Annotated in this window: 103 protein-coding genes and 4 tRNA genes (2 of these 107 only partly in view); 48 read left to right on the top strand and 59 right to left on the bottom strand. The window is 63.1% G+C overall.

Annotated elements, in window-relative coordinates:
* The 6 genes from lon to KEC45_RS06090 form a co-directional block, all read left to right on the top strand.
* Positions 1 to 1,144, top strand: the final stretch of a protein-coding gene (lon, locus tag KEC45_RS06065; RefSeq protein WP_062181822.1) for an endopeptidase La. 1,253 nt of this gene lie to the left of the window's left edge; 1,144 of the gene's 2,397 nt are visible here — the last part of the coding sequence; the start codon falls outside the window, past its left edge; the stop codon is at positions 1,142 to 1,144.
* A gap of 172 nt (positions 1,145 to 1,316) precedes the next feature.
* Complete coding sequence (locus tag KEC45_RS06070; RefSeq protein WP_037510426.1) at positions 1,317 to 1,589, top strand: HU family DNA-binding protein; 273 nt, start codon at positions 1,317 to 1,319, stop codon at positions 1,587 to 1,589.
* Positions 1,590 to 1,762: 173 nt separating this feature from the next.
* A tRNA-Val gene (locus KEC45_RS06075) sits at positions 1,763 to 1,837 on the top strand.
* A gap of 87 nt (positions 1,838 to 1,924) precedes the next feature.
* Entirely contained in the window at positions 1,925 to 2,233 is a 309-nt protein-coding gene (locus KEC45_RS06080) for a hypothetical protein (protein WP_062181819.1), read from the top strand.
* A 100-nt stretch (positions 2,234 to 2,333) separates the two neighbouring features.
* A complete protein-coding gene (locus KEC45_RS06085; protein ID WP_039573238.1) occupies positions 2,334 to 2,999 on the top strand; it encodes a response regulator transcription factor in 666 nt (221 codons plus the stop codon).
* 99 nt (positions 3,000 to 3,098) lie between these two features.
* Positions 3,099 to 4,403 carry a HAMP domain-containing sensor histidine kinase gene (locus tag KEC45_RS06090; protein WP_062184039.1) on the top strand — a complete coding sequence of 435 codons (1,305 nt, stop codon included), beginning with the start codon at positions 3,099 to 3,101 and terminating at the stop codon, positions 4,401 to 4,403.
* Between the two features lie 575 nt (positions 4,404 to 4,978).
* On the opposite strand, the gene KEC45_RS06095 is transcribed toward KEC45_RS06090, so the two are convergent.
* Together KEC45_RS06095 and KEC45_RS06100 are read right to left on the bottom strand one after the other, a co-directional pair.
* Positions 4,979 to 5,674, bottom strand: a complete 696-nt coding sequence (locus KEC45_RS06095; protein ID WP_062181816.1) for a glutathione S-transferase N-terminal domain-containing protein — start codon at positions 5,672 to 5,674, stop codon at positions 4,979 to 4,981.
* Entirely contained in the window at positions 5,671 to 5,958 is a 288-nt protein-coding gene (locus KEC45_RS06100; RefSeq protein WP_062181813.1) for a chorismate mutase, read from the bottom strand. Before KEC45_RS06100 ends, KEC45_RS06095 begins: the two co-directional genes overlap by 4 nt.
* Positions 5,959 to 6,066: 108 nt before the next feature.
* On the opposite strand from KEC45_RS06100, the gene KEC45_RS06105 reads away from it, so the two are divergent.
* The 4 genes from KEC45_RS06105 to KEC45_RS06120 all read left to right on the top strand — a co-directional run bounded on the left by KEC45_RS06105 (position 6,067) and on the right by KEC45_RS06120 (position 10,284).
* Positions 6,067 to 7,080: a polyprenyl synthetase family protein gene (locus tag KEC45_RS06105; protein ID WP_062184036.1), complete on the top strand. Its 1,014-nt coding sequence runs from the start codon at positions 6,067 to 6,069 to the stop codon at positions 7,078 to 7,080.
* Between the two features lie 7 nt (positions 7,081 to 7,087).
* Positions 7,088 to 7,474 carry a DUF1801 domain-containing protein gene (locus KEC45_RS06110; protein ID WP_062181810.1) on the top strand — a complete coding sequence of 129 codons (387 nt, stop codon included), beginning with the start codon at positions 7,088 to 7,090 and terminating at the stop codon, positions 7,472 to 7,474.
* Entirely contained in the window at positions 7,474 to 9,936 is a 2,463-nt protein-coding gene (hrpB, locus tag KEC45_RS06115; protein ID WP_252171662.1) for an ATP-dependent helicase HrpB, read from the top strand. The genes KEC45_RS06110 and hrpB overlap by 1 nt, the downstream gene beginning before the upstream one ends.
* Before the next feature lie 69 nt (positions 9,937 to 10,005).
* Positions 10,006 to 10,284: an ETC complex I subunit gene (locus tag KEC45_RS06120; RefSeq protein ID WP_062181803.1), complete on the top strand. Its 279-nt coding sequence runs from the start codon at positions 10,006 to 10,008 to the stop codon at positions 10,282 to 10,284.
* A 94-nt stretch (positions 10,285 to 10,378) separates the two neighbouring features.
* On the opposite strand, the gene KEC45_RS06125 is transcribed toward KEC45_RS06120, so the two are convergent.
* The 5 genes from KEC45_RS06125 to KEC45_RS06145 form a co-directional block, all read right to left on the bottom strand.
* A complete protein-coding gene (locus KEC45_RS06125) occupies positions 10,379 to 10,594 on the bottom strand; it encodes a DUF4170 domain-containing protein (protein ID WP_062181800.1) in 216 nt (71 codons plus the stop codon).
* A gap of 82 nt (positions 10,595 to 10,676) precedes the next feature.
* Complete coding sequence (locus KEC45_RS06130) at positions 10,677 to 11,033, bottom strand: hypothetical protein (protein ID WP_062181797.1); 357 nt, start codon at positions 11,031 to 11,033, stop codon at positions 10,677 to 10,679.
* Complete coding sequence (locus KEC45_RS06135; protein WP_062181793.1) at positions 11,017 to 11,409, bottom strand: hypothetical protein; 393 nt, start codon at positions 11,407 to 11,409, stop codon at positions 11,017 to 11,019. The genes KEC45_RS06130 and KEC45_RS06135 overlap by 17 nt, the downstream gene beginning before the upstream one ends.
* Positions 11,393 to 11,857 (bottom strand): phage holin family protein, encoded by a 465-nt coding sequence (locus tag KEC45_RS06140; protein ID WP_062181790.1) that lies wholly within the window; start codon positions 11,855 to 11,857, stop codon positions 11,393 to 11,395. The genes KEC45_RS06135 and KEC45_RS06140 overlap by 17 nt, the downstream gene beginning before the upstream one ends.
* 7 nt (positions 11,858 to 11,864) lie before the next feature.
* The gene (locus KEC45_RS06145; protein ID WP_252171663.1) at positions 11,865 to 12,416 is read right to left on the bottom strand and encodes a hypothetical protein; all 552 of its coding nucleotides are present in this window, start codon (positions 12,414 to 12,416) and stop codon (positions 11,865 to 11,867) included.
* Positions 12,417 to 12,616: 200 nt separating this feature from the next.
* On the opposite strand from KEC45_RS06145, the gene eno reads away from it, so the two are divergent.
* The 8 genes from eno to KEC45_RS06185 all read left to right on the top strand — a co-directional run bounded on the left by eno (position 12,617) and on the right by KEC45_RS06185 (position 19,243).
* Complete coding sequence (gene eno / locus KEC45_RS06150) at positions 12,617 to 13,891, top strand: phosphopyruvate hydratase (RefSeq protein WP_062181786.1); 1,275 nt, start codon at positions 12,617 to 12,619, stop codon at positions 13,889 to 13,891.
* A complete protein-coding gene (locus KEC45_RS06155; RefSeq protein WP_062181783.1) occupies positions 13,888 to 14,349 on the top strand; it encodes a hypothetical protein in 462 nt (153 codons plus the stop codon). Before eno ends, KEC45_RS06155 begins: the two co-directional genes overlap by 4 nt.
* Positions 14,350 to 14,419: 70 nt before the next feature.
* Positions 14,420 to 14,746, top strand: coding sequence for a septum formation initiator family protein (locus KEC45_RS06160; RefSeq protein WP_062181780.1), 327 nt, complete (start codon positions 14,420 to 14,422; stop codon positions 14,744 to 14,746).
* 138 nt (positions 14,747 to 14,884) lie between these two features.
* Positions 14,885 to 15,955: a pyruvate dehydrogenase (acetyl-transferring) E1 component subunit alpha gene (pdhA, locus tag KEC45_RS06165; RefSeq protein WP_062181777.1), complete on the top strand. Its 1,071-nt coding sequence runs from the start codon at positions 14,885 to 14,887 to the stop codon at positions 15,953 to 15,955.
* Position 15,956: 1 nt separating this feature from the next.
* A complete protein-coding gene (locus tag KEC45_RS06170) occupies positions 15,957 to 17,336 on the top strand; it encodes a pyruvate dehydrogenase complex E1 component subunit beta (protein WP_062181774.1) in 1,380 nt (459 codons plus the stop codon).
* Positions 17,337 to 17,456: 120 nt separating this feature from the next.
* Positions 17,457 to 18,098, top strand: coding sequence for a hypothetical protein (locus KEC45_RS06175; RefSeq protein ID WP_062181771.1), 642 nt, complete (start codon positions 17,457 to 17,459; stop codon positions 18,096 to 18,098).
* An 84-nt stretch (positions 18,099 to 18,182) separates the two neighbouring features.
* Positions 18,183 to 18,896 (top strand): serine O-acetyltransferase, encoded by a 714-nt coding sequence (cysE, locus tag KEC45_RS06180; RefSeq protein ID WP_062181769.1) that lies wholly within the window; start codon positions 18,183 to 18,185, stop codon positions 18,894 to 18,896.
* Positions 18,896 to 19,243: a DUF2794 domain-containing protein gene (locus KEC45_RS06185; RefSeq protein WP_062181766.1), complete on the top strand. Its 348-nt coding sequence runs from the start codon at positions 18,896 to 18,898 to the stop codon at positions 19,241 to 19,243. Before cysE ends, KEC45_RS06185 begins: the two co-directional genes overlap by 1 nt.
* Here KEC45_RS06185 and KEC45_RS06190 read toward each other — a convergent pair.
* From KEC45_RS06190 to KEC45_RS06200, 3 genes are all read right to left on the bottom strand, one after another.
* Entirely contained in the window at positions 19,221 to 20,294 is a 1,074-nt protein-coding gene (locus tag KEC45_RS06190) for a hypothetical protein (RefSeq protein WP_062181763.1), read from the bottom strand. The genes KEC45_RS06185 and KEC45_RS06190 overlap by 23 nt on opposite strands.
* Before the next feature lie 77 nt (positions 20,295 to 20,371).
* Positions 20,372 to 21,028 carry a DUF4328 domain-containing protein gene (locus tag KEC45_RS06195; protein ID WP_062181761.1) on the bottom strand — a complete coding sequence of 219 codons (657 nt, stop codon included), beginning with the start codon at positions 21,026 to 21,028 and terminating at the stop codon, positions 20,372 to 20,374.
* A gap of 55 nt (positions 21,029 to 21,083) precedes the next feature.
* Positions 21,084 to 21,986, bottom strand: coding sequence for an SDR family oxidoreductase (locus KEC45_RS06200; RefSeq protein ID WP_062181758.1), 903 nt, complete (start codon positions 21,984 to 21,986; stop codon positions 21,084 to 21,086).
* 201 nt (positions 21,987 to 22,187) lie between these two features.
* Here KEC45_RS06200 and KEC45_RS06205 point away from each other — a divergent pair, with 201 nt between their 5' ends.
* Positions 22,188 to 23,549, top strand: a complete 1,362-nt coding sequence (locus KEC45_RS06205) for an OprO/OprP family phosphate-selective porin (protein ID WP_062181756.1) — start codon at positions 22,188 to 22,190, stop codon at positions 23,547 to 23,549.
* A gap of 164 nt (positions 23,550 to 23,713) precedes the next feature.
* Here KEC45_RS06205 and phoB read toward each other — a convergent pair whose 3' ends face one another.
* The 10 genes from phoB to KEC45_RS06255 form a co-directional block, all read right to left on the bottom strand.
* Positions 23,714 to 24,412, bottom strand: coding sequence for a phosphate regulon transcriptional regulator PhoB (gene phoB / locus KEC45_RS06210; protein ID WP_062181753.1), 699 nt, complete (start codon positions 24,410 to 24,412; stop codon positions 23,714 to 23,716).
* On the bottom strand, positions 24,412 to 25,134 hold the full coding sequence (gene phoU, locus KEC45_RS06215) for a phosphate signaling complex protein PhoU (RefSeq protein ID WP_062181750.1): 723 nt from the start codon (positions 25,132 to 25,134) through the stop codon (positions 24,412 to 24,414). The genes phoB and phoU overlap by 1 nt, the downstream gene beginning before the upstream one ends.
* A gap of 25 nt (positions 25,135 to 25,159) precedes the next feature.
* Entirely contained in the window at positions 25,160 to 25,942 is a 783-nt protein-coding gene (pstB, locus tag KEC45_RS06220) for a phosphate ABC transporter ATP-binding protein PstB (protein ID WP_062184030.1), read from the bottom strand.
* A gap of 5 nt (positions 25,943 to 25,947) precedes the next feature.
* A complete protein-coding gene (gene pstA / locus KEC45_RS06225; RefSeq protein WP_062181747.1) occupies positions 25,948 to 27,204 on the bottom strand; it encodes a phosphate ABC transporter permease PstA in 1,257 nt (418 codons plus the stop codon).
* Positions 27,197 to 28,573, bottom strand: coding sequence for a phosphate ABC transporter permease subunit PstC (gene pstC, locus KEC45_RS06230; protein WP_252171664.1), 1,377 nt, complete (start codon positions 28,571 to 28,573; stop codon positions 27,197 to 27,199). The genes pstA and pstC overlap by 8 nt, the downstream gene beginning before the upstream one ends.
* Positions 28,574 to 28,736: 163 nt before the next feature.
* Complete coding sequence (locus tag KEC45_RS06235) at positions 28,737 to 29,786, bottom strand: substrate-binding domain-containing protein (RefSeq protein WP_062181739.1); 1,050 nt, start codon at positions 29,784 to 29,786, stop codon at positions 28,737 to 28,739.
* Between the two features lie 194 nt (positions 29,787 to 29,980).
* Positions 29,981 to 30,535 (bottom strand): dCTP deaminase, encoded by a 555-nt coding sequence (gene dcd, locus KEC45_RS06240; RefSeq protein WP_062181736.1) that lies wholly within the window; start codon positions 30,533 to 30,535, stop codon positions 29,981 to 29,983.
* A 39-nt stretch (positions 30,536 to 30,574) separates the two neighbouring features.
* Complete coding sequence (locus KEC45_RS06245; protein ID WP_062181732.1) at positions 30,575 to 31,024, bottom strand: cytidine deaminase; 450 nt, start codon at positions 31,022 to 31,024, stop codon at positions 30,575 to 30,577.
* On the bottom strand, positions 31,021 to 31,776 hold the full coding sequence (locus tag KEC45_RS06250; RefSeq protein WP_152682381.1) for a GH25 family lysozyme: 756 nt from the start codon (positions 31,774 to 31,776) through the stop codon (positions 31,021 to 31,023). Before KEC45_RS06250 ends, KEC45_RS06245 begins: the two co-directional genes overlap by 4 nt.
* 2 nt (positions 31,777 to 31,778) lie before the next feature.
* Positions 31,779 to 32,276, bottom strand: coding sequence for a UPF0262 family protein (locus tag KEC45_RS06255; RefSeq protein WP_062181727.1), 498 nt, complete (start codon positions 32,274 to 32,276; stop codon positions 31,779 to 31,781).
* A 127-nt stretch (positions 32,277 to 32,403) separates the two neighbouring features.
* On the opposite strand from KEC45_RS06255, the gene KEC45_RS06260 reads away from it, so the two are divergent.
* Positions 32,404 to 33,915 carry a replicative DNA helicase gene (locus KEC45_RS06260; protein WP_062184027.1) on the top strand — a complete coding sequence of 504 codons (1,512 nt, stop codon included), beginning with the start codon at positions 32,404 to 32,406 and terminating at the stop codon, positions 33,913 to 33,915.
* Between the two features lie 6 nt (positions 33,916 to 33,921).
* Here the strand turns inward: KEC45_RS06260 and KEC45_RS06265 are convergent, their stop codons facing one another.
* The 6 genes from KEC45_RS06265 to astD form a co-directional block, all read right to left on the bottom strand.
* A complete protein-coding gene (locus KEC45_RS06265; RefSeq protein WP_062181726.1) occupies positions 33,922 to 34,722 on the bottom strand; it encodes a phosphoadenylyl-sulfate reductase in 801 nt (266 codons plus the stop codon).
* On the bottom strand, positions 34,715 to 35,128 hold the full coding sequence (locus tag KEC45_RS06270; protein WP_062181723.1) for a DUF934 domain-containing protein: 414 nt from the start codon (positions 35,126 to 35,128) through the stop codon (positions 34,715 to 34,717). The genes KEC45_RS06265 and KEC45_RS06270 overlap by 8 nt, the downstream gene beginning before the upstream one ends.
* Positions 35,121 to 36,752 carry a nitrite/sulfite reductase gene (locus tag KEC45_RS06275; protein ID WP_252171665.1) on the bottom strand — a complete coding sequence of 544 codons (1,632 nt, stop codon included), beginning with the start codon at positions 36,750 to 36,752 and terminating at the stop codon, positions 35,121 to 35,123. The genes KEC45_RS06270 and KEC45_RS06275 overlap by 8 nt, the downstream gene beginning before the upstream one ends.
* Position 36,753: 1 nt before the next feature.
* On the bottom strand, positions 36,754 to 37,050 hold the full coding sequence (locus tag KEC45_RS06280; protein ID WP_062181716.1) for a DUF2849 domain-containing protein: 297 nt from the start codon (positions 37,048 to 37,050) through the stop codon (positions 36,754 to 36,756).
* Entirely contained in the window at positions 37,047 to 37,844 is a 798-nt protein-coding gene (gene cobA, locus KEC45_RS06285) for a uroporphyrinogen-III C-methyltransferase (protein ID WP_062181713.1), read from the bottom strand. Before cobA ends, KEC45_RS06280 begins: the two co-directional genes overlap by 4 nt.
* A 177-nt stretch (positions 37,845 to 38,021) precedes the next feature.
* Complete coding sequence (astD, locus tag KEC45_RS06290; protein ID WP_062181710.1) at positions 38,022 to 39,467, bottom strand: succinylglutamate-semialdehyde dehydrogenase; 1,446 nt, start codon at positions 39,465 to 39,467, stop codon at positions 38,022 to 38,024.
* Positions 39,468 to 39,617: 150 nt separating this feature from the next.
* On the opposite strand from astD, the gene KEC45_RS06295 reads away from it, so the two are divergent.
* The 3 genes from KEC45_RS06295 (at position 39,618) to KEC45_RS06305 (ending at position 43,189) form a co-directional block, all read left to right on the top strand.
* Entirely contained in the window at positions 39,618 to 40,523 is a 906-nt protein-coding gene (locus KEC45_RS06295; protein ID WP_062181707.1) for an alpha/beta fold hydrolase, read from the top strand.
* Complete coding sequence (locus tag KEC45_RS06300; RefSeq protein ID WP_062181705.1) at positions 40,520 to 41,701, top strand: glycosyltransferase; 1,182 nt, start codon at positions 40,520 to 40,522, stop codon at positions 41,699 to 41,701. The genes KEC45_RS06295 and KEC45_RS06300 overlap by 4 nt, the downstream gene beginning before the upstream one ends.
* A gap of 84 nt (positions 41,702 to 41,785) precedes the next feature.
* Entirely contained in the window at positions 41,786 to 43,189 is a 1,404-nt protein-coding gene (locus tag KEC45_RS06305) for a nitronate monooxygenase family protein (RefSeq protein ID WP_062181702.1), read from the top strand.
* A gap of 21 nt (positions 43,190 to 43,210) precedes the next feature.
* Here the strand turns inward: KEC45_RS06305 and KEC45_RS06310 are convergent, their stop codons facing one another.
* Complete coding sequence (locus KEC45_RS06310; protein ID WP_062181700.1) at positions 43,211 to 44,209, bottom strand: D-glycerate dehydrogenase; 999 nt, start codon at positions 44,207 to 44,209, stop codon at positions 43,211 to 43,213.
* A gap of 126 nt (positions 44,210 to 44,335) precedes the next feature.
* Between KEC45_RS06310 and KEC45_RS06315 the strand changes: the two genes are divergently transcribed.
* The gene (locus KEC45_RS06315) at positions 44,336 to 44,794 is read left to right on the top strand and encodes an SH3 domain-containing protein (protein ID WP_062181696.1); all 459 of its coding nucleotides are present in this window, start codon (positions 44,336 to 44,338) and stop codon (positions 44,792 to 44,794) included.
* A 42-nt stretch (positions 44,795 to 44,836) separates the two neighbouring features.
* Here KEC45_RS06315 and KEC45_RS06320 read toward each other — a convergent pair whose 3' ends face one another.
* The 3 genes from KEC45_RS06320 to KEC45_RS06330 all read right to left on the bottom strand — a co-directional run bounded on the left by KEC45_RS06320 (position 44,837) and on the right by KEC45_RS06330 (position 47,303).
* Positions 44,837 to 45,235: a hypothetical protein gene (locus KEC45_RS06320; RefSeq protein WP_062181692.1), complete on the bottom strand. Its 399-nt coding sequence runs from the start codon at positions 45,233 to 45,235 to the stop codon at positions 44,837 to 44,839.
* Positions 45,236 to 45,364: 129 nt separating this feature from the next.
* On the bottom strand, positions 45,365 to 45,835 hold the full coding sequence (locus tag KEC45_RS06325) for a hypothetical protein (protein WP_083435811.1): 471 nt from the start codon (positions 45,833 to 45,835) through the stop codon (positions 45,365 to 45,367).
* 280 nt (positions 45,836 to 46,115) lie between these two features.
* On the bottom strand, positions 46,116 to 47,303 hold the full coding sequence (locus tag KEC45_RS06330) for an acetyl-CoA C-acyltransferase (protein WP_062181690.1): 1,188 nt from the start codon (positions 47,301 to 47,303) through the stop codon (positions 46,116 to 46,118).
* Positions 47,304 to 47,463: 160 nt separating this feature from the next.
* On the opposite strand from KEC45_RS06330, the gene KEC45_RS06335 reads away from it, so the two are divergent.
* Together KEC45_RS06335 and KEC45_RS06340 are read left to right on the top strand one after the other, a co-directional pair.
* Positions 47,464 to 48,918 (top strand): coniferyl aldehyde dehydrogenase, encoded by a 1,455-nt coding sequence (locus tag KEC45_RS06335; RefSeq protein WP_252171666.1) that lies wholly within the window; start codon positions 47,464 to 47,466, stop codon positions 48,916 to 48,918.
* A 65-nt stretch (positions 48,919 to 48,983) separates the two neighbouring features.
* Positions 48,984 to 49,068, top strand: a tRNA-Leu gene (locus KEC45_RS06340).
* A 19-nt stretch (positions 49,069 to 49,087) separates the two neighbouring features.
* On the opposite strand, the gene KEC45_RS06345 is transcribed toward KEC45_RS06340, so the two are convergent.
* The 3 genes from KEC45_RS06345 to KEC45_RS06355 form a co-directional block, all read right to left on the bottom strand.
* Positions 49,088 to 50,257, bottom strand: a complete 1,170-nt coding sequence (locus KEC45_RS06345; protein ID WP_062181686.1) for a benzoate/H(+) symporter BenE family transporter — start codon at positions 50,255 to 50,257, stop codon at positions 49,088 to 49,090.
* A 30-nt stretch (positions 50,258 to 50,287) separates the two neighbouring features.
* On the bottom strand, positions 50,288 to 53,293 hold the full coding sequence (locus KEC45_RS06350; RefSeq protein ID WP_252171667.1) for a DUF2339 domain-containing protein: 3,006 nt from the start codon (positions 53,291 to 53,293) through the stop codon (positions 50,288 to 50,290).
* A gap of 129 nt (positions 53,294 to 53,422) precedes the next feature.
* The gene (locus KEC45_RS06355) at positions 53,423 to 54,259 is read right to left on the bottom strand and encodes an alpha/beta fold hydrolase (protein WP_062181682.1); all 837 of its coding nucleotides are present in this window, start codon (positions 54,257 to 54,259) and stop codon (positions 53,423 to 53,425) included.
* Positions 54,260 to 54,621: 362 nt separating this feature from the next.
* Here KEC45_RS06355 and KEC45_RS06360 point away from each other — a divergent pair, with 362 nt between their 5' ends.
* From KEC45_RS06360 to KEC45_RS06370, 3 genes are all read left to right on the top strand, one after another.
* The gene (locus KEC45_RS06360) at positions 54,622 to 56,139 is read left to right on the top strand and encodes a sensor histidine kinase (protein ID WP_193749159.1); all 1,518 of its coding nucleotides are present in this window, start codon (positions 54,622 to 54,624) and stop codon (positions 56,137 to 56,139) included.
* A complete protein-coding gene (locus KEC45_RS06365) occupies positions 56,136 to 56,774 on the top strand; it encodes a response regulator transcription factor (RefSeq protein WP_252171668.1) in 639 nt (212 codons plus the stop codon). Before KEC45_RS06360 ends, KEC45_RS06365 begins: the two co-directional genes overlap by 4 nt.
* 87 nt (positions 56,775 to 56,861) lie before the next feature.
* A complete protein-coding gene (locus KEC45_RS06370; protein ID WP_062184021.1) occupies positions 56,862 to 57,239 on the top strand; it encodes a response regulator transcription factor in 378 nt (125 codons plus the stop codon).
* 46 nt (positions 57,240 to 57,285) lie between these two features.
* Here the strand turns inward: KEC45_RS06370 and KEC45_RS21945 are convergent, their stop codons facing one another.
* Entirely contained in the window at positions 57,286 to 58,668 is a 1,383-nt protein-coding gene (locus tag KEC45_RS21945) for a sugar transferase (protein ID WP_368389968.1), read from the bottom strand.
* A 1-nt stretch (position 58,669) separates the two neighbouring features.
* Positions 58,670 to 59,923 carry a cell wall hydrolase gene (locus tag KEC45_RS06380; protein ID WP_252171669.1) on the bottom strand — a complete coding sequence of 418 codons (1,254 nt, stop codon included), beginning with the start codon at positions 59,921 to 59,923 and terminating at the stop codon, positions 58,670 to 58,672.
* Between KEC45_RS06380 and KEC45_RS06385 the strand changes: the two genes are divergently transcribed.
* Entirely contained in the window at positions 59,922 to 60,146 is a 225-nt protein-coding gene (locus tag KEC45_RS06385) for a hypothetical protein (RefSeq protein WP_152682380.1), read from the top strand. The genes KEC45_RS06380 and KEC45_RS06385 overlap by 2 nt on opposite strands.
* A complete protein-coding gene (locus KEC45_RS06390; protein ID WP_252171670.1) occupies positions 60,137 to 61,492 on the top strand; it encodes a glycosyltransferase in 1,356 nt (451 codons plus the stop codon). Before KEC45_RS06385 ends, KEC45_RS06390 begins: the two co-directional genes overlap by 10 nt.
* Positions 61,493 to 61,500: 8 nt before the next feature.
* Here KEC45_RS06390 and KEC45_RS06395 read toward each other — a convergent pair whose 3' ends face one another.
* The 5 genes from KEC45_RS06395 to KEC45_RS06415 form a co-directional block, all read right to left on the bottom strand.
* Positions 61,501 to 62,466, bottom strand: coding sequence for a hypothetical protein (locus tag KEC45_RS06395; RefSeq protein ID WP_062181667.1), 966 nt, complete (start codon positions 62,464 to 62,466; stop codon positions 61,501 to 61,503).
* A 104-nt stretch (positions 62,467 to 62,570) separates the two neighbouring features.
* Positions 62,571 to 63,362 (bottom strand): CpsD/CapB family tyrosine-protein kinase, encoded by a 792-nt coding sequence (locus tag KEC45_RS06400; RefSeq protein ID WP_083435808.1) that lies wholly within the window; start codon positions 63,360 to 63,362, stop codon positions 62,571 to 62,573.
* A complete protein-coding gene (locus KEC45_RS06405; protein WP_062181661.1) occupies positions 63,346 to 64,851 on the bottom strand; it encodes a Wzz/FepE/Etk N-terminal domain-containing protein in 1,506 nt (501 codons plus the stop codon). Before KEC45_RS06405 ends, KEC45_RS06400 begins: the two co-directional genes overlap by 17 nt.
* A complete protein-coding gene (locus KEC45_RS06410) occupies positions 64,848 to 65,882 on the bottom strand; it encodes a porin family protein (RefSeq protein WP_252171671.1) in 1,035 nt (344 codons plus the stop codon). The genes KEC45_RS06405 and KEC45_RS06410 overlap by 4 nt, the downstream gene beginning before the upstream one ends.
* 118 nt (positions 65,883 to 66,000) lie before the next feature.
* On the bottom strand, positions 66,001 to 66,474 hold the full coding sequence (locus tag KEC45_RS06415) for a polysaccharide biosynthesis/export family protein (RefSeq protein WP_238586667.1): 474 nt from the start codon (positions 66,472 to 66,474) through the stop codon (positions 66,001 to 66,003).
* Between the two features lie 523 nt (positions 66,475 to 66,997).
* Between KEC45_RS06415 and KEC45_RS06420 the strand changes: the two genes are divergently transcribed.
* The 4 genes from KEC45_RS06420 to KEC45_RS06435 all read left to right on the top strand — a co-directional run bounded on the left by KEC45_RS06420 (position 66,998) and on the right by KEC45_RS06435 (position 72,118).
* Entirely contained in the window at positions 66,998 to 67,720 is a 723-nt protein-coding gene (locus KEC45_RS06420) for a WecB/TagA/CpsF family glycosyltransferase (protein ID WP_238586666.1), read from the top strand.
* Positions 67,721 to 67,908: 188 nt separating this feature from the next.
* Positions 67,909 to 68,877, top strand: a complete 969-nt coding sequence (locus KEC45_RS06425; RefSeq protein ID WP_062181652.1) for a hypothetical protein — start codon at positions 67,909 to 67,911, stop codon at positions 68,875 to 68,877.
* Between the two features lie 140 nt (positions 68,878 to 69,017).
* On the top strand, positions 69,018 to 70,547 hold the full coding sequence (locus KEC45_RS06430) for a hypothetical protein (protein ID WP_152682375.1): 1,530 nt from the start codon (positions 69,018 to 69,020) through the stop codon (positions 70,545 to 70,547).
* Positions 70,547 to 72,118, top strand: a complete 1,572-nt coding sequence (locus tag KEC45_RS06435) for an O-antigen ligase (protein WP_062181646.1) — start codon at positions 70,547 to 70,549, stop codon at positions 72,116 to 72,118. The genes KEC45_RS06430 and KEC45_RS06435 overlap by 1 nt, the downstream gene beginning before the upstream one ends.
* 106 nt (positions 72,119 to 72,224) lie before the next feature.
* Here the strand turns inward: KEC45_RS06435 and KEC45_RS06440 are convergent, their stop codons facing one another.
* Entirely contained in the window at positions 72,225 to 73,598 is a 1,374-nt protein-coding gene (locus KEC45_RS06440; RefSeq protein WP_238586665.1) for an oligosaccharide flippase family protein, read from the bottom strand.
* A 5-nt stretch (positions 73,599 to 73,603) separates the two neighbouring features.
* On the bottom strand, positions 73,604 to 74,824 hold the full coding sequence (locus KEC45_RS06445) for a glycosyltransferase family 4 protein (RefSeq protein WP_083435807.1): 1,221 nt from the start codon (positions 74,822 to 74,824) through the stop codon (positions 73,604 to 73,606).
* Between the two features lie 181 nt (positions 74,825 to 75,005).
* On the opposite strand from KEC45_RS06445, the gene KEC45_RS06450 reads away from it, so the two are divergent.
* From KEC45_RS06450 to KEC45_RS06480, 7 genes are all read left to right on the top strand, one after another.
* Entirely contained in the window at positions 75,006 to 75,830 is an 825-nt protein-coding gene (locus tag KEC45_RS06450; RefSeq protein WP_062181636.1) for a 2OG-Fe(II) oxygenase, read from the top strand.
* Positions 75,831 to 75,869: 39 nt separating this feature from the next.
* A complete protein-coding gene (locus KEC45_RS06455) occupies positions 75,870 to 77,024 on the top strand; it encodes a glycosyltransferase family 2 protein (protein ID WP_062181633.1) in 1,155 nt (384 codons plus the stop codon).
* On the top strand, positions 77,021 to 77,938 hold the full coding sequence (locus KEC45_RS06460; RefSeq protein WP_062181632.1) for a glycosyltransferase family 2 protein: 918 nt from the start codon (positions 77,021 to 77,023) through the stop codon (positions 77,936 to 77,938). The genes KEC45_RS06455 and KEC45_RS06460 overlap by 4 nt, the downstream gene beginning before the upstream one ends.
* Before the next feature lie 111 nt (positions 77,939 to 78,049).
* Positions 78,050 to 82,696, top strand: a complete 4,647-nt coding sequence (locus tag KEC45_RS06465; protein ID WP_062181628.1) for a MupA/Atu3671 family FMN-dependent luciferase-like monooxygenase — start codon at positions 78,050 to 78,052, stop codon at positions 82,694 to 82,696.
* 3 nt (positions 82,697 to 82,699) lie between these two features.
* Positions 82,700 to 89,161 carry a type I polyketide synthase gene (locus tag KEC45_RS06470; RefSeq protein ID WP_252171672.1) on the top strand — a complete coding sequence of 2,154 codons (6,462 nt, stop codon included), beginning with the start codon at positions 82,700 to 82,702 and terminating at the stop codon, positions 89,159 to 89,161.
* Positions 89,158 to 90,141: a glycosyltransferase family 2 protein gene (locus KEC45_RS06475; RefSeq protein ID WP_062181623.1), complete on the top strand. Its 984-nt coding sequence runs from the start codon at positions 89,158 to 89,160 to the stop codon at positions 90,139 to 90,141. Before KEC45_RS06470 ends, KEC45_RS06475 begins: the two co-directional genes overlap by 4 nt.
* Positions 90,142 to 90,169: 28 nt before the next feature.
* Positions 90,170 to 90,865, top strand: a complete 696-nt coding sequence (locus KEC45_RS06480; RefSeq protein ID WP_252171673.1) for a 4'-phosphopantetheinyl transferase superfamily protein — start codon at positions 90,170 to 90,172, stop codon at positions 90,863 to 90,865.
* A gap of 29 nt (positions 90,866 to 90,894) precedes the next feature.
* On the opposite strand, the gene KEC45_RS06485 is transcribed toward KEC45_RS06480, so the two are convergent.
* From KEC45_RS06485 to KEC45_RS06495, 3 genes are all read right to left on the bottom strand, one after another.
* Positions 90,895 to 91,152, bottom strand: coding sequence for a response regulator transcription factor (locus KEC45_RS06485; protein ID WP_083435804.1), 258 nt, complete (start codon positions 91,150 to 91,152; stop codon positions 90,895 to 90,897).
* A gap of 556 nt (positions 91,153 to 91,708) precedes the next feature.
* Entirely contained in the window at positions 91,709 to 92,365 is a 657-nt protein-coding gene (locus tag KEC45_RS06490) for a class I SAM-dependent methyltransferase (protein ID WP_062181618.1), read from the bottom strand.
* Complete coding sequence (locus KEC45_RS06495; RefSeq protein WP_083435803.1) at positions 92,355 to 93,377, bottom strand: DUF535 family protein; 1,023 nt, start codon at positions 93,375 to 93,377, stop codon at positions 92,355 to 92,357. The genes KEC45_RS06490 and KEC45_RS06495 overlap by 11 nt, the downstream gene beginning before the upstream one ends.
* A 383-nt stretch (positions 93,378 to 93,760) precedes the next feature.
* On the opposite strand from KEC45_RS06495, the gene KEC45_RS06500 reads away from it, so the two are divergent.
* Positions 93,761 to 94,408, top strand: coding sequence for a class I SAM-dependent methyltransferase (locus KEC45_RS06500; protein WP_252171674.1), 648 nt, complete (start codon positions 93,761 to 93,763; stop codon positions 94,406 to 94,408).
* 186 nt (positions 94,409 to 94,594) lie between these two features.
* Here the strand turns inward: KEC45_RS06500 and KEC45_RS06505 are convergent.
* From KEC45_RS06505 to KEC45_RS06530, 6 genes are all read right to left on the bottom strand, one after another.
* A tRNA-Lys gene (locus tag KEC45_RS06505) sits at positions 94,595 to 94,670 on the bottom strand.
* A 123-nt stretch (positions 94,671 to 94,793) separates the two neighbouring features.
* Entirely contained in the window at positions 94,794 to 95,900 is a 1,107-nt protein-coding gene (gene rodA / locus KEC45_RS06510; protein ID WP_062181593.1) for a rod shape-determining protein RodA, read from the bottom strand.
* Entirely contained in the window at positions 95,897 to 97,804 is a 1,908-nt protein-coding gene (gene mrdA / locus KEC45_RS06515) for a penicillin-binding protein 2 (protein ID WP_252171675.1), read from the bottom strand. The genes rodA and mrdA overlap by 4 nt, the downstream gene beginning before the upstream one ends.
* A gap of 18 nt (positions 97,805 to 97,822) precedes the next feature.
* The gene (gene mreD / locus KEC45_RS06520) at positions 97,823 to 98,344 is read right to left on the bottom strand and encodes a rod shape-determining protein MreD (RefSeq protein WP_062181587.1); all 522 of its coding nucleotides are present in this window, start codon (positions 98,342 to 98,344) and stop codon (positions 97,823 to 97,825) included.
* The gene (gene mreC, locus KEC45_RS06525) at positions 98,341 to 99,258 is read right to left on the bottom strand and encodes a rod shape-determining protein MreC (protein WP_062181584.1); all 918 of its coding nucleotides are present in this window, start codon (positions 99,256 to 99,258) and stop codon (positions 98,341 to 98,343) included. The genes mreD and mreC overlap by 4 nt, the downstream gene beginning before the upstream one ends.
* A 17-nt stretch (positions 99,259 to 99,275) precedes the next feature.
* The gene (locus KEC45_RS06530) at positions 99,276 to 100,322 is read right to left on the bottom strand and encodes a rod shape-determining protein (protein WP_062181581.1); all 1,047 of its coding nucleotides are present in this window, start codon (positions 100,320 to 100,322) and stop codon (positions 99,276 to 99,278) included.
* Between the two features lie 191 nt (positions 100,323 to 100,513).
* Here KEC45_RS06530 and mutL point away from each other — a divergent pair, with 191 nt between their 5' ends.
* Both mutL and KEC45_RS06540 read left to right on the top strand, forming a co-directional pair.
* On the top strand, positions 100,514 to 102,340 hold the full coding sequence (gene mutL / locus KEC45_RS06535; RefSeq protein WP_252171676.1) for a DNA mismatch repair endonuclease MutL: 1,827 nt from the start codon (positions 100,514 to 100,516) through the stop codon (positions 102,338 to 102,340).
* 1 nt (position 102,341) lies between these two features.
* Entirely contained in the window at positions 102,342 to 102,872 is a 531-nt protein-coding gene (locus KEC45_RS06540) for a homogentisate 1,2-dioxygenase (protein ID WP_252171677.1), read from the top strand.
* Here the strand turns inward: KEC45_RS06540 and KEC45_RS06545 are convergent, their stop codons facing one another.
* The 3 genes from KEC45_RS06545 to KEC45_RS06555 form a co-directional block, all read right to left on the bottom strand.
* Entirely contained in the window at positions 102,873 to 104,069 is a 1,197-nt protein-coding gene (locus tag KEC45_RS06545) for a nucleotide pyrophosphatase/phosphodiesterase family protein (RefSeq protein ID WP_252171678.1), read from the bottom strand.
* Positions 104,070 to 104,109: 40 nt separating this feature from the next.
* Positions 104,110 to 105,678, bottom strand: coding sequence for an alkaline phosphatase (locus KEC45_RS06550; protein ID WP_252171679.1), 1,569 nt, complete (start codon positions 105,676 to 105,678; stop codon positions 104,110 to 104,112).
* Between the two features lie 78 nt (positions 105,679 to 105,756).
* Complete coding sequence (locus tag KEC45_RS06555) at positions 105,757 to 106,494, bottom strand: glutaredoxin (protein ID WP_252171680.1); 738 nt, start codon at positions 106,492 to 106,494, stop codon at positions 105,757 to 105,759.
* Between the two features lie 41 nt (positions 106,495 to 106,535).
* On the opposite strand from KEC45_RS06555, the gene KEC45_RS06560 reads away from it, so the two are divergent.
* Positions 106,536 to 106,937, top strand: coding sequence for a MerR family DNA-binding protein (locus KEC45_RS06560; RefSeq protein ID WP_252171681.1), 402 nt, complete (start codon positions 106,536 to 106,538; stop codon positions 106,935 to 106,937).
* 110 nt (positions 106,938 to 107,047) lie between these two features.
* Here KEC45_RS06560 and KEC45_RS06565 read toward each other — a convergent pair.
* From KEC45_RS06565 to moaA, 3 genes are all read right to left on the bottom strand, one after another.
* Positions 107,048 to 107,122 (bottom strand) — tRNA-Asn (locus KEC45_RS06565).
* Between the two features lie 61 nt (positions 107,123 to 107,183).
* The gene (locus KEC45_RS06570) at positions 107,184 to 107,954 is read right to left on the bottom strand and encodes an NAD kinase (protein WP_062181560.1); all 771 of its coding nucleotides are present in this window, start codon (positions 107,952 to 107,954) and stop codon (positions 107,184 to 107,186) included.
* A 43-nt stretch (positions 107,955 to 107,997) separates the two neighbouring features.
* Positions 107,998 to 108,972 carry a GTP 3',8-cyclase MoaA gene (moaA, locus tag KEC45_RS06575; RefSeq protein ID WP_252171682.1) on the bottom strand — a complete coding sequence of 325 codons (975 nt, stop codon included), beginning with the start codon at positions 108,970 to 108,972 and terminating at the stop codon, positions 107,998 to 108,000.
* A gap of 102 nt (positions 108,973 to 109,074) precedes the next feature.
* Here moaA and KEC45_RS06580 point away from each other — a divergent pair, with 102 nt between their 5' ends.
* Positions 109,075 to 110,271 carry a GGDEF domain-containing phosphodiesterase gene (locus KEC45_RS06580; RefSeq protein WP_252171683.1) on the top strand — a complete coding sequence of 399 codons (1,197 nt, stop codon included), beginning with the start codon at positions 109,075 to 109,077 and terminating at the stop codon, positions 110,269 to 110,271.
* Positions 110,272 to 110,368: 97 nt separating this feature from the next.
* Here the strand turns inward: KEC45_RS06580 and mfd are convergent, their stop codons facing one another.
* Complete coding sequence (gene mfd, locus KEC45_RS06585) at positions 110,369 to 113,866, bottom strand: transcription-repair coupling factor (RefSeq protein WP_252171684.1); 3,498 nt, start codon at positions 113,864 to 113,866, stop codon at positions 110,369 to 110,371.
* Positions 113,863 to 114,123: a succinate dehydrogenase assembly factor 2 gene (locus KEC45_RS06590; RefSeq protein WP_252171685.1), complete on the bottom strand. Its 261-nt coding sequence runs from the start codon at positions 114,121 to 114,123 to the stop codon at positions 113,863 to 113,865. Before KEC45_RS06590 ends, mfd begins: the two co-directional genes overlap by 4 nt.
* Before the next feature lie 204 nt (positions 114,124 to 114,327).
* Between KEC45_RS06590 and recG the strand changes: the two genes are divergently transcribed.
* On the top strand, positions 114,328 to 114,612 hold the start of the coding sequence (gene recG, locus KEC45_RS06595) for an ATP-dependent DNA helicase RecG (RefSeq protein WP_252171686.1). Its footprint extends 1,782 nt past the window's final position; the window shows 285 of its 2,067 coding nt (coding positions 1–285); its start codon is at positions 114,328 to 114,330; the stop codon falls past the right edge of the window.

A 114,612-nucleotide genomic window follows, 5' to 3' on the forward strand; every position in this document is an offset into this window, starting at 1 on the left:
CGAGATCGACAAGCTGGGCCAGGATTTCCGCGGCGATCCGGCATCGGCGCTGCTCGAAGTGCTCGACCCCGAACAGAATGGCAAATTCCAGGACCATTATCTGGAGGTCGATGTCGACCTGTCGGACGTGATGTTCGTCACGACCGCCAACTCGCTGAACCTGCCGCAGCCGTTGCTCGACCGCATGGAGATCATCCGGCTCGAAGGCTATACCGAGGATGAGAAGGTCGAGATCGCGAAGTTGCATCTGATCGCCAAGCAGGTCGAGGCGCATGGCCTGAAAGCGGGCGAATTCGAGCTGACCGAAGAAGGGCTGCGCGACCTCATCCGCTATTACACCCGCGAAGCCGGCGTCCGCACGCTCGAACGCGAGATCGCGCGTCTCGCGCGCAAGGCGCTGCGCCGCATTCTCGAAGGCAAGGCCGAAACCGTCACCGTGACGCCGGAGAATCTCTCCGAATTCGCGGGCGTGCGCAAATTCCGCCACGGCATGGGCGACCTGGAAGATCAGGTCGGCGCCGTGACAGGGCTTGCATGGACCGAGGTCGGCGGCGAATTGCTGACGATCGAAGCCGTGACCGCGTCGGGCAAGGGGCAGGTGCGCACCACCGGCAAGCTTGGTGAAGTGATGACCGAGTCGGTACAGGCCGCGCTGTCGTTCGTGAAGGCGCGCGCGCCGGCATACGGCATCAAGCCCAGCCTGTTCGCGCGCAAGGACATCCATATCCACTTGCCCGAGGGTGCGGTGCCAAAGGATGGCCCGTCGGCCGGCGTTGGTATGGTCACCGCAATGATTTCAACGCTGACCGGCATTGCGGTGCGCCGCGACGTTGCGATGACCGGTGAAGTCACGCTGCGTGGCCGCGTGCTTGCGATCGGCGGGCTCAAGGAAAAGCTGCTCGCAGCGCTGCGCGGCGGCATCAAAACGGTGCTGATCCCGGAAGAGAATGAGAAGGACCTCGTTGAAATTCCGGCGAATATCACGAGCGGGCTCAAGATCATTCCGGTCAGCCATGTCGATCAGGTCCTTGCCGAGGCGTTGGTCTCACCCGTTGTGCCGATCGAATGGACCGAGGCCGACGAACTGGCGGCATCCCCGCCGATCGCGTCTGGAAACGACCCCGAAACGACGATTCGTCACTGAGTCGGCACCGCTTCACGGTAATTCGCCCCAAATTCGTCGCAAAATCGACGTTTTGGGGCGTTTTTCGTCCTTTTTTGCTTTGACAAGGCGGGGTCAAACATCGTTAGTGACGCGCCATGGCTTCGGGCCATGAGAATCATTTAACCAACCATAATGCAGGGGTTCCTTAGGCATGAACAAACAAGACCTGATCGCCGCCGTCGCTGACTCGAGCGGCCTGACCAAGGGTGACGCGAGCAAGGCCGTTGAGGCCGTGTTCGACGCAATCACCGGTTCGCTGAAGAAGGGCGGCGAAGTCCGTCTCGTTGGCTTCGGCACCTTCGCGGTCAGCAAGCGCAAGGCATCGACCGGTCGCAACCCGCGCACCGGCGAAACGATGACCATCGCGGCGTCGAACCAGCCGAAGTTCAAGGCCGGTAAGGCCCTTAAGGACGCCGTCAACTAAGTTGACAGGCACCTTCTGGTGAATACATTTCGGGCCGTGGCGTAAGCTGCGGCCCGATTTGTATCCGCCGGATGGATTGTGCGTGAAGATTGAACAAATGTCCGTTGCAATCACCGTCGCAGCGGCTATGGACGTCCGACTTTCGGACGCCGGGCTCCCGGCATGCACCGGACGGGCGCGTAGCTCAGCGGTAGAGCACACCCTTCACACGGGTGGGGTCACAGGTTCAATCCCTGTCGCGCCCACCATGGCTTCCCGGCCATGGCGGAAACCGAAACCGGGGCTGACCCGGCCATTCATCGCCTATTCAATGCCTTCGCGTTAGAGAAGCGGCCATGATCCGTACCTTGACCCTTTCCCTCGTTTCCGCGCTGCTGATATCGGCAGGCGCGCCCGCCTTCGCGCGCGGCGATCGTGACCAGGACAATCTGCGCGAAGCGGCGGCGCAGGGACAGGTCATTCCGCTCAACCGGCTGATCGCCGATGTCCGTTCGCGCGCGCCCTATAACGAGATGACCTATCTTGGCGGCCCGCAGTTCGATGCAGGACGGATGATCTATGCCCTGAAATTCATGGACGGCAGCCAGGTGGTCGTTGTCTATGTCGACGCCCGCACCGGCCGGATCGTGGGGCGGAAACCCTGACATTTTGCCCGCAACGACATTTTGCGATGATCGTTCGGACTTGATACACAGTCGATACATGCGGCCGACATCGTGCGGCGCGCAAAGGAAAGGCGCCTGAATGCGGATTTTGATTGTCGAAGACGAACCCACGCTGGGCCCGCAGCTAAAGGCGACGCTGGAAGGCGCTGGCTATGCCGTCGACCTTGCGACCGATGGTGAGGACGGCCATTTTCTAGGCTCCACTGAAAATTACGACGCGGCGATCCTCGATCTCGGCCTGCCCGAAATCGACGGGCTGACGGTGCTCGACCGCTGGCGCCGCGAAAAGCGCAATTTTCCCGTGCTCGTTCTCACCGCGCGCGATAGCTGGTCGGACAAGGTGGCGGGGCTCGATGCCGGCGCGGACGACTATCTGGCCAAACCCTTTCAGACCGAAGAGCTTATCGCCCGGTTGCGCGCGCTGATCCGCCGCGCCGCGGGCAATGCGTCGAGCGAACTCATCGCGGGCCCGGTTCGGCTCGATACGCGCTCGGGCCGTGTCACGCTCGACGGTGCGCCGGTGAAGCTGACCGCGCAGGAATATAAACTGCTGTCGTATCTGCTCCACCACAAGGGCAAGGTCGTGTCGCGAACCGAGTTGATCGAGCATATCTATGATCAGGATTTCGACCGCGATTCGAACACGATCGAGGTTTTCGTAACCCGCATCCGCAAAAAGCTCGGCGCCGATATCATCACGACGATCCGCGGGCTCGGCTACCAGCTCGACGATCCGCAGGGTTGATCCGTGGCGGAGGCCGACGCCCCGGCCGTCGTCGCGGATACCGACGCGGACAAGCCGCAGGCGCTGACCAGCCGTATCACCGGCTCGCTTGCGCGCCGCATGATCGCGATCGCGGCGCTGTGGATTTCAGTGCTGCTGATCGGCGGCGGCTTCGCGCTCGACCGGGTGCTGACCGGCGCTATCACGCGCAACTTCGATTCGAGCCTCGAATATGTGCTGATTGCGATGATCCGCTCGTCGGAGATCGGCCCCGACGGAGAGGTGCGGCTGGTCGAACCGCTAGGCGATCAGCGTTTCCTCGAACCCTATAGCGGCCTTTACTGGCAGATCAGCGGCGGCAATCAGGAACCCTATCGCTCGCGTTCTCTGTGGGAGCGCACGCTGAAGGCGCCGGTGCCGCATATCGACAACCAGATCCACACCTATGACAGCAATCAGTTTCCCGAGGAGGAACTGCGCGTACTCGAACGCAACGTCATCCTGCCGGGCAGCAAGACCAACTGGCGGTTCCAGATCGCCCAGTCGCGCGAAGCGCTCGACACCCAAAATCGTGCGGTGCGCGCCACGTTGATCCCCAGCCTTGCGCTGCTTGGGCTCGGGCTGATCATCCTCGCGGCGCTCCAGACCTTTTACGGGCTTTGGCCGCTCCGACATATTCGTCGCGCGATCGCGGCGATGCGCGGCGGCCAGAATCGCAGGGTCGATGCGCCCCTGCCGCTCGAAGTGCAGCCGATGGTCGACGAGCTGAACGCGCTGCTCGCGCATAACGAGAAGCAGGCCGAAGAGGCGCGGCTTCACGCGGGCAATCTCGCGCATGCGCTGAAAACCCCGCTCACCGTGCTCGTCAACAGCGCGACGAGTTCGACGTCGGAGCTTGCCGAAACGGTGCGGCGCGAGGCGGCGACGATGCAACGGCAGGTCGACCACCACCTCGCGCGCGCGCGCGCCGTCGGGCGCCGCGGCGCGGCGCAGGCGAGGGCGGTCGTCTGGGACAGCGTCAACAGCGTGTCGCGGGCCGTCGCCGCGCTCTATCCCGATGCGCGCCTCGACGCCGAGGGCGACAAGACGCTGATCGTGCGCGTCGAGCGGCAAGACCTTGATGAGCTTGTTGGCAACCTTCTCGAAAATGCGGCCAAATATGGCGGCGGCAGTGTCTTCGTCACCGTCCAGCGCGATGGAAATATGGCCGAAATACTGGTCGAGGACGACGGTCCCGGCATCTCGCCCGACGACCGGGTCCGTGTGATCGATCGCGGAGTGCGGCTGGACAGCGGCAAGCCGGGAACCGGACTTGGCCTTGCTATCGTACGCGACGTCGCCGAAATCTACGGCGGTAGTGTCACGCTGGAGGAGAGCGAGGATCTCGGCGGCGTGATGGTGCGGTTGAGATTGCCGGCGGGTTAGGGGTGAATGCGGCTTTGGGGTCTGAGCTGTCGTTGCCCTCTTTGAACATCGCCCGGCTGGCTCTGGGATCGGAACGGCGCAAGGGCCGCGCAATATTTCAAAGTTCAGGAAAGTTCAGCCCTATGCGCGCCCCGATTTGCAAGTCGCGGAGCGCTGGATGTGCGCGGCACGTCCGATCGTGGTCGTACCCGTAAGCCAGGCAGCGACCACCTTTTTTGTTCACCGAATGAAAGAGCCGGATGAAGGCTGACACAGCCGGATAATGTAGGAAAGACCTATTTGAAGGCGATGTCTGTTTTAGGGTGGTGAGCTGTCGCTCGATCCCCACCCTCGTCACCCCGGACTTGATCCGGGGTCCATGACGATGGTGCGGTTATGGATCCCGGATCAAGTCCGGGATGACGAAGAAGGATGGGGGGCTTTCGGTCGATACCGACCTTCCGTCATCCTGGGCTTGACCCGGGATCCCGCTTTTTCGACGTGCTCACGGACTTCGACTTCAAGCGGGACCCCGGATAAAGTCCGGGGTGACGATGCAAGAAAGGGCAGCTTCCGGCCGAAAGCCGTCGCTTGCCTTAAGCCGCCGTTACTTCCAGGCCACGCTGTACGCCGGGACGTGCCAAGCCGGCATCGAGCCAGCGCTGGACATGACTGAACCGGTCGAAGCCGACGATCTCGCGCGCGTCGTAAAAGCCGATCAGATTGCGTACCCAGCCGAGCAGCGAGATATCGGCGATGCTGTAGTCGGCGCCCATGACCCACTCGCGCGTCGCCAGCCTTTCGTCGAGCACGCCGAGCAGACGCGCCGATTCCGCCGCGTAACGATCCCGCGGGCGCTTGTCCTCATATTCGCGGCCGGCGAATTTGTGGAAGAAACCGAGCTGGCCGAACATCGGGCCGACGCCGCCCATCTGCCACATGACCCACTGGATCGTCTCGTACCGCTCCGCCGGATCGGCCGAAAGAAACTGCCCGCTCTTGTCGGCCAGATAAATCAGGATGGCGCCCGATTCGAACAGCGCGAGCGGCTTTCCGCCGGGGCCCTGCGGGTCGTAGATCGCGGGGATCTTGCCATTGGGGTTGAGCGCGAGGAACGCCGGGTCATGACTTTCGTTCGCCATGATGTCGATCCGGTGCGGTTCGTACGCGAGACCCGTTTCCTCCAGCATGATCCCCGCCTTGACCCCGTTCGGCGTCGGCGCAGAGAAAAGCTGTATCCGGTCGGGGTGCTTTGCCGGCCAGCGCGCGAAGATCGGATGGGCCGTGCTCATGCGTCCTGCTCCCGCTTGGCTTGCTGGTGGTGGCGGATTACTTCGTCGATGATGAAGCGGAGGAATTTCTCGGTGAAATCGGGATCGAGATCGGCGTCGCGCGCGAGTTCGCGCAGCCGTCCGATCTGGCGTTCCTCGCGGCCGGGGTCGGCGGGGGGCAGGCCTTCGCGGGCCTTGAGTTCGCCGACCGCCTTGGTCACCTTGAACCGTTCGGCGAGCATATAGACGAGCGCCGCGTCGATATTGTCGATGCTCTGGCGGTAGCGGCTCAGTTGGTCGTCCATGGGTGCGCGATTCCTCTCTTCTCCGGCACGCTTGGCACCGGGCGGGGCTTCAAAGCAAGCCGAAAGTCGTTGCAAAATCGCGACCGCGGCGCCAAGGCTCGCCGCGTTATGACTGCGGAAATCCATCAGCTCCACGGCGACCGGCCGCCCTCGCTCGACCCGATGATGGCGCTCGTCGCCGCCGATATGAACGAGGTGAATTCGGTCATTCTCGACCGTATGCAGTCCGAAGTTCCGCTGATCCCCGAACTCGCGGGGCATCTGATCGCGGGCGGCGGCAAACGGATGCGCCCGATGCTGACGCTCGCGTGCGGCAAGCTGCTCGACTATCCGGGCCGCCGCCACTGCAAGCTCGCCGCCGCGGTCGAGTTCATTCACACCGCGACGCTGCTCCACGACGATGTCGTCGACAAGTCGGACCTGCGCCGCGGCCGCAAGACCGCGAACATCATCTGGGGCAACAGCGCCTCGGTGCTCGTCGGCGATTTCCTGTTCAGCCGCGCGTTCGAAGTCATGGTCGAGGACGGATCGCTGAAGGTGCTCAAGATCCTGTCGCGCGCCTCGGCGGTGATTGCGGAGGGTGAGGTCAATCAGCTCTCGGCGCAGCGCCGGATCGAGACGAGCGAGGACCAGTATCTCGCGATCATCAATGCCAAGACCGCCGAACTCTTCGCCGCCGCGTGCAAGATCGCAGCGGTCGTTGCCGAGCGTGACGAGGCGACCGAAGCTGCGCTCGACGCCTATGGCCGCAACCTCGGCATTGCGTTCCAGCTCGTCGACGATGCGATCGACTATGTTTCGGACGCCGAAACGATGGGCAAGGGTGTCGGCGACGATTTCCGCGACGGCAAGGTTACGCTGCCCGTCATCCTCGCTTATGCGCGCGGCAGCGCGGAGGAACGCGATTTCTGGAAGCAGGCCATCGTCGGACATCGTACGTCGGATGAGGATCTCGCCTACGCCACGTCGCTGCTCCACAAACATGACACGATCACCGACACGCTTGCCCGCGCGCGCCACTATGGTCAGCGCGCCGTCGATGCGATCGGGGGTTTCAGTGCCAGTCAGGCGAAGTCGGCGCTGACCGAAGCGGTCGCGTTCGCGGTCGCGCGCGCCTATTGAGGCGGACATGGCGATGATGGGCCCAGCGGCGGAAAGCCCCGGCGCCTATATCGCCGCGCTGTCAGGCTGGCAGCGCGAACGCTGCGAAATGATGCGCGCGACAATCATGGCCGCGGCACCCTTTGAAGAGACGATCAAATGGACCAACCTTGTCTTCATGACGAATGGTCCGTGCATCCTGATCCGCGCCGAGGAGCATCGGGTGCTGCTCGGTTTCTGGCGCGGCAAAAGGCTGCGCGAGCTGGAGCCGCGGATCAAGGCGAGTGGCAAATATGAACTCGGCAATCTGGTGATGACCGAAAGCACCGAGGTCTCGGCCGAAACGGTCGCGGCGCTCGCCGCCGAGGCTTTTCGCCTGAACGCCCAACTGGGCAACCCTGCGGCGCGCACCTGATGCAATCGCTTCCGATCGATGTCGTGCTGCCCGATATCATGGCGGCCCTGGTGCTAAAGCCCAACGCCGTCGTCGTGGCACCGCCGGGGGCTGGCAAGACGACGCGCGTGGCGCCCGCGATACTCGACCAACCGTGGTGCAAGGGCGCGGTGTGGTTGCTCTCGCCCCGCCGCCTTGCCGCACGTGGCGCGGCCGAGCGCATCGCCGAGGAAATGGGCGAAGCGGTTGGCGGCAAGGTTGGCTATGCCACGCGGCTCGACAGCAAGCAGTCGGCGGCGACGCGGCTGCTGGTGATGACTCCCGGCCTGTTCCGCAACCGCATCCTCGCGGATCCCGAGCTTCGGGGCGTGTCGGCAGTCCTCTTCGACGAAGTCCATGAACGCAGCCTCGACGGCGACTTTGCGCTCGCATTGGCGATCGATGCGCAGCAGGGTCTTCGCGACGATCTTCGCCTCGTTGCGATGTCGGCGACGCTTGACGGCGTGCGCTTTGCCGCCCTCCTTGGCAATGCGCCGGCGGTGAAGAGCGAGGGCAAGATCTGGCCGCTCGAACTGCGCCATATCGGTCGCCGCGCCGAGGACCGGCTGGAGGCTTCGATGCTCGCGGCGGTGCGGCAGGCGCTGGTCGACGAGGTTGCGGGCGACATGCTTGCTTTCCTGCCCGGCGCCGCCGACATCGAGCGCACTGCAGCCGCAGTCGAAGAGGCGCGCTTGCCGCTCGTCGTCCATCGCCTCCACGGCCAGATCGATCCGGCGCTACAGCGCAAGGCGCTCGTCCGCGATGCTGATGGACGGCGCAAGTTGATCCTCGCGACGAGCATCGCGGAAACCAGCCTGACGATCGACGGCGTGCGTATCGTGATCGACGCCGGCCTGTCGCGGCGTCCGCGCTTTGACAAGGCGGCGGGCATCGCGCGCCTCGTCACCGAGCGCGCGAGCCAGGCGTCGGCGACGCAGCGCGCGGGCCGCGCCGCGCGGCAAGGGCCGGGCGTTGCCTATCGATTGTGGGAAGCCGCGGCGACCGCAGGCATGCCGCCGTTCGATCCCCCTGAAATCCACGAAAATGATCTGATGCCCGTCGTCCTCGATTGTGCGAGTTGGGGCATCATCGACCCGCGCCAACTGGGCTGGCTCGACCCCCCATCGCCCGCCGCCATTTCGGAAGCGAAAAGCCGGCTTCAGGCGATTGGGGCGCTGGCCGACGATGGCCGCATCACCGCACACGGCAAGGCTCTCGCCGCGATCCCGCTTCCCGTTCCGCTCGCGCACATGCTGCTCGACGCGGCGCGCGCGGGGGAGGCGGAGATGGCGGGGCGGCTTGCCGTGCTGTTGACCGAGCCGGGACTTGGCGGGCGCGGCGTCGATGTCGAAGCGCGGCTGTCGCGTTGGCGTGGGCAACGCAACGAACGCTCCGACGGCGCCTGGCGTCTCGCGCGGCGGCTCGCGACCATCGGCGAGAAGCTGGCGGCAGAGACCGATAGCGTTCCAACGCGCTCGATCGGCGGTTGGATTGCGACCGCGTGGCCCGACCGCGTTGCGCGGCAGCGAGCAGGGCAGCGCGGCGAGTATCTCAGCGTCGGCGGACGCGCCTATCGCATCGACCCGGTCGATCCGCTCGCGGGCAGCGAATGGCTCGCGATCGCTGACGCGCAGGGCCATGCCGCGGGGGTGCGCATCCTGGCCGCGGCGCCAATCGAACAGGCCGAGGTCGAGGCACTCTTCGCCGACCGCATCGTCCAGCGTTCGGCAAGCAGTTATGACGGCGCTAACGACCGCGTCGATCATCGCCGCGAACGGCGGCTTGGTGCGATCGCACTGACGAGCGGGCAGGCCGGGCGCAGCGAAAATTCGGAGGACGATATCGCGGTACGCATGGCTGCGGTGCGCAGCAAGGGACTGGGACTGATCGGTTGGGGACCGGCGTCGCAGGCGCTGCGCCAGCGCGCTTCCTATGCGGGGATCGACGCGCTCTCGACCGGCGCGCTCGCCGATAGTCTCGAACTCTGGCTGGAGCCGTTGCTTTCGGGATGCCGGGGCCTTCGCGATATCGGCGATCGCAAGCTGACCGATGCGTTGATGGCGACCCTCGACTGGCCGGCGCGGCAGTTGCTCGAAAAGCACGCGCCCGCCGACTATGCGACACCGGTCGGCGGCCGGCATCCGATCGACTATGGCGCCGACGGTGGGCCGACGGTCAGCCTTCGCGTGCAGGAATTGTTCGGGCTGGCCCGCCATCCGACGATCGGCGATCCGCCGGTGCCGCTGGTGCTCGCCCTGACCTCTCCCGCGCATCGACCGATTCAGACGACGCGCGACCTCGTATCCTTCTGGAGCGGTAGCTGGCATGATGTGGCGCGCGAGATGCGCGGGCGCTATCCCAAGCATAATTGGCCCGACGATCCGGCAAATGCGCGGCCGAGCCTGATGACCAAAGCGGCACAGGCGCGCCGCGATGCGCAATAGGCCCCTTTTCGCAGGCGCCGCTTGGCGCTAAGGCGGCGGCTCAGGCCCCGGTTAAACAGGACGACCCCGATGAAAGCGCGTATTTTCCAGAAGCCCAAAAATGCCATGCAGTCGGGGCGTGCCGGGACGCAGCGTTGGGTGCTTGAATATGCGCCGGTCGAAGCGCGCAAGGCCGATCCGCTAATGGGTTGGGCCGGCAGCGGCGACACGCAGCGCCAGCTCCGCCTTGGCTTCGCGAGCCAGGAAGAGGCCATTGCTTATGCCGAGCGTAACGGCATCGAAGTCGAAGTGACCGCGACGCCGGTGCGGACGCTCAAGATCCAGGCTTACGCCGACAATTTCCGGTAAAGCGTCGCCCCCGCGAAGGCGGGGGACGCTGGCAATCTCGCGCTACGTCGATAGCGGCCCCACATCTTCGCGGAGGGCCGACGATCCTTCTCGATTATTCGCTGTCGGGCTGCAGCAATTTGTGCAGGTGGACGACGACATATTTCATTTCGGCGTCGTCGACCGTGCGCTGCGCGGCGCTGCGCCATGCCTTTTCCGCCGACTTATAGTCGGGATAGAGGCCCACGACGTCGAGGTTGTGGAGGTCGACGAAATCGAGACCCTGCGGGTCGGCGACGCGTCCGCCGAACACGAGATGCAATTTGCTCATGGTTGCTTTCCTTGCGGGTTAGCGCGGGGGAGGGGAGAAGCCGCGGCCCCTACCAGCGCTTAGCCCCTACGGCAAGTGCGGCTCAGTCTTCTTCCTTGCGGCCCTTCGGCAGCAGCGATCCGAGCAGCGCGCCGATTGCGACCGCGCCCGCGACGAGCGCCAGCGGCTGCTTTTCGGCAACGTCTTTGAGTTTGCTGTTCGCGCGTTTGGCCTGCGCCTTGCCCTTTTCATAAACCTCGCCAGCCGCTTCGCGGGCGACGCCGGCTTGCTCGCTGGCCTTCGCCGCGAGATCTTCGGTCGCGGCGCGGGCGCGACCATAGCCGTCCTGAATGCGCGCCTTTGCCGCTTCGGCGGTCAACCGGGCATTTTCGGCGGTTTTCTCCGCAAGTTCACTCGCTTTTGCACGCGTATCGCGGGCGGTTTCACCGAACGGCTTCATTATCTTCTTCCTCCAGAGTTTCGATCTCATCTTCGTCCGCCGGATCGTCGGTGGACCGAAAATGATCGGCGACGTCTGCCGCCAGGTCCTGAATCTTTTGCACCAGACGCGGGGCATGTTCCTTGATCGGTTCGCGCAGCAACCAGGCGACGCCCGCCGCAGCGGCGATCGCGATCGGAAGGCGGTTGCTGCGAAACTGTTCCTGTACGGCATGCGCAGTATCGTCGACGACCTCGCCAATCCGGTATTTGCCGCGATCAACGAGCGCGCCGGGTTTGAATGCAGCGCGCGCGACGTCGAGCCGGCGGTACAGTTCGGCGCGCTGGAGCATCGAGCGGCGCGCAGCGACGATCAGGCGATTACGCGTCCGCGGCATCGTCGATCCCTTCGTTCGTAAGGTCGCGCCGCAGCGCGGTGCGAATGTCGCCATAGCTGCGCTGCGCGCGCCACCCGGCAAAGGCGGCGATGATGAGCAGAACGGCGACGACAATCAGGGTTGCGACAAACGGGCCGACATGCGGCGCGAGCGCCAGGATCGCCCCGAACGCCAGCGCAAGCATTGCGATGCCCAAAGCCGAGGCGGCAACGGCGCCCCAGCCCGCCGTCCAGGACACGCCGTGCAGGGCGAGTTCGGTACGGGCTTCAAGCAGCGCAAGCTCCGCCTTGGCCGTCGCCGAAAGATTGTCGACGACATCGCCGACGATCTTTTCGAGCGGAACGGGAGGCGGGGCAAGCGGACGTCCGTCGGGAGCGTAACCGTGACTTATGCCGTCAAAGCTGCGCGCGTCGGACGCTGGCGGGATCTTCGGATCGGAAGGTGGCAAGGCCCTGTCAATCGTTCGAGTTGCCCTTGAGCATCCGGGCAAGGACGAAGCCGATCACCGTGGCGGCACCAACGGCGATCGCGGGGTTCTTTTTGACCATGTCGCGCGTCGAGGCAGCAAGCTCGTCGAGATCTTTCTTGTCGAGCGTCGTGGCCAGGCCGGCAACGGTGGTCGCGGCCGAGCGGGCATAGTCGCCATATTGTTTGCCGAACTTGCTGTCGACGGTGCCGGCGCTGTCCTCAAGCAGCTTGGCGAGGCTGCCGACGGCTTCGGCGGCCTTGTCCTTGCCCTTGTTCGCGGCGTCGCGCGCCTTGGTCGAGGCTTGATTCTTGAGCGTCGTCGCTTCCTGTTTCAGCGACGCAGCCTTTTTGGACGCTTCGGATTTGATGGTGTCGCGCGTCGCGGCGATCTGGTCGCGGATCGGATGATCCTTGGCGGCGGCCTTCACGGTGGCGGGCTTGCGGGCGGGCGCGGCCTTGGTGGCTGCGGCCTTCGCGGGGGCCTTGGGACGGGGAGCTGCGGCTTTCTTCGTCGCGGGAGTAGCGGCTTTGGCCATCATTTAGTCCTCTTCTGTCGTGTCGGGCGCCGCGCGAGCGGGCGGCCTCTCTTGGTCCTGTCAGAATATATAGCAAGGCGAGCCGAATGGTTCCATCCCTCCGCAAAATTCCTATGCAGCGGTTGCACTAACGTCACCCTCCCGATAACAGGCGGGCGCCTTTCTCCATCGGCCAATTTGCGGCCGCCAGCAGGACATTATCCATGACCGCCATCATCGACATTCACGGCCGCGAAATCCTCGACAGCCGCGGCAACCCGACCGTCGAAGTCGATGTGCTTCTGGAAGATGGCAGCTTCGGCCGTGCGGCCGTGCCCTCGGGTGCCTCGACCGGCGCACATGAAGCGGTCGAACTGCGCGACGGCGACAAGAGCCGTTATCTCGGCAAGGGTGTGATCAAGGCGGTTGCTGCGGTCAACGGCGACATCGCCGAAGCGCTGATCGGCCTCGATGCAGAGGATCAGCGCGAACTCGATTCTGCGATGATCGACCTCGACGGCACGCCGAACAAGAGCCGCCTCGGCGCCAACGCGATCCTCGGCGTCAGCCTGGCCGCCGCCAAGGCCGCGGCGGACGCGCGTGGCCTGCCGCTTTATCGCTATGTCGGCGGCGTCTCGGCGCGCACGCTGCCGGTGCCGATGATGAACATCATCAACGGCGGCGAGCATGCCGACAATCCGATCGACGTGCAGGAATTCATGATCATGCCCGTCGGCGCCGGCAGCATTGCCGAAGCAGTCCGTTGGGGCAGCGAAATCTTCCACACGCTGAAGAAGGGCCTGTCGGCCAAGGGGCTCGCGACCGCGGTCGGTGACGAGGGCGGCTTTGCGCCGAACCTGGCCTCGACGCGCGCTGCGCTCGACTTCATCGCCGCGTCGGTCGATCAGGCGGGCTTCAAGCTCGGCACCGACGTCGTCCTCGCGCTCGATTGCGCGGCGACAGAATTCTTCAAAAATGGCAAATATGAAATCAGCGGCGAGGGGCTTTCGCTGAGCCCTGAACAAATGGCCGAATATCTTGCCGCGCTGGTGAACGACTATCCCATCAAGTCGATCGAGGATGGGATGAGTGAGGATGATTTCGTGGGCTGGAAGGCGCTCACCGACCTGGTCGGCGACAAGTGCCAGCTCGTCGGCGACGATTTGTTCGTCACCAACCCGCTGCGTCTGGAGCAGGGGATCAAGGACGGCCTCGCCAACTCGCTGCTCGTCAAGGTCAACCAGATCGGCACGCTGTCGGAAACGCTCGACGCCGTCGATATGGCGCACCGCGCACGCTACACCGCCGTCATGTCGCACCGTTCGGGCGAGACCGAGGATTCGACGATCGCCGACCTGGCGGTCGCGACCAACTGCGGCCAGATCAAGACCGGCAGCCTCGCGCGTTCGGACCGGCTCGCCAAGTACAACCAGCTGATCCGCATCGAGGAAGAGCTGGGCGATATGGCGCGCTATCCGGGATCGTCGATCTTCGGGTGACCGATTGGTCCCGAATATCTTCTGCCTTTGAGAAGGACGGTTCGCTCCGGGATATCTATATCTTGGACACCTCGCTTGCCGAGTGGGAAAAGACATGGGCGTTTCTGCTGGGGCGGCGGGCGAGCTTGACGCTGCGAGTTGGCGGCGAACCGGTTCCGTTGCCAAGCCATGCGGAGCAGATATTCGTCGCCCGTGACCGCGGGGACACTGCGACATTGTCGTGCCTGCTCGGCGGCGTCACATTGAACTGCCACTTTTTTGTAAAGGAAGAGGTGGAGTTTGATGTCGATCCAGCAGAGGTCGAGGATGCAAGAGCCGCAAATGAGGTGGCACGGTTCATGGTTGGGTTATCCAAAGCGACCGGCAGGGAGGTCCTGCTGACGGCCGAAAACAATCGCGACGGGGTTGTCGCAAAGGTTGAACCCGGCGATGGAGACGTGAGTTGGCATCCATTGTGATGCGGTGAACTGTTGAAAACCGGAGCCTGACGCCTTGACGCCGCGAATCAACTCTGATTCAAGGGCCGGAATGACGCAGCGCCACAAATTCCGCAAATCGATGCACCGGGCCGCCGGCCCCGCCATCGCGGTGATGGTGGTGCTGGCGATGATCGGCTATATCATTTTCGGCCCGACCGGCCTGTATGCCTGGGGCGACTATGGCCAGTCGGTCGAGAAGCAGCGCGTTATCCTGAGCGAACTCACCAAGAAGCAGACCGAATTGCAGAACCGCGTCAACCTGCTCGACCGGCGCCGCGTCGATCCCGATCTTGCCGAAGAATATGTGCGCGAGAAGCTTGGCGCCTATCACCCCGACGAGGTGATCATTCCGATGGAACCCGACGCGAAGCCCTGAGCTTTCGCCGCAGCGTCGCTGCGCCCATGCTGCATACGTAAGTTGGCATAACGCCCGCCCATGGTGGGCGTTGCCAAGTACGTCGCGGCTCTCCTATATGGCGGCTTGCCGTAACGGCTAAATGCAAAGGAACCCGTCTTGGCCAAAGCACCTGCGCGAACCTCCCCCGCGCCCAAAAAGACTGCATCCACCCCGGCCGCCGCGACCAATCGCGAGCAACCGCGCGACCCCGTCCCCTATGACGCGACGCCCGAAGAGCTGGAAAAATTCTATCGCGAGATGCTGCTCATCCGCCGCTTCGAAGAGAAGGCGGGGCAGCTTTACGGCCTCGGCCTGATCGGCGGTTTCTGCCACCTCTACATCGGCCAGGAAGCCGTTGCGGTCGGGCTGCAGTCGGCGCTCGACGGCGACAAGGACAGCGTGATCACCGGCTATCGCGACCATGGCCACATGCTCGCTTACGGCATCGATCCGAAGGTCATCATGGCCGAACTGACGGGACGCCAGGCCGGCATCTCGAAGGGTAAGGGCGGCTCGATGCACATGTTCAGCGTCGAGCATAAATTCTATGGCGGCCACGGTATCGTCGGCGCACAGGTGTCGCTTGGCACCGGGCTGGCCTTCGCGCACAAATATCGCGGCGACGGCGGCGTGGCGATGGCCTATTTCGGCGACGGCGCCGCGAACCAGGGTCAGGTCTATGAAAGCTTCAACATGGCCGAGCTGTGGAAGCTGCCGATCATCTTCGTGATCGAGAACAACCAATATGCGATGGGCACGTCGGTCAACCGTGCGTCGGCCGAGGATCAGCTCTATCGCCGCGGCGAAAGCTTCCGCATCCCCGGCATGCAGGTCGACGGCATGGACGTTCTCGCGGTGCGCGGTGCGGCCGAAGCTGCGCTCGAATGGGTGCGCGCGGGCAAGGGCCCCGTGCTGATGGAGCTCAAAACCTATCGCTATCGCGGCCACTCGATGTCCGACCCCGCCAAATATCGCAGCCGCGAGGAAGTGCAGGCGGTGCGCGACAAGAGCGACGCGATCGAACATCTGAAAAAGCTGATGACCGACGCCGGCATCGGCGAGGACAAGTTCAAGGATATCGACAAGGAAATCCGCCAGATCGTGGCCGAGTCAGCCGACTTTGCAGAAAGCGCGCCCGAACCCGAACTTCATGAACTTTATACCGACGTGCTGGTGGAGCAATATTGAGATGGCCATCGAATTGAAAATGCCGGCACTGTCGCCGACGATGGAAGAGGGCACGCTCGCCAAGTGGCTCGTCAAGGAAGGCGACACGGTGAAGTCGGGCGACATTCTTGCCGAGATCGAAACCGACAAGGCGACGATGGAATTCGAAGCGATCGACGAAGGTACGATCGGCCAGATCCTGGTTGCCGAGGGCACCGACAATGTGAAGGTCGGCACCGTGATTGCGACGATCACGGGCGATGGCGAGGAAGCTGCCGCTCCGGCGCCTGCAGCCGCACCGGTTGCTGCTCCCGAACCGAAGGCCGAAGCACCGGCTCCGGCGCCCGCTGCTGCTCCGGCTGCAGCCCCCGCGGCGGCCGAGCGCGCTTCGGATCCCGCAATCCCCGAAGGCACCGCGATGGTCCGCCTGACGGTCCGCGAAGCGCTGCGCGACGCGATGGCCGAGGAAATGCGCAAGGACGACCGCGTCTTTGTGATGGGCGAGGAAGTCGCCGAATATCAGGGCGCGTACAAGGTCACGCAGGGCCTGCTCCAGGAATTCGGCGCGCAGCGCGTCGTCGACACGCCGATCACCGAATATGGCTTTGCCGGCCTGGGTGCGGGCGCGGCGATGGGCGGGTTGAAGCCGATCATCGAATTCATGACCTTCAACTTCGCGATGCAGGCGATCGACCACATCATCAACTCGGCTGCCAAGACCAACTATATGTCGGGCGGCCAGATGCGTTGTCCGATCGTTTTCCGCGGACCGAACGGCGCCGCGGCGCGCGTCGGTGCGCAGCACAGCCAGAATTATGCGCCCTGGTATGCCAGCGTCCCCGGCCTGATAGTGATCGCGCCCTATGACGCCGCCGATGCCAAGGGGCTGATGAAGGCCGCGATCCGTACCGAAGACCCTGTCGTCTTCCTCGAAAACGAGCTGCTCTATGGCCGCAGCTTCGACGTGCCAGAGGTTGAGGATTTCGTCCTGCCGATCGGCAAGGCGCGGATCATGCGGCAGGGCAGCGACGTCACGATCGTCAGCTATTCGATCGGCGTCGGGCTCGCGCTCGAAGCCGCCGACCAACTGGCGGGGGAGGGGATCGACGCCGAGGTGATCGATCTGCGCACGCTGCGTCCGCTCGATACCGCGACGGTTCTCGCGAGCCTCAAGAAGACCAATCATCTGGTCATCGTCGAGGAAGGCTGGCCGACCTGTTCGATCGCCAGCGAACTTGCGATGGTCGCGATGGAGCATGGCTTCGACGATCTCGACGCCCCCGTCATGCGCGTGTGCAACGAAGATGTGCCGCTGCCCTATGCGCATAATCTGGAAAAGGCCGCGCTGGTCGACACGCCGCGCGTTGTCGCAGCCGTGAAGGCGGTTCGCAATCGGGCTTGATCTCTTTCACCTCGTCATTGCGAGGAGCGATGCGACGAAGCAATCCAGGGCTGTGTAAAGCCGCTCTGGATTGCTTCGCTCCGCTCGCAATGACGGCATGGTGATGCTAGCCGCCTGCATATGACCACTGAGGCCGATCTCGAAACCAGCTTCTATCCCGACCTGCGCGATCCGCGCGTGATGGTCTCGGTGCCGCACGCGCGGCGTGCCGCGATGTCGGCGCTGTGGGGATTGGCGGCGCGGCTGACCAAATTGCTGATCGATGCGCGCGAGCCGTTGATCGGCCAGATCAAGCTTGCCTGGTGGCGCGACATGGCGGCGATGATCGAAAAGGATCCCGGGGCGTTGCCGAAGGGCGAGCCGCTGCTCGCCGAACTTCAGGCAACGTGGGCCGGAAGGACCGGTCTCGACGCGCTCGTCGATGCGGCCGAGGCGATGCTGCTTGCGGAAAGCGATGCCGAACGGCGCGCCGCATCCGAGAGCTTTGGCGGGCATCTTTTCGGGCTGTCCGGCGGCGACGAAGCGGGTGGAAAACGCTGGGGCCTTCTATGGGGCGCGGGCGTCGAGGATAATGAGCGCGAGGCGCGGGACCTTCTGGGTCATGCAAAGAGTCTTGCGCCGTCACCGCGCCGGCTTTTCGCCGGAAACCGATCGCTTCTGATGCTCGATCGCTGGGCCGCCGCGATTGCAGGTCATGACGGCGAGAGGCACCTGCGCGGTGAGGGTCTGCTGCTGTTGCGCCTCGGCCTTTTCGGCCGCTGACGACTAAAAGCGCGTCGGGGGTGGAAATACCCCTTCCAAACAACTATCTTCACCAGAACAAACGGGGTCGCAGGGGATAATGCGATGTTCAATGGGCTGGTCGCCTATCTCGATTCGATCAAGGCGCGCGACCCTGCGCCGCGGTCGCGTTGGGAAATTCTGCTTTATCCGGGTCTGCTGGCGGTCGGCATGCACCGCATCGCACATTGGCTGTTCGAGGCGCGGCTGTTCTTTCTTGCGCGCTTCGTCAATCATCTCTCGCGCTTCCTGACCGCGATCGACATTCATCCGGGCGCGCAGATCGGCGAGCATCTGTTCATCGACCATGGTTTTGGTGTCGTGATTGGCGAAACCGCCGAGATCGGCGACAATGTCTCAATCTATCAGGGTGTGACGCTCGGCGGGACCGATCCGGCAAACGGTATCGGCGGCAAGCGCCACCCGACGCTTGCCAATGACGTGATCGTGGGATCGGGCGCGCAGATCCTCGGCCCGGTCACCGTCAATGCGCGCGCGCGCGTGGGCGCGAACGCCGTCGTGACGAAGGACGTGCCCGAGGGTGCCGTGATGGTCGGTATCCCGGCGCGCTCGACCCTGCTCGACGCGAACGAATATGCGCGCGAGTTTGTGCCTTATGGCACGCCGTGCAGCGAAACCTTCGACCCCGCGACGCAGAAGATCGAACTGCTGCAATGCCAGCTCGACCAGATGCAGAAGCAGTTGAAGGCATTGCTCGACGAACGTGATGTCGCCGAGGAACAGGCGCCGCGGCGCAAAGGGAGCCGGACCAGCGCCTGATGGGAACCGTGACGCCCTTGCCGTTCGCAGGCCGTACGGTATCGCAGCAGACCGGTTTCGAGCGCCCCGAACTTATGCGTATCCTCGACCTCTATGGCCGGATGGTCGCGGCGGGACACTGGCGCGACTATGCGATGGATTTCCACCGCGACGCGGCCATTTTTTCGGCCTTCCGCCGCGCCGCCGAGCGGCCCGAATATCGCATAGAAAAACGCCCCGCCTTGCGGAGCAGGCAGGGCATGTGGGCCCTTGTCTCCGAAGCCGGGGCGATTTTGAAGCGCGGAGACGAGCTTTCCAACGTGCTCGCCCCCGTCGAACGCAAGCTTATGAAGTTGGTTGGAGACTGACCGTACGGGTCGTCGCGGGCAGTTGGTTCGCGAGATTGTCAGGCAGGAAGCCGACCACCACCGCCCGTGCATTCTGCCAGAAGGCAGACAGCAGCAGCAGCGCCGAGCCGATCACGAACGCCGTCAGCGCGACATTGAGCTCGACCGCGCCAAAGGTGTTGAATAGCTGCGTCATCGCGAACAGCACATAGGCGAGGGCGGAGACGAGCAGGGCGCGGCGGTCGATCGCGAGCGCAATCAGGCCGAACAGGACATAGACGCCGATCACCATGACCGCCGCGGCGCTGCCGATGTCGTCACCGCGCGTAACGCCGAGCAGATGGAAGATCGGGTGCGCGATCATCGGCGCGGCGAGCAGGTGGAGCCAGAAGGCGACGTCGCTGCGGCGCGTCTGACGCACGCGGTCGCTGCGGTCCCACCACATCGCGAGGGTGAAGACGCCGAGCCCGGCAATCAGCACCAGCGCCATCGGCAGCGTGCCGTCGGGGCTGGGCATTCCGGTGATGGCGAGCACGAGCGCGACCGCGGTCGCAGCGAGTGCGGCGGTGCCGGCGGCAACGGTGATGGGCACCATGAAACGCTTCCAATGCGCCCATGTCGCTGCAGCCGTGACGAGCGCCATCGATCCGATCAGGATTGCGCCGGTCGTTTCGCCCGGGTCGTTGCCGAAGATGGACTCGCCATGCTTGACGAGAACGCCGACCATCGTCGCAAAGACACCGCCCGAAAAGGCGAGAACAAGGACGATGCTGGGCAGCGCCATGCGGCGTTTCCGCGTGAAATATTCGGCGAGGAACCACGCCGACGCGGCGACGAAAGCGCCGCCGAGCGCGGGATGGATCGAGGCGCCGATCCAGCCGACCGCGACGAGCAGGATGACCGCCGCGATGCTCACGAAAATATCGTTGAAACCCGTGATGAGGCGAAATGATTCCTCATCCGCTCCGGGGGTGGCGCGCACCGATGCGATATGCGACCGGAAAGCCAATGCGGCCTCCGGCGTGAGTATCTTTGCATCGACCGCGGCTTGCAGGTCGCTTTCACTGTACATCGGGGTCGTCCTTCTGTCCGATCCCCTTGCCCCGAAGCGGTTGTAGCAGCGCTGTATTAGTGATGCAACACAATAAGTCAGGAGAAGATGTGGGCGGAGGTCAGCCGCTCGCGCTGCGCGGCAGTGATCCGGTCGACTAGGCGGTACGCCGCTGGATAAAGCGCAAGGCTGACGAGCGAAGCAAAGATACCGATCTGTTGCCCGGTCTCGAGTTCGGCGGGCGAGGCGGGGTTGATCGTCAACCGCAGCGCGATGTTCGATGCGATGTTTGCGAGAACCCACGTCCCCCACCAGATGGCGAGAAGGCCTTCCGGACGCTCAAGCTCGTCTCCCTGTCCGCCGTGACTGGCGTTCCAAATCTGCCGCATCGCGGCATAGGGTTTGAAAAGGTTGGCGATGGGGACGAAAAACCACCCGACTGCCCAGCCCGGCGTATAGTCGAAGCCGATCGTCCCCGCGGCGACAATGTTCGCCGCGGCACGGTAAATCCACATGCTGAAAAAAACGACCGTGACGAGTGTCAGCAACAGGTCTGCCAGTCCGGCCGCGATGTAAGCCGCCGCTGCCCCGGTAAGCGGGGCGCTCTCTTCGAGTGAAATTGTACCGCGAAGCTCGGCGATCTGGCCGACGAGACTTGCCGCAATCACGGCGAGCCCCACGATCAGCAGGAATTTCAAGAGCTTTGCGCGCTGCGCCAGCCGTTCGATCCCCTCGGCAAGCCCCATGATCGCCATATCATTCCCCCACGGGGACGCCGCCCCGGCGCACCCGTGGGGAAGTGTATCAGGCTCAGCCCAGTGCCATCAATGCTTTCATGACGTTCATCGACTGCTCGCTGCCCGACTGGGGCACGGTTTCGCCGTTGCGGTCGATGATCTTCTCCCATGCCGCGGCGACCCCCTCGGGAGTGCGCTCACCTTCGGGAAGGGCAACGCCAGGCGTCATCGTGACATAGGCGGCGTGGAATGCACCCGCGCCCGCGCCGACGATCATGTTGGTCGGAGCGTCCTCGCTGACCAGATAGAGTGCGGCCGGAACGACATTTTCGGGGGTGAACTTCTCGAACAGTTCGGCGGGGAAGATGTCTTCGGTCATGCGCGTGCCCGCGACCGGTGCGATCGTGTTGCAGCGGATGTTATATTTCGCGCCTTCAAGGTGAAGCGTCTTGGTAAGGCCCGCGAGGCCCAACTTTGCCGCGCCATAATTGGCCTGGCCGAAATTGCCGTAAAGGCCGGTCGACGACGCCGTCATCAGGATGCGGCCATAGGCCTGTTCGCGCATCAGGTCCCAGCATGCCTTTGTCACATTGGCGCTGCCGCTGACGTGCACCTTCAGCACCAGATCGAAATCGGCGGGCTCCATCTTGGCGAAGCTCTTGTCGCGCAGGATTCCGGCATTGTTGATCAGGACGTGGACGCCGCCCCATTCTTCCTTCGCTTTCGCCACCATTTCGACCATCTGCTCATATTCGGTGACGCTGCCTCCGTTCGAGATGGCGGTGCCGCCCGCAGCGCGGATTTCCTCGACGACCTGAAGTGCGGCGTCGGAATGGCCGGTGCCATCGCGCGATCCGCCGAGGTCGTTGACCACGACCTTTGCCCCGCGCCGCGCGAGTTCGAGCGCATAGGCGCGGCCAAGCCCGCCGCCGGCGCCGGTAACGATAGCAACGCGGCCGTCAAATTTGATCGTCATGATGGTCTCCCGAAAGGGGCTGCCCCGAAAGATAGGTTGCCCGAAAAAACTGGACCGTCCTTAGCCGTTCGCGCCTTGCTGGCAAGAGGGTGAAAAAATGACGATTGAAACATAAATGTCACGCAAATGACGTGCATATGTCACGTAAGCGTCATAGCAGCGCCTCGAGCTTGTCACCTTTCGCAACGGAGCAAATCCATCATGCGCCATGCCTTCACCATCGCTCTGCTGGCGACGTCGATGTTCAGCCTGCCGACGGCGGCCCGCGCCCAGGCGATGACTGCCGAAGAGGCAGCGCAGCTTCGCGCCGAACTTGCTGCGCTGAAGGCGCAGGTGCAGGTGCTCGAAACGCGGCTCGATGCCGCGACCGCCCAGCAGCCGGCACCCGCGCCGGTCCCGACACCCGCGCCGCCATCGGTGACCGCGAAGCCGGCGACCGAAATTAGCTGGAAGGGCGCCCCCGAGATCAAGACAGCCGATGGCTGGAGCTTCAAGCCGCGCGGGCGGATGCAGTTCGACGTGGCCAGCATCGATGCGCCCGCGGGCGTGATGGGAACGCACGGCGGTTTGACGACGGAAATCCGACGCGTATTCTTGGGGGTAGATGGCAAGATTCCGGGCGGTTTTTCGTACCGGGTCGAAGCCGACTTCGCCGGTGGCTCGGCTGAACTGACCGACGTCTATCTGACTTATGGCCAAGGGCCGCTGTCGGTCACGGTGGGGCACATAAGACATTTCACCTCGCTGGAAGATGTAACCAGCGACTTGTTCACCAGCTTTACCGAGCGTGCGGCCTTTGTACCGGCCTTTGGCTTTGAACGCCGCGTCGGATTGGGAGTACAATATAAAGGGAAGCAGATCCTCGCGCAGGCGGGCGTGTTCGGCGACAATGCAAACGATCTTCTGAACGATGCGAACAACAGCATCAGCGCCGACGGGCGGTTAGTGTGGATGCCCAAATTCGGCAAAACCCAACTGCATCTGGGCGGGTCGGCCCATATTCGCGATTTCAACGACCAGTCGCCCACTGCACGCTATCGCGCTCGGCCCTATGTTCACACGACCGACGTACGTCTGATCGACACCGGCAACATCGATGCCACGGGTGAGCGTGGTTATGGGCTGGAGGCTGCGGTGGTATCGGGGCCGTTCCATGCATCGGGTGAAGGTTTTTGGCAGACGATGAAGCGCCCCGGCGTCACCGACCCGACCTTCTTTGGCGGTTATGCAGAGGTCGGCATGGTGCTGACCCCTGGGGATAGCCGCAGTTACAGGGATGGCGCCTTCGACAGGCTAAAGCCGTCGAAATCCATCACCGACGGCGGCATCGGTGCGATCGAGATCAACGCGCGCTACGACCATCTAGATCTCAACGACGCCGGAATCGTTGGCGGTCAGCAAAGGGCGGCGTTGATCGGCATCGTCTGGGCGCCGATCGACTATATCCGGATCACCGCCAATTACGGTAAATTGTGGATCGACGACGCGCGTATTCCGACCGCGGCGGGTGATCGCAGTTATACCGCCGATACGTTCGGGCTGCGCACGCAGATGGATTTCTGATCGCGGCGTTCGTTTTGGGGTAGGGGACTGGCTCCCTTTTTCGTCATCCCGGGCTTGACCCGGGATCCCGCTTTTTGACGCATTTACTGACGTCGACATCGAGCGGGACCCCAGATCAAGTCCGGGTGACGATGAAAGATAGGCCGCTTGCCCCGTCGTCCGGATCAGATGCTCTTGCCTGCATCCAGTGCATAGCCCGCCGACCGCACCGTCCGGATGATATCGCTCGTACCCGGCAGGTTGATCGCCTTGCGCAGGCGGCGGATATGGACGTCGACGGTGCGCAGTTCGATATCGCTGTCCTGGCCCCAGACGCTGTCGAGCAACTGCCCGCGTGAGAAGACGCGGCCCGGATGCTCCATGAAATGGCGGAGCAGGCGGAATTCGGTCGGCCCCATCGCAACGATCTGGCTGTTGCGCACGACCTTGTGCGCCACCGAGTCCAGTTCGATGTCGGCATAGGTCAGCATCTCGCCGGCGAGCGCGGGGCGCAGGCGGCGGAGCACCGCCGATACGCGCGCGACCAGTTCGCGCGGGCTGAACGGCTTGGTGACATAATCGTCGGCGCCCGTTTCGAGGCCGCGGATACGGTCCTCTTCCTCGCCGCGCGCGGTGAGCATGATGATCGGGACGTTCGCCGATTTCGGGTTGCGGCGCAGGCGCCGGCAAACCTCGATGCCCGGCAGGCTCTCGATCATCCAGTCGAGCAGGACGATGTCGGGCACGCGTTCCTCGACCAGGACGAGCGCCTGCTCGCCATCGGGAGTCTGGCGGACCGAAAAGCCTTCGCGGGCGAAATGCCAGACGATGAGCTCGGCAATCGCCTCGTCATCTTCGATCAGCAGCAAATCGGGCTGTGGCATCAGCCTTGCTCCTGCTCCGCTGACGCGGCGCCTTCCGGAGTCTCGCCGCGTTCGCGTTCCTCCATATGGTCGCCGGTGACGACATAATAGACCATCTCGGCGATGTTCGTCGCATGGTCGCCCATGCGCTCGAGGTTCTTGGCGACGAACAGCAGATGCGCGCTTTCCGAGATATATTTCGGATTTTCCATCATGAAGGTGACGAGCGTGCGGAAGATGCTGTTGTAGAAATCGTCGACATTCTTGTCGCGGACGGTGACGCGCACCGCGAGTTCGGCGTCGCGCGCCGCGAAGCTGTCGAGCGCGTCGTGGATCAACTCGACGACGATGTTCGACATCGACATCAGCAGCGGGATCGCCTCGATCGAGCGCGTCTGGTCCATCAGTGCGACGCGCTTGGCGATGTTCTTCGCATAATCGCCGATGCGTTCGACCACCGACACGATCTTCAGCGCCGCAATCATTTCGCGGAGGTCGTCGGCCATTGGGGCGCGGAGCGCGATCGTCTGGACCGCGAGTTGTTCGACTTCGCTTTCGAGCGCGTCGATCTTCTTGTCGTCGCGCACGACCTGCGCCGCGAGTTCGAGGTCACCCATATTGAGCGCGGTCATCGCCTGGAGCAGCGCCTGTTCGGCGCGCCCGCCCATTTCGCTGATCAGTCCGCGCAGGCGGTTCAGATCCTCGTCGAAAGCCTTGACGGTATGATCGTTGACTACTGCCATCGTTCTTGTCCTTTTGCGCTGCGGCTTAACCGTAGCGGCCGGTGATATAATCCTTGGTGCGTTCCTGCTTCGGGTTGGTGAAGATGTCGGTCGTCTTGCCGTACTCTACCAACGTTCCGAGGTGGAAAAAGGCGGTGCGCTGCGACACGCGGGCCGCCTGCTGCATGTTATGCGTGACGATCACGATAGCATATTTACCGCGCAGTTCGTGGATCAGTTCCTCGATCTTCGCGGTCGCGATCGGGTCGAGCGCCGAGCAGGGCTCGTCCATCAGGATGACTTCGGGGTCGACCGCGATCGCGCGGGCGATGCACAGACGCTGCTGCTGGCCGCCCGACAAGGCGGTGCCGCTTTCCTGAAGGCGGTCCTTGACCTCGTCCCACAGGCCCGCACGCACCAGCGCACGCTCGACGATTACATCGAGGTCGGCCTTGTTCGGCGCGAGGCCGTGGATGCGCGGGCCATAGCCGACATTGTCATAGATCGACTTGGGGAAGGGGTTGGGTTTCTGGAACACCATGCCGACGCGGGCGCGGAGCTGCACGACGTCCATCGAGGGCGCATAAATGTCCTCGCCGTCGAGCTCGATCTGCCCCGTAACGCGCGCGCTGGCGACGGTGTCGTTCATGCGATTCAGCGAGCGCAGGAAGGTCGACTTGCCGCAGCCCGAGGGGCCGATGAAGGCGGTGACCAGGTCGGTGCCAACGTCGATAGACACGTCGTTGATCGCCTGTTTTTCGCCATAGAAGACGTTGACGCCGTGCGCCTTCATCTTGGGGTCGGCGATGGTAAGATCGTCTTGGGTCATGAAGGTCACCAGCGTTTTTCGAATTTGTTGCGAAGATAGATCGCAAAGGCGTTCATCGACAGCAGCACGATAAGCAGCACGATGATCGCGGCGGAGGTTTTCTCGACAAAGCCCCGGTCGACTTCGTCCGACCAGAGGAAAATCTGCATCGGCAACACGGTCGAGGGCGAGCAGATACCGCCCGGAACGTCGCCGATAAAGGCACGCATCCCGACGAGGAGCAGAGGTGCGGTCTCGCCCAGCGCGCGCGCCATGCCGATGATCGTGCCGGTGAGGATGCCGGGGAGGGCGAGCGGCAGGACATGGTGGAACACGACCTGTACCGGGCTGGCGCCGACGCCGAGCGCCGCGTCGCGGATCGACGGTGGCACCGATTTAATCGCGTTGCGGCTGGCGATCACGATCACCGGCATCGTCATCAGCGCGAGCGTCAGGCCGCCGACGAGCGGGCTTGCCTGACACAGCCCGAACCAGTTGATGAACACCGCGAGCGCGAGCAGGCCAAAGATGATCGAGGGCACCGCGGCAAGGTTGTTGATCGACACTTCGATAAGGTCGGTCCAGCGGTTCTTCGGCGCATATTCTTCAAGATAGAGCGCCGCGAGCACGCCGGTCGGGAAGGCGATGAGGAAGGCGATGAAGATCGTCAGCACCGAACCCTTGAGCGCGCCCCAGATGCCCGCAACCGCGGGGTCGGTGGCGTCGGCGTTCTTGAAGAAGGGCCAGTGGATGCCGGTCGACAGCTTGCCGTCCTTCTCCAACGCATCGACCTTCGCGCCGAGTGCGCCCTTCGCGCCTTCCTTGGCGGCGATGTCGACTTCGGACGAAGCGGGCAGCTCGAACACCGTCTTGGCGTTAAGCAGTTCGGGATCGTCCTTGATCGCGCTGCGCACTTCCTTCCACGCATTTTCGGAAATCAGCTTCGATCCGTCGGTCCCCAGCGCCTCGTCGGCGGCAAAGGCGACGATGTCGGCGAGCCCTGCATTCGCGATCACCTGATCGGCGTCGGCATCGCCGAGGCGCGAGGTATCGATCGTCAACGGCATCGCCTTGAAATCGACGGGCACCGCGACATGCGTATACATGAATCCACGCGCGCCGTTGCCGACCATCACGAAGAGCAGGAAGGCGAGGAAAGCGCCCGAGAGCAGCACCGCGCCCAGCCCCATCAGCTTGAAGCGGCGTTCGGCGGCGTAGCGCTTCGCGATGCGGGTCTGCATCACGGAGCCTTTCCAGTCGGTGGGGGCGGTCTGCCTATTCATAAGCTTCACGATACTTTTTGACGATGCGCAGCGCGACGATGTTGAGGAGCAGCGTAACGATGAAGAGGACGAGGCCGAGCGCGAAGGCGGCAAGCGTTTTCGCGCTGTCGAACTCCTGGTCGCCGGTGAGCAGCTTGACGATCTGTGCGGTCACCGTGGTGACGCTGGCAAAGGGGTTGGCGGTCATGTTGGCCGACAGCCCTGCGGCCATCACGACGATCATCGTCTCGCCGATCGCGCGGCTGACCGCGAGCAGGATGCCGCCCATCACGCCCGGAAGCGCGGCGGGGATCAGCACCTGGCGGATCGTCTCGTTCGGCGTTGCACCGAGAGCCAGCGATCCGTCGCGCATCGCCTGCGGTACCGCGTTGATGCTGTCGTCGGCCATCGAGGAGACGAAGGGGATGATCATCACACCCATCACGATACCCGCCGCAAGTGCGCTTTCGGTGCTTGCGTTGGGAATGCCGAGCATCACCGCAAATTCGCGCAGGGCCGGGGCGACGGTCAGCGCGGCGAAATAGCCGTAAACCACCGTCGGCACGCCGGCGAGAATCTCGAGCAGCGGCTTCACCCATTTGCGCACCGTCGGCGCGGCATATTGGGTAAGGTAGACTGCGGTCATCATGCCGATCGGAATGGCGACGATCATCGCGATGATTGCGCCGATCAGGATCGTACCCCAGAACAGCGGAATGCCGCCGAATGTGTCGGGCTGCGGCGCGCCGCTCGTCGGCGCCCATTCGGTGCCGAACAGCAATTCGGCGGGCGAGACGAGGCGGAAAAAGCGGATCGATTCGAACAGCAGCGACAGCACGATGCCAAAGGTCGTGAGGATCGCGACCAGCGACGCGAGCAGCAGGAACAGCATCACGATCTTTTCGACGCGGGTGCGTGCCCGGAAATCGGGTTTGATCCGCGTGAAGGCGTAAAGTCCGCCCGCCAGCGCCAGCGCCAGCATCGCGGCGATGCCGATCCACGCATATTTGTGGCTCGCGTCGGCGTAGGGCTTCACCAGCGGCGCGGCGGCGGGCAACCGCACCGCGGCCTGCTTGCCCTCGGCAACGCTGCGCGCGTCGGACAGGATTGCACCGCGCTCGAACCCGAACGACGGCAGCGATTGCGCCGCCTCGGTCGCGAGCACCTGGTTGGTGATCAGTGCGGGTGAGACCGACGACCAGACGGCAAGGAAAAGCGCGGCAGGGGCAAACAGCCACAGCGCGACATACCAGCCATGATATTGCGGGCGCGAATGGAGCTTTTCGCCGGCGCGGCCGGCCAGCAGGTTCGACCGCGCGCGGCCGGCCAGCCAGCCGATCAGCGCGAGACCCGCGATCAAAAGCAAAAGGGCGGCGGCGTTGAAGGTCACGCAGTCCTCATTAAATCATTCCCGTCATTGCGAGGAGCGAAGCGACGCGGCAATCCAGAGTTTGCGTATACCGCTCTGGATTGCTTCGCTTCGCTCGCAATGACGATCAAGAAAAGACGGTGGCCGGTAGGGAAAACCCGCCCGGCCACCAGCGGGAGGAAACTTACTTGAGCTCGGCGCCGTTCAGCGCGGTCATGCCCTTGCCATTCGCTGCCGCCGTCGCCGCGATGTCCTTCGGCGACACGATCAGGCCCTTGACGTTCAGATAACCGCCTTCGCCCGCGCCCTTCAGAAACTCGGCGACATATTCGGCGAGGCCGGGGACGACGCCGACATGCGCCTTCTTCACATAGATGAACAGCGGACGCGAACCGGGATAGCTGCCGTCGGCGATCGCGGCATAGGTCGGGGCGACGCCCTGAACCGGGACTGCCTTGATCTTGTCCTTGTTCGCATCGAGATAGCTGAAGCCGAAGATGCCGAGGCTGGTCGGATTCTTGTCGAGCTTCGAGATGATCAGGTTATCATTCTCGCCCTGCTCGACATAATAGGGCGCGCCGCGCAGCGTGGTGCAGGTCGCCTCATGCTTTTCTTTGTCGCTGTCCTTCAGCGCCTTCATCTCTGCATTGGCGTCGCAGCCCTTGCCGAGGATCAGTTCCTTGAACGCGTCATAGGTGCCGCTGGTCGACGGCGGGCCGAATACCGAAATCGCGACCGCTGGGAGGGCGGGGTTCACGTCTTTCCACGTCTTTGCGGTGTTGGGCTTGCCATAGGGGTTCGCCGCAAGTGCCTTATAGACATCTTCTTCCGACAGCTTGAAGCCGGGGCCGCGCTGCGCTTCGCCAAGTGCGATGCCGTCGATGCCGACCTGGATTTCGACGATGTCTTTCACGCCATTCTTGGCGCAAGTGTCGAATTCCTTCTTCTTGATACGGCGCGACGCGTTCGCGATGTCGGGGGTGTCGCCGCCGACGCCTGCGCAGAAGCGCTCGAAACCGCCGCCGGTGCCCGTGCTGTCGATCTTGGGGGTCTTGTTGCCGGTCGCTTCGGCGAACTTCTCGCCGACCGCGGTCGCAAAGGGATACACTGTGGACGAACCGACCGCGCTGATATAATCGCGCGCCCCGCCGCCCGAAGACGCCTGATCCTGACACGCGGAAAGCGCCAGCGCGCAAGTGGCGGCGCCAGCGATAAGGGCGAATTTCTGCAGCATGGGGTAATCCTGTCGGGGGTCGTTACCGAACCAAGCCGCCACCCCCGCGGCGACTCGCTGAGCCGCCAATGAGGGAGTTGTGTGACGCGTTTGTGACATTTGATGTCATATAAGTGTAACGGTCGGTCGCGGCCAAAGCTGCTGGCACGGTCCCCGCGCATAGCCTCGACTTTTCGACGTCGAGGACGAGCGGCTTAGAGCTTGGGCAGCGTGACGCCCTTTTGCCCCATATATTTGCCCGCGCGGTCGGCGTAGCTGGTCTCGCACGGCTCATTGCCCTGCAAGAAGAGGAACTGGCACGCGCCTTCATTTGCATAGATTTTGGCGGGCAGGGGGGTCGTGTTCGAAAATTCGAGCGTCACATGGCCTTCCCAGCCGGGTTCGAGTGGGGTGACGTTTACAATGATGCCGCAGCGCGCATAGGTGGACTTGCCGAGGCAGATCACCAGCACGTCGCGAGGGATGCGAAAATATTCGACTGTCCGCGCCAATGCGAAGCTGTTCGGCGGAATGATGCAGACGTCGGTTTCGCGATCGACGAAATTCTTCGGGTCGAAATCCTTGGGATCGACGATCGTCGAATCGACGTTGGTGAAGATTTTGAACTCCGGGGCGACGCGCGCGTCATAGCCGTAGGACGAGAGGCCATAGCTGATGCAGCCATCGCGGCGCTGCGCCTCGACGAACGGTTCGATCATACCCTGCGTCTGGGCGGCTTCGCGAATCCAGCGATCGGAAAGAATGCTCATGCGTGTCTCTTGTCGGTCCTGCGGGGGTTGCGCAAGCGGTCAGTCGATGAGGCCGAGGTCCTTGGGCCCGAAAGCCGCGGGGAGCAGTTCGCTGAGCTTGTAGGTCCGCACCGCGCTGCCGTCGCCGGAGGCGCAATGGACGAGGATGTCGGTCCGCGACCGCTCGGCCGCTTCATTGAGGATCTGGCGGCAGCGTCCGCAGGGATTGACGGGCTCGGTGCCGAGCAAGGCATCGCCGTCGGGGCGTCCGCCGACGATCGCGACCTCGACAAGCTCTCCGATCCAGCCCTCGTTCGCAATCTTGGCCAGCGCTGCGGTCTCGGCGCAGAGGGTAAGGCCATAGCTTGCATTCTCGACATTGGCGCCGGTGACGACATCGCCGTTCTTAAGCAGCAACGCCGCGCCGACGTGAAAGCCCGAATAGGGTGCATAGGCGCGGCTCGCGGCATCGCGCGCGGCGTCGATCAGGGCATCTCGAGTGTCGGTCATCGCATATCTCCTTTCGGGCGCAGCGCGTTCCAGCCGACGGTGCCCTCGGCACCCGACAGGCGGACATAATCATTCGCCTGCCACATCGCCCAGGGATGTGCGCCATAATCGGGTTCGAAAAAGTCGCGGCGCAGCCAGGTGGTGCGCGCGATCCCCTGTGTCACCCTGTAATCGCTCTCGAACGCCGGCCCCGGTGCGATCACGCTCTGCTTACCCATATGCGCCTCGATCTGCGCGAGAAATGTCGCGAGTTCGGAAAGCAGAAGCGCGCGCGTCGGGCGGTCGGGGCAGCGATCGTCATAGTCGAGCCAGACGACGGCGGGCAGCGCGTCGGCGCGGCGCGGCACATGGCGGATGAAATTGGCGGCCTGATCGGTCGCAAGCTGGCAGAGGCTGTAGCGGTGGATGGCGCCCGCCTGTACGCCAGCTTCACGTGCGGCGGTCATATTGCGTGCGAATTTCGGGTCGACCGCCGAAGAGCCGTCGGTGCCCATGATATAAGCGAAATCGGCGCCCGCCGCTTTGATCGAACCCCAATGGACATCGCCATTGCGCGCGTCGATCGTAACACCCTGCGTCGGATAGAGGGCGCGGTCGGGGATCCAGCGCGCGGCCCACCATAATGCGAGGCCCGCCGCGAGCAGTAGCAATACGAGGGCGGCGCCGATCTTGCGCAGCGTACGCGCAATCGCGGCGCGCCAATCGCCGCCGGCTTTCCCCGGTCGTTTGCTTCTGATTGCCCCCGTCGCCATCATCAGCCCTTGATGTGCAGCACGCAGATCAGCGTGAACAGCCTTCGTGCAGTCGCGAAATCGACGGCGATCTTGCCGTCGAGCCGATCCATCAGCATTTCGGCCGCTTCGTTGTGCAATCCGCGACGCGCCATGTCGACGGTTTCGATTTGCTGCGCGGTCGAGGTCTTGATCGCCTGATAATAGCTGTCGCAGATCGCGAAATAATCCCGGATCGGACGACGGAAACGGCCGAGGCCCAGAATGATGGCTTCGAGCGGCGAGCCATCTTCGCGGCTGATTTCAAATATCAACCGGCCATCCTCGACGCGCAACATGAGGCGGTATGGGCCGGCATAGCCATCCTCATGCCCGCGCTGCGGTACGAATTTATTCTCCTCGATCAGGTCGAAGATCGCGACGCGACGTTCCTGCTCGACATCGGGATTGCGCCAGACGATCGAACCCTCGTCGAGTTCGATCGAAATGATCCGTTGTTTCGAAGGGTCTGCGTCGGCCATGCTGTTCGTGCTTCTACTTGGCCGGGGGCGAAGGGCAAGCCGACTTATTCACAGCATTCCACAGTTATGATATGCCGGACGACATAGCCGGTTGCACCGATGGGGTCGCGGCCGCATGAAGACAGCGATGCCCGAACTAGCCCTTATCCCGACCGCCGTCGCCAGTGGCGACGAGCGCCAAATGCCGCGCAATATCGAGGCCGAGGCCGCGTTTCTCGGCGCGATCCTGATCGACAACCGAGTCGTCGAAGATTTGCCCGTGGCGCTCAGCCCCGACCATTTCTTCGAACCGCTGCACGGCCGGATCTTCCAGCAGACAATGGCGCTGATCGAACGGAACAGCATCGCGACGCCGGTGACGCTCAAGCCCTATTTCGAGGCCGACGAGGCGATGAAGGCGGTCGGCGGCGTCGGCTATCTTGCGCAGCTCACCGGCAGCGGTGCAGGGCTGATCGGCGCGCGCGACTTCGCGCGACAGATTTTCGATCTCGCGCTGCTCCGCGAACTGGCGGGTGTCGGGCGGACGCTCGTCGACAATGCGCTCGACACGAGCGAACGCGTCGACCCGCAGGCACAGATCGAGGAGGCCGAAACCGCGCTCTATCGCGTCGCCGGCGGTGAGGCCGAGATGGGGTCGGTCAAGAATTTCAGCCAGGCGAGCCTTGTCGCGCTGCAGGCGGCCGAGCGCGCGCTCAACTCGGGCGGTCATCTGTCGGGTATCACGACCGGCATTGCGAGCATGAATGCCAAGATCGGCGGCATGCACAATTCGGACTTGATGATCCTTGCCGGACGTCCGGGCATGGGCAAGACTTCGCTGGCGACGAATATCGCATATAACGCAGCCGAGCGTTTCCGCCGCGACGAAGATGACGGCATCCCGCCCGAAAAAAACATGGGTGCGAAGGTCGCGTTCTTCAGCCTTGAAATGTCGGCCGACCAGCTCGCGACGCGTGTGCTCGCCGAACAATCGGGGGTGTCCGGCGAAGCGCTGCGCATGGGCAAGATCAGCAAGGAACAGTTCCAGCAATTGAGCCGCGCTGCGCAGCAGCTCCAGACCTTGCCTTTGTTCATCGACGATACGCCGGGCCTGACGATCGCGGGTCTGCGCACCCGCGCGCGGCGGTTGCAGCGGCGCCACGGCATCGGCTTCATCATCGTCGACTATCTCCAGCTCTTGCAGGGCTCGTCGAAAAGCGGCGACAATCGCGTGCAGGAAATTTCGGAAATTTCGCGCGGTTTGAAGACGCTGGCCAAGGAGCTTCATGTGCCGGTGATGGCGCTGTCGCAGCTTAGCCGTCAGGTCGAAAGCCGCGAGGACAAGCGTCCGCAGCTCTCCGACCTTCGCGAATCGGGCTCGATCGAGCAGGACGCCGACATGGTGCTATTCGTGTTTCGCGAAGATTATTATGTCGCGGCGAAAGAGCCCAAGCGGCCGGTCGAGGGCGACGATGTCAAGATCCACGCGCAACATGAGGAATGGGCGGCCGAAATGGAGCGCGTCTTTGGTTTGGCCGAAGTGATCGTCGCAAAATCACGCCACGGCTCGACCGGCAAGATCCGCATGCACTTCGAGGCGAAGACGACGAAGTTCAGCGACCTCGCCGACGACAGCATGGCGTTCGAGGATTATGAATAAGGCGCTTTAGAAAGCGGGGTCGTTCGCCGGATCGTCGTCGATCGGCGTGACCGCGGTGTGGATGCCGCATTCGGTCTTGTCCCAGCCGCGCCAGCGACCCGAGCGCGGGTCTTCGCCCGGCTTGACCTTCGATGTGCAGGGCGAGCATCCGATCGAGGGATAGCCCTCGGCCTCCAGCGGGTGGCGCGGCAGGTCGTGAGCCTCGAAATAGGCGTCCAGTTCCTCGCGCGTCCAATTGGCGAGCGGGTTGAATTTGAGGCGGCCGGTATTGCCGTCGAGTTCGAAGCGCGCGAGGCCCTGGCGTGTCGAAGACTGGAAACCCTTGCGGCCCGTGACCGAGGTGTCGAAATCGGTCAGCGCCTTTTCGAGCGGCTTGACCTTGCGGATTTCACAGCAGCCGTCGGGATCGTACGACCAGCGCAGCTCAGTCGCGTCCTTCGCGGCCAGTTCATCTGCATCGGGCGTCAGGTTGACGATATTGAGACCGAGCTTCGCCGCCAGTTCGTCGCGATAGGCGAGCGTTTCGGGAAAATGCTTGCCGGTATCGAGAAACAGCACAGGCATGTCGGGTGCGGCACGGCTCACGAGGTGCAGCAGAACCGCGCTTTCGGCGCCGAAGCTCGAGACGATTGCAGTTTCGCCGAGCAGCCCCGCACCGATCACGCTCGCGACCACCTCGGCGGCATCCTGGCCGCGGAAAAGGTTGTTGAGGCGGATGACGTCGGCCTGCGTAAAGCGCGGCGCCACGTCGATCCGGTCGCGGGTGCGATCACCAGCTTGAGAGGGAGAGGCTTTCACGTCAGCCATGCCTTAATTTCCATATCGGCACCGCGCCGTCGGCGGCGCCTTGATAATGTTCAGGCCAACGCGTCAGCGCCGCCTCTACATCGGCAGGATTGAGCTCCTTTTCGGGCGCGAACGTGTCGAAGCCGCAGCGCTTCATATAAGCGATCTGGTCTACCAGAACGTCGCCCTGCGCGCGCAGTTCGCCCGTGTAACCCGCCTCGCGCAGGATGCGCGCCGACGAATAACCACGGCCGTCGCGAAACTTTGGGAAGGCGACTTCGATCAGCGCGAGCCGGTCGAGATGCGGGATCAGCGCGCGCGCATCCTCATCGGGTTCGAGCCGCACCGCAGTCGCGTTCGATTGCTGGAGGAAGGCGTCGAGCGTAACGCAGGGTTCCTCGCCGTCGCTGTGCAGATGCTCAACCATAGATCGCCTCCTTGAAGGGGGCCATGCCGACGCGGCGGAAAGTATCGACGAAACGCTCGCCCTCGGTGCGCTCGGCGAGATATTTGTCGGTCACGCGCTCGATCGCGTCGACGATGCCATCCTCGTCGAAACCGGGGCCGGTGATCGTGCCCAGGCTGACGTCCTCCGCGCCCGACCCGCCGAGCAAAAGCTGGTAGTTTTCGGTACCTTTTCGGTCGACGCCGAGGATGCCGATATGTCCGGCATGGTGGTGCCCGCAGGCGTTGATGCAGCCCGAAACCTTGAGTTTCAGCTCGCCCAGTTCCTTCTGGCGGCCGAGGTCCGAGAAGCGCGTCGCGATCTTTTGGGCGACCGGGATCGAGCGCGCATTCGCGAGGCTGCAATAATCGAGCCCGGGGCAGGCGATGATGTCGCTGATAAGATCGAGGTTCGGCGTCGCGAGTTCCGCGGCGTCGAGCGCCTGCCAGATCGCATAGAGATCGGCCTTGCGGACGTGCGGAAGCACAATGTTCTGGGCGTGGGTGACGCGCAGTTCGCCATGGCTGTATGTCTCGGCAAGATCGGCCATCAGGTCGATCTGCGCCGAGCTGGCGTCGCCGGGGATCCCACCGACAGGCTTCAGGCTGATGTTGACGATCGCATGGCCCGGCACCTTGTGCGCGGCGACATTCTGGTCGACCCAGACCGCGAAGTCGGGGTCGCTGCGGTCGATGTCATCGGGCGCCGAGGCGTCGAGCGCGGGCGGAGCAAATTGCGCCGCGATGCGGTCGAACTCGGCCTTCGGCGGGTCGATGCCGAGCGATTTTACATGCGCATATTCTTCCTCGACCTGGCGGCGATATTCGTCGGCGCCGAGTTCGTGGATCAGGATCTTGATGCGCGCCTTGTAGATATTGTCGCGGCGGCCATGGCGATTATAGACCCGAAGGCATGCCTCGGCATAGCTCAGCATATCTTCGAGCGGTACGAAATCCTTGATCAGCGGCGCGATCATCGGGGTCCGGCCCATGCCGCCACCGACGTAGAAAGCGGCGCCGTGGACGCCATCGCGCTCGACGATCTGGATGCCGATATCGTGGAGGCGCATTGCGGCGCGATCCTCGTCGGCGGCGATCACCGCGATCTTGAACTTGCGCGGCAGATAGCTGAATTCCGGGTGGAAGCTCGACCATTGGCGGAGCAGTTCGGCCCATGGACGCGGATCGGTAATCTCGTCGGCGGCCGCCCCGGCCCACTGATCGGAGCTGATGTTGCGGATGCAATTGCCGCTCGTCTGGATCGCGTGCATCTCGACCGATGCCAGATCGGCGAGAATCGCGGGCGCGTCCTCCAGCTTGATCCAGTTATACTGAAGGTTCTGGCGGGTGGTGAAATGGCCGTAGTCGCGGTCATATTTGCGTGCGATATGCGCGAGCATCCTCATTTGACGGCTGTCGAGCGTGCCGTAAGGCACCGCCACACGCAGCATATATGCGTGAAGCTGGAGATAGAGGCCGTTCATCAGTCGCAGCGGCTTGAACTGGTCCTCTGTGATTTCCCCGGCGAGGCGGCGGCGCACCTGGTCGCTGAATTCGGCAACGCGGGCGTCGACCATCTGCTGGTCATATTCGTCATATTTATACATGTCAGATCACCCAGTCGCCGGCCGCGGGATCGGCGGGTTTCAGTGTCAGGTCGGGGCGCACGGTCGGACCCAAGGCGCGGATGCGGTCCTTGATGTGCGCGGGTCGCGGGCCTTCGGCGGTTGCTTCGCCTGCGATGATATAGGGGGCGTTGACGCGGCGCGCGCCTTCCTCGGCGGCGAGGATCGCTTCGCCATGCTCGCCGACGTCGGCTGCGTCTTCGATGTGCAGCGACCAGTCGGCGCCGGTCCACCAGGTGACAAATCCTGTTTTCAGGTCGTTGCCCGTGAGCAGTTTCATGTGAAGTCCCTTATGTTTTCGATGTTTTCAGCGACGCCTGGCGTGCCGAGGCAGTCGAGCGCATCGGCGCGCGCTGCAACCTTGCCGACGATGATCAGCGCCGGACTGGCGACCTTCTCGCGCGCAACGAGGTCGCCGAGATCGGTCAGAAGCGTACGCAGCACCCGCGCGTCGGCGGTGGTCCCGCGTTCGACGATGGCAACCGGCAGATCGGGCGACACGCCGTCGGCGATGAGCTTGTCGGCGATGGCGTTGGCCGTCGCGAGGCCCATATAGATAACCAGCGTCCGGCCATGGCCTGCGAGCCCCGACCAATCCTGATCGGTCAGATCCTTGCACTGCCCCGCGACGAAGCTGACCGCGCTTGCATCTTCGCGGTGGGTCAGGGGGAGGCCCGCCTGCGCGGCGCAGCCCGCCGCAGCGGTGATGCCGGGGACGACCTCGACCGCAGCGCCGGCTTCGCGTGCTGCGTCGAGTTCTTCGCCGCCGCGGCCGAAGATGAAGGGATCGCCACCCTTCAGGCGCACGACCTGCTTGCCGGCCAGCGTTTCGCGGACGATCAATTCGTTGATGAGTTTCTGCTTCATCGTGTGGCGACTGCGCTGCTTGGCGACGCTGATCCGTTCGACATTGGGCGGGATCAGCGCCAGCACGCCTTCGCCGACCAGCCCATCGTGCACGACGAGGTCGGCGCTTTCCAGCAATCGCGCGGCGCGCAGCGTCAACAGGTCGGGGTCGCCGGGGCCGGCGCCGACGAGCCAGAGCTTGCCCGCAGGAGGAAGAGTCTTTGCCATGCAGGATAGATGATCGCGGCGGTCGCGATTGGCAAAGCAGGCTTTATTGACGCTGGTGAAGGTAAAATTGGGTGGCCAACATCACTTCGTCATTGCGAGCGGAGCGAAACAATCCCGAGCAATCCGCGCACGCTCTGATTACCGCGTCGCCTTCGGCTCCTCGCAATGACGAGTGGGCTATAGATATTTCTTCGTCACCAGCTGCGACCCTTCGGGATCGCGCAGGCCGACACCAATCGACGCGCGGATCGAATCGCTTTCGGCCGATGCCACCGGATAGGCGCAATAGTCGGCTGCATAGAAGGCGCTGGGCCGATGATTGCCCGACAGTCCGATGCCGCCGAACGGAGCCGCCGACGAGGCGCCGTTGGTCGGTCGGTTCCAGTTGATGACGCCCGCACGCGCATTGGCCCAGAACTGGTCGTAAAGTTGCGGTGTGCCGCCGATCAGCGATGCCGACAGGCCAAAGGCAGTGTTGTTCGCCTCGGCGATTGCCGCCTCGAAGCTGTCGACGCGAACAACCTGCAAAAGCGGACCGAACAGCTCGATATCGGGACGTTCGCGCATGGCGGTGACGTCAATGATACCGGGCGTCAGGAAGGGGCGCCCGGCGATCGGCCGCGTCATATGGCGGATCACCTTGCCGCCGTTCGACATCAGGATCAGGAAGCTTTCGGTCAGACCGTCGGCCGCCTCATTGTCGATCACCGGCCCCATATAGGGTGATGGATCGGCGTGCGGATGGTCGACGATCAACCGGTTCGCGATCTGGCAAACCTCGTCGACCAGCGCATCGGCGAGACTGTCCCTGACGATCAGCCGGCGCGCATTGCTGCAGCGCTGCCCGGCGCTGAGAAACGCCGACTGGACGACGATGATCGCGGCGGTGCGGATGTCGGCGGTGTCCCACACGACGATCGGGTTATTACCCCCCATTTCGAGCGCGAGCATCTTGCCCGGCTTGCCCGCAAACTGACGATTGAGCGCAAGTCCGGTGCGCGCCGATCCGGTGAAGAGCAGCCCGTCGATGCCTTCATGGCCCGCGAGCGCCTTGCCCGTTTCGGGGCCGCCGATGACGAGGCGAAGCACCTCCGGCGGGACGCCGGCGCTGTGAAACAGTTCGACCAGCTTCGCGCCGACAGCGGGCGTCTTCTCCGACGGTTTGAACAGCACCGAATTTCCGGCGATCAGCGCGGGGACGATATGGCCGTTGGGCAGGTGTGCAGGGAAATTATAGGGGCCGAGCACTGCAAGCGCGCCGTGCGGCTTGTGCCGCACCGCGTTGCGGAGCCCCATCGCGCCCTCGATCCGCCGGTTGGAAGTGCGTTCGGCATAGGCTTTGACCGAAATATCGACCTTGTTCGCGACCGATTCGACTTCGGTTCGCGCTTCCCAAAGCGGCTTGCCGGTTTCGCGGGCGATCAGATCTGCAAATGCTTCACCCTCGGCCTTTACGCGGTCGACGAAGCGGCGGAGTGTTTCGGTACGGAAGGTGACGGGTTTCGCCGCCCATTCAGGCCAGGCGCGACGGGCAATTTCGACCTCGGTATCGATGTCGCTGACCGGCCCGCGCCAGAGCTCTTCGCCGGTTGCGGGTTCGAAGGAAATCAAGGGCTCGCTCATGGTCGTCCGCGTCTTATCGGTGAAAGCGGGCAGGGGCAACCTGCGCCGCGTCGGCGCCACGGATTGCTTGCGCCGCGCGGCGCGGTTGGCGATAGACGGGGGCGAGTCCCGCGTCGGGGCATTTGAGACGAAGCAAGGGGACGTGCCATATTGGCCCAGCAGGATGCAAAGCAGGATGGGCGCCGCGACTGGTCGGACCAATATTGGTGGTCGCACGACGGCGTCCGGCTGCACGCGCGCGTCTATGCAGGCCCCGACGGCAGCGAAACTGCTCCGCCGGTGCTGTGCATGCCCGGGCTGGCACGCAACGCGCGCGATTTCGAGGCGCTGGCCCCGCATGTCGCACAATATCGCAAGGTAATCGTCATCGAGTTTCGCGGGCGGGGCGAGAGCGCCTATGCCAAGGATCCGATGACCTATGTCCCGCTGACCTATGTGCAGGACGTGGTCGCGCTGCTCGACGAACTCAAGATCGTGCGTTTCGCGGCGATCGGCACGTCGCTCGGCGGACTGGTCGCGATGCTGATGGCCGCGACGCTGCCGGGGCGTCTTGTCGGCGTGGTACTGAACGACGTCGGTCCCGAACTCCAAGCGGCCGGGCTCGAGCGCATCCGCGATTATATCGGCGCCGGCGGCAGCCAGCCGACGTGGATGCATGCTGCCCGGGCGTTCGCCGAACTTAACGGTTCGGTCTACCCGGGCTATGGCATCCACGACTGGCTGCGGCTGACCAAGCGCACGCACAGACTTACGCCCGAGGGCAGGATCGTCACCGATTATGACAAGCAGATCGCGGCGCCGCTGCGCGTGCCGAACGGTGGCGATGCCGGGGTCGATCTGTGGCCCGCATATCGCGCGCTCGGCGACGTTCCGCTGCTGATCCTGCGCGGCGCGCTTTCGGACATATTGGCGCGCCCGGCGGGAGAGAAAATGGCAGCCGAATTGCCGCGCGCACGGCTGATCGAAGTGCCGGGCGTCGGTCATGCGCCGACCATGGACGAACCCGAGGCGCGTGCGGCGATCGACGCGTGGGCCGCGGAGCTTCCGCAGGCGTGAGCGCGGACGAGCCTGCGCCACCCTGGCCGATCCGCATTTTGCACCTCCATTCGAGTTTTTCGCTTGGCGGAAAGGAGGCGCGTGCCGTCCGGTTGATGAACCTGATGGGGGACCGCGCGCATCACACGATCCTCTCGGCAATGCCCGAAGCGCTCGGCGCGCGAGAGGCGATCGATCCTCGAATTGTGGTCGATTTTCCGAAGGATGCGCCGCCCCTTCACGGCAAGCCCTCGCTCGGCCGATACCGCGACCTCGCGCATTACATGCTGAATTTCGAGCTGGTGCTGAGCTATAATTGGGGGGCGATGGATGGGGTGATGGCGCATCGCCTCCATTGGAACCGACTGTGGGACCATATGCCGCCCAGCCTTATCCATCATGAGGACGGGTTCAACGAGGACGAAAGCGTCCGGCGCAACTGGAAACGCAACCTGTTCCGCCGCGCGGCGCTGAAACACACGCTCGGCGTCGCGGTGCCCTCGACAATTTTGCAGCGGATCGCCGCCGATGAATGGGGCGTCGGACCCCGCACCCACCTGATCCGCAACGGCATAGACGTCGCGGCTTACGCGACGGGGCCTTCGACGCGGATCCCCGGTTTCCAACGTCGCGACGGGGAGGTCGTGATCGGCACGGTGGCGGGGTTGCGCAAGGTCAAGGATTTGCCGAGGCTGGTGCGCGCCGTAGCGACCTTGCCGCCGCATGTCCGGCTGGTAATCGTCGGAGAAGGTCCGGAGCGCGCGGCAATCGAAGCCCAGGCAAGGGCGTCGGGCATGGCGGATCGGCTGGTCATGCCCGGCTTCATGGCGGAGCCTGCGCGCTGGATCGGGCATTTCGACTTGCTCGTGCTATCATCGCTGAGTGAACAGGCGCCGATCGCGGTGATCGAGGCGATGGCCGCGGGGCTGCCTGTCGTGAGTCCTGTGGTTGGTGATGTTGCGACGATGGTGTCGGATGCGAACCGGCCATATATCGCTGGCGACGAGGGCGCTTTTCGTGTGGCGCTCGCGGAAGTTGTAGAAAGTGCCGCGCATCGTGCCGATGTCGGCGCCGCGAACCGGCGGGTGGCGGCGGAACGGTTCGACGAATCTATTATGGTCGACGCTTATGAAAAGCTCTATGCTCGCGCGCTTGAAGGTTATGGGCCGTTCAGCGGCGGATGGGTCGGCTTCGATTGACAAAAGAGCCGAATTTCCGCTTACGCAAGCGGCAACGGGGGCCGGTTCGCAGGCGCGGATCGGCGGAGAGAGAGAAGGTCTAGAGTGTTCAAAGGTTTGAAGCCCATCCTTTATGGCGGGCGTGAAGTCTGGCCGCTGGTCGAAGGCGGCAAGGGCGTGTCGGCGACCAACCATATGTCCAGCGGCGCCTGGGCCGCGGCGGGCGGGATTGGCACCGTGTCGGCGGTGAACGCCGACAGCTATGACGCCGAAGGCAAGATCATTCCGCAAATCTATCGCGCGCTGACGCGCAAGGAGCGTCACGAGGAGCTGATCCAGTACGGGATCGAAGGTGCCGTCGCACAGGTCAAGCGCGCGTATGACGTGTCGGGTGGCAAGGGTGCGATCAACATCAACGTGCTCTGGGAAATGGGCGGCGCGCAGCAGATTCTCGAAGGGGTGCTGGAACGGACCAAAGGTCTTGTCGCAGGCGTCACCTGCGGCGCAGGCATGCCGTACAAGCTGAGCGAAATCGCCGCGCGGCACAATGTGCTGTATCTGCCGATCATCAGCTCGGCGCGCGCCTTTCGCGCGCTGTGGAAGCGCGCGTACAGCAAGGTTCCGCATTTGCTTGGCGCGGTGGTGTACGAAGATCCCTGGCTTGCTGGCGGGCATAACGGCCTGTCGAACGCCGAAGATCCGCTGGTGCCACAGGACCCCTATCCGCGCGTCGCCGCGGTGCGCGAAACGATGCGTGCCGAGGGGATTGCGGACGATGTGCCGATCGTGATGGCGGGCGGCGTCTGGTATTTGCGCGACTGGGAAAACTGGATCGACAATCCTGAACTCGGTCAAATCGCGTTCCAATACGGCACGCGGCCGCTGCTGACCGAGGAAAGCCCGATTCCGCAACAGTGGAAGGATCGCTTGCGCACGCTCGACGACGGTGACGTGCTGCTGCACCGCTTCTCGCCGACGGGTTTCTACTCGAGCGCGGTGCGCAACCCGTTCCTCCGCGATCTCGAAGCGCGGTCGGAGCGGCAGATTCCCTATTCGAAGCAGGAAGCGGGCGATCACATCGTCCAACTTGACGTCGGAGTGAAGGGCAAGAATTTCTGGGTCACCCCGCACGACCGCGCCCGCGCGCGCGACTGGTTCGCCGAGGGCTACACCGAAGCGCTTAAGACCCCCGACAACACGGTAGTCTTCGTGACCGAGGTGGACAAGGCGATGATCCGCAAGGATCAGACCGATTGCATGGGCTGCCTCTCGCATTGCGGTTTTTCGTCATGGAAGGACCATGACGATTACACCACCGGCTATCTCGCCGACCCCCGCAGCTTCTGCATTCAGAAGACGCTGCAGGACATCGCGCACGATGGCGATACCGAGCAGAATTTGATGTTTGCGGGCCATGCCGCATTCAATTTCAAGACCGATCCCTTTTATTCGAACAACTTCACGCCGACGGTGAAGCAACTCGTCGATCGGATTTTGACGGGCGATTGATGGATTTGGGAGGGGTGGGGCTCAGGCCCAACCCTCCAGCACCTGATCGGGCGGACGATGGCCGTCGCACCAGGCGCGGATGTTGGCGATAACCTTTTCGCCCGACGCCTCCCGACCCTCGATCGTCGCCGAACCGAGGTGCGGGAGCAGCACGACATTGTCGAGCGCGAGCAAGGCCGGGTCGACCGCGGGCTCATGCGTATAGACATCGAGCCCCGCGCCGGCGATGCGGCCGGTCTGGAGCGCCGCGACCAGCGCCTTTTCATCGACGATTTCGCCGCGCGCCGTGTTGATCAGATAAGCGGTCGGCTTCATTGCGCCGATCCGCGCCGCATTGACCATCTCGTGCGTCTCGCTGGTGTGCGGGCAGTGGATCGTGACCACGTCGCTGATCCTGAGCAGCGTGTCGACGCTCGCATGATAGCTTGCGCCGAGTTCTTCTTCGATCGCTTCGGGCAGGCGGCGACGGTTGTGATAATGGATCGACAGGCCGAACGCGCGGGCACGGCGTGCGACCGCCAGGCCGATACGGCCCATGCCAATGATGCCGAGCAATTTGCCGCCGACGCGGTGCCCGAGCATCGCGCTCGGCGCCCAGCCGGCCCATTGGCCCGAACGCATCAGTTTCTCACCTTCGGCGAGCCGGCGCGGGACGCTGAGGATCAGCGCCATCGTCATATCGGCGGTATCTTCGGTGAAGACGCCGGGCGTATTCGACACCATGATGCCCTTTGCCCGCGCGGCGGCGAGGTCGATATGATCGACTCCCGCGCCGAAATTGGCGATCAGCTTCAGCCGGTCGCCCGCGGAATTGATGATATCCGCGTCGATCTCGTCGGTCACCGTAGGTACGAAGACGTCGCAGTCGGCGACGGCCGCCTTCAACTGGTCGCGCGTGAAAGCCTCATCGCGCGCCGACAGCGACACGTCGAACAATTCGGCCATGCGGCCTTCGACGTGCGGCATCAGTTGGCGGGTGACGATGACGCGCGGGCGTTTGGGACGTGATGAATCGGGCATGGCGCCGATAGAGCGCGCCGCGCCATGGCGGTCAAGAGCGTCCGAGATGAAAAAGGCTGGGGACGAACGCAGCCTTTTGCACGGCGAACGGTTGAAATGCGGGTATGAGTTTGACAAGGCAGAGCGATGACCTGCCGCCATATCTTGATCGCCGCCGTGCTGATGGCCACCGTGGGACCGGCCACAGCCCAATCCGACGTCGAATTGCCCTATTGGGCGTCGATCAACGTCGACGAAGCGCGGATGCGCAAGGGACCATCACCCGATGTGCCGGTAATCTGGGAGTATCGCCGGAAAGATTTGCCCGTAAAGGTCGTCGCGCGATTCGAAACATGGCGCAAGATCGAGGATCCCGACGGGACGCAAGGCTGGATGGCAGCGCGGCTCCTAAGCCGGACACGCACCGCGATAGTGATCGGTGAAGTCCGTCCGATGCGCGAAGACGCGAGTGCGTCGGCGGCGGTCGCCTATCGCGCCGAGCCCGGCGTGGTCGGTCGGATTACCGACTGCAAGAACGGCTGGTGCCTGTTCGACGTGAAGGGCCGCAAGGGCTGGATCCAGACCGACCATATCTGGGGCGACTGATCGCTCCCGGATATTCGGCGAATACCGCTTCCTGACGATTGTTTAGCTCTTCTTTGGTGTAACCGTTACAGCGGTTCCGTCGGGTGCCGTAGCGGTGAAGCTGCCGTCGGCAGCAACGGGCGAGAGCGCCCAGCATGCCTCAGCCTCATCGCCGTCGGGATCAAAACAATCCTTGCCGTCCTTGTGCGCGAACTTGCCCTTTTTGACGGTTTTTCCGGCCGCGTCGGTGTCGACATAGGTTCCGTCGGCGTTGATGACCGTCGAAGCCGTCGTGCCGTCGGCCATTTTGACGTCATAGCTGCCCGGAGCGGTTCCCGGATTGGCTGCGGGTGCAGGCGCTGCGGTTTCAGTCGGGGTCGCTGCGGGTTCTTTCGACTTCTCGGTTTTTTGCGAACAGGCCGACAGCGTCGCGAGCGTGGCTAGCAGAACCAGTTTTTTCATGTCGATTTCTCCCCACAAGAACGGCCGCAGGCTATGCCCTTCGCGGCCAAGTCGCAACGACAATCGCCGACCGCAAAAAGGGCCGATGGTTGCCCATCGACCCTCTTTGAAACGAAAGGATATTATCGTTTAGCGGCGCCAGTTGAAGTGGTTCCGGTAAACCTTGACCACCCGGCCATTCCGCTCGTTGACGAGCAGCAGGTCGTTGTAGTGGCGCACGTAAGTCAGGTTGCGACCGGCGCGCGGCACACCCCAGCGGCTGTCCCAGGTCGGGCGATAGCTGGGCGCGTAATAGTTCGAACGCAGGGTCGAACCGACACGGAACGACTGATATTTGAACGGCGCGCGATAATTCTGGTAGCGCGTGTCGCGGCGCCAGTCGCGCTGGCTTTCGCGCAGGTCCTTCCGCGCGTCGCGGACGTCATGGCGGGCATCGCGGACGTCGCGGTGGTCGCCGTAACGCTGAGCGTTACGCAGGTCGCGCTGTTCTTCGCGCAATTCCTTGCGATCATTACGGATTTCGCGATTCTGCGCCTGCGCGACAGCCGGAACCATCATCGCGGCGATCAGGCCGGCGGTGAGAAATTTCATCTTCTTCATTGTGCCATTCCTTTGCATCGTCAGGGGGGAGGGGATTTCGCCCGATGACAGGAATGGTTTAGGCGAGTCGGTTTGAACCGAACCGGAATGCCGCGTTTATTTTCAGGTCATTAGTGTCGCAAATTGTCGCCGGAATGCGATCGGGCGTCGTACTTGCGGGTTTGATGCCGGGAACGCTTCAATTTCGTCATTGCGAGCGGAGCGAAGCAATCCAGGGCGGTGGTCACCGCACTGGATTGCCGCGTCGCTGCGCTCCTCGCAATGACGAGGAGTGATAGGTTCAGACGAGTTCGATCGCCACCGCGGTCGCTTCGCCGCCGCCGATGCAGAGGCTCGCGATGCCGCGCGTCTTCCCGTGACGCTGGAGCGCCGCGATCAGCGTCGTGATGATGCGCGTGCCGCTGGCACCGATCGGATGACCGAGCGCGGTTGCGCCGCCATGGACGTTGATCTTTTCGTGCGGGATGCCGAGGTCGTGCATCGCGAACATCGCGACGCAAGCGAAGGCTTCATTGACTTCGAACAGGTCGACATCGCCGATCGTCCAGCCGGCCTTTGCCAGCACCTTGTTGATCGCGCCGACGGGCGCGACGGTGAAATCCTTGGGCTCCTGTGCATGCGCGGCGTGCGCAACGAGCTTTGCGACCGGCTTCGCTCCCTTGGCTTCGGCAACCGACTGACGCGTCAGCACGACGGCTGCGGCGCCGTCCGAAATCGATGAGCTGGTCGCTGCGGTGATCGTGCCATCCTTGGCAAAGGCGGGCTTCAGCGTCGGAATCTTGTCTGGCATGCCCTTGCCGGGCGCTTCGTCGGTGTCGACGATCACGTCGCCCTTGCGACCCGAGATGGTGACGGGTGCGATTTCATTGGCGAAAGCACCGTCGGCGATCGCGGCCTTGGCGCGGCTCAGCGATTCGATCGAATAGTCGTCCTGCGCCTGCCGCGAGAGCTGGTATGCGTCGGCGGTGTCCTGCGCAAAGGTGCCCATCGCGCGGCCCGCTTCATAAGCGTCTTCCAGTCCGTCGAGGAACATATGGTCATAGGCGGTGTCGTGGCCGATGCGCGCGCCGCCGCGATGCTTCTTGAGCAGATAGGGGGCGTTGGTCATCGATTCCATGCCGCCCGCGACGACGAGGTCGATGCTGCCAGCGGCGAGCGCCTCGGCGCCCATGATCACGGTCTGCATGCCCGAACCGCACACCTTGTTCACGGTCGTTGCCTGAACCGACTTGGGCAGGCCGGCCTTGATCGCGGCCTGACGTGCCGGTGCCTGGCCAAGCCCCGCGGGAAGCACGCAGCCCATATAGATGCGCTCGATATCGTCGCCCGACACGCCCGCGCGCTCAACCGCCGCCTTGACCGCGGTCGCGCCGAGATCGGTCGCGCTAGCGTCCGAAAGGCTGCCCTGCATGCTGCCCATCGGGGTGCGCGCGTAGGAAAGGAAAACGACGGGATCAGTTGCGGTCATATCGAGAGACTCCGTAGGGGAAAGATACGTCGGCGGGTCGCTTAGCGCCTTTGCTGCACTTGCGAAAGAGGTACGGCCTAGATGGGCGGCCGGTTTCATCTTGCAACCCGCCGCGCGGCATGATCAAACGACGGCCGAACAGATATAGGGGAGACGGGTCATGGCCACCGCAATCAAGCAGGACATCGCCGGCGAAACGGCACGGATGCAAGAGGTGCTCGCAGCGCAAAAGGCGAGCTTTACCGCCGCCATGCCCGAAAGCCTGAGCGTTCGCACCGACCGCATCGATCGGGCGATCGCGCTGCTCGTCGACAATGCGGAAGAATTTGCGAAGGCGGTTAGCGAAGATTTCGGCCACCGCAGCCGCGAACAGACGCTGATGACCGACATCATGCCCTCGGTCAGCGCGCTCAAACACGCGAAAAAGCATATGGCGAGCTGGTCCAGGGGCGAGAAGCGCAAACCGACCTTTCCGCTCGGGCTTCTGGGCGCCAAGGCCGAAGTCGTCTATCAGCCGAAGGGTGTCGTCGGCATCGTCGCGCCGTGGAATTTCCCGGTCGGCATGGTATTCGTGCCGATGGCGGGCGTGCTGGCGGCGGGCAACCGCGCGATGATCAAGCCGTCGGAATTCACCGAAAATGTCTCGGCGCTGATGGCGCGGTTGGTGCCCGACTATTTCGACGAAAGCGAGATGGCGGTGTTCACCGGCGATTCCGACGTGGGGGTTGCCTTCTCGAAGCTTGCCTTCGACCATATGATCTTCACGGGCGCGACGAGCGTCGGGCGTCACATCATGCGCGCCGCGGCAGACAATCTGGTCCCGGTGACGCTGGAACTCGGCGGCAAATCGCCGACCTTTATCGGGCGCAGCGCGAACAAGGATCTCGTCGGCCAGCGCGTCGCGCTCGGCAAGATGATGAACGCCGGGCAGATTTGCCTTGCTCCCGACTATCTGCTCGTCGCCGAGGATCAGGAAGGCGAGGTGATCGACAGCGTCACGAAGGGCGCGACCGCGCTCTATCCGACCTTGCTCGCCAACGACGACTACACGTCCGTTGTTAACACGCGCAATTATGATCGTTTGCAGAGCTACCTCGCCGATGCGCGCGAGAAGGGCGCCGAGGTGATCGAGGTCAATCCCGGCGGCGAGGATTTTGCCAGCTCGAACGGGCACAAGATGCCGCTCCATATCGTGCGCAACCCGACCGACGACATGAAAGTGATGCAGGAGGAAATTTTCGGCCCGATCCTGCCGGTCAAGACCTACAAGACGATCGACGACGCGATCGACTATGTGAACGCGAACGATCGCCCGCTCGGCCTTTATTATTTCGGACAGGACAAGAGCGAGGAGGATCGTGTGCTGACGCGCACCATTTCGGGGGGTGTCACGGTCAACGACGTTCTCTTCCACAATGCGATGGAGGATTTGCCCTTTGGCGGCGTTGGGCCGTCGGGGATGGGCAATTATCATGGGGTCGACGGTTTCCGCACCTTCAGCCATGCGCGCGCCGTCTATCGCCAGCCCAAGCTCGACGTTGCGGGTCTTGCGGGGTTCAAGCCGCCCTATGGTAAGGCGACGGCAAAGACACTTGCTAAAGAGCTCAAGAAATAGCTTGGCAAGATGCGGCGCTTCGCCCTAGGGGATGCGCCGCGCTTTTGCGCGCCCGTGTTTTCTGGGCCCCTGTGGTGAAATTGGTAGACGCGCTCGACTCAAAATCGAGTTCCGCAAGGAGTGCTGGTTCGAGTCCGGCCAGGGGCACCAACTGATAACCGGCAAATCTTCAGGCGCGCGCGGCCAGCCATCTGCCCGCGGCTAGCGCCAGAAATCCGACAACGAGACCCCAGAAAGCCGAACCCAGCCCAAACAGGGTCAGCCCAGATCCGGTCGCCAGAAATGTCAGGATGGCCGGATCGCGGTCCGCCTTTGCAACGAACATCGCCTCCATCGCGCCGAGTAGCGCCGGGATTAGCGCCACGCCGGCCAGCGCCGCGATGACCGTGGGCGGCAGGGCCAGAAAGACACGGACGAGCAGCGGCGAGAAGATCGCCAGCAGCAGATAGAAGCCAGCATAGAGCATGCCGACGATCCACCTTTTCGCACGATCGGGATGCGCTTCCTCGGCCGTGCAGATCGCCGCCGTGATCGCCGCGAGATTCAGGCCGTGGGCCCCAAAAGGCGCCGCGGCGAGCCATGCGACACCGCTGCCGATGATCAATGGGCGCGGCGGCGGTGCGTAGCCGGCGCTGCGCAGCACGACGAGGCCGGGCAGGTTCTGCGACACCAGCGTAACGAGGAACAGCGGCACGCCGACGCTGAGAATCGCGCGGACGTCGAAAGCTGGTGCGACGGGCACGAGCGTACCGAACGTCGCGCCAGGCGCCAGCGGGCCGATGTCGCCGCGCAGCAGTGTAAGCGCCATGCCCGCCGCAAGCGCAAGGAGCAGGGCGTAGAGCGGAAAGCGCGCCCGCGCCGCGACAAAGATCGCGACGAGCAGCGCAACGAGCAGCGGGTCGGCGGCGCCAAGGGCGAAAAGCTTGAGGCAAAAGGGCAGGAGGACGCCGGCGAGCATCGCCGAGGCGATCGAGGGCGGGATGCGCTCGGCAAGCCTCCCGAGCGCCGGTACTATGCCGAGCAGGATCATCATCAACGCGGCTGACAGGAAGATGCCGATCGCGACCGGCCACGACAGGCCCGATGCCGTGGCGGCGAGCAGCGCCGCGCCCGGAGTCGACCAGGCGAGCACGACGGGCATACGCAGCCGCCAGGAAAGCGCCGCGCCGGCGAGCGCGATGCCAAGGCATAGCGCCGTCACCGCCGATCCCGTCTGGCCGGCCGAAGCCCCGAGGTTGCGCATGGCCTGGACGACGAGCGCGATTGTCCCGCCGAAGCCCACGAGTGCGGCGATGAGCGCCGACGACCAGGCCGGGACGGGGGGAATGCTACGCAGCATTATTTCTCATTCTATGATTATTCGCGCGCTTCAGGTCGAAGCGGGGGCGGAATTGTCGCGGTCGGGGGCAAGCTGGCGACTATAGAGCCAGCCGATCCCGATCAGGCTGAAACCGAGCGCGACGAACGAACCGATCCGCGCAAGCCCCTCGAGCCCCGATGCGTCGAAGAGGAAGACCTTGCCCGCGGCACCGATCATCAGCACCAGCGAAGCGATGCGCCAGTCGTGGCGCCTGGTCCGGATACCCCACAGAAGGAAACCGAGTGCAAGCGCAAGGATGAGGATCGAGCGCAGGATATTCTCGGCCTCGGTGACGCCCGGCTGGGCGAGGAGCGACCCGTGGAAAAGCTGGCGAAGCGTTGCCCAGGCGAAGCCCGCGATGAGGAGCATCGACCCGATCTGGACCGCGCGCTCGATCGGAGCGGACGTCTTGCCGAACAGCATGGGAAGGCGTGTCAGCCCCAGCCATGGCAACAGGTACAGCGGGACGAGCAGATTGATAAGCGGCCAACTGCCCACTGCCTGCGCCGACCACAAGGGATTGTGGAGTATCAGGCCATAGAACAGGGCATGCGCCGTACCGGCAACGATCAGCGGACGCGCCGCGGCGATCATTCCACGGGTCATGGCGGACCATCCCGCGCCGATCAATAGCGTCTCCCAGATCAGCCGCTGAAGAATGCCCGTCGCGGCGAAGTCCGTGCCCGCCGTTGCGGCGAAACCGAGACGATAGAGCGAATGGATAGCGATGCCGGCGATCAGCGCGGCGAGGGTGATCGCAGCGATCCATAGCCAGCGGGGCAGCGTGTCGCGGATCAGCCACGTCGGCACGCCGAAAAGTACCGCGGGAAGCAGCAGGCGTAGCAGCAGCGGTTCGGCCATGATCGGCGCTGCATCGAACTGCATCGGAATGGCGACAAGCGACAGCAGGGCTTTCGTCGACCATATGAAAAGTGGAAGCGCGGCCCACGCGAGGCTGGCCGCCGCAAGGGTTGCTGCGGCTGCGTCTATTCGGCCGAATGGAACGCGCCTTGTGGCAAGAAGCGTCGCCGCTCCGCCTAGTGCCGGGACAAGCATCAACGCGCCGGCCGATATAATCTGCGCAAAGGCCCCATATGCGAGCACGGCTGCGGCGACCTGGCCGAGCCGGCGCATGACGGCGCCTTCGCCGCGAACCGCGAAAAGCAGCGCGGCGGCCGCGAGACCTGCCCAGCGCAGGATCGCCAATCCATCGGGGCTGTCCGCGCCCTCGACCAGCCGCGGCAGTTCGGCAAGGGCTCGTGGCGGTGCGACCAGCGCGACGAGCGCGGCGCCGACGAATCCCGCCGCGACGCGTTCGATACGCCGATCATGTGCGGCTTTCCCAAAGAAGAAGAGTAGCGTTGCGACCGCCGCGATAACGAGCGGTGCCAGCCAGGCGGGCAGGACAAGCAATAGAGCGAGCGCGAACAACCCGCCCGCTGTCGCGGCCAGCCATGCGACGCGACTGTCATCTGTGCGTCCCTCTACGCTCCAGCCGCGCGCGATAACGGCTGCGGCCAACAGCGCGCCGCCCAGCGCCACCAGTGCGAGCGATCCGTCGGCGATGCCCCAAAAATGCCATTTGGTGAGCGGGACGCCCGCGATCGCGATGACGCAGAACTCGAGCGTCGGGCGCAGCTTTTTGGGGATCGCCCACATCCGAACGAGGAGCGGAGCGGCATGGATAACGAGGAGCGACAGCCCGATCAGCGCGAACCAGAAGGGCGTGGGATCGGGCCAGGCGACCAGCAGCGCGAGCGACAACAATAGGCTGATCGTGGGGACGATCGCGAAATTGCGCTCGCGCCACGCCAGCCATTGGCCGGCGCCCGCGATCAGCGCGAACAGGCCCCAATGGAGCGGCGTAAAGCCGCCATAGCCGACAAGCAAAGCCAACTGAAGCGCACCAACCACGGCAGAGGCGGTGCGCAGCGCGGTCGAGCGCGGCCCCTCGAACGCCATCATCGGCAGCGCGATGGCGAGAAGAAGTACGAAGCCGCCGATCGAGAGCGACGCGACCACGTCGAGTGCAGCGCTCGCGACGACCATCCAAATTCCCCAGCCGATCCCGCCGATCAGCGCCGCTAGCGCCAGCCACGGCCATCGCCTGGCGCGCGCGACGCCGGCGAGCCCGGCGATGGTCAGCGCCAGATAGACGGCGAGCAGCGGTACATTGGGCTCGACGGCGCCGACCATGGCGGGCGCAGCTAGCCCGCCTGCGAGCCCGAGCAACGCGCTCGGTGGGCCAAAACGGAGCGAGAGGCCGAGCGCCGCGGCCGTGACGAGCGCGAGAGCGACGAAGGCGAACAGCGGTCCGATCAACTGATAGACGTTGGCGGCGACCATGATGGCCGCATAGAGCGTCGCTATGCCCGCGCCCGAGAGCGCCTGCGGCACGCGCACATCGCGCAATTTTTCCTCGTTGCGCCAAGCATATTCGGCGCCGCCGATCAGCCCAAGGCCGAAGATCAGTCCGGCAATGATCTGCACCCCGGGGGTGAAGATGCGCGCAAAGAAGCCGGCATCGATCGCATAGCGAACGATCAGTACGCCGGCGATGGCAAGCGTCAGCCCACCGGCCCAGATCGGCAGCGTCTTGCCGAACAGGTTTTCGAAGCGTGAGGCGAGACTGAGTTGGGGTTCCGATGCGGCGGGCTTCGCCGCCGGTTTTGGAACCGGCGCGGCGGCGTGAAGGGGAGCAGGTGCGGGTTCGCGCGCCTCGGCTGGCTCGGGCGCCTCGGCGGGTTGGAGCGCGGATATTGCGGATGGGGGAGCCGCGGGAGCCGCGACGGCTTTAGTTCTGGCCGGTGCAACAGGGGGAGCGTCGGGGACGTCCGGTGCGACCTCCCCGGGGCGCTCGATTTCGTCCAGCGATCTGCCAGCCCCGCGTTGTAGCGCGCCGATCCGCTTTGCCGCTTCGAGCAGGGTCGCCTCGGCCCGTTTCAACCGGCCGCGCGTGTCCATCAGCATGATGAACAGGATGACGATGGCAAGAAACGCGAAGAAGTCGAACACGTTGATCCCTTCAGCCTGCCTCCCTAGCAGGCTGCGGGAACAATTTCGAACTGTTTGGCAAGCGGGTCAAATTCCGGCTCTTCACCGTTCGTGGCGGCGGCGGACACACGCCCGTCGCCGCCGTGACCGTCAGCTCCGGATGAACGCGAGCAAGTCGGGGTTGATGACGTCGGCATGGGTGGTCAGCATGCCGTGCGGAAAGCCGGGATAGATTTTCAGTGTCGCATTCTGCAGCAGTTCGGCCTGTAGCAGGGCGGCGTTCTTGTACGGTACGACCTGATCGTCGTCGCCCTGCAGCACCAGCGTCGGAACGGTGATAGCCTTCAGATCGCCGGTCTGGTCGGTTTCGGAAAAGGCCTTGATGCCTTCATGGTGGGCGAGTGCGCTGCCCATCATGCCTTGGCGCCACCAGTTGCGGACGATGGCTTCCGATACCTTCGCACCTGGGCGGTTGAAGCCATAGAAGGGGCCCGAGGCCACATCGAGGAAAAAGCCCGCGCGATCGGCGGCGAGCGCCCTGCGGAAATCGTCGAACACCTCGATCGGCGTGCCGCCGGGGTTGCTTTCGGTCCGGACCATGAGCGGCGGGACCGCGCTGACCAGCACCGCCTTCGCGACGCGGCCCTGCGGCTGGCCATATTTGGCGACATAGCGTGCGACCTGTCCGCCGCCGGTTGAATGGCCGATATGCACTGCGTTCTGGAGGTCGAGATGTTCGACGACCGCCGAGGCGTCGGCGGCATAATGGTCCATGTCATGGCCTATGTCGGTCTGCGACGAACGGCCATGCCCCCGGCGGTCGTGCGCGACGACGCGATAACCGTTGGCGAGAAAGAAGAGCATTTGCGTGTCCCAATCGTCGGAGGACAGCGGCCAGCCGTGATGGAACATGATCGGTTGGGCATCCTTGGGACCCCAGTCCTTATAGAAGATTTCGTTGCCGTCCGAGGTGGTGACAAAAGCCATGAGCATTCTCCGTTGCAGAGGAACCGGGCTGGATACCCGTCCGACGACTGGAGCATCGCCGTTACCGTCCAGCGGCGCCATTATACGCAGGTTTCGGATCGCACCCATCGGATTAAACTTGCGTATGATGGCGCTGCGCCGCGCGATCGGAGATCACCGGAGGACAGTCTCGCTGCCAACCGGAAAGAATGCCCGATGACCTTTGTGCAGCCCGCAGCCATTGCCGCAGACGGCACCCCGCAAGTGCGCCGCATCTTCAGGGCGTGAGTCCGCATATGCCATCGCTGTTGCGCTCTCCTTCCGCCTCGTCCAGCCTGCCGTCGCCCGGGCATTTCGCATTAGGGCGTTTTCGGGATGTAATGATGCGCGAGGATGCCGAGGGTCAGCAGCTGTCGAAGCGCCTGCACGGCGTCGCGGCGCTGCTGTTCGCGCTCGCGATCTTCGCGCTCGATGTCCTGACGCCGCTGCAAGGCGCTGTCGCGGTGCTCTATACCGTCGTCGTACTCATCATGGCGCGCGCGCATCATCGTGGTTCGATGATGCTTGCCGGTATCGTTTCGGCGCTCCTTGCGATTGGCGGCTATTATCTCAGCCATTGGGGCGACCCGCCCGGCTCGGCGACGATGCGCCTCGGAGTCAGCCTTGTGGCGATCGGCATCACGACCTTGCTGTGTGTCCGTCATCAGGTCGCGATCGAGGAACGCCGCCGGTCCGACGAGCGCTACCGCACCATTTTCAACGCGGCGGGACTGCCGATCTGGGAGGGCGACTGGTCGGAAGCCCATGCCGCAGTCCGCAGCGGCGCTACGCTCGATCCAGATGCGGTCGACCGGATCGCGCGGGCGGCGACCATCCTCGACGCCAATGATGCCGCCGCACGGTTGTTTGGCCTGTCCGATCGAAGCGCGCTGATCGGCGGCACGATCGTCGACCACCACACCCCGGCGGCGCAGGCGACGTTGGGGGTGATCGTTGCCGCGCTGGGGAGGGGCGACACGCTGATCGAGCAGGAAACGCAATTTCTTTCGGCGTCCGGCGACGTTGTCGATGTGGTGCTTCACGTCACCTTGCCGCCGGGTGACGGTGGCTGGAAACGCGTGCTGGTGATGGCGCTCGATGTGACCGAACGGAACCGGGCGCAGGCGCGGCTCGCCCAGTCGCAGGCCGAACTGACGCATGTGTCGCGGGTGACGACATTGGGGCAACTTGCGGCGTCGATCGCGCATGAAGTCAATCAGCCGCTGTCGGCGGTCGTGACCTATGCGAAGTCCGGCAAGCGCTGGCTTGCGCGCGAGGCTCCCGATGCGCCCGAAGTGTCCGAATGCCTCGATCAGATCGCGGCCAACGGCACGCGCGCCGCCGACGTGATCGCGCGGATCCGCGATATGGCGCGCAAGGCCGATCCCGAACGGGGAGTGATCGAACTGGTGCCGTTGATCGATGAGACCGTCGCTTTGTTGCGGCGCGACCTGCAGACGCACGGCGTTGCAATCCGGGTCTCGATCCCGGAAGGATTGCCACCCGTCGCGGGCGATCGCGTCCAAATTCAACAGGTGCTGATGAACCTGATGCTCAATGCCGAACAGGCGATGGCGGACACGCCGCTCGACCAGCGCGAACTGTGCGTCGATGCGATGCGGGGCGACCATGAGGTAATGATTGCCGTGCGCGATTGCGGCACCGGTATCCTGGTCGACCCCGAAAGCCTGTTCGCACCCTTCTTTACGACCAAATCGACCGGTCTCGGCATGGGGCTTTCGATTTGCCGGTCGATTATCGAGCAGCATGGCGGATCGCTGTCGGCCGCCAACAATGACGATCGCGGCGCGACCTTTCGGTTCAGCCTGCCGATCGCGGGTGCGAAGGAGATGGGGGCATGACGGGTGCTGCACTGGTTCATGTGATCGACGACGATGCCGGGATGCGCGGTGCACTGGGCAGCTTGCTGCGTTCCGCGGGTTTCGAGGTCGCGCTTCACGCCTCGACCGATGCGTTTCGGGCGGCGGCCGTCGTTGATGCGCCGTCCTGCCTGATACTCGACATCCGTCTGCGAGGTGAAAACGGCCTCGACTTTCAGGATTGGCTTGCGGCTGAACGGCGCGAGATTCCGGTGATCCTCGTCACCGGTCACGGCGACATTCCGATGACCGTGCGCGGCATGAAGGCGGGCGCGATCGATTTTCTGCCCAAGCCCTTCAGCGATGAGCAACTGCTTCGCGCGGTCGCGAACGGGATAGAAAAAAGTAGGGAGCGGCGCGAAGCGGGTGCCGAGACCGCCAGGTTGAGGCAGGGCTATGGCAAGCTGACCCCGCGCGAGGCCGAAGTGATGAGCCTTGTCGTCACCGGCCTGATGAACAAGCAGGTCGCCGCGCGGCTTAGCCTGTCGGAAATCACTGTGAAGATCCACCGCGGTAACGTGATGAAGAAGATGGAAGCCCAGTCGCTCGCCGACCTTGTCCGAATGGCCGAACAGCTCGGCATTCGCGACGAGAGCATCCACCGCTTTAACATCTGAGTATGATAGCGGAACCGGACGCGATGCTTCAGACGGGGGCGATGGGATGGCGCGTCGCGCCATGATTTTGCCGGAGTGATTGGGTTCGTGTCTGTTTCCCGCGCCATCGTGCCCACTATCGCGATCGTCGACGATGACCCCGACGTCCGGGGCAGCATCGACAGCCTTCTTCGCTCGGCGATGATGAACCCGCGCTGTTTTGCCAGTGCCGAGGAGATGTTGGCAGCGGGAATCGAGGATGATCTCGCCTGCATCGTCACCGACCTGCATATGCCCGGAATGACCGGGCTGGAACTTCAAGCCGAAGCCGGCCGTCGCGGCTGGAGCGTCCCGATAATCATCATGACCGCCTATCCGACCGAGATCGTCCGGGGACAGGCAGAGAAGGCCGGCGCGGTGGCTTTCCTGACCAAGCCGGTCGATCCCGAGGGCCTGCTCGATGCGATCGAGAGGGCGGTCCGCTAGACCGCGGTTCGAAGCAGGAAGCGCCGATTATGGCTTACGTCCGCCGTCAGAAAGTATTGACGTGCACGATGACCTTGAACGTTTGAAACACGATCCTGATGTCGTTCCAGAAGGACCAGGACTGCAGATATTGCAGGTCGGCTTCGACGCGGTCGACGAGATCCTTTACACAGGCGGTCGCTCCGCGCAGCCCCTGAATCTGAGCAAGACCGGTCAGGCCAGGGCGGCAGGCGTGCCGGTGCCAATATCGGTTGTCGATATCCCAGAAGAGCCGGTCTTCGGCCGTCGAGCTTACGGCGTGCGGACGCGGCCCGACAACGCTCATGTCGCCTTTCAATATGTTGATGAACTGTGGCAGTTCGTCGATGCTTGTCCGTCGAATGAAATTGCCGATCCGCGTTACGCGCTGATCCTGCCTGCTGGTTGACTGGGAACCGGCCTTGTCACAGCAGTCCTGGCGCATGCTGCGGAACTTGATCAGGCTGAAGAGCTGATTCTGGCGCCCGATCCGCGGCTGAACGAAAAACACGGGTCCGGGACTGTCCAGCCTGATGGCGATGGCGGCGACCAGCATCACTGGTGTGAGCAGAATCAGTGCAGCGACAGAAAAAGCGATATCGAAGCTGCGCTTGATGATGCGATCGTGCAGATTGAGCGGGCCCCGCGCGACGACGACGGTGCGGCTGCCATTATGCTCTCCAATGCCCAGGGGCCGTATATCGGTCCATTCCTTTGCCATGAACTCGGCGTGGACATTCATTCCTTGAAGCACGTCCGCCCATGCCGCGCGACGCTGGGTGGAGCAATGTACGATCACGCGATCGACGCGGCCGATTATGTGCGACAGCCGGTCAAAGCTCGCGGGCGAGGGATTGACGGGATCAAAGAAGAAGTTGGAATCGACCTCGATATCGTCGTCGGTCCGAGGAAGCGGGCCATCATAAAGTTCGATGACCGAATAGAGCGAGCCGTCGAGAATCTTGTTCGCGTATCTGGCATGGTAATAGTGGACCGCCGACATCATCACCGCCGCAAGCGCGAATGTCGTCGCAACCCCGGGGCGGGATATATGCGGTCCGGCGCCCAGGGAGAAAATCATCAGCCCGAGCACGGTTGCGCTGATCATCAAGGCCAACAGGATACCGCCGATCGAGGCGCTTGGCCGTAAGATACCAGGCCCCGAGTAGGCGCGCACCATGAACGCGCTGATCAGGAAGATCGGAATGACCGAACCCACCGCAAAGCCCAGCCCACGTAACATGGTGGTTCCGATGAACATCTGGTTCACGGCAACGAATACAAGCTGGATCGACAGGATATCGAGAATCACAAGAAGCGCGATCAAGCGCAAGCGGACCATCTCTTTGGACGGCTTGCTCTGGAAATGAACGACGACGGAATTGCGAAAATCATGCGCGATCGTGTTCATGTCACCCTCCGCGCCGGAGGCATTGGGCGCGGTCGCCGCGCGGAAATTCGTTACAGTTCCAGCGTGCTTTGCCGGCGTCGCTTGCCCCCTGCCTGACGTAACTGAACGACAGCGTGTCGATCGCCCGGCCCGAAACCGGGAACTGGCTGGCTTTGTAAGCGGGGTTCGTCCACCCGAGGAAACGGCAGGTCGTTTTGCCGGCACATGCCAGTTCGGCCTGGCGGGCAAAGCCGTCGGCACCCGCTTTGTCGAGCGTTACGAGGAAAACGTCGGCGTCCGGCGCGCGCGCTTGATCTGGCAATATTTCGCGTGCGGCCGTCAGCGCATTTTCCGGCCGCATGGACGGCAGGGCGGCGGCTCCAAAAGGCACGACCGGCAGAGGCGCGTCGGCCGTCAACAGACCTTCGCGATGCGCGATCGACAGACCAGCCAGCCTGGCGATCAGCGGCTCCGATCCCGAATAGCGCGTGGTGAACGACTGAGGTTCCCCGATGTTGCCGCGCCAGCGGAAAAACAGATGCGTGTCGATAGCGGCGATCTTGTTCATCTGGCTGCTCCACGCCGGATGAACCCAATCGGTGTGGTAATGGGTGGCATTGCCAACGGCCGGTTCGATCTGTCCGGTGAGCATTTCCGACGCAGTGATGCGAGCCTGGCGCCAGATAGCGGCCGATGGTTGACGGCGCGCCATCGAACCATCGCACGCAAAGGTGAACTGGCAGCCGGTCTTGCGTTCCGCGCCCTGGAAGACGACGCCGCAAATCGAGTGCGGGAAGGCGGGATGCCGGACTCTGTTGAGCACAACCTGCATCACCGCGCGCTGATCCGCCGCACGCGTGCCGGCTTCATAATAGCCTGTGGCGGCAAGGCAATCGGTCGCCCGCTCGCGGTCCGCCATGTTCCCGGCCCAAAAGAAGGGCTTGGCCGCAACACGTCCAGCCGGCACGATCGCTATGCTGTCGTTGATGAGCCGCGCCTTTTCGGCCTCGGGCCCAGTCGTCGCGGCCGGTTGTACCCCCGGTGGGAGGAGGGGCGCCGCTATTCCGGAGGCGGACTGACCGGACGATGCGGACTTAGAGTGATCCTCCGGTTTTCCTGTGCCCTGGTCGGCGAATATGAGGACGAGGCCGATGCATGCCAGCAGAACGATAACCGTCGTTCGGACCGTCAGCAGCGCGGATAGCCATCGGGAGATCGCAGCGACAATGTCGAGCGAACCGCCGGCTGATGGATCGGGAGGCGCAATACTAGCCATGACCCGCATTCACTCCGGCTGGTCAAACTTGGCTTGCATTGGTCCAAAGCAAGAAGTGCAGGTCATTGATGGCTCCGATACTGCTCAAAGCCTGCGCCAGACGGCGCGTCATTCCTATCGTCAAAAACTAGGCTGGGATTTGCGTCATGAGTTTCGGCTAGGGAATAATCATAAGGGGAAAGCAGAACACGAAACTGGTTGGATGAAGGGGGAATGCCCCTGACATCCGCTTTGCTCCATAAGCGTGCCGGGCAGGATGGGGACAAGATGCTGACCGGGTTTCAGACAACAGGGCAGGCGACGACAAGCGGCATGAAGAGGCCAAGCATCGCCGTGTCCGCGAGAGCCGACGAAAGCGACGGCATCTCGCCGACATCGCGCAAAGTCGCTTATCTGGTGAATGTTTATCCCAAGGTCAGCCATAGCTTTATCCGCACCGAAATCATGGCGCTGGAACGACTGGGCATCGACGTTTCCCGCTTTACGATCCGCCGGACGCCCGAGAGCTTCAGCGATGCCGAAGATCGGGCCGAAGCGGCGCGAACGACGGCGCTTCTCGACGGGAATTGGTGGCTGCTGGCGGGCGCCGTCCTGCGCAGTTTTTTGAAACGTCCGGGCAAAACATGTTCCGCGCTGGTTCGATCGCTCAGAAAGACCGAAAGCCGCGTGCGCGCCATCGCCTATTTTGCGGAGGCGACGATGCTGGCTGAGCAGATGGAGCGCCGGAACATCCGGCATGTTCATGTTCACTTCGGTACCAACCCGGTGGCCGTCGCGCGATTGGCCGCTCGGCTTTCGGCGATCAGCTATAGCTTCACGGCGCACGGTCCGGACGAATTCGATGCCCCGCTGCTTCTTGATCTGCCTGGGAAGATTGCCGACGCGGCTTTTGTCGCCGGAGTGTCAAGCTTCGGCAGGAGCCAGCTTATGCGATGGTCCGACCCAGCACATTGGGACCGGATTCAGGTGGTGCGCTGTGCGGTTGCGCCGCATTTCCTGCAGGAGGAGGCAACCGATCCCGCCGGGCTTGAAAGCCGAACGCTCACTTGTGTCGCGAGGCTGAGTGCACAAAAGGGGTTGCCGCTACTGGTCGCCGCGGCGGCGCGGATCGCCGGATCGCATGATTTCACGATCGATATCATCGGTGACGGCGACGGGCGGGCAGTGCTGGAAGAGCAGATCGAGCGCCTGAATCTGACGCACCGGATCCGGTTGCTGGGATGGCGTTCTTCCGAGGATGTTCGCAAATTGCTGGCTGCCTCGCGTGCGCTGGTTCTGCCCAGCTTTGCTGAGGGTTTGCCCGTTGTTCTGATGGAAGCGCTTGCGCTTGGCCGGCCGGTGGTGTCGACGGCGATTGCGGGCATTCCCGAACTTGTGGATGACGAAAATGGTTGGCTGATCCCGGCGGGCTCCGTCGATGAGCTGGCCGAGGCGATGAAGGCGGTTCTCGACGCGCCGCGAGACCAGCTTGAGGCGATGGGGAGAACGGGCAGGGCGCGCGTGCTTGCGGCGCATCATGCGGACATCAATGCGCGCGAACTCGCGGCGCTTTTGGATGCCTGTCTTTAGCGCCGATATCAGAGCGATGCGGGAGGAATGATCCGCAGCGCTATCGAAAGATATTGTCGCCAAAGTGCAGCGCGCTGCTGTCGTGGCGGCAGGGGTTTGGCCAGCCGCGAGATATCGCTGCGCTGCATCCCGGTCCGCTCACACAGGAACGGATGGCGCGGCCTCTGGGCAAAATAACTGTAGAATACGGCCATCCGATCGCGCGCGGTGGCCGGCTTGCCGCGGTGGAAGAAGCGAGCCGTATCGGTGAAGATCACCGTTCCGGCCGGGCCGCAACAACTGACGATGTCATCGGCATATGTGGCGCCGAGCGTTTCCGTCAGGGCCGCGTCATCCACCAGTTCATAGTTGAACCCGGCCTCGTCGCTTTGCAGCATATCATGCCGCCTGATCATCTGGAACGGGCCGCCATCCTCGTCCACGTCGTCCAGATATATCGCGACCTTGAGCATCCTCCGATCTTCCCAATCGCGGTGCCATTTACGGGTGGAAACCTCGCGGCCGTCGGCGACTGTGTAATTGATCGTCACGCCGTCATAGGCTGGCGGCAGCCCGATATAGCTTTCGGCGATATCCAGTAACCTGTCCTGAAGGCCAAAGAGATAGATTGAAGGGTGATCGATAATTCGATCCGGGGGCACGATCACGAAGACCTCACCATTCGCCACCCGCGCTCGCGCTTCGTCCGCAAACGCTTCGCTCAGTGTCCGGGCCTCTTCGATCACGGCATTTGCGTCCGCCAATCCGAGGGCATCGACCGTCGTGATGTACACACCGTCCCTTTCCAAGGCATCGACAATTTTTGCGTCGATTTCGGAAAGTCGGGGCAGGATCGGCTGGTGGATACGAATTGCGTCGCTGTACTTACGACCAAGCAGGATACGCACGCCTGGCCGGTTGAAGAGTTTCAGGGCCATGCGGGCAGGCATGCCCCTGAGCCACCGTCGGCGTTGTTCGATGATTTGACTGAGCATCGCGAACCCTTCTCACAAGCCAACAGATGACCGACGTGCCGCGGGCAGAAAACCGATGTGGGGATCGGGCAAAAGAGACACGGTTCAACGACCGGCGGATCTAGCTAGGGTGATTGGGGCTCCGACATGGCATTGTAGTAATATTCATATTCGTTCATTTGGAGCGGACTCGACAAGGAACGGTTCAGCACTGCGCCGATGACGGGCGTCGGGCTGAGCGATTTGATCATATTGACCAGCGCGCGCTTGGAAGTCCGCGCTTCTTGAACGACGATGATGACCCCGTCGACCGCCGGCGCAATCAACATGATATCGTCATGGATCACGGCTGGCGGTGTATCGATGATACAGATTGGCTGATCGTCGGAATTGCGGATAGCGTTGGTCAACGCCGTCAGCTTGTCCAGGGAAAGCAGCCCCTCCGGATTGGCCTTTGGCGTGCGCACGCGATGGACGGTCAATTTGGTCCCGTCGATACGCATTCCGGTGTCCTGCAGCGTAGCCAACTCGCCGAGGGCGTCGTCGATGCCAGGCCGAATGGGCGAAAGGCCAAGGGTCTGACCAATCGACGGTCGGCGCAGGTCCAGTTCGACGAGCGTGGTAGGATGAATGCGGCTGAGAGCCGCCGCGAGATTGACGGCAACATGGGTCTTGCCGTTGCCCGGCTGGACGGACATCACCGCAAAAACGCGGGAACCTGTCGCGCGGACGTGCTTCAGCAACTGCGAACGCAGGACGGAAAATGGGTGGACATTCTCGCTGTCGGTGGACTCGAAGCCGACGATAAGATTGCGTCGCAGCAGTTCGGGATCCAGCATTTGGTCGGCTGTTGGCGTATCCCCGCTAACGGGAGGAGCGATCGATACGATTTTGCCCGTTTCAGCTTCTGCTCGCATGGCTACCTCGCTTTTGGATATAATTGGACATCTGACCCGCATAGGCATGCGACTTCAGCTGGTCGAAAACAGCCGTTAGACGCGTCAGAGGCTGCGGACGGTTCGCTTCGGGAATAACCGTTAGCGGCGGGGAGTTGAGCAATCGGGTGAGCGTTTCCGCACCATGTATTTTCCCGGCGACAAGCTCGTAACCCAGGATGGTACCGATCCCGACCACAAGCCCGGCGATCAGCCCAGCGAAGAGGATGGTGATCGGATGCGCTCCGAGCGCGTGGTGCGGCATGCTCGATTCATCGACGACGGAGAAGCGCTCGCCCTTGTCTTCGGACTGAAGCGTCACCGACACCTGAGCGTCTAGCTGCTTCTCACGCAAAGCCTCATATTGCCGGCGGATATTTTCATATTCGCGCTCGATCATGTTCAATTCATAGGCGGCCTGCGGCGCCTGCGCTGCGCGGCGTTCCATCTCGGCGATGGATCCCACAAGTTCGGCGCGGCGCGCCGCAAGCATGCGCGTGCGGGCATGGCTGGCGCTGATTTCGCGTTGGACGACGCTGCTGCCCTGCGATGCCTGTGAATCGCGCAAAGCGGCGCGTTGCTGGCTTACCGCTGCGCGGGCGGAGATCACTTCCGGATAGTTGTCGGCGTAGACCGCACTCAACTGGGCCAACCGTTCTTCGGCGCGGCGCAACGCTTCCACGCCCGGTGGGGTACGCGCATTTTCGTCGGCTTGGGCCGCGAGAAGGCTCGCCTGTTGCGAAAGACCCTGTGATTCAGCGTCGATCCGCGACACCTCTGCGCGCAGCGCGGAGTTCGATTGCGCGCTCATCGCGACATGGTCGGGTAAAGCGCCGGCGTAACGCGCTTCGACTTCGCGCCGCTTCTCTTCGAGACTTCCCAACTGGCGTCGCAATTCATCGGCGCGCCGCGCCAGAAATGCTGCCGTGCCGGTAGCCTGCTCGGTGCGGAAGCGCTTGTCTTCGACAAGGAAGGTGTCAGTCAACTGACGCGTTACGGCCTGGGCTTTCACCGGATCGAAGTAGGTGAAGGACAGGGAGAATGCGATGGTCGAGCCGCCGCCGCCAGGCTGGCCCTCGTTCGCGCCGACCAGTTCGACGGCGATCGCCTTACGGACAACCTCCAGCACGTCGTCGATCGGCATATCCTTGCGTTCGTCGGGGAACAGGTTGTTTTCCTGGACCAACTGCGAGAGGCGCTCGCGGCTCAGTATCTGCTGACGAATCTTGGCGATCCGTTCGTTCGCGACATGTGCGAGCGGCGCGGCAACCACGGTTGTCGGAATCTGCTGCGAATCGATCAACAGCGTCGCGGTCGAGCGATACTGTGGCTTTTGAAGCAGGATAGCGGTCGTGGCGATCAGCAGCCCAAGAAGGACTGGCAAGATGATCCATTTGCGCTTGCGATAGAGGGCGGCCGCGATCTCGCGCGGATAAATGCCCAGACCTTCGCTGTCGTGGTCAGCGCTCATTCGCCTGCTCCTCGTAATGATAGGCCGATCGAAAAAACAAATGCGTCGGCCTTCTCGTTTGCCCGCCGGTTGCGCTGCAAATAGGCTAGGTTGGGTGTCAGATAGAGATTACGCCCGATCCGGTGCTCATAGCCAACCGCACTGCGGAAAACGCGTGCCGGCGTGCCATCGCCGGGAAGGCGGGCGCGGCGATAGTCGACTTCCGAACGGATGGTTCCGAATTCGGAGATTCTGTGCCGGATTGCGGTGCCGACCGAAAATTCGCGCTGAAGGCCGCCCAGGCCGCTGACTTCGCTTTGAAGTGCGCTTCTGAGGCAGACTGATGTGCCGTCGGGTTCATAGCAAAGATTGGCGCTGCCGTTGAAACGGGCGCGGCTTTCACGGGACAGGGTGACGGGGTCTCGCAGCCTAGTCCATTCGACACCAACCTGCGCTCCGCCGTACCAGAAAGTTGCGAACCGGCGGGTCGCGGTGAGGTTCAGCGAGTTTACCGATGTGTTGTCGCCGTTGACGATCCGGCTCGAAGTATGATTGCCTTGAACGCCAACCGTCAGCTTTTCGCTGAGACGCTTATTGACGCCTACGCCGAAGTCATAGGCTTTCGTCGTCTCGAGCAGATCGGAGTCGGGATATCGCAGCCGTTGCCATCCGCCCTCGCCGGTGATCGTCGTCGTGGCGTTCGGGCTCCAAGCCACCGATCCTCGCCCCTCGACGCTCTCGCGTATGCTGCGGGGATCGATCGCGAAGTCGATGCTGTCGGTCAGTGCGTCCGATACAAGATCGCGCCGGTACGACGCCCGGCCGGCGACGGTCAGATATTCGTTGCGGCGATGACGGATTTGCAGGTCCGACCGCCCGGTGACGAAATTGCCATAACGCCGCGAATATTGGCGGAGACCCACTTCCCCCGTGAAGTCGACATCGGTCCGCGGGTCGATCTGCCACTCGACGCGAGGGCGCGCGACGAGTTCGACGGCACCCGTCGCCTTCTTTTTTTCTGTCGTCAGGAAAGGATTGTCTGACACCAGCACGGACGTATCAACCTCCAAGGTTACAGTCGGTTTCGCTTCGCTCCTGGCTGCAAGGACAAATGCCATCGCTACGGCAAATAATCCGATCGCAAACAGGCGCAGGCTTCCGGAGACATGTTCAAGGGATAACGAGAACATCGCCGCTCAGAAGCATGGGTAGCGGGCTGCTCAATACGCCGGCGTTCATCGCGCGGCCGCCCTTGAGAATAGTAGAGAGCTTGACCGGTTCCACGACTTGGCCATTCGGCGTCTGGCGCAGGATCACGGCGTTCTTGATGTCTGCGAACTCGGCTGTGCCGCCCGCGACGCTGAGCGCCTGAAGAATGTTGACGGGTGTGCCGCTCGTGAAGCTTCCGGGCGTCCGAACCTTGCCGACTACATAAAAGCGCATGCCGGTCGCTTCGCGGACCGATACCGTTACATCGGGGACCGATGTGCGATAGTTGACCGAAATGCGTTCGCGGATTTCAGCGGCGATGTCGGACACGTTGCGGCCTGTGGCCTGCACGGTGCCGGCGAGCGGAAAGGAAAAAGTGCCATCCGGCTGCACGCGCACGGCGCGCTGCATCCGTTCTTCGCCCCAGACGAACACGTCGAGCTCGTCGCCCGTGTTTACCTTATACTGGCTGTTAGCCGTAGCATCGGCGGTGATACTGGCCGCTGCCTCCTGCTGGGCGACTGCCGGGGTCTGGAGGACCAGCGCAGCACATGCAATTGCGCCAAAGCCCTTTCCTGCAAGGGCGCCGCAACGGCTTCCTGATATTTGGCGGCGTGTTGAGAACACGATTTCGACTCCCCGAACAACTAAGTGGACAGCATCCTAGTTCTCCGCGCCGCGAGCCGAAATTCGCTGATTGCGGTCCTTCCTATGGGGGTGGGATATTTCAGATGCCTTTTTACGCTGGGGAGCGTCGCTCGGCGCATAGATCATTGGGTATATTCGGAAGGGATTTCGCCTAGCAGAATTGAACGATCATATCTGCATAATGCGGGGCGGCTCGCAGGCATCCTACCGGCGTTCCCGATTCCGTTTCGCAAGAAGGTTCGCCGCTTTGGCAACGTTGCCCGCCTCGTCACCCTCGTCCGAGCTTGTGGACCTTGATGCTGGTGTCTTCATGGACATCGCTTTCACGCGCAAGACGATGGCTTCCGTGCTGAAAATGCTGGTCGAGCGGCAAGAGGATGCCCCGTTCGCCTATGTGGTGACGCCCAATGTCGATCATGTTGTCCGCTTGCAGCGTGTCCGGTCGGACTTGTGGCCGGTTTACCGGTCGGCGTGGGCGACGTTGTGCGACAGCAAGATCCTTGCGATCCTTGCCCGCGGGATGGGGGTCGTGTTGCCGGTGATTCCGGGCAGCGACCTGACCCAGCAGATTTTCGAGCAGGCGATCAGGCCTGCGGACAAGGTTGCGATCATCGGCGGCAACGCCGAACTCGTAGCGGGTATCGCCGACCGCTATGGGCTGCAGAATGTCCATCACTATGATCCGCCGATGGGGTTCATCAAGGATCCCGCGGAAGTGGCTCAGGCCGTCAGGTTCGTCGTCGAAACGCGCGCGCGCTATTGTTTCCTGGCTGTCGGATCGCCGCAGCAGGAAATATTGGCTTATCGGGTGAAGCAAGCAGGCGGCGCGTGCGGCATCGGTTTTTGCGTCGGCGCAAGCCTCGATTTCCTGACCGGCGTCCAAAAGCGCGCGCCGCGGTTCATGCGTGTCCTGGCAATCGAGTGGCTCCACCGGCTGTTGTCGGATCCGGCCCGCATGTGGCGCAGATATCTATATGACGGCCCGGGCATCTTCCAGATCGCGCGCGACTGGAAACGCGATGCGCGGCCGTGATGTGGCGCGGCTCACGCAATGGAATTGCCGCTCGCGTGCTCTTGGCATTGTCGCTCATCGGCCTGACCGGATGTATGACTGAAGAGAAACCATCCTCGCCCACGGCCACTTTCTCCGCCGCTTTCGGCTCTCAGTCCGATGCGCCGAAGAGGCTGTTCATTTCAGGCCACAGCCTGACTGACAGGCCTTTGCCGGACTATCTGGCCGCGATCGCCGACGGCACGGGCAACACGCTCGAATGGAATATGCAGCATCTCGCAGGATCGTCGCTGCGCGCGCGGACGCAAGGGGACGGTTCTGCGTCGGGGAGCGGCTATCGCGCGGGGACCGATCGGGATGGCCGGCCGATTAACGTGCTGAAAGAACTGGCGCCCGCGCCCGCAGGGCACGCGTATGACACGCTTGTGCTCAACGAAGTGCACACGCTTCTGGAAAGCCTGATCTGGAACGACACGATTGGCAATGCGGTCGATTATGAAGCGCGCTTCTTCGCCTCCAATCCCAACGGCCAGACCTATCTCTATGCGGCGTGGCTCAATGTCGACGACCTAGACGATCCCGCGGGATGGGTTGCGTATGAAAAGGCGGCAACGCGGGCTTGGCAATGCACGACAACGACGATCAACGATAAATTGGTCGAAAAGGGACGGACGCGGCCGGTACGATTAATCCCAGCTGCTCAGGCGCTTGCCGCGCTGGTCGAGCAGGCGGCTTCCGAAACGGGGGTGAGCGGCTTGAGCGCCGCGACGACCCGCGTGACGATGGAACGGCTGTTCGCGGACGATGTGCACCTGACACACCTCGGCAATTACTACATCGCGCTGATAAGCCATATCGCGCTGTACGGCAGCCTGCCTTCCGACCCTTGGGTCGCGGACGATCTCGATCCGGAACAGGCGCGGGCGCTCCAACAGTTCGCGCGGGATTTTATGGGCCGTTGGCGCCAGCAGCAGGCGAAAGTAGCGATCGATTGCCCCCGATATCTCGCGGACGAGTTCGCAGGAATATATCTAGCTTACGTCAGGGATACGAAGTGGCGGCAGGACGATGGGCGATTGCGAGCCTATTATAAATGGGCGCGTTTCTCGCGGGCTTGGCCAAAGATCCTGCGTGGAGACGGCGCGGACAATCCCTTCCGGCGCGGAGAGACAGCATGATCGATGCCACCGGTTCCTTCTTGGCGTCGGCCGCCAAAGATGCTGCGGCCGCGATGCCTGTCGGCTCGACGAACGTCAGAGGTCAAGACATGTCGCATCCTGAAGCCAGGCGCCGCTCGCTTTTGCCGCGGGACAGCAGGTTGTTGAAGGTCGGTCTGCTATTTTTCGCTGTCGTCGCCGCTGCCATCACCATCTTTGCGGCGACCGGCCAGGCGGATTCTGCCGATCAGATAGCGCCGGCCGCACCTCCGCCACCGGATGCGCGAACCGAACTGGGTATCAATCTGTTCGGACTAGCCAATTTCAATCGACACCAGGTCTATCTGAACCTGATAACACAAAGCGAATGGTTCTCGTCGCAGGGGCAGGGCTGGAAGCTCATGCCGGCGGCGCAGCTCGATCGGAACGGTTGGGTACGCAGCCTCCAGCCGGGGCAGACCGCGCCGCGCCCCCTTATGCTCCCTCCCGCGCCGTTTCGTACGGTGGACGTGCGCTGCGAATATCATGGTCGCGGCGAAATTTCGTCGGGTGGCGTCGCACGCGTCAAGGATCGCGGTGAGGGCTGGCTGACACTTGAACTGTCCCCAACCGGTGCGGCGGACGAGGGGGCATGGATCGAGCTCATCAGCACCGATCCAGCGAACCCCGTCCGCGATATCGACTGCCGCGACCCCGCCTTTCCCCGCGATGCGCGCTTTCATCCCGATTTTCTGAAGTTCGTGAAGGATTTCAAGGTCGTGCGTTTCCTCGACTGGCAGAAGACAAATGACAATATAGATGTGAGTTGGGAGACGCGCGCCCGGCAGTCCTATTCGAGTCAGGTGACGGCCGCAGGTGCTTCGATCGAGGATATGATCGCGGTAGCCAACGAAACCGGTGCGGATCCCTGGTTTCTCATGCCGTACAAGGCCGACGAAACTTATATTCGCGAGTTTGCCCGGCTGGTTCGCGCAAAGCTGAATCCCGACCGGACCGTCTATGTCGAGCTGGGCAACGAAGTGTGGAACGACATGTTCGACGCGGCCCAGCAGGCGCAGCGTGAAGGCATGATGATGAAGCTCGGCGGCGGGGACGCAAAGCGTGCGCAGATGATCCGCTATGCCCAGAAAACGCGCGCGGCAATGAAGATCTGGACCGAGGTCTATGCCGACCGGCCCGAACATCTCGTTCGTATCGCCGCCAGTCAGCATGCCTGGTCTGACCTTGCGAACATCATTCTCGACGATGCCGATACGGCGCGCTGGGTCGATGCCTTGGCAACGGCGCCATACATATGGTTCGACTTGAACGGCTTCGGCAGCGGCGATCTCGACCGTATATTTGCCGGGATGCCAAAGGCGATCGAGCATACGATGAAATTCGCCGATGAGAACCGGGCTATTGCGTCGAAACATGGTAAGCGGTTCATCGCTTACGAAGGGGGACAACATCTCGTGACTTCCGACCTTGCGCTGGCCCGCGCCCTGCAGCGCGATCCGCGCATGGCTGAGGTGTATCGACGCTATCTGGCCGAGTGGGACAGGCGAATTCGAAGTACGCTGATGCTCTACGCGTCGACCGCGCCGATCGCGGATTATGGTTCGTGGGGACTGATGGAATATGCGGGGCAACCAGTCGACCAGGCGCCGAAATTGCGCGCCGTCCGGCAATTTCAAGCGGGAGCGCGCTAATGCCTGCCATCCTAATCCTAGTTGCCGGTCTTGCGCTCACATTTCGCCTCGCGGCGGGTGACTATCTTATCGTGAAGCCGAGTTTTTTCGTTGGGACGGTGAGCGCCGCGGCCATCCTGCTGTTTCTATTCAGTTTGAAGCACGACGTCCGCAAGCCGATCGAGACGCGCATGCTGGCGATCGCGGTGACGATGCCGGTGCTCGCATGGTCTGTTCCAAGCCTTGGCCTGTTGTTCGTGATCATGTGTCTTTGGGTGCCGGTCGCCGCGCGGCGCTTCAATCTGATCGCGCCGGTATATCTGTTCAGCCTGCTGCTTTTGCCGGGCCTTGACTACACGCTCGAGCTTGGCTCACTCAAGCTCGTCGAATTCGGCGTGCACGATGCTCTGGCAATTGGTGCGGCATTGGCCATCTTCGTGAACCCCGCCAAGGGGCGGTGCCGTATCGAATGGGATTTTGCCGTCCTGCTGGTTGTGTTTACAATTGCGATGGCCGTGGCGCGCGAGACGAGCGTCTCTCACCACTTGCGTGCGCTGACCGAAGTTTCGCTGGAACTTGCGCTACCTTACTACATCGTGAGCCGCGGTGTGCGTACCAGCGATGAGTTGAAGTCGGCGATGCTGTGGCTGGGCGCGGGCGGGGTCGTGATCGCGGCGCTTCTGATCTTCGAGGTCTGGAAGGCATGGCCGGTATATCAGGAACTCTATCGGCTCTTCGAATTGCCGACGCTGATGCTGGTAAAGGTGCGGGCGGGCTTGATCCGCGCTGGCGGGCCGTTTGTCGAACCGACCTCGGTAGCGATGGTGTTGGCGATTTGCATCATGGCTCTCCATCTGTCGCGCGATTTCATCCGTGGCCGCCGCTATTATCTGTTGTTGATGGCAGTCGCGGTGGCCGGGCTGGTGGCGCCGCAGTCACGTGGCGCGTGGGTCGGCTTGTTCATCGCGATCGTCGCGGCAGATGCGCTCCGCGGCCGCTATGCCCTGCTGGGGCAGAAGTTTTTTGTGGCGGCCGGCGCTGTCTCCCTGCTGTTTCTTGCCGCGCAGTTTCACCCCTATTTGTCGGAGACTCTAGGGCTGTCCGGCGGGTCGAGCGCTTCGTCGGATTATCGGCGTCAGCTATTGAGCCGCGGGTTCGAGGTGTTCGCCAATCGCCCGATAATGGGCTATTCGACGGCTGAACTGCACCACTTGCTGCCCGATCTGGTGCAGGGGGAAGGCATCATCGACTTCGTCAATACCTATATGTGGATCATGCTGATTGCGGGTCTGTTCGGCCTTATCGTTTTTGTCGCGCCGTTCGTTCTTTTCTTGACCGGTATCGTGCGCAAGGGGCGGTTCCAGGGCGCGTCGAAGCGCGACGTGGGTGCCGGAGCATTCGTCTTTGGTTGTCTTCTGATGATGATGGAGATGCTGTTCTTTACCTCCTTCGGAACACGACCAGCCTTCTATCTGTTCGCCCTGTTCGGCTTCGCCGCAGCGTTTCTGCGTCTGCAGCGCGAATCCAAGGTGGTAACAAGCCCGGCCGAGGCTGATGATAAACCGGAGCTTCTGCTTTTCTACAGGACATGAGGCGCCGCGCGCCTGTCCTTCCCGGGTAAGGGGAGCCGTCCGAGAACAGGCGACGAAATTGCGTGGGCCGCCCTCGGTTCTTCCGGCTCTTCGTCGATGCGGGTTCTCAGAGAAGCGGGCGGATTAGCCAGTCGCCTACGGCTCCGACGATGATGCCGGCACCGCCTGCCCCAAGGAAAAGCAGCTCCTGGCGAAGGTCAAGATATTGCAGGCGATGCATCTGAACCCATTTGAGAAGGACGGCCGGAATTTCCATCAGGCCGATCGCGATGACCAGCCCTAGGACACCGCCAAGCGCATAGCCCGCGGGCCCCGCGATACAAAACCACATCAGCTTTGCGACGCTGGCTTGAAAGGTCACCTTGATGTGTCCCGTCGCGGTCAATGTTTCGTTGCCGCTGTTCGACGCGAGCGCGAAGAGCGGTGCGATCGCCAGTATCTGTAGATAGATTGCGGACGTCGAATAGCGAGGGTCGTACAATATTTCGATCACCAGCGGAGCGGAACCGATCAGGCCGCCCGCTGCGAAACAGTAAAGGAGCGACGGCAGGCGGCGCTTAGCATAAAATAGCGCGCGCAGATTCTCTTCGCCGTCACGCCATGCCTGTGAGTAGGCTGGGAAAAGGACGCGGCTGGCGTATGCTGTGGCAAAGGCGAGCGGGGCGGTGGCGAGGTTGCTGGCCAGAATGTAGAATCCGAAATGGTCGAGCGACATCAATCGCCCTAGCGCGAACTTGTCACTTTGCAGAAGCAACAGGGTGATGATGCTGGAGCCGGTAACGAAGCGCGCAAAGCCCCAGAGCTCTTTTATATATTGCCGATCGAAAGCTGGTTTACGCAGCGAGTTCGGAAAAAGCAGATAGCTGAGCACCGATTTGAAGGCGCTTCCCGTCAGCATACTGGCCAATATCGCCCAATAGTTTCGCCAATAATAAGCGAGGACGAACGACAGCAATATCTGGAGAACCATGACGGAGAGTTCGAGCAGCGACAGCCGCAGGACCATCCGATGTCGCAATGCCGTCAAAAGGGTAAGCGAGGCGACCCCTTCGAGCACGAAAGTCAGCGATGCCGCGGCGATCAGCGGTGCCAACTCATGCTTGCCAAAGACACCTGCAATTGTCGGTGAAAGCACGAACACGACACTTGTCAGGACGATCGATCTGAGCACCGCCATCGTCCAGATCGTATCGAGAAAGCGCGGTTTTTCGCCGTCTGGGTGACGGACAACAAAGGCCTGGAAGCCAAGGTCGGATATCATGCCGAACGCAAAGACGATCGAGGCGATGACACCTGAAATGCCGAACACTTCCGGCACCAGCAGGCGCGTAAGGACGACGCTGCTGAAGGCGCGGAGCAGATTGCCGAGAACCACGGAAACGACGACGACGTTGGTGTCGCGGAGTGCAATGTCCCGAAACCGGTGGATGCGCGAGGAGGGCCCTGGCGGCGGGGCATCGACCAGCGCGGACACGGGCACTGAGGTCACTCCGCGCTGTTCCGGAGCGTGGCCTCATAGCATTCGACGAGCTTGGCTCCGACCGTTTCGACGGAAAAATGGCTGGCGCAATGATGTCCACCGTTCTCAGCCGCCCGTGCGGCCGCTTCCGGATAGTCGAACATCCAGACAAGCCGCTGCGCAAGCGCTTCAGGATCGCCGATCGGCGTCAGGAAGCCTGATTCCCCGTGCTGGATGATCTCGTCGCACCCAGGCCAATCGGTCGAGATCATCGGGCTGGCCGAGGCAAGCCCCTCAAGCAGGGCATAAGGAAAATTCTCCACCCGCGAGGCGAGGACAGTGACGAAGGCCTGCCGACGGAGCACGGCGATTTCGGAAGGCTTCAGCGTCCCGGTCAATTCGACGCGTCGTGCTGTTTCCGGTGAGAGGTTCGCACGCGCATATGCCTCGAAATCGGCGAGCTGCCCCGGGCCCGTCTCAATGCCGATCACCGGCCCGACCAGCGTCAACCTGGCATCGGGATGTTCACGCAGTAGCTGCTCGAAAGCCAGCAGCATGGTGTCGGCGCCCTTCCAATAATCGAAGCGTCCGATCATCAGGATACGATTGCGATCACACGTTGCAAGGTTCCAGCGTTCGCTTTGGGCAGGCAGGCGAATGGGGTTCGGGATGACGGCGTCGCGTTCCCGAACCGGGCGCCGGTAATTCTCGCAGGTGACCTTCATCATCGCGCGGGTTGGTGCGGTCAACGTATGTGAAGTCCGCACCGCGCGTCCTTCGGTATGGCAACGCTGCAGGTCGTTCAGCTTGTCGCGAGCCGTTCGCGGCTTGGGAGGCTTCAGAAAGTGAGGGCCATGCAAACGCGTCACGACCGGAATTCCGGTGAGGCGCTGCACCGTGTGCGACCAGCCGAAGCTTTCTTCCATTTCGAGGATGTCGATGGGGTCGGCGCGATGGGCTGCACTGACCTGCGCAGCCAGTTGCTGACCCAGGCGTGGCAAGCCGCCGTGATAAGTGTCTATGCGGCGGGAAATCCGCCGTTGCAGCCGACCGAATCCGCCGAGTGTCTCGATTGGCGCGAGCAGCGGCATGTCGACGCCATCACTCGGATAGCGTCGCCCTTCGGACAATATCGTGACCCTGTGCCCCTGGGCGATAAGGTATTCCCTTACCGTAGAGACATAGCTGACGATTCCGTTCGCTGCCCCCGCAGGCGGCCAATGAGGAGAGTAAAGTGCTACATGCACTGGTGTTTTCTCCGGGAGTTTCCATCTGCTGTTTTAGCCCCGGCACTATTTTCTGTCGATTATAAGAACTCCCAAGGTGATTTCCCCGGCTTGCTCCGGCCCCGCCGAGCGTGTTTGATAATGGTAAGAAAGACCGGCCCCTTCCGTCCCGGGGTCTTGTCGACGTTCGGACGAGATAGGAATGCATGTACTCCGTTTAAAAGACCTGGGGGGATACCGGTGCTTCGATGCTGAGCAGTGCCATGCTGCGGGCGTGTTGTGGGCGGAGACGTATCAAGCGAACCAGCCGTTTCCTCACATCGTTCTCGATGATTTTCTCGATCGCGATTTTTTGCGCGGCGTGGCTGAGGAGTTCCCGGACAATGGGGAACAGGACTGCTTCATGCGCGAGCAAGAGCGGCTGAAATTCCAGTTTCGACCTGACCAATGCGAAGGGCCGCTGACGCGAATGTTGTTCGCCGAGCTGAATTCGCGGGCGTTTATGTCGTTCCTTTCCGGGCTCACGGGCATCCAGGGGCTGATCCCCGACCCCTATCACGCAGGCGCCGGGCTTCATGAAACCAAGCGTGGCGGTCATCTCAGCATCCATGCCGATTTTCCTCGGCACAAGGAAATGGGCGTGACGCGCCGGCTCAACCTGCTCATCTATCTGAACGACGATTGGCGCGACGAATTTGGCGGCGCGCTGGAGTTGTGGGACAAACGGATGCGGGCGGCCACGCAGCGGATCATGCCGCTCTTCGGCCGTGCGGTAATCTTTTCCACGGATCGCGACACTTTTCATGGTCATCCCGATCCGTTGTCGTGCCCGGAAGACCGATCGCGACGTTCGATCGCAACCTATTATTACACGGCCGGCCTTGAACAGGACGATGGCCTGATCGAACGCACGACGGATTTCCGGCAACGGCCGGGCAGCGCTGACAAGCGCGATTGGCGAGTCCTGTTCCACCATCTCAAGGCCGACTGGTTGCCTCCGGCGCTGCAACGGCGAAAGAACGGATAACGCCATGCGGAGGGGGGGACGCTTCGGAGGGGCAGGGCGATGATAATCGCTTCGCTCTGTATCTGCGCCGCGGTGTTGGTGGCTTTTCTTGCGCTTCAATGCTTGCTGGGATCGGGCGCGCAGAAGTCCACATTGCTCCCAGAACGGGAAGGGCGGCCGCATTTCACGGTACTGATGCCCGCCCATGACGAGGCGGGAGGAATCGCCGCCGCCGTCCAGTCGATATTGGATCAACTGGGCGAGGGCGACAGGTTGCTGGTCGTCGCCGACAATTGCAGCGACGATACGGCGCCTATCGCCCGAAGATTGGGCGCCGACGTCATCGAACGCTTCGATTCGTCTTTGAGGGGCAAGGGACATGCGCTCGAGTTCGGTCGCGCCTTTCTCCGCGACCAGCCGAGCGATATCGTGATCATTGTCGATGCGGATTGCCTTGCGGAGCCGGCCGCGCTCGCGAAACTCGCTTCTGCCGCCGCCATGGACGATGCGGTTGTGCAAGGCGCCTATCTTATGGCTCCGCCCATCAACGCGTCGGCCCGGGTACGCATTTCCTGCTTCGCTTTCCTGATCAAGAACCTCGTTCGCCAGCGTGCCTTGCAACGCTTGGGCGGCTCGGCACTGCTTCAGGGATCGGGCATGGCCTTTCCGCGCCGGATTTTTGATGCGATCGAGTGGCGGGCGGCGTCGCTCGTCGAGGATCTCGATATGGGGCTCGATCTTCTGCTGGCCGGGGAACGCGTCACATTTGAGGAAGACGCGCTGTTCGTCAGCGCCGCGAGTTCCGAAAAGGGCACGGCCGGTCAGCGACGGCGCTGGGAACATGGCATGCTGCACTCCATGGGGCGCTATGTTCCCGCGCTGCTGGGGCGTGCGATCGGCGGGCGCTGGCGGCTCGCTCTCGTGGCTTTCGACCTGATGGTCCCCCCCACCGTCATGCTGCTCGTCGTCTCGCTGCTCCTGCTTGCGGTCGGAGTTGCGGTGCAGGGCGCGAGTCTTTCGGTTCTGCTTCTTGCACTCGCATTGGCCTTGCTCTGTCTGGGGCTTGCGCGAGCCTGGCGGGCAGAAGGCCGCGACATATTGCCGTTGCGAACTGTGGCGCAAATTCCGGCCTACATGCTCTGGAAGCTGCCGATCGCGGCACAGTTTCTTGTCCGCCGCGAAAAGCAATGGATACGCACGGAGCGCGAATCATGACCAACACGAATGCCGCCGCCACGCGAACGGGCGAAGTCGGTTTCGTCATTATCGGTCGCAACGAGGGCAGTCGGCTGGTGACCTGCGTCGACAGCGTGCTGAGGGAGACGTCGCTCGCGATCTATGTCGATTCCGGTTCGCATGACGGGAGCTGCGACTTTGCCCGCGGTCGCGGTCTGCCGGTCGTCGACCTGGACCGGGCCTTGCCCTTTACCGCTGCGCGGGCGCGCAACGCCGGGGCCAAGTGGATGATCGAGCATTATCCCGATCTGGAATATCTCCATTTTATCGACGGCGATTGCGAACTGGTCGCGGGCTGGCTGGACAAGGCGATGGACGCGATGCGGGCCGAGCCCGATCTGGCGTCGGTGTGCGGCCGTCGGCGCGAACGTTCGCCGGATGCCAGCCCCTATAATCAACTATGCGATCAGGAATGGAACACGCCCGTCGGTATCGCCGAAACCTGTGGCGGCGATGCGCTGTTTCGCGTCAAACCCTTCGTCGAGGTCGGCGGTTTTTCGGAGGATCTGATCGCGGGTGAAGAGCCCGATCTTTGTCATCGTATCCGGCTGAACCACTGGCGGATCCGCCGGATCGGTCATGACATGACGATCCACGACGCCGCGATGACCGAGTTTCGGCAATGGTGGCAACGCAGCCGGCGCAGCGGCTATGCGACCGCGGAAGCCTATAGCCGCCGGGGCGAATATAATCCGCGACTGGGTCACCAGGTCGCGAGTAACCTCTTGTGGGCGCTCCCAATCTTCTGGCCGCTGTGGCCGCTGCTGTGGCTACGTGTCTATTTCAGCGGCGGAGCTTTGCAGGCCAGCTTCATCACGCTGGGCAAGCTCCCGCACCTGCAGGGCCAGATCGACTATTGGCGCAGGCGTCGCAGGCTGATCGAGTATAAATGACCGGGGGTGTGATTTCGTCATTCCCCATTTTTACCACATGATTTGCCTACGGAGTTGTTGAAGTAGTTGCGCCCCCGCTTCCGCCCTACGATGTGCTCAAAGGAGAACATCATGGCGGGACCGGCTCCGTCCAGCGAATCCAGCGTGCATCAGGGTAAGCAGCGCAGCATCCTCATCGGACGCGAAACCTTGCTTGGGGCATGTGGCGGGCTGCTGCTCGAGCAGCAGCACGAGATTGTCGCGGTCGTCGCACCCGAAGGGCCGGCTGCCGCCTGGGCGCGCCGCGCCGGCGTGCCCCTCTTTGGACGTTCGAAAGATTTGCTCGAGGCCGACCTCGGTCCGATCGACTATCTGTTCAGCATCACCAATCTGACCGTCTTGTCGCCGGATGTGCTTGCACTGGCGTCACGCGCCGCGATCAATTTCCACGATGGCCCGCTTCCGGCCTATGCCGGGCTCAACACGCCGAGCTGGGCGTTGCTGGAGGGCGAATCCGAACATGGCGTAACATGGCATCTGATGACCGACGCGGTCGATTGCGGCGACATTCTGGCTAGCGAAACCCTTGCGATCGAAGACGGCGAAACGGCGCTGTCGTTGAACACCAAATGCTTCGAAGCGGGACTGCGGACTTTTGCAGCATTGGCTGAAGATTTGACGGCTGCGGTCGAGCGCCGCCAGCCCGTATCGAGCCCGCCGGAACGCTTCTACGGCAAGGAAGCACGCCCCGTCGCCGCCGCGACGATCGACTGGGACGCGCCTGCGCACGAAATTGCTCGCCGGGTTTCCGCGCTCGATTTCGGTGCCCATCGCAACCCCCTTGGCGTTGCGAAGACATTGTTGGGCGATCGGTTGATCCTGGTACATGCTGCAACTGCGCTGGACCGGGCCAGCGGTGCAGCACCGGGGACCATCATTGATGGCGGCGAGTCCCCAATTGTCGCCACGGGCAGCGGCGATATCCGACTGGATCGGCTGACCGATGCCGACGGCGGACCTCTGGCGTTCGCGCCTTTGTCCGCGGGCCAACGCTTCGAATCGATCGGCGGCGACCGCTTGGACACGCTTGGTACGCTGGACAGCGCCTCGGCGCACTACGAAGGCTGGTGGCATCGCCGGCTTGCCGGTCGCGATGCGCTGTTGCTCCCGCAGTTTCAGGCGAAAAGCGGTGATCGGTACGAGGCGCCCATCGTGTCGGACCGCAAGGCTCCCGCCGGACGGGTCCCGTCGGACCTGCTCGCGGCATGGGTTGCCTATCTGGGTCGCGTCGCGGACCGCGATACCGTGGATATCGGATATGTTGATCAGGTTTATCTGTCCCGGCTCGAGGATGTCGCGCCGTGGTTCGCCGATCAAATGCCGCTGCATGTTGCGATCGACTGGGGGCAACCGCTCGGCGTCTTTGCCGACCGATTGGCGAACGAGGTCGGCGCCATGCACAAGCGGATCGCGATCGCACGCGATCTGATCGCACGGATGCCGGACCTGCGCGGATCGGACGGCTTCGGCTTTCCCGTCTCCGTGCAGTTGGTCGATCGGCTCGATCAGGCCGTCTCCGCGCAGGGGACGGTACTCCATCTGGCCATTGCCGGCGATGGCAGCGGCTGCCGGTTGATCCATGATCCGGCCCGGATCGACCATGCCGCGCTCGCGGATTTGTGGGTCGGGTTCGAAAGGATGCTGGCGGCGGCCGATGCCGCGCCCGAGACACCGGTCGGCCGCCTTTCGTTACTCGATGAGGCCGAATATCACCAGGTGATCCGGGTATGGAATGCCGAAGCGGGCGAAACCTCGACCGCGTCGGGCGTCCATCACATGATCGCGGACCAGGCGCGCCGGACTCCCGACAAGGTCGCAGTTACCGCGCGTGGTCGCAGCATGACCTATGCCGAACTCGACGCACGCGCGAATCGGCTCGCCCGTTATCTGCATGGTCTGGGTGTCCGGCCCAACGTCATGGTCGGCCTCAATGTCGAACGATCCGTCGAGCTCGCTATATGCGTGCTGGCGATCCACAAGGCGGGCGGAGCCTATGTTCCGCTCGACCCCGCCTATCCGCGCGACCGCCTTGCGCACATGATCGCGGATTCGGGGATGCCGGTAATCGTCACCCAGTCGTCGTTGGTCGGCGACCTGCCCGCCGCCGGGGCGCATCTTGTGTGCATCGACCAGCTTGATGGCGAGCTCGCCATGCTGTCCGATGAAGCTTTCGACGGCGGTGCGACTGGCGAGGATCTCGTCTATGTCATCTACACCTCCGGTTCGACCGGCCTGCCGAAAGGCGTGATGATCGAGCACCGGCAACTCGTCAATTTCTTCGCAGGGATGGACCGGCAGCTCGAACCCGACGGGGTCTGGTTGGCGGTGACGAGCCTCAGCTTCGATATCTCGGTTCTCGAAATCTGCTGGCCGCTCACGCGTGGCTATCATGTGGTGGTCGCTACAGAGCGTGAGGTGCGCGGCGATGTCGTATCGCGCGATGGAGGCAAGGCACCGGAATTCAGCCTCTTCTATTTTGCGAGCGCGGATGGCGCTAGCGCCGCCGACCACTATCGGCTGTTGATGGAGGGCGCGCGCTTTGCCGACGCCAATGGTTTCGAGGCGGTTTGGACGCCGGAACGCCATTTTCACGCCTTTGGCGGACCTTATCCCAATCCGGCCGTGATTTCCGCCGCGCTTGCGGCGTCGACTTCGCGGCTCAAGATTCGCGCGGGGAGCGTGGTCGCGACATTGCACCATCCGGCGCGGATTGCCGAGGAATGGGCGTTGGTCGACAATCTGTCGGGCGGCCGCGTCGGTATCGCTTTCGCCTCCGGATGGCAGCCGAACGACTTCGTGTTTGCTCCCGACAATTTCGCCGATCGCAACGGTGCGCTGAAGCGCAACATGGACGATGTCCGTGCGCTGTGGCGGGGCGAGGCGCGCAGCTTCCCGGGACCGCTCGGCGATGTCGAACTGATGACCTACCCGCGTCCGGTGCAGCCGGAACTTCCGGTGTGGATCACATCGGCCGGCAATGTGCAGACATTCGAGGAAGCAGGGCGGTCGGGCGCCAATGTGCTGACGCACCTGCTGGGGCAGAATGTCGAGGAAGTGGCCGCGAAGATCGCCGCCTATCGCCGTGCCCGGGCAGCCGCCGGCCATCAGGGCGAGGGGCTTGTCACGTTGATGCTGCACAGCTTTGTCGGCGAAAACGCCGACGAGGTGCGGTCGATCGTGCACGGGCCGCTGACCGAATATCTGCGTACTTCGACCAACCTCCTCAAACAATATGCCTGGTCGTTCCCGACCTTCAGGCAGCCGGTTGGCGCCGAGGCGGGCAAGGAAATCGAATTGTCGGGGCTCAGCGACGAGGAAACCGACGCGCTGCTCGATCATGCCTTCGATCGCTATTTCGAGACCAGCGGCCTTTTCGGGACGCCCGAGGATTGTTTGCCGTTGATTCGGCGCCTTCAGGCGATCGGGGTGGACGAGATTGGCTGCCTGATCGACTTCGGCATCGCCACCGATACGGTGCTTGAAAGCCTGCCTGCGCTCAACCGTCTACGCTGCCTTGCCGCGGCAGAGGCGGAGGGCGCCGAGAACAGCCTGCCGGAACTGATGGTGCAGCACGGCGTCACGCATCTTCAATGCACGCCGTCGCTGCTCAATGTGCTGGCGAGCGATGGGGCGGCGCGTCCGCACCTGTCCGAACTCAAGCGCCTGATGGTCGGTGGAGAGGCTTTCCCGCCGCACCTCGCCCGCGACATGTTCTCGCTTGTCGATGGTGCCGTCATGAACATGTACGGCCCGACCGAGACGACGATCTGGTCGGCGACCCATGTCTTGCAGGCCGATGACGACGTACCGCCGCTTGGCCGTCCCTTGCTCAACCAGCAGGTCTATGTTCTCGACCGGCGGATGCAGCCGGTCCGCCCGGGTACGCCCGGCGAACTGATCATCGCCGGCGACGGCGTGGTGCGGGGTTATCTCGATCGCCCCGAACTTACCGCAGAGCGCTTCATCGCGGATCCGGTCGCATTCGGGGGCCGGGCATATCGCACGGGCGACCTCGTGCGGCAGCGTTCCGACGGAACGCTCGAATTCCTCGGCCGGCTCGATCATCAGGTCAAGGTTCGCGGCTATCGCATCGAGCTGGGCGAGATCGAGGCGCGGCTGGCCGATCATCCCGATGTTGTCGAGGTGGTGGTCGTCGCGCATCGCGCGGAGGGAGCCGCAGACTCGCGCCTGATCGCCTATCTGGCGGCGACCGGCGTGGCGTCGAACGACGTGCTACGCGATCATCTGCGGGCAAGCTTGCCCGAATTCATGGTGCCGTCGGCCTTCATTCAGGTCGACGCATTGCCGCGGACACCGAATGGCAAGATTGATCGTAAGGTGTTGCCCGACCCCGCGCGCGTCGCGATCGAGGTGCCGGCGAACGAGGTGGTCGAGCCGGCCAGCGGCATGGAAGCACAGATTCACAAGATCTGGTGCGACCTCCTCAACCTGTCCAATGTCGGTTTGCGCGACAATTTCTTCGATATCGGCGGCCACTCGCTGCTTGCAGTGCAACTCCACCGCCGCCTTTCGGGGGTATCGGAAAAGCCGGTATCGCTGACCGACATCTTCCGGTTCCCAACCGTTGCCACGCTCGCGGCGCATCTGTCGGTGTCGCAGCCGCAGGTCGCGGCCGCGCGCGAGGGACAGGATCGCGCGAACAACCGGCGGGCCGCGCTTCAGCGCCGCGGCGCTGCACGTGCGCTCGCGAGGAGCTGATCGATGGAACAGAATCACAGCTCCTTCGGTCCCACCAGCGAAGCGGATCTACCCGAGGCGGCAATCGCGATCGTGGGCATGTCGTGCCGGTTCGCCGACGCGCGGGGAATCGACGACTATTGGGATCTGCTTCAGGGTGGCCGCGAGGCGATCCGTACCTATTCGGACGAGGAGCTGCTCGCAGCAGGGGTCAGTCCGGCGTCGCTGCGCAATCGCAACTATGTCCGCCGCGGCGCTCCGCTCGAAGATATGGAATGTTTCGACGCGACGCTGTTCGGAATGAGCCCGCGCGATGCGGCAATCATGGACCCGCAGCACCGCCATTTCCTGGAATGCACGTGGGAAGCGCTCGAAAATGCCGGCTACACGCCGCAGCGTTTCGATGGCGTGGTCGGCGTCTTCGCCGGTTCGGGCCACAACGCCTATATGCCGTATAACCTGCTGACCAATTCCAAACTGGTCCGCGACGTCGGCCTGTTCTTGTTGCGGCATACAAGCAACGACAAGGACTTCCTGACCACACGCGTCTCCTATCTGTTCGATCTCAAGGGGCCGAGCATCAACGTGCAGACCGCGTGCTCGACCTCGCTTGTTTCGATCCATATGGCGGCGCAGAGCCTGCTCAACGGCGAGTGCGACATGGCAATCGCCGGCGGTTCGTCGATCGAACTGCCGCACCGGCAGGGCTATATTTACGAGGAGGGCGAAATCCTGTCGCCCGACGGCCATTGCCGTCCCTTTGATGCGGCATCGCAGGGTACAGTATTCGGCAGCGGGGTCGCGGTGTTGGCGTTGCGGCGGCTCGAGGATGCGGTGGCGGCGGGCGATCATATCTATGCCGTGCTGCGCGGGTCGGCGATCAACAATGACGGCGCCGGCAAGGTCGGATATCTGGCTCCCAGCGTCGACGGGCAGGCCAAGGTGATTGCCGAAGCACTGGCGATCGCCGACATTGATGCCGGCTCGATCAGCTATGTCGAGGCGCACGGTACCGGCACGCCGGTCGGTGATCCGATCGAGCTCGCTGCGCTGACCGAGGCCTTTCGTCAGTCCACCGACAGCGTCGGTCATTGCGCCATCGGGTCGGTAAAGGGCAATATCGGGCATACCGACACGGCGGCCGGCGCTGCCGGGCTGATCAAGGTCGCGCTGGCGCTGCACAATGGAGAGCTGCCGGCTTCGCTCAATTTCGATGCGCCCAATCCGGCGCTGGGCTTGGAAGGCAGCCCGTTCCGCATCCAGGCCGAGCGCTCGCCCTGGACGACGTCGCCCGGCGGGGCACCCCGTCGGGCGGGAGTCAGTTCGCTCGGCGTGGGGGGCACGAACGCACATGTCGTGCTCGAAGAGGCGCCGCCGCGCCCGGCCAGCGGACCGAGCCGGCGTCGCCAGCTGCTTCTTTGCACCGCCAAATCGTCTGCCGCCTTGCAGGCGAACGCCGCCGCACTCGCCGACTTTATCGAGACTCGCCCGCAAGCGGGTCTGCCCGATACGGCGTTCACGCTGTCGATCGGACGCCAGCACCTGCCGCAACGCCGCTTCGCCGTGGCGGCGTGCGGCGAGGAGGCGGCCGCCCGGCTTCGTGAGATCGCGGGGCAGGAGGTTTCGCAACCGAAGCCGGTCGCCGAGCGCCCGGTGGCGTTCCTCTTCTGCGGTGCCGGACCGCAACACGCCGACATGGCGCGCGGACTCTATGATACCGAACCGCTGTTCCGACAGGCTGTCGATGACGGTCTCGCCATTCTCGACCGGATCGGCGTGGCGAACGTACGGCGCTGGTTGTTGCCGAACGATTTGGACCGCGCGCAGGCGGCCGCCGAATTGGAGCGCCCATCGATCGCGCTTCCCGCATTGTTCATCATCCAGACTGCGCTCGCGCGACTGTGGATGTCGGTCGGCGTCCAGCCGTCGGCGATGATCGGTCACAGCTCCGGCGAATATGCCGCCGCACATCTCGCAGGCGTGATCGACATGGAAGCGGGGCTGCGGATCGTGTCGACGCGCGGCCGGCTGTTCGAGACGGTTCGCGATGGCGGTATGCTGAGCGTGCCGCTTTCGGAGGCCGAACTGCTGCCGTTGTTGCCGCCGGAACTGTCGATCGCCGCGATCAATGCGCCCGGGCTTTGCGTCGTGTCCGGCCCGGCTGCCGCCATTGCGGGTTTCAACGACCTGCTTGCCGCGCGCGAGATCGAAGCGCAGGTCGTCCGTATTTCGGTCGCGGCACATTCGCCGATGCTCGACCCGATCCTGCCTGAGTTCCGCGCGCTGATGCGGACGATCGATCTTCGCGCGCCGACGATCCCCTTCGCTTCGAACCTGACGGGTGACTGGGCGACGGCGGCGGACGTCACCAATCCCGAATATTGGGTGCGGCATCTGCGCGAGACCGTACGCTTCACCGACGGGCTGCACCGCCTGCTCGACGATCAGGAGAGGGCGCTTCTCGAAGTCGGTCCCGGCCGCGGGATGGCCAGCCTGGCGCGGCAACATCCCGACCGCGCGCGCGAGCAGCCGGTCATCAGTTCGATGCGGCACCCCGACCAGCGCATCGATGACGATGCGGCCTGGCTCGACGCGTTGGGACAGCTTTGGGCGGCGGGTGTCGAGATCGACTGGGACGCGTTCTGGCAGGACGAACAGCGCCTGCGCATTCCCTTGCCGACCTATCGGTTCGAGCGTCAGCGTCACTGGTATGACGCAGGTGCGCAGCTCGCCATGTCCGACGGGGCAGGGGACGCAGCGGACCGATCTGACGATCCCGCCGAATGGCAATATGAGCCCGTCTGGACGCGTTCCTATCTCGATGCCTCCGCGATGCCGGAAGGCGTGGCGCTGGTCATGGAGGATATGCGAGGGCTGGGGCGCGAGATTGCCCGTCGTCTGCGCGAAGCGGGACGGGAGGTCGTTGTCGTTCGTGCCGGCGATCGCTTCGGACGGCTGGGCGAGGGGCTGTTTTCGGTCAATCCTGCCAGCCAGGGCGATTATGGACGGCTTTTCGATTTGCTGGGCGCCGAAGGCCGCCTGCCGACGCAAATCTATCATTGCTGGCTGGTCACAGGGACCGGCCGCAAGCAGCCCGATGTCCGCAGATTGCAGGACCTCGGCTTTTTCAGCCTGATTGCCTTGTCCCGCGAGCTAGCGCACCAGACCGGCGATGAGCCGGTCGATATCGCGATCCTGACCGATCGCGTGCAGCGGATCGGCGGCGACGGCAATCTGATGCCTGCCAAGGCGACGGTCGTGGGCGCCGCAAGCGTGGTTCCGGCCGAATATCCCCATCTTCGCATTCGGTGCGTCGATGTGGCTTTGCCGACACCAGATTCGGTTTCGGTGACCGCCGAAGCCGTGGTGAGCGAACTGGCAGCGGAGTGGCGCGACCGGGTGGTCGCCTATCGTGGCGGCGAGCGCTGGGTTCAGAAATTCAGCCAGATCCCACCGGCGCAGGCTGGATTGACGTCGCCTGCAGCCGCGCTTCGCCCAGGCGCTACCTATCTCGTGACCGGTGGACTCGGCGGACTCGGGCTCACGATCGCGCGGCATATTGCCGACCGCGGCGATGTCCGCATCGCGTTGCTGGGCCGGTCGGCATTGCCGCCGCGAGACAATTGGCCGGATATTCTGGCCGACGGAACCGCCGATCCTGCAATGCAGGACCGCATTCGTAAGGTGATGGGGCTGGAAGCGTCCGGCGCAACCGTGGAAGTTGTCGCCGCCGACGTCGGCAATGCGCGCGCGATGCGTGATGCCATACGCCGGATCACGGCAAAACTCGGGCCGGTGACGGGCGTTTTCCACGCTGCCGGTGCGCTGGACGATGGCCTCATCGAAACCAAATCGCATGCGGCGATGGCGGCCGTCCTACGTCCAAAGGTGGCCGGCACATTGGCGCTGGAAGACGCATTGGCGGGGCAGAAGCCCGAATTCATCATGCTGTTCTCCTCGATCAGTGCGTTTGCCGGCTTGCCGGGCCAGGCGGACTATGCGGCCGCCAATGCGTTTCTCGATGCCTATGCACAGTCGCGCCACGGGGTGGGCGGTACGCGCGTCCTGGCTGTTGACTGGAGCCCGTGGCGCGAGGTCGGAATGGCAGCGGCGCTGGATAGCCGCCCGGACGACGGGCTCGCCGATCAATTGCCTGAGGGCAAGGCCGTCGACCACCCGTTCCTCGACAGCCTGCATATCATTTCGCCCGACGAGTTCGTCGTTTCGGCGATGCTGTCGCCGGACCGGCATTGGCTGCTCGACGAACATCGGATCGCCGGGGCGGGCGCCGTTATTCCGGGCACGGGCTTTCTCGAACTTGCGCGCGCCTCTTACAGTCTCGTTCATTCGGGAATGGTTGTGCTGTCGGACGTCCGGTTCCTGACGCCATTCGCGGTCGAGGACGGTCAGGCCCGCGCCGTGCGGGTCCATCTGAAACGCCGCGTCGGCGAAGATTGGGGCTTCACGATTCTGGGCCGACCGGCGGATGCCGCGTCGAATTGGATCGAGCACGCCAGCGGTCAGGTGTCTGCACCAAATTTGCTGGCGGTTCCGGATCCTATGGACATCGAAGGGCTTGAACGGCGTTGTCCGCGCGTGATCGACGGCAAGGAGGCCTCCAGCGTGGCGCTCCAGTTCGGTCCGCGCTGGTCGACCGTCCAGCGTACTGCCTACGCCGAAAATGAGGCGGTGTTGCACCTGGAGATGGACCCTGCATTCCATGAGGAGTTCGCTCGGGTGCACCTGCATCCCGCCTTGCTCGACTTCGCCACCGCGGGCGCGCAGGCGCTGATTCCCGATTATCGGCCGGGCCAGGATTTCTTCGCGCCATTCGCCTATCGGCGGCTAGTGATGCACGCGCCGCTGACTCCATCGGTCGTCAGCCATATCCGGCATCGGTCCGGAGCGCACGCCAATGTCATGGCCGTGTTCGATGTGACGATTGCCGACCAGAATGGCCGGGTGCTGGCTGAAATCGCTGAATTCACCATGATGCGCGTGCGTGACACGGGCCTGTTGCCACAAGGCGGCAATGGTGCGGCGTCGTCGAGCCGAGAGGCGACTGGTGCTCTGGCAGAGCGCGTCAATGCCATCCTGCCCGAGGAAGGCATCAAGGTTATCGAAGCACTGCTTCATGGGCATGCGCGTCCGCAGGTGATCATATCGCCTTCGGATATCGATGCCGCGCTTACACAGCTACGCGCACCCGTGCGAGCGGTGCGGCGCGATATCTCGGCGGACGGCGAGGCTTCCGTCGATCTGCCCGTGACGGCGATGGAACAGGTGATCGCCGATCTATGGTCCGACTTGCTGGGCGTGCAGCCGATAGGCCGCAATGACAATTTCTTCGACCTTGGCGGCCATTCATTGCTTGCGGTGCAATTCACCAACCGGCTCCGCAAAAAGACCGGCAAGATGCTGCCGCTCGCATCCTTGCTCGATATGCCGACGGTGGCGTCGCTCGCTGCCGAACTCGACCCGGATGGTGCGGCCTCCACACCCGATTGCGATGAGGCAGCCGATGTCGGCAAGGCCACCACGCGTGAGGTCGTGAACATCCGGAGCGGTGGCAGCGGCACGCCGATCTTCTTCGTCCACGACGGTTTGGGCGAAACATTGCTCTATCGGGGGCTTGCTCTTCGGCTCGATCCGGACCGGCCGATCTATGGCATCGAGCCACTCAGAAACTCTGCGGGCGGCTACGCCCACACGCATATTCGCGAGATGGCGACGAACTATGTCGAGCGTATCCGAATGGTCCAGTCGCACGGCCCCTATTATCTCGCGGGGCTATGCGCCGGCGGCGTCATAGCGTTCGAAATCGCCCGCCAGTTGCAGGATGCGGGTGAGCGGGTCGCCTTTGTCGGGATCATCGACGCGGCCGACGTGGCGGCGGCGAAACGGCGCTTCTACATCACCCGGGCACGATTTGGCCGGGTGCAGGCGCTGATGCAGGACGAAGGCGCCGCAAGGCTGGTCCCGGCACTGGCACGCAAGACGGTCAACGCCGTCCGGTGGGAAGTCGAATCGCGCGCGGCAAAGGCGCGCGACCGGCGCGCCGTAAGGCAATTGGGCGCGGTCAATGCCGCGCAGTCATCTGTCAGCGAACGGACGGACAGCGAACCGGCAATCCCGTTCTTGAAACTTTATGAGGTGGCGCACACGCTTCATCGGCCAGAGGGCCTTTTTGCGGACGGCAGCGTCGTGATCTTTAAGGCGAGCGGCGGAAATGGGGAAGTTGACGACATGCCCTATCAGGAAATCTACAGCGACGTTGCGCTAGGCTGGGGGAAACGGGTGGCCGAACCGGTCACGCTCGTTCAGGTCCCGGGCGGACACAGCAGCGCCTTGCAGGAACCGCATGTCGGCATATTGGCCCGTCATTTCCAATATGCCCTCGACGGCGCGGCGGAGCGGGCCGACCGGAGCAATCCCGGTGATCAACAGGACCCGAACGGCGGGCGAGATATGGTGGCGGCAGAATGAGCACGAACAATCGAAACCCCCAAGCGACGGTCGATGTCATTGTCGTCAACTACCGCACCGGCACGCTCGTAACGCAATGCCTCGAAAGCCTCGAGGCGGATCGGGAAGATTGCCCGGGCCTGCGCGTGATCGTCATCGACAATGCATCGAACGATGGCTCGGCCGACCTGATCGAGGAAGTAATCCGGGCGCGCAACTGGGATTGGGTCACGCTGATGCGATCCCCCGAAAACCGGGGTTTCGGTGCAGGCAGCAATCTGGGCATCGCCTGGGCGCTGGATCGACCCGATCCAGCCGATCTCGTCTGGCTTCTCAATCCCGATACGCGGGTGATGCCCGGCGCCGCGAGCGCATTGGCGCGCTTCATGGCCGCTCATCCCAAGGCGGGAATCGCCGGTAGCGCGTTACTCGACGCCGACGGCCAGCCCTGGCCCTATGCCTTTCGTTTTCCCAGCCTGCTCGGCGAAATCGAGCGGGGATCCCGCCTGAATCTGGTATCCCGGCTGCTGCGCGGGAGCGCCACGCTACGCCGGATGGGATCGCGCAGCGAGAAAGTCGATTGGGTTTCTGGCGCCAGTTTCATCATCCGCCGCGAGTTGCTCGAAGACGACATGCGGTTCGACGAGGAATATTTCCTCTATTATGAGGAAACCGATTTCTGCCTCCACGCGACGCGCAGGGGATGGGAATGCTGGTACGTCCCCGATGCGGTGGTGTTGCACATCGCGGGCCAGAGTACAGGCATCACCGGCAAGCAGATCAGGTTGCGCCGCCTTCCGGCCTATTGGTTTCATTCCCGCCGGCGCTACTTCCTCAAAAATCACGGACGCGTTTACGGCATTCTGGCTGATTTCAGTTGGATCGTCGCGCATGTCCTTGCGCGTTTCAAGCAGCTCGTCAGAAAAGTGGCCGAGCCAGACCCGCCCTATCTGTTCCAGGATTTTATTCGTCACGCGGCTTTTCTGCCTCGGCGTCGCTGATCGTCACCGTCCGATGGTCGCGAAAACTGTGCTGGAATTTGACGCCGCGCTATGCGGGCAGGGGCTCGACGCGCGACGTTTGCCGTCAACGGCCAGCGGCTTTCCGATGTGGCTTGTCGATACCGAGCAAAGCAATGTCGAAGCCTTCGAGCATCTGCTGTCGAGCGAAGAGATGGAAACGGCAAATCGCTTCCGCTTTCGCGCGTTGCGTCACCGTTATATCGCCGCCCACGGAGCGTTACATATGCTGTTGCGGGATCGCTACGGCGTCCCGGCCGACGCTTGGGACATCGGCAAGGACAGCTTTGGAAAGCCGCATCTGATTCGGTTCCCACAGATACACTATAGTCTGAGCTATAGTGGTGGCTTTGCGATGCTGGGCATAAATGAGAGCGAGCCCGTCGGCGTCGATATCGAGGTTCTTCGGACCGTCGAAGATGCGGCCGAACTGATGGATCTGCATTTTACCGAGGCAGAGCAATCCGTGGCCATGCGAACGAGTTCGCCGGATGCCTGCTACTCCAAGGAGTTTTTAGAGATATGGGTCCGCAAAGAGGCCTGCGTGAAGGCTTGCGGACGTGGCTTGAGCATTCCGTTGAAAGATGTGGAATGCGTATCTGAAGACCAAGTGACGACGGTGCAGTTCGGTGGAGGCCGTTACCGCACCGGCGCCCTAGAATTGGGCGACCCGATTATGGCTTGGTCTCGTCGTACAAGCCTGTAATCCCATTTGCGCTCTCCCAGCGCATCTGGTTAGTGAGCAGCTGCTGCGCCAATGTCGGTTGTATACCGTTCTTGGGGTAGCAGCCCTTCCCTGATCACATGAGCGATCAGATGTGCGCGGTTTCGCGTTCTTGTCTTGAGACGAACGTTTTCGACATGACGTTCAACCGTGCACGGTGCGATGTCCAGTTCCAAGGCCGCTTCTTTGGCGGAAAGTCCAAGGGCTACGAGACGAAGCACCTCATATTCGCGATCTGTAAGTCTGATTCCTTCCGTATATTTGGACATGGGTCCCTCCCTCTGGTGATAAAAAAGAAGTTAATTTTGCCCTCGCTGAAACAGAATGTCTTAATCAGGGGGAGGGAGTCACGAAAAAAATTTTGGCGGCTGTGGGCGTTTTCGATCGCTTGAGAGCGGATCTTAATGTTATTGGTAAATTTTCCGAATCTCATGTTGACTCTGTGAAAATACGAAATTCGGGTGATTCGCTAGCTCGCCCGGCCTCGTGGGGCGGCTCGAGGCAAGCTGTAACAGGCTAAATCGGGGCTACATTTAGCGGTGGATAAGTTTTCCTTGCCCACAGATTGTTTCAATCTGGGAGCAGAAATAATGGTTAAGCTGGCCCGGAGCGTGGAGTCCCGCAACCAGATATGTCGCGATCCGACCAAAAAGGTGGCGGAGTGATTCGTTTCTTGGGTGTGTGAGGCAGGAGTCGCAGCCGCTCAGCGAGTCGGCCGCGACGACAAATCCGTTGATATGAACAGGCCCATTTTGGGGTGATCCCAACCGGCGCTAAGTTTCTGAACGGTGTTTGATGGGAAACCGAAACCCGCGAATACTCGTCTCAGGCGTCCGTGGATTCCCAGAAGGCGGTGCGATAGTGCAGCGCGTTCGAAAATCGCTCGGGCTGGGGATGCGTGTCGCCGGTGGGGCGCAGCCATCCCGCCTCATTCAGCACGGCTTCTCCGATCGGATTGACATAGGCTATGCGCAGCGGTCGCCGAATGCCCGCAACTCGGCGGTCTTTTCGCGCTTTTTCTATCACTTCGCCCAATATCTCGGGGCCGAACGGATGGAAAAGATAGAGCAGGCTTGTATCGCCGAGGTCGTGATCGAGCGCGTTGCGTGCATGGAAGCGGATATTGCGACTCTTCAATCGGCTGCGCGCCAGGTTGGCGTTGGCCGTTTCGATCAATGACGGGATAAGATCCACGCCTTCCACCCGCGCGGCGCCGCGGTGACTGGCCGCGAATGCCACACGGCCGAGTCCGCACCCCAGATCGGTCACGACATCGTCAGGGCCTAGTCCGGCCCGATCGAGAACGGCGAATACGTCGCGGTAGGACGACGGAATATAATGCATATACCATTCGCGATCGCCGGGCGCGCCGCTGCCTGGATGGTGGCCGAAGGTGCGCACACCGAGATAGCGATCCCAAAGCTCGTCGACGGGCTGGCGAACGCGCGCCGTCAGATTGCGGTTGCGCAGACTAGTCAGCAAGGTCCTGCCCCTTCGCGTGGGAAGCAGCTATGCCGCCGTCCCGCCGTGCGCCAAGTGTCATGGCGATATGTTCCGACGCGGCAGCGAGCATCGCATAGCGGCGCTCATATTGCCGGCGTTTACGTTGCGGGATGTCGGCCGCGTCGCGACGCTTGGCCCGGAGCGGCAGTTCGAACGTCGATTCGTCCAATCGCCATGCCCCACGCTCAATCCATATCGTGTCATAGTTCGCGTGCACCTTGTGCCGCGCCACCGTGAAAAACGCATCCCGCCGCTGCTGATGTTCGCTGGAAACAAGAAAGATCCGTTCCACACCGATATGCTGGCAAACGAGTTGAAAGGTTTCGATAAGCAGGTCGCGGGGGCGCATGCCAAAGGCCGTGCGCGTCAATTCGCGATAAATGTCCTTCACATCCGGCAGGTCGACATCGTTCCGTCCCTGCACGGCACCCACATGCGCGATCAGGTTGCCCTGTTCGAAGCGCAATGCGAATGCGAGGGAGAATATCCGGGTATCGTCCAGAAACAGATTGAAGACGAGAGGCCCCTCGTCTTGAAACCAAATCGCGTCGTCCAGGACGAGGCGCAAATCGGGATGTGCGGCAAGAAGTTTGCAGAACTCGACCTCGCGCTCGACAAGCGGGTCGAACACCCAGTCCAGTTCCTCCATCGTCCTGTAATGGGCATGGAGCTTGTTGAGGCGCGTGCGGACGTCCCAGTTGGTCGACTGATAGGGGGCGACCAGTACATTGAGAACGTCCGGGCGTTCCGTGACCAGTCGTTCAAACAATGGCGTGCGCCGGTCGCCGAGGAACCGTTCCAGAAGATCCTGATGCTTCCAGCCAAGGTACAGAAAGCGGGCGCGCTTGATGAAAGCGCCCGGGGAATGTCCGCTGGCGATTTCTGCTGAGTGACGCCATAGCCAGGCAACATGGTGGGACCGGGCGGGCGTTTGGTCCCGCGCCAGCCTGCGCTTTATCATCACATTTTGTACGAAAGCTGGAAAGCCCATGCTTCGCTCAAGCCCCTGATCCCGGGAAGGCAAATGGCGTTGCGGAGTGCTAACGCGCCCGCCCGGCTATTCTTCCCACGAAAAAGGTGACACAAGCCGGCGGGCTCCGATATCCCGAAAAAACCAAAGGGAATTGCAGGAACTCCACGAGGATTCGTCTCATTCTGACGACCGAAAAACGGGCCGCACAAGGATAGACCTCCCGCGACGGTATCGACCGAAAGAAATCCCGCCAAATATCGGGTAATTTGCACAATCAAAAATAGGCAGTTCAAAGTGCCAATGGACCGCGGAACGCCCAGGATATATGGCTGTTCAGAATGCGGCACCCGATCGTCAATCGCTGCTGATGTCCCCGGATGTCGGCGGAGCGAGGGATTAACATGCTTCGATACGCTCGTATAAAGCTGTTCTATTTCCTGAAAGGGCTTGTCGCTCCTCATGCCCGGCGCGGTCGGATGCAAGATTTCGAACGATTGCTGCAGCCATCGTCAGGAACCCGCATCATCGACCTGGGAGGGACACCGCACATTTGGGAATTCGTCGACACCCCGATGGACATCACGATTGTGAATTTGCCTGACTCGAATATGCGCGAAGAGACGGACAGCCATCATAATTTTACCTTCATCGAAGGAAGCGCGACCAATCTTCCCGATTTCGCGGACAATCACTTTGATATCGCATTCAGCAACAGCGTTATCGAGCACGTCGGCGGACCGGAAAATGAGAGGCTTTTCGCGCAGGAAGTACGCCGATTGGCGCCATCATATTGGGTGCAGACGCCATCCATATGGTTTCCGTTGGAAGCCCATACGGGAATTCCGTTCTGGTGGTGGATTCCAAAGCGCGTAAAAGATATGCTGCATAGGAGATGGGAAAAAATACTTCCCGACTGGAATCTCATGATTTTGGGGACTGTGGTAATCAAGAAAACAGATCTGAATTCATATTTCCCTGACGGAACATTGAAAACGGAAACGATGCTGGGCCTGCCGAAGAGCTATTATACCTATCGCGTGCAGCGGTAATCGCAAAAATTCGACATGAACTTAAAGGGGCGCGCGCGTTCTTCAGCGTCCATTTCAAAGCAGGTCCAATCGGACATTCTCGAGGCGCCAAACTACAGCCGAAAGAGTTTGCCTGCCCCTAAGTTGGAAACCTGGATGAGAGCCCACGCTGACGGGAAGGATTGCCATTCAATATCGAGGGGAAAATGGTGGACGCACTAGGGCTCGAACCTAGGACCCGCTGATTAAGAGTCAGCTGCTCTACCAACTGAGCTATGCGTCCACTGCCATTTTCAGGCGCGCTTTGCAGTGAAGAGAAGCCCTCTTTGCTGCGAAGCGAGCGGCCCGCTATCATGGCTCTTGGGGGATGGCAATGCCCCCGATGCTTTTTTCCCAAGTTTTTTTCTCAATGAAATCGGCGCGTGCCCGTTTTGCTGTCGTTTTCGATCGCGAGCATGATTCCGACGCAGGTCATGATCGTCAGCATCGACGAGCCGCCATAGGAGAAGAGCGGCAACGGGATGCCGACGACAGGGGCCAAACCCATCACCATCATCAGGTTAATCGCGATGTAGAAGAAGATCGTCATCGTGAGACCCGCGGCGGTGAGCTGGCCGAAGCGCGTGCGCGCTTTGAGTGCCACGCGGGTCGACCAGCGCAATAGCAGGAAGAATCCGAACAGCAGTGCAAGCCCACCGATCAGGCCCCATTCCTCGGCCATCGTGGCGAAGATAAAGTCGGTGTGGCCCTCGGGGAGGTAATCGAGATGGCTTTGCGATCCGTTGAGGAAGCCCTTGCCGCCGATCCCGCCCGAGCCGATCGCGATCTTCGATTGGCTGATGTGATAGCCGGCACCGAGCGGATCGCTTTCGGGGTCTAGGAAGATCAGCACGCGCTTTTGCTGATAGTCGTGCAGGAATGAAAAGAGGACCGGTAGCGCCGCGAGACCCGCGACCGCCGTGCTGCCGAACCACCAGAACGGCAGGCCGGAGCAGAACATCACGACGACGCCGCCGATGCAAATGGCAAGTGCGGTGCCAAGGTCGGGTTGCAGCATGACAAGCGCGGCGGGGAGGCCAATCATAACCAGCGCTGGCCATAGAGCTGTAAAGGTCCGCGTCTCGCCGGGCGGAAGCTGCGTATAGAAACGCGCAAGCGCGATGACGATCGCGACCTTCATCAGTTCGGAGGGCTGGAGGTTCATGAAGCCGAGGTTGAGCCATCGCTGGCTGCCCCCGCCGACGAAGCCCAACAATTCCACCGCGATCAGCAGTACGAGCACGCCGATATAGGCGATGTAGGCGAAATCCTCGAAGATGCGGATCGGGAAGCGCCCGATCACCAGTGCCACGCTGAGGAAGACGAGAAAACGCACGCCCTGATTGAGCGCCCACGGCGTCCAGCTACCGCCCGCGGCCGAATAAAGCACGAGCAGCCCGAAACCGGTTATGCCGGCAAGGATGCCGATCAGTTTCCACGGGATGCGCTGGATGGCGGGTGGGACGGGGATCATTGCGCGAGCTCCGGATCGGGCTTCGACGCGCCCGCCTTCCACGCCGCATAATCGCGGTCCATGCGTTCCTTGATCGTGCCGCCCCAGCCGGCCTCGAAGGTTTCGAGCGCCTCCATCGCCTTTTCGCGGTCGAAGAGGAAAGTCATGAAATCCTTGGCCACGGGCGCCGCGGCGCGCGATCCGCCCATGCCATGCTCGATCACAACGGCGGTCGCATAGCGCGGATTGTCGACCGGCGCGAAACCGATGAACAGGCCGTGGTCGCGGAATTTCCATGTTCCGGCCTTGCCGTTGCCGGTGTTAAGTCCGCGTACCTGTGCGGTGCCCGTCTTGCCCGCCATCGCGATGCCGTCGAGCGGCAATTTGCTGCGCCCCGCCGTGCCGCCCGGCCCGTTGACGACGAGGTCCATACCATGGCGCGCGGTCGCGAGCGCCTCGGCGGAAAAGGGAAGGGCCTCATTCTTGAAGTGCCGATTGACGAGGCGTGGATAGAGGCGGCGGCCCGATGCGATGCGCGCCGCCATCACGGCGAGCTGAAGCGGGTTCACGCTGACATAGCCCTGGCCGATGACTGCGTTCAGCGAGTCCGACGCCGACCATGGCTGGTCGTATTTCTTCATCTTCCACGCGCTGTCGGGAATGGTGCCGAAACGCTGGTTGCTGCCTGCGAGCTGGAACTCTTCGCCAAGCCCCATCAGCTTTGCGGTGGGAGCGATGGCATCATAGCCGAGCCGGTGCGCGACCCAATAGAAATAGCTGTTGCAGCTTTTCATGATCGCGGTCGCCATGTCGACGCTGCCATGCCTGCCGAGGCAGCGGAAGAAACGGCTGCCGAGCCGGTAGCCGCCGATGCAGGTGTGGCGTTCGCTCGGGTCGATGCCATGTTCGATCGCGGCGATCGCGGCCATCGGTTTCAGCGTCGATCCGGGCGGATAGAGGCCGCGCGTCGCCTTGTTGATCAGCGGCTGGTGATCGTCGGCGCGCAACCAGGCATATTCGCTGCTGCTGATCCCGTCCGAAAAACTGTTCGGATCAAAGCTTGGCATCGAGACGAAGGACAGGATGTCGCCATTGTGGCAGTCGATCACGACCGCCGCGCCGGACTCGCGCCCCATGCGCCGGGCGACAAACTCCTGCAGGTCGGCGTCGATCGTCAGGTGGACCGTCTTGCCCTGTACGTCGGCCTGCGTCGAAAGATCGCGGACGACCTTGCCGCGCGCCGTAACCTCGACCCGGCGGGCACCGGGTTGGCCTTTCAGCATATCCTGGAAATACTTCTCCAGCCCGTCCTTGCCGATCTTGTACCCCGGCGTGATGTAGAGCGGATCCTTGACCTTCTGATATTCCTCGGCGTTCGGGGCGCCGACATAGCCGATCAGATGGCCGACCGCCGCACCGGTCGGATAGTTGCGGGCAAAACCGCGCTGCGGCGCGATGCCGGGCAATTCGGGCAGGCGGACAAGGATCGAGCTATACTCGGCCTCGGTCATGTCTTCCTTGATCGCGACGGGCTGGAACCCCGACGCGGCCTTCAGGTCGCGGTTGATCCGTTCCATCGTGTCGCCGTCGAGCCGCAACAACGTCTGGAGCTGTCCGAGCACGATTTCTTTATTGTGCAGGCGATCGGGAATGATGTCGATGCGGAGGCTGACGCGGTTGTTTGCAAGCGCCTTGCCGTTACGGTCGACAATCCAGCCGCGACGCGGCGGAATAAGCGTCAGGTTTACACGATTGCTTTCCGATTCAAGGACATAACGATCATTATCGACGACCGAAATATACGCCATGCGCGCGGCGAGCGCGACGCCGACCGCCGCCTGCGCGCCGCCGACGACCAGCGCGCGGCGAGTGAAGGTAAGGCCCCTCCAGGCTTCGGTAATCGGCGGACTCTTCTTCTTCGGCATTCGGGGGTTGGAACCAGTCTATCGGCGTTTCAGGCGGAAATTGTCAAATTTGCCGGTCAGGCGCATGAACAGCGGCACGAGAAGCGCCGAGATGATGATCTGCGGCACCACCAGGCCAAGCACGCGGCCGGTCGCGGCATGCGGGTGGGTGATCAGTGCCGCAAGCGACTGGATGATCGCAACTGACGCCGCGGCAATCGCCCAGTCGTGAAAGAAGCCGCGCCAATAGATGCGCTGCGACGAATAGGCGATCGCAATGCTGGCGATCGTCCACAATCCCATCGCGGTGCCGATCGGTGCGCCGCTGAACAGATCGTCCCACAGGCCAAGCGGCAGGCCGATCCACACCGGCCACATTTCGGCGCGAAGCAATTGCCAGCACAGGAAGAACAGCAGGCCCAGCGGCGGCAGCACCGGCGAGTTGGCGATCAGCGGCAGCATCAGCGGCAACGCCGAGGCGAACATCACGCTCGCAATCGGAACAAAGCGCATCCGCCACAGCGATGCGGGTTCGCCGAGGCGCGGCCCCTTCTGGTTCATGGCGCTTTGGTGGGGGCCGGGGCGGCGGCAGAAGGGGTCGCGGGGCCGGGCAGGCCCTGCGCTTCGATATTGTCCGGGGTGTAGGGGCGCAGCACCGACACGGCATCGACCTTGCCCGGGTCGGCGAGCGGGCGCGCGAGCGCGCCGTCGTCCTGGCGCCGTACGACAATCGCGACCGGGATATTGGGCGGATAGAGCCCGCCGGTGCCGGAGGTGACAAGGATGTCACCCGGCTTGAACGGGTTGTTCGCGATGTTGAGCGTGCGGACGTCGAGATCGCCATTGCCGCGCCCGCTGGCAAGCGCGGGCAGGCCGTCGCGCGCGCGGCGTACAGGGACGATATTGTCGACGTCGGTAAGCAGCAGGACCTGCGACACCGACGGCCCGGCGCCAAGCACGCGGCCGATGAGGCCGTCGGCACCGCGTACCGGCTGGCCCGCAGCGACGCCGAGGTTGCGCCCGATGCTGAGCAGCGCGATGCGCTTGCTGCTCGTCGAGGTCGAGGTCAGCAGATAGCCGTTGGCGAGCGCGGTCTTATCCGTTTCCTGCAGCTTGAGGAGCGTCTTGAGCTGGCGATTCTCTTCCTGCAGCGAACTGGTCGCGACGAGTTCGCGGCGTGTGTCGGCAAGTTCCTTGCGCAGACGCCGGTTTTGCGTGCCCGCGCTGACATAGGCGCCGACGGTATCGTCGATGCCCGAGATCGACCCGATGACCGAACGCGTTCCGCGCGCGATGGGCGCAGTGATTTCCTGGCTCGCCACGCGCAACTGCGCGAAGCCGACAGGGTCAACGACCGACAGGATCGCCAGCAACAAGCCCGCCACTGCCCCTGTCACCGCGATGACATAGGCAACGAACAGGCTGTACTGGGCCTTTCGGGATTGCCCCGGACGCCGATGTGCCGGGCGGACCATGGTTCAGCGCCGGAGTATCAGGCTTGCTGCAACACGCCGCGGAAAGCGGGGTCTTCCATCGCGCGGCCGGTGCCGATCGCGACGCAGGTCAGCGGATCCTCTGCCACCGTGACCGGCAGGCCGGTCGCGTCGCGCAGCAGTTCGTCGAGTTCGGCGATCAACGCGCCGCCGCCCGTCAGTACGATGCCCTGATCGACGATGTCGGCCGCAAGTTCGGGCGCGGTGTTCTCGAGCGCGATGCGGACGCCCTCGACGATCGTGCCGATCGGTTCGGACAACGCTTCGGCGATCTGCGCCTGATTGATCGAGATTTCCTTGGGCACGCCGTTGACGAGGTCGCGGCCCTTGATGTGGATCGTCAGGCCGGTGCCGTCGGCGGGAATGCGCGCGATGCCGAAATCCTTCTTGATCCGCTCGGCGGTCGATTCACCGATCAGCAGATTATGGTGTCGGCGGACATAAGAGACGATCGCTTCGTCCATCTTGTCGCCGCCCGCGCGAACCGACGTGGTATAGGCAAGGCCGCGGAGCGACAGCACCGCAACTTCGGTCGTGCCGCCGCCGATGTCGACGACCATCGAACCGATCGGTTCGGTGACGGGCATGTCGGCGCCGATCGCTGCTGCCATCGGTTCCTCGATCAGCCACACTTCGCTGGCGCCGGCGTTCGACGCGGCGTCGCGGATCGCGCGGCGCTCGACGCTGGTCGAGCCGGAGGGAACGCAGATCACGATTTCGGGGCTGCGGAACGCGTTGGGCTTGCCGCCATGCACCTTGGTGATGAAGTGCTTGATCATCTGTTCGGCGACGTCGATGTCGGCGATGACGCCGTCGCGCAGCGGCCGGATCGCCTCGATGCTGTCAGGGGTCTTGCCCATCATCAGCTTCGCGTCGTCGCCAACCGCCTTTACCCGCTTGATCCCGTTCAGCGTTTCGACCGCAACGACTGAGGGCTCGTTCAGCACGATTCCCTTGCCGCGCACGTAGACGACCGTGTTAGCGGTGCCGAGGTCGATAGCCATGTCTTGGGAATTGAATTTGAACCAGCGGGAAAAGAAGGACATCGATACTGCTTCCTGTCATCGAAGCCGCGCCCTTGATGGACGCGCCCTGTCGTGATTTACCGGCGCGCCCGGCCGGCGACAGCTACAATCAGGGGGAGATTCCGGCTCTTCCTTTTGGGGTGGCTGGACAAAATGATCAGGGCTGTGCGGATGGGTCGCGATTTGCGTTCGACTGCGCTAGGAGAGCGGCCATGTCAATACGTCGCCTGCCGGAAACGCTAGTAAATCGGATCGCAGCCGGTGAAGTGGTCGAAAGACCTGCCGCGGCGCTCAAAGAACTGGTTGAAAATGCCATCGACGCCGGTTCGACTCGCATTTCGGTGCGAATCGCCGAGGGCGGAGTATTGCGGCTGGAAGTCGAGGATGACGGCTGCGGTATGACCGCCGCCGATATGGCGCTCGCACTCGAACGCCACGCGACGTCGAAGCTGCCCGATGACGCGATCGAGGATGTCACGACCCTCGGCTTTCGTGGAGAGGCGCTGCCGTCGATCGCCAGCGTCGCGCGGCTGACGCTCGAAAGCCGGGTGACCGGCGCCGACGGCTGGAAGCGTGTGGTCGACAATGGCGCGGTCGTGGCCGAGGGACCAGCCGCGCTTGCGAAGGGCACGCGTGTGATGGTCGAGGACTTGTTCGCGCGCGTTCCGGCGCGCCGCAAATTTCTGCGCAGCGGGCGCAGCGAATATGCCGCATGCCTAGACGTGGTAAAGCGGCTTGCGATGGCGCGGCCCGATATCGGTTTTACGGTCGAGCATGACGGGCGCCGCGTGCTCGACGTGCAAGGCGGGCAGGATCAGCTTTCGCGCGTCGCGGCGTTGACCCAGCGCGATCTGGCCGCGAACAGCATCGGCGTCGATATCGACCGCGGCGAGGTACATCTGGGCGGCGTGATCAGCCTGCCGACCTACAATCGGGGCATCGCCGACCATCAATATCTGTTCGTTAACGGCCGCCCGGTGAAGGATCGGCTGCTCGTCGGTGCGCTTCGCGGTGCCTATGCCGACTTGCTCGCGCGCGATCGCCATCCGGTGGTTGCGCTGTTCCTCGACGTGCCGACGAGCGAGGTCGATGTGAACGTCCATCCGGCCAAGACCGAGGTGCGCTTTCGCGATCCGCAATTGATCCGCGGCATGATCGTCGGCGGCCTCCGCCGCGCGCTCGACGAACATGGTTTTCGTAGCGTCCAGCGCCCGGCGGAAGCTGCGCTTGCCGCTTGGCAGCAGGAACCAGTCGCGCCGCAGCCGACGGCGCCATCGCTGTTTGCTGTTCCGCCTGCGTATAGCCATTCTCCGGCGGCACATTCCTTCGGAGACGCGGGCGCCGGCGCGTCGACAACGGCTTTGCTGCACGATCGCATCATCGATTTTGCGGCTCCGCGCGATGCCCTGCCGATGGGCCGCGCCGAACCGGCGACCTCTCCCGTCCCGCAGGCCGAGGCGCATCCGCTAGGCATCGCGCGCGGGCAGATCGCGAAAACCTATATCGTAGCCGAGGCCGAGGACGGCCTCGTCATCGTCGACCAGCACGCCGCGCACGAGCGGCTGGTACTCGAACAGTTGCGCCACGGAATGAGCGGGCAGGCGGTGCCTTCGCAGGGCCTGCTGCTTCCCGAAGTCGTCGAACTCGATGAGCCCGCGTGCGACCGGCTCGAAGCCGCCGCGCCACAGCTTGCGGCGCTCGGCGTCGAACTCGAACGCTTCGGCCCCGCCGCAGTCATGGTCCGCGCGACGCCTGCGATGCTGGGCGCGATCAACTGTCAGAAACTGGTCACCGACATCGCCGACGATCTGGCGGGCTATGACGCGGCATTGGGTTTGAGTGAGAAACTCGAACTCGTCGCGGCAACGATGGCGTGCCACGGCTCGGTCCGCGCGGGCCGGACGCTCAGCGTCGCCGAAATGAACGCGCTGCTTCGCACGATGGAAGTGACACCGCATTCGGGGCAGTGCAATCACGGGCGGCCGACTTGGGTGAAGCTGGCGATGGACGATGTCGAAAAATTGTTCGGGAGGAAATAGGATGACGCTTCGGATCCTTGCCATTTCGCTGGCGGCTATCTTGCCCGCGACGGCGTTCGCGGCGCCCGCCGAAAAGGCCGCCACCACCTGTCCGGCTGCGCCCGTGCTGCCGCCTGAACTCGCCGACTGGGCGCGCGCTGCGTCGAGTAAGACAATCTATGCCTATGGCGACGATCTTGGCGCCGACTGGTCGCCGCTGGGCGCTGCACGGACGGCCTTGCCGCTGCACAAATTCGAAAGCCTGCGGTACGGCGTCGCGCCCGACCGCAAGCCCGACGTCTATAAATTCGGCGGCATGATCCCGATCGACGTCAAAAATCCGGGGCGGCTGGTGGTCGCGCTCGACGCCGGGGCGTGGATCGATCTCGTCCGCGACGGCGTCGTCGTAAAGTCGATCACGCACGGCCATGGCCCCGCCTGTTCAGGCATTCGCAAGATGGTCGAGTTCGACGTAACGCACGGCCGCTATCTGCTTCAGATCGTCAACGCGCCGACGGCGTCGATCCACGCGATGGCACTGCTACGCGACTGATCAGCGCAGGCGTTTCGCCAGCAAGCCCGTTGCATCGCTGGGCAGCGGGGCGACGCCGATAAGTCGCATGAGCAGCGGGTAGACCTCGATATTGTCGACGGTGCCGATATCGCCTTTCAGCCCGGTACCGCTGGCAACGAACAGCGCGAGCATCTCGGGGTCGGCATTGTCATAGCCATGCGCGCCGCCGGTGACTGGCCAGCTTGGCGGCCCCGCGAGGATCGTCCAGCCCGGCTCGGCAATACAGATGATCGCGGCAACGCGCGGGTTCTGGCCATAGTGGAGCCGCTTGGGGAGCTCCTCGCGGCGGTTGCAGACCATATGCTCATGCGGTTCCAGCAGCGCCTTATACACACGCTCGTCGGTCGCGGCGGCGGGCTCGATCGCCGCATAGGGGCCGGTCTCGACCGCAATGATGCTCGGCAAGTCGATCAGGTCGGCAAGCTGGATCACGCGGCTCTCGTCGATCGCGCGCATTCCGTGATCGGCGACGACGACCATCTGTGCGGATTGCCCCATCGCGGCCAGCCCCGAAACAAGCTCGCCGACGCGCGCGTCGACTTCGGTAATCGCGGCATTGACCTCGGCGCTGTCGGGGCCGAACTTGTGCCCTGCATCGTCGACCGCCTCGAAATAGAGCGTCATGAAGGCCGGGCGAATGTCTGCGGGGCGCCGCATCCAGTCGAGGATCGTGTTCACACGCTGCGCATATCCGACATCGGCGTCATAACGCAGCCAGTCGGGCGGGCGGTTCTCGTGGATCGCGACCTCGCTGCCCGGCCAGAACATCGTTGCGCTGCGCACGCCGGCCTTGCCTGCGGTGATCCACGCGGGCTCGGCCTCGTCCCACCAAAAGGGATCGAGCGATTGCTTCGGATCGCCGAGGCTGAACTTCACATTCGGTCGCCGCGGGTCGATCATATTGTTGCCGACGATGCCGTTCGTGTCGGGACGTTTGCCCGTGACGATCGCATAATGATTGGGGAAGGTCTTGGTCGGAAACGACGGGCGCAGCTTGCCGCGCGCGCCTTCGGCGGCGAGCCGCGACAGATTAGGGGTGATACCGCGATCGAGATAATCGGCGCGAAATCCGTCGATCGAGATCAGGATCGTCACGGGCTTGCGCTCTCCCGCCTCCTGCGCGTGCGCGGCGAGGGGGGCGAGAAGGGCGAGCAGGAGCGCGAACAGACGGGTCATGCGGTGGCCGCTATGGCGCTTATGTGACCGTCCGGCGACACTAGGCCATCTTGATCCCGGCGACATCGCGCTCGACGACGCCCGTCGCGCGCTTCGACAGCGTGTTCACCGGCGTCGTCACTTTGTCGACGACCATGAAGTGCGTCTGCCAGGCGTCGCGATTGACGTCGCACACGATATAGCCGCGCTGGTCGTTCGCGAATTTGAGCTCGGGATTCTGGCTCAGAAACACGTCGGTACCGTTGCGCTTGTCGCTGCCGTCGCCGCCGCTGGAGATCGACGTCGCGACGAACTCGGCGCCGACGACCTTGTCTTTGAGAACCAGATCGCCACAGAAATTCTGATGCTCGTCGCCGGTCAGCACGACATTATTCTTGAGCCCCGCCATGCGCGACAGGATACGTTCGCGCGGGGCTTCATAGCCCGCCCAACTGTCGAGATTCACGATCTTCTTCGGCTCGTCGGCCTTTCGCCGCCGGTCGAGCGACATCATCGTGATCTGCTGCGCGAACGCGTTCCACGTCGCGCCGCCCTTCGACAGATTGCGCCCGAGCCATTCCTCCTGCGCTTTACCGAGCACCTGCGCATTTTTGTCGAAAACGCCGGGGCACGCGGGCTTGAAGCCGTCGTCGCATGCCTGGTCGCTGCGATATTGCCGCGTGTCGAGCAACTGCATCGCCATCAGGTCACCCCAGCGAAACTCGCGGTTCATCGCGACCATACCGCCGCGCGGAAGCAGCGCCTTGCGCACCGGCATATGCTCGTACCACGCCTGCATCGCCGCCTGTTTCTTCAGCATGAAGACTTCGGGCGGTGCGGCTTCGGGGTCGTTGACGTCGAGCCCGAGCTTCCAATTGTCGATGTCGGAGACCCAGTCGTTGCGGATCTCGTGATCGTCGAAGCTCGACAGAAAGGCGTGGACCGAGCGCGCCGCCTGCAGGTCGATGTCGCCGAGCTGCTGGGCATAGGCGTTGCGGAAATCATTGACGTCGACGAGCGCGCGGAAGGCGTGTTTGCGCACCGGACGCGTCGGCAACCCGGTGTTGAACAGATAATCCTCGCTATATTCATAGATGAAGTCGCCATAATGATAGACGAAAGCGAGGTCTTCGCGCGCAAGGTGGCGATAGGCGCCAAAAAAGCCCGCTTCGAAATGCTGGCACCCGGCGACGCCGAATTTCAGCGCATCGGTTTTTGCGTCCGGCGCGGGCAGGGTGCGCGCGCGGCCGCGCAGGCTGCGTTCGCCGCCCGCTGTGAAGCGGTAATAATAGGGACGATCGGGCAGCAGTCCCGCGACCTCGACATGAACGCTGTGCGCAAGCTCGGGCCGCGCAAATTCGGTGCCCTTTGCCACGACATCGCGAAAGCCGCTGTCGCTCGCGACCTCCCAGTCGACCGGGAAATTTGCCAGCGGCATCCCGCCGTGGCGCTCCATCGGTTCGGGGGCGAGACGCGTCCAGATAACGAAGCCGTCGCTCGCGGGGTCGCCCGCCGCGACACCGAGGCTGAACGGGAATTCGCGGAAAATTCCGCCCTCGGCCCGCAGAATCGCGGGGGCGGCAAGACCGGCGAGGGTGGCCCCGGCAAGAAAGTGACGGCGGTTGAACATGGCTGGGCTCCGTGGGGACGAATCGAAGCCCCTGATAGCCCAGCCATATGTTTCATCAATGACCGATGCGGAACGGCATCAGAACCACATGCGCGCCATCCACAGCGCCATCGCGACCATCATCACATTTTCTGTTAGCGACACGAAGCCGAGGGGCACCTTGCTGCTGCCGCCGACGCACGCGCATTTGATGTCGCGCTTATCGATGTAAACCGCCTTGAACACCGACACCGCGCCGATGCCGCCGATGAACAACGCGATCGGGATCGACAACCAAGGCAGGATATGTGCCGTCATCAACACGCCCGCCAGACCCTCGGCAAAGGGATAGATATTGCCATAGGGCACCCATCGCTTGGCGAGCAGGTCATAGTTCAGGAACATCGTCGCGAATTTGTCGACATCCTGCAGCTTGAGGAGTGCGAGCACGATCATGCTGAACGAGATGAACCATTCGGCGGCGCGCAGCGTGAATGCGCTGCCTTCGACGGCAAAGCTCGCGGCGAGTGCCATCAGCGCGGTCATCGCGAACAGCGCGATCACGGGCGTGTAGCTTGTCGCATTGGGGTCAGCGACCTTCAGCCCCAAATGGCGACGCAGATCGTCGTGACCGCCGATACGTGATCCGTCGATGAAGGTCTGCGGCGTCGTCTTGACGTCGTGCTCGGCCTTGAACGCGTCGACCGCCTCGCGGGTCGTCAGCCATCGGTCGTCGACCGTGTAACCGCGGCTTTCCAGCAGATGTTTTGCCTTGAGGCCATAGGGACAGATATGTCCCGGCATGACCATGCGATGGAGTGTTGCTTGCTTCGTCATGCGCCCCATATAGCGTCCGTACCATGGTACGGAGTCAAGCGATGCAACTCACGATCGGCAAATTGGCGCAGGCGGGCGAGGTCGGTGTCGAAACCATCCGCTATTACCAGCGCCGCGGCTTGCTGGGCACCCCCGCGCGAAGCGGTGGAGACGGGTGGGGCGGAGGAATCCGCCGGTACGGCGACGACGATCTTCGCCGCCTGAAATTCATCCGTTCGGCGCAGGCGTCGGGTTTTACCCTAGACGAGATTTCGGAACTGCTGGCGCTGGAAGCGAGCGACGATCGCATCAGCGTGCGCACGCTCGCGCGTCAGCGGATCGAGGCGCTCGACGAAAAGATCGCGCAAATGACCGCAACCCGCGCCGCCCTCGCACGCCTCGCCGACCAATGCGCGGCGAGCGATAAAGGGCCGTGCCCGATATTGGCGGCGTTCGAGTCTTAGTGCGGAGACGGCCGCTGGCGGCCGTCGGCCGTCGCTTATTGGCTTGGCGGCTCAGAAGCTACGCCAGCGCAAAGTGCTTTGGCGCAGGCTTTCGTATGTCTGGAAAAGAATGGCTCCCCGGGTAGGATTCGAACCTACGACCGATCGATTAACAGTCGATTGCTCTACCGCTGAGCTACCGAGGAACACGCCGCCGATGCGGGCAAGGCGGCCCCTTTGCCGCCGGTCGCGGGATTAATCAAGCCCTCAAACGATAAATTGTTCCATTGCGATGCGTTCGTCCAATCCCTGATCGGGATCGAACAGCAAAGTCAGCGGCCGACTGCGGTCGGTGGTGACTAGCACCGTCTTCACATCTCGAATCTCGCGCTGGTCGGCAACGGCGCTGACCGGGCGTTTCGCTGCCTCGCGGACGTTGAAACGGATGCTGGTCGATTCGGGGACGAGCGCGCCGCGCCAACGGCGGGGGCGGAAGGGGCTGATCGGCGTCAGCGCCAGCATTTCGGATTCGAGCGGCAGGATCGGGCCGTTGGCGCTGAGATTATAGGCGGTCGATCCGGCCGGGGTCGATACGAGCACTCCGTCGCACGCCAGTTCCTCAAGCATCGTCTTTTCGTTGATCATCACCTCAAGTTTCGCCGCCTGACGTGTCTCGCGCAGCAACGAGATTTCGTTGATTGCCGGCAATATATGCCGTTCGCCGCTGATCGTCGTGATATCGCCGCTTAGCGGATGGATCAGGAACGGGCGCGCAGCGGCGAGGCGGTCAACAAGGCCCTCGATCCGAAACTCGTTCATCAGAAAGCCGATCGTGCCGCGGTTCATGCCAAAGACGGGCAGGCTGCGTCGCTGGTCGAGCAGCTGGTGCAGCATATGCAACAGGAAGCCATCGCCGCCCAGCGCGATCAGCAGGTCTGCCTCCGCCAGATCAACGAAGTCATAGAGCGGACGCAGTTCGGCTTCCGCCTCCATGGCCGCGGGCGCGTTCGATGCGACTAGCGCAATCTTGCGATGCATAATGGTCCGGTTCCCCCGTGCCTTCAAATAACGGGATGGCCTGTCAGCCGCCCGTTGCACTCATATGACGCGCGACCGCCGGTTTGGACTTTCGCTCGATATGAAAGTCATGCGCGCGGGGTTTGCCAGCCAAAGCCGCATCAATCAAGCCGTCGACATCACCGCGCTCGCGCAACGCGGAGCGCAGGTCGACATGGTCGTCCTGGCCAAGGCACATATAGACGCGTCCCTCGACCGTCAGGCGGATACGGTTGCAGGTCGCGCAGAAATTGTCGCTGAGCGGGGTGATCAGTCCAAGCGTCACCGGGCTGTTCTCGATCGCGAAATAGCGTGCGGGGCCGCCGGTGCGCTGGTCGATAGGATAGATGGCCCGCGTTTCGCGAAGCGGCGCGATGAAATGATGGAGCGGTATATAATGGTCGCTTCGGTCTTCCTCGACTTCGCCGAGCGGCATCGTCTCGATCAGCGTCAGGTTGCATCCGGCCGCGGCGCAATAATCGAGCATCGGAAGCAATTGATCTTCGTTGAGTCCGGCGAGCGCCACCATGTTGATCTTGACCGCCAATCCCGCACGGCGCGCGGCGTCGATCCCGCGCAGCGCAACTGCAAGATCCCCGACGCGCGTGATATGGCGAAAGGCGTCGGTGTCGAGCGTGTCCAGGCTGACGTTGATGCGGCGGACGCCCGCCGCTGCCAGCATCGGGGCGTGCTCGGCCAGCCGCATCGCATTGGTGGTCAGCGTGAGTTCGTCGAGGCCCTGGCCGATCAGAGCACCCAGCCGCATTGCTAGCGTGTCGATTCCGCGCCGTACGAGCGGTTCGCCGCCCGTCAGTCGGATGCGGCGAACCCCGCGCGCAACGAAGCGCTCGGCAAGTTCGCCCATTTCCTCTATGCTGAGCACCGCCGATTTGGGTAGGAAGGTCATGTCTTCGGCCATGCAATAACGGCAGCGCAGGTCGCAGCGGTCGGTGACCGACAGGCGTAAGTAACTGATCCGTCGGCCAATGCCGTCGATCAAAGGGGCCGTCGATGCGGCGCTGTGGGAAAATGTGACAGCCACGCGCGCATTGTGATGCAAAAGGGAAGCGCTTGGCAAGCAAAGCCTGTTAGAGGGACCGCCATGAATCGCCTGTCCGAATCTCTTTCCGCCTGCGCCCGCAAGCTTGAAACCCTGCACGCCCGGCACGACGCCGACGTCGGCGTCCTCCTGGTGCAGGTCGACCAGATGGCCCGCATCAACAACAGCGCTGGCACGGCGACGGGCGACTCGGTGCTCGATGAAATCGGGCGCCGCCTCGAAAATTTCGCGAGCGACGAGTTCGGCCAGGGGTCGTGCGTCGATCGCCTCGACGGTCCGCGCTTCCTCATCGTGCCCGCGACGCCGATGTCGCTGGGGGCGCTGCGGGCGCAGGAGCGCGCGCTGCACGTCGCGCTCGCCGAGCCGATCGTCGGCGATCCGAACGGCCGCCTGTCGATCCGCATCGCGGCCGCCCTGATCACTCGCGACGAGCCCGTCGACGAACAGCTTCGTTCTGCGGGCGACCAACTGGCGCGACCGGCGTCGGCGCGCGACGGGGTGATGGTCCACGCAGCGTTGTCGCGGAACGAGGTGGTGATCCACTATCAGCCCCAATATGACGTCGCGACCGGCGAGATGACCGGGGTCGAGGCGCTTCTACGCTGGCAGCATCCCGAACTTGGTCTGCTTGGCGCGGGACCGTTGGTAACAGCGGCGCGCGCGGCGCGGCTCGAATGCGAGCTCACCGAACATGCGCACCGTGTCGCGCTGGCCGAAATGGCGACCTGGCCAAAAGCGCTGGCGAAGCTGCGCGTCTCGCTCAACATAACCGCCGCCGATCTCGGTGACCCCGAATTTGCCGGGCGTTTTGCGGAGATGGCAAAGGCCGCGAAAATCGATCCCGATCGGTTGACGCTCGAGCTGACCGAGCAGGCGATGCTGAGCGATCCGGCGAGCGCCGCCGACCAGCTCGCGCAGATCCGCGCACTTGGCGTCGCGGTCGCGATAGACGATTTCGGTACCGGCTATTCCAGCCTGTCGCTGCTCGCGCGGTTGCCTATCGACTATCTCAAGATCGACAGCGGCTTTACCCGCACGATCGACGGCAGCGACCGCGACCGCATCGTCGTGCGCGCGATCGTCGACCTCGCGCGCGCGCTCGGCTTGCTGGTGGTGGCCGAAGGGATCGAGAATGTGCGCCAGTTGGAGCGTCTCTCCGACCTCGGCGTCGCGACCTGGCAGGGCTTTCTGAAATCGGGGCCGGTGCCCTCGGATCAGTTGCTGGCGTTGATGGAATAGTCCGCCGTCATTGCGAGCGAAGCGAAGCAATCCAGAGCGGTGTACGCGACTCTGGATTGCCGCGTCGCCTTCGGCTCCTCGCAATGACGACCTCTAGTTATCCCGCCACTTGCCGCGCCAGCTTCCCCAGACCCTTCGATAGCTGCAGCGCGCCGTTGAGGCGCGCGCCCGTGCTCACCCAGTCGCCGCTGATCGAAAGCTTGTTGTCGGGGCGGATACGCGCACGACCTTTCAGCCGTTCGACATAGGCGATGAGCCCGGGGACGTTGGCGAACTGGTCGCCATGGAAGCTCACGAGTGCGCCCTTGGTTCCGACGTCGAGCTTCGCGATTCCAGCGAGCTTGGCGTTCGCCTTGATCTCCATAAGCTGGATCAGGTTCGCGGTCTCGGGCGGCAGCGGACCGAAACGGTCGATCATCTCGGCGGCAAAGGCATCGAGTGCCGGGCGATCCACGGCTTCGTTGAGGCGGCGATACAGCGCCATGCGCAGCGGCAGGTCGGGGACATAATCCTCTGGAATCAGGATCGGCGCGTCGACCGTGATGACGGGGGAGAGCGCTTCGCGCGGCGGCGCAGCGCCCATGCCCTCGGCCTTCGCGACCAGGATCGCCTCTTCGAGCATGGATTGGTAGAGTTCGAAGCCGACTTCGCGGATATGCCCCGACTGTTCGTCGCCGACGAGGTTGCCCGCGCCGCGAATGTCGAGGTCGTGGCTCGCAAGCTGGAAGCCGGCACCCAGCGTATCGAGATCGCCAAGCAGCTTGAGCCGTTTTTCGGCGGTGTCGGTGATCGCGCCGCCTTCCATCGTCGTAAGATAGGCGTAGGCGCGCGTCTTCGACCGCCCGACGCGCCCGCGTAGCTGATAGAGCTGCGCAAGGCCGAAGCGATCGGCTCGGTGGACGATCAGCGTATTGGCGCTCGGGATATCGAGCCCGCTTTCGACAATCGTCGTCGAGACGAGGACGTCATATTTGCGGTCATAGAAGGCGCTCATCCGCTCCTCGACCTCGCCGGGCGCCATCTGTCCATGCGCGACGACATATTTGATCTCGGGCACGCGCGTGCGCAGGAATTCCTCGATGTCGGGCAGGTCCTTGATCCGCGGCGTAACGAAAAAGCTCTGCCCGCCGCGATCATGTTCGCGCAGCAGCGCTTCGCGGATCACGACGGGGTCCCATGGCGCGACATAGGTGCGGACGGCAAGACGGTCGACCGGCGGCGTCTGGATAACGCTGAGTTCGCGGAGGCCCGACATCGCCATCTGAAGCGTGCGCGGGATTGGAGTAGCGGTGAGGGTCAGCACATGAACGTCGGTCTTGAGCTGCTTCAGCCGTTCCTTGTGGACGACGCCGAAACGCTGTTCCTCGTCGACGATGACGAGGCCGAGGTTCTTGAACTCGACCGATTTCGCGATGACGGCGTGCGTGCCGACGACGATATCGATCTGCCCGCTCGCGAGACCGTCGCGCGTCTTTTGTGCTTCGCCCGCCGGGACGAGGCGCGACAGGCGGCCGATGTTGACCGGGAAGCCTTTGAAGCGTTCGACGAAATTCGTGTAATGTTGACGCGCGAGGAGCGTCGTCGGCACGACCACGGCGACCTGTACCCCCGCCATAGCGGCGACGAAAGCAGCGCGCAGCGCGACCTCGGTCTTGCCGAACCCGACGTCACCGCAGACCAGCCGGTCCATCGGCCGCCCGGACGCCATGTCGGCGAGCACGTCGCCGATCGCGCGGTCCTGATCGTCGGTTTCCTGATAAGGGAAACGGTCGGCAAAGGCGGGATATGCCGCATCCTGCGCGAGTAGTTCGCCCGAGCGGAGCGCGCGCTGCGCCGCAGTCGCGAGCAGTTCGCCCGCGATCTCGCGGATGCGCTCCTTCATCCGCGCCTTGCGACGTTGCCAGGCTTCGCCGCCGAGCTTGTCGAGGCCAACACCGTCGCTCTCGCCGCCATAGCGTGAGAGGACGTCGAGATTTTCGACGGGGACGTAGAGCTTGTCGCCGCCGGCGTAGGTCAGCGCGACGCAATCGTGGGGGCTGCTCCCGACCGGGATTTGTGTCAGCCCCTCATAACGGCCGATACCGTGGTCGAGATGGACGACAAGGTCGCCGACGCTGAGCGTCGCCAGTTCGGCGAGGAAGGCATCGGCGCTCTTGCGGCGTTTCTGGCGGCGGACGAGACGTTCGCCGAGGATGTCCTGTTCGGTGAGCAGGCTGATCGCGTCGGAGGCGAAGCCATGATCGAGCGGCAGCACCACCATTGCCGTCGCGCCGCCGCTTTCCGACGAGGCGGTGCCGAGCGCATCCTGCCAGCTATCGGCGGGCGCAAGCGAGGTGACGCCATGGTCGCGGAGCAGCCCCGAAAGGCGCTCGCGTGCGCCGCCCGAATAGCTGGCGATGATCGTGCGCCGGCCCTTGCGGCGTTCATCGCTCAGATGGTCGGCGACCTTCGTATAGACATTCTCGTCAGCGGTACGCTCCGGCGTGAAATCGCGTGCTGCGAAGGTTTCGAGGTCGATCACCGTTGCGGATGGCGGAACGTCGAACGGTGTTACGATATGGACAGGGCGCCCGGACGACGCTTCGGCCCATTCGCTATTCGTCAGATAAAGCGTTTCGGGTGCCAGTGGGCGATAGCTGCCGGGCGATTCGCGTTCTGCGGCGACGCGGTTCGCATGATAGTCGGCGATCGCGGCGAAGCGCGTTTCGCCGGTCGCCTCGGTGCGGTGGCCGCGCAGCACCGGCGCCGCGGGATCGATATGATCGAACAGCGTCGCCAGCCGTTCCTCGAACAAGGGCAGCCAGTGGTCCATGCCGGCCTGCCGCCGACCGTCGCTGACTGCCTGATAGAGCGGGTCACCGGTCGCCTGTGCGCCGAACAGATCGCGATAGCTGGAACGGAACCGTTTGATCGTGGCTTCGTCGAGCAGGGTTTCGCTGGCGGGCAGCAGTTGCAGCGCCTTGGCGGGGCCAAGGCTGCGTTGGTCGGCGGGGTCGAAGCGGCGAATGCTTTCGATCTCGTCCCCAAAGAAGTCGACGCGCAGGCCGTTTTCCTCGCCAGCCGGAAACAGGTCGAGAATGCCGCCACGTACTGCGAACTCGCCCTGATCGGCGACGGTGTCGACACGGCTGAAGCCGTTCGACACCAGCAGTTCGGCCAGGGCGTCGCGATCGATTCGTTGACCCGGCGCGAGCGTCGTCGCGAGCTGGCGGATGCGAAAGGGCGTCAGCGTCCGCTGGGTGATTGCGGCGACGGTGGTCAGGATCAACTCGCCGCGCTTTGCGGGAAGCTGCAGCGCGGAGAGCGTCGCCAGCCGGTCGGCGCTGACCCGCATCGACGGTCCCGCCCGGTCATAGGGCAAGCAATCCCACGCGGGGAATCGGTGGACGATCAGATCAGGCGCAAAGAAGGGAGCCGCGTCGGCAATCGCCTGCATCGCCGCATCGTCGGTCGCTACATAAACGAGGCGCTTGTCGCTTGCCCGCGCCAGGTCGGCCAGCAGCAGCGGCAGGAAGCCGTCGGCCGCGCGCGCCAGTGTGAGCGGCGCCGACGCCGATCCGATGGCGGCAAAAATGTCGGCGGCGCTTAAGGTCATGGCAGCGGGATATAGTCCAGCCGGCGCATCGCGGCGATCATGTCGGGACGGTCGAGATGCGCGGGTGGTTCGCCGGTGCCGAGCGCCCACGCCATGATGTCGACGTCATCCTCTTCAACGACGATCTCGTACCAGGCGACCTCTTCCTCGCTCCAGCCCGCCGAATAACGATCGAAAAAACCGCCGATCATATAGTCGGCCTCGCGCGTGCCGCGGTGCCAGGCACGGAATTTCAGGCGTTTGAGGCGGTCTTGCATGGCGGGCCTTTTAGACAAAACGGATGATGTAGCAACCAGCCGTTCCCCTTCATCCTTCGCCCTGAGCTTGTGGAAGGGACCGTTCTTCCCCGGCAGCGTTGGATTGGGAAGAACGACTTTTCGACAAGCTCGGCACGAACGGACACGAGGTTGCGTTCCTTCGCTCGACATGAGCGGAAGGGCGAGGCTAGAGATGCCCTAGCGATGCGACCCGAGATACTCAATCCGCTCTTTGCTGCGCTCACCGACCTGAAAGGCGTCGGGCCGCAGCTTGCCAAGCCGCTCACGCGGCTGGGGCTCGAACGCGTGGTCGACGTACTGTTTCATTTGCCGACGGGATTGATATCGCGTTTTCCGGTCGAGCGGCTCGATCAGGCGCAGGCCGGACAGACGATCATCGTCGAACTGACCGCGCAGGACTATCGCCCGGGCCGCAGCCCGCGCGCCCCGTTCGGGGTCGAAGCGTTCGACGATGCGGGCGATCATGTG

The organism is Sphingopyxis sp. USTB-05 (genome assembly GCF_023822045.1).
GTDB lineage: Bacteria > Pseudomonadota > Alphaproteobacteria > Sphingomonadales > Sphingomonadaceae > Sphingopyxis.

What these genes read in the sequence shown, in the direction of transcription:
- KEC45_RS06070 (WP_037510426.1), top strand. Translation starts at nt 1,317, where the DNA reads ATGAACAAACAAGACCTGATCGCCGCCGTCGCTGACTCGAGCGGCCTG.
- KEC45_RS06080 (WP_062181819.1), top strand. Translation starts at nt 1,925, where the DNA reads ATGATCCGTACCTTGACCCTTTCCCTCGTTTCCGCGCTGCTGATATCG.
- KEC45_RS06085 (WP_039573238.1), top strand. Translation starts at nt 2,334, where the DNA reads ATGCGGATTTTGATTGTCGAAGACGAACCCACGCTGGGCCCGCAGCTA.
- KEC45_RS06090 (WP_062184039.1), top strand. Translation starts at nt 3,099, where the DNA reads ATGATCGCGATCGCGGCGCTGTGGATTTCAGTGCTGCTGATCGGCGGC.
- KEC45_RS06095 (WP_062181816.1), bottom strand. Translation starts at nt 5,674, where the DNA reads ATGAGCACGGCCCATCCGATCTTCGCGCGCTGGCCGGCAAAGCACCCC.
- KEC45_RS06100 (WP_062181813.1), bottom strand. Translation starts at nt 5,958, where the DNA reads ATGGACGACCAACTGAGCCGCTACCGCCAGAGCATCGACAATATCGAC.
- KEC45_RS06105 (WP_062184036.1), top strand. Translation starts at nt 6,067, where the DNA reads ATGACTGCGGAAATCCATCAGCTCCACGGCGACCGGCCGCCCTCGCTC.
- KEC45_RS06110 (WP_062181810.1), top strand. Translation starts at nt 7,088, where the DNA reads ATGGCGATGATGGGCCCAGCGGCGGAAAGCCCCGGCGCCTATATCGCC.
- hrpB (WP_252171662.1), top strand. Translation starts at nt 7,474, where the DNA reads ATGCAATCGCTTCCGATCGATGTCGTGCTGCCCGATATCATGGCGGCC.
- KEC45_RS06120 (WP_062181803.1), top strand. Translation starts at nt 10,006, where the DNA reads ATGAAAGCGCGTATTTTCCAGAAGCCCAAAAATGCCATGCAGTCGGGG.
- KEC45_RS06125 (WP_062181800.1), bottom strand. Translation starts at nt 10,594, where the DNA reads ATGAGCAAATTGCATCTCGTGTTCGGCGGACGCGTCGCCGACCCGCAG.
- KEC45_RS06130 (WP_062181797.1), bottom strand. Translation starts at nt 11,033, where the DNA reads ATGAAGCCGTTCGGTGAAACCGCCCGCGATACGCGTGCAAAAGCGAGT.
- KEC45_RS06135 (WP_062181793.1), bottom strand. Translation starts at nt 11,409, where the DNA reads ATGCCGCGGACGCGTAATCGCCTGATCGTCGCTGCGCGCCGCTCGATG.
- KEC45_RS06145 (WP_252171663.1), bottom strand. Translation starts at nt 12,416, where the DNA reads ATGATGGCCAAAGCCGCTACTCCCGCGACGAAGAAAGCCGCAGCTCCC.
- eno (WP_062181786.1), top strand. Translation starts at nt 12,617, where the DNA reads ATGACCGCCATCATCGACATTCACGGCCGCGAAATCCTCGACAGCCGC.
- KEC45_RS06160 (WP_062181780.1), top strand. Translation starts at nt 14,420, where the DNA reads ATGACGCAGCGCCACAAATTCCGCAAATCGATGCACCGGGCCGCCGGC.
- KEC45_RS06170 (WP_062181774.1), top strand. Translation starts at nt 15,957, where the DNA reads ATGGCCATCGAATTGAAAATGCCGGCACTGTCGCCGACGATGGAAGAG.
- KEC45_RS06175 (WP_062181771.1), top strand. Translation starts at nt 17,457, where the DNA reads ATGACCACTGAGGCCGATCTCGAAACCAGCTTCTATCCCGACCTGCGC.
- cysE (WP_062181769.1), top strand. Translation starts at nt 18,183, where the DNA reads ATGTTCAATGGGCTGGTCGCCTATCTCGATTCGATCAAGGCGCGCGAC.
- KEC45_RS06185 (WP_062181766.1), top strand. Translation starts at nt 18,896, where the DNA reads ATGGGAACCGTGACGCCCTTGCCGTTCGCAGGCCGTACGGTATCGCAG.
- KEC45_RS06190 (WP_062181763.1), bottom strand. Translation starts at nt 20,294, where the DNA reads ATGTACAGTGAAAGCGACCTGCAAGCCGCGGTCGATGCAAAGATACTC.
- KEC45_RS06195 (WP_062181761.1), bottom strand. Translation starts at nt 21,028, where the DNA reads ATGGCGATCATGGGGCTTGCCGAGGGGATCGAACGGCTGGCGCAGCGC.
- KEC45_RS06200 (WP_062181758.1), bottom strand. Translation starts at nt 21,986, where the DNA reads ATGACGATCAAATTTGACGGCCGCGTTGCTATCGTTACCGGCGCCGGC.
- KEC45_RS06205 (WP_062181756.1), top strand. Translation starts at nt 22,188, where the DNA reads ATGCGCCATGCCTTCACCATCGCTCTGCTGGCGACGTCGATGTTCAGC.
- phoB (WP_062181753.1), bottom strand. Translation starts at nt 24,412, where the DNA reads ATGCCACAGCCCGATTTGCTGCTGATCGAAGATGACGAGGCGATTGCC.
- phoU (WP_062181750.1), bottom strand. Translation starts at nt 25,134, where the DNA reads ATGGCAGTAGTCAACGATCATACCGTCAAGGCTTTCGACGAGGATCTG.
- pstB (WP_062184030.1), bottom strand. Translation starts at nt 25,942, where the DNA reads ATGACCCAAGACGATCTTACCATCGCCGACCCCAAGATGAAGGCGCAC.
- pstA (WP_062181747.1), bottom strand. Translation starts at nt 27,204, where the DNA reads ATGAATAGGCAGACCGCCCCCACCGACTGGAAAGGCTCCGTGATGCAG.
- KEC45_RS06235 (WP_062181739.1), bottom strand. Translation starts at nt 29,786, where the DNA reads ATGCTGCAGAAATTCGCCCTTATCGCTGGCGCCGCCACTTGCGCGCTG.
- dcd (WP_062181736.1), bottom strand. Translation starts at nt 30,535, where the DNA reads ATGAGCATTCTTTCCGATCGCTGGATTCGCGAAGCCGCCCAGACGCAG.
- KEC45_RS06245 (WP_062181732.1), bottom strand. Translation starts at nt 31,024, where the DNA reads ATGACCGACACTCGAGATGCCCTGATCGACGCCGCGCGCGATGCCGCG.
- KEC45_RS06250 (WP_152682381.1), bottom strand. Translation starts at nt 31,776, where the DNA reads ATGGCGACGGGGGCAATCAGAAGCAAACGACCGGGGAAAGCCGGCGGC.
- KEC45_RS06255 (WP_062181727.1), bottom strand. Translation starts at nt 32,276, where the DNA reads ATGGCCGACGCAGACCCTTCGAAACAACGGATCATTTCGATCGAACTC.
- KEC45_RS06260 (WP_062184027.1), top strand. Translation starts at nt 32,404, where the DNA reads ATGCCCGAACTAGCCCTTATCCCGACCGCCGTCGCCAGTGGCGACGAG.
- KEC45_RS06265 (WP_062181726.1), bottom strand. Translation starts at nt 34,722, where the DNA reads ATGGCTGACGTGAAAGCCTCTCCCTCTCAAGCTGGTGATCGCACCCGC.
- KEC45_RS06270 (WP_062181723.1), bottom strand. Translation starts at nt 35,128, where the DNA reads ATGGTTGAGCATCTGCACAGCGACGGCGAGGAACCCTGCGTTACGCTC.
- KEC45_RS06275 (WP_252171665.1), bottom strand. Translation starts at nt 36,752, where the DNA reads ATGTATAAATATGACGAATATGACCAGCAGATGGTCGACGCCCGCGTT.
- KEC45_RS06280 (WP_062181716.1), bottom strand. Translation starts at nt 37,050, where the DNA reads ATGAAACTGCTCACGGGCAACGACCTGAAAACAGGATTTGTCACCTGG.
- cobA (WP_062181713.1), bottom strand. Translation starts at nt 37,844, where the DNA reads ATGGCAAAGACTCTTCCTCCTGCGGGCAAGCTCTGGCTCGTCGGCGCC.
- astD (WP_062181710.1), bottom strand. Translation starts at nt 39,467, where the DNA reads ATGAGCGAGCCCTTGATTTCCTTCGAACCCGCAACCGGCGAAGAGCTC.
- KEC45_RS06310 (WP_062181700.1), bottom strand. Translation starts at nt 44,209, where the DNA reads ATGCCCGATTCATCACGTCCCAAACGCCCGCGCGTCATCGTCACCCGC.
- KEC45_RS06315 (WP_062181696.1), top strand. Translation starts at nt 44,336, where the DNA reads ATGACCTGCCGCCATATCTTGATCGCCGCCGTGCTGATGGCCACCGTG.
- KEC45_RS06320 (WP_062181692.1), bottom strand. Translation starts at nt 45,235, where the DNA reads ATGAAAAAACTGGTTCTGCTAGCCACGCTCGCGACGCTGTCGGCCTGT.
- KEC45_RS06325 (WP_083435811.1), bottom strand. Translation starts at nt 45,835, where the DNA reads ATGAAGAAGATGAAATTTCTCACCGCCGGCCTGATCGCCGCGATGATG.
- KEC45_RS06330 (WP_062181690.1), bottom strand. Translation starts at nt 47,303, where the DNA reads ATGACCGCAACTGATCCCGTCGTTTTCCTTTCCTACGCGCGCACCCCG.
- KEC45_RS06335 (WP_252171666.1), top strand. Translation starts at nt 47,464, where the DNA reads ATGGCCACCGCAATCAAGCAGGACATCGCCGGCGAAACGGCACGGATG.
- KEC45_RS06345 (WP_062181686.1), bottom strand. Translation starts at nt 50,257, where the DNA reads ATGCTGCGTAGCATTCCCCCCGTCCCGGCCTGGTCGTCGGCGCTCATC.
- KEC45_RS06355 (WP_062181682.1), bottom strand. Translation starts at nt 54,259, where the DNA reads ATGGCTTTTGTCACCACCTCGGACGGCAACGAAATCTTCTATAAGGAC.
- KEC45_RS06360 (WP_193749159.1), top strand. Translation starts at nt 54,622, where the DNA reads ATGCGCGAGGATGCCGAGGGTCAGCAGCTGTCGAAGCGCCTGCACGGC.
- KEC45_RS06365 (WP_252171668.1), top strand. Translation starts at nt 56,136, where the DNA reads ATGACGGGTGCTGCACTGGTTCATGTGATCGACGACGATGCCGGGATG.
- KEC45_RS21945 (WP_368389968.1), bottom strand. Translation starts at nt 58,668, where the DNA reads ATGAACACGATCGCGCATGATTTTCGCAATTCCGTCGTCGTTCATTTC.
- KEC45_RS06385 (WP_152682380.1), top strand. Translation starts at nt 59,922, where the DNA reads ATGACCCGCATTCACTCCGGCTGGTCAAACTTGGCTTGCATTGGTCCA.
- KEC45_RS06380 (WP_252171669.1), bottom strand. Translation starts at nt 59,923, where the DNA reads ATGGCTAGTATTGCGCCTCCCGATCCATCAGCCGGCGGTTCGCTCGAC.
- KEC45_RS06390 (WP_252171670.1), top strand. Translation starts at nt 60,137, where the DNA reads ATGCCCCTGACATCCGCTTTGCTCCATAAGCGTGCCGGGCAGGATGGG.
- KEC45_RS06395 (WP_062181667.1), bottom strand. Translation starts at nt 62,466, where the DNA reads ATGCTCAGTCAAATCATCGAACAACGCCGACGGTGGCTCAGGGGCATG.
- KEC45_RS06400 (WP_083435808.1), bottom strand. Translation starts at nt 63,362, where the DNA reads ATGCGAGCAGAAGCTGAAACGGGCAAAATCGTATCGATCGCTCCTCCC.
- KEC45_RS06405 (WP_062181661.1), bottom strand. Translation starts at nt 64,851, where the DNA reads ATGAGCGCTGACCACGACAGCGAAGGTCTGGGCATTTATCCGCGCGAG.
- KEC45_RS06420 (WP_238586666.1), top strand. Translation starts at nt 66,998, where the DNA reads ATGGACATCGCTTTCACGCGCAAGACGATGGCTTCCGTGCTGAAAATG.
- KEC45_RS06435 (WP_062181646.1), top strand. Translation starts at nt 70,547, where the DNA reads ATGCCTGCCATCCTAATCCTAGTTGCCGGTCTTGCGCTCACATTTCGC.
- KEC45_RS06450 (WP_062181636.1), top strand. Translation starts at nt 75,006, where the DNA reads ATGCATGTACTCCGTTTAAAAGACCTGGGGGGATACCGGTGCTTCGAT.
- KEC45_RS06455 (WP_062181633.1), top strand. Translation starts at nt 75,870, where the DNA reads ATGATAATCGCTTCGCTCTGTATCTGCGCCGCGGTGTTGGTGGCTTTT.
- KEC45_RS06460 (WP_062181632.1), top strand. Translation starts at nt 77,021, where the DNA reads ATGACCAACACGAATGCCGCCGCCACGCGAACGGGCGAAGTCGGTTTC.
- KEC45_RS06465 (WP_062181628.1), top strand. Translation starts at nt 78,050, where the DNA reads ATGGCGGGACCGGCTCCGTCCAGCGAATCCAGCGTGCATCAGGGTAAG.
- KEC45_RS06470 (WP_252171672.1), top strand. Translation starts at nt 82,700, where the DNA reads ATGGAACAGAATCACAGCTCCTTCGGTCCCACCAGCGAAGCGGATCTA.
- KEC45_RS06475 (WP_062181623.1), top strand. Translation starts at nt 89,158, where the DNA reads ATGAGCACGAACAATCGAAACCCCCAAGCGACGGTCGATGTCATTGTC.
- KEC45_RS06485 (WP_083435804.1), bottom strand. Translation starts at nt 91,152, where the DNA reads ATGTCCAAATATACGGAAGGAATCAGACTTACAGATCGCGAATATGAG.
- KEC45_RS06495 (WP_083435803.1), bottom strand. Translation starts at nt 93,377, where the DNA reads ATGGGCTTTCCAGCTTTCGTACAAAATGTGATGATAAAGCGCAGGCTG.
- KEC45_RS06500 (WP_252171674.1), top strand. Translation starts at nt 93,761, where the DNA reads ATGCTTCGATACGCTCGTATAAAGCTGTTCTATTTCCTGAAAGGGCTT.
- rodA (WP_062181593.1), bottom strand. Translation starts at nt 95,900, where the DNA reads ATGATCCCCGTCCCACCCGCCATCCAGCGCATCCCGTGGAAACTGATC.
- mrdA (WP_252171675.1), bottom strand. Translation starts at nt 97,804, where the DNA reads ATGCCGAAGAAGAAGAGTCCGCCGATTACCGAAGCCTGGAGGGGCCTT.
- mreD (WP_062181587.1), bottom strand. Translation starts at nt 98,344, where the DNA reads ATGAACCAGAAGGGGCCGCGCCTCGGCGAACCCGCATCGCTGTGGCGG.
- mreC (WP_062181584.1), bottom strand. Translation starts at nt 99,258, where the DNA reads ATGGTCCGCCCGGCACATCGGCGTCCGGGGCAATCCCGAAAGGCCCAG.
- KEC45_RS06530 (WP_062181581.1), bottom strand. Translation starts at nt 100,322, where the DNA reads ATGTCCTTCTTTTCCCGCTGGTTCAAATTCAATTCCCAAGACATGGCT.
- mutL (WP_252171676.1), top strand. Translation starts at nt 100,514, where the DNA reads ATGTCAATACGTCGCCTGCCGGAAACGCTAGTAAATCGGATCGCAGCC.
- KEC45_RS06540 (WP_252171677.1), top strand. Translation starts at nt 102,342, where the DNA reads ATGACGCTTCGGATCCTTGCCATTTCGCTGGCGGCTATCTTGCCCGCG.
- KEC45_RS06545 (WP_252171678.1), bottom strand. Translation starts at nt 104,069, where the DNA reads ATGACCCGTCTGTTCGCGCTCCTGCTCGCCCTTCTCGCCCCCCTCGCC.
- KEC45_RS06550 (WP_252171679.1), bottom strand. Translation starts at nt 105,678, where the DNA reads ATGTTCAACCGCCGTCACTTTCTTGCCGGGGCCACCCTCGCCGGTCTT.
- KEC45_RS06555 (WP_252171680.1), bottom strand. Translation starts at nt 106,494, where the DNA reads ATGACGAAGCAAGCAACACTCCATCGCATGGTCATGCCGGGACATATC.
- KEC45_RS06560 (WP_252171681.1), top strand. Translation starts at nt 106,536, where the DNA reads ATGCAACTCACGATCGGCAAATTGGCGCAGGCGGGCGAGGTCGGTGTC.
- KEC45_RS06570 (WP_062181560.1), bottom strand. Translation starts at nt 107,954, where the DNA reads ATGCATCGCAAGATTGCGCTAGTCGCATCGAACGCGCCCGCGGCCATG.
- KEC45_RS06580 (WP_252171683.1), top strand. Translation starts at nt 109,075, where the DNA reads ATGAATCGCCTGTCCGAATCTCTTTCCGCCTGCGCCCGCAAGCTTGAA.
- mfd (WP_252171684.1), bottom strand. Translation starts at nt 113,866, where the DNA reads ATGACCTTAAGCGCCGCCGACATTTTTGCCGCCATCGGATCGGCGTCG.
- KEC45_RS06590 (WP_252171685.1), bottom strand. Translation starts at nt 114,123, where the DNA reads ATGCAAGACCGCCTCAAACGCCTGAAATTCCGTGCCTGGCACCGCGGC.